The organism is Burkholderia sp. SIMBA_062 (assembly GCF_046534765.1).
GTDB lineage: Bacteria > Pseudomonadota > Gammaproteobacteria > Burkholderiales > Burkholderiaceae > Burkholderia > Burkholderia ambifaria.
In genome coordinates this window covers 1-95753 of record NZ_JAWRYD010000029.1, presented here as the reverse complement: position 1 = coordinate 95753, position 95753 = coordinate 1, and the positions used below count along the sequence as shown (strand labels likewise).

The following is a 95753-nucleotide window of genomic DNA, read 5'->3' as shown; positions in this document are numbered from 1 at the left end:
TGAACATGCCTGATTTCCTTCCTTTGCGTCGAGTTTATACACGACCTCTTGGAAGGCGAAATTTCAGGGGAAGCTCAATCGTCGATCAATGCACGAAGATTCTTTCACCGTTACTTGGCGCAGGGCTATCCCTGGCATTCCGTTCCCATGGTGCGTTCGCATTGACCGGCGTGCTGGCTGTCTTTTCAATGGGATGTGCGTTGGGCGTGGCACGTGTCATCGGGTGGAAAAATCCCGATGTGAAGACGCAACGTCGATTCGTTGATTTCCCACTGGTTCGTCAGGTGCTTTCCGAACATCCTGCCTTGGCTTCCGCTCTCGGACTGATGTTGGCGTTTTCGACGATCCTGGGTCTGTACGACTCGATCGTGGTGGTATTGCTGCGCGATCACGGCTTGCCGCCGAGCTCATTCGGAACCATCGTCAGTTGTACCGCTGTCGGAGCGGTCAGCTGTGCAATCGTCCTGAAAAAGGTGCTTGCGCGAGTCAGTGTGCGCAAATCGATGCCGATGTTTCTCGCCGGATTCAGTGCAACCGTGGTCGCCGCCGGCGGACTCGCACTCGCCGTGCCGACATTGAACCTTGGCACGCTTTGCGTGTTGTGGGTGGTCAACGGTTTTTGCTACGGCGGCGGGCTGATGTCCTATTCGATTACGCTGCAGAGGAACGCGCCGCGTGATGCGCTCGGGGTCATTTCCACATCGGCGCGCAGTTTGCAACTGACGGCGTTGGTCGTCGGGCCGATTGCAGGATCGTGGATCGCCCAGCACATTGGCATCGAATCGACTTTTGTGGGAGCCGGTTCCGCCGGGCTCGCGTTGGGGGCTTACGCGTTGTTCGGGCGTGCATATCCCGAGGAGCGCCGCAAGCGGGCTGACAATGAAAATGTTTCGCCCCCGTAGCCAGCGGTTCGCTCTTGCGCGACTTCACTCGGCGTGTTGGTTTGGCGTCGCGCAGCGCCCCACACCAGCTATCACTTCACGCACTCCAACGCATACCTCAACCCCTGCCCGAGCAACCCGCGCCACACCTCCCACGTATGCCCGCCGTCGACGATGCGCAGCTCGGCCGGGTTCTGCGCGCGGCGCAGGTGCGTGTACAGCACGGTCGACTCGGCCTGGATCGTCAGGTCGTCGTCGCCGGCCGCGATGAACATCGGCACGCGCCAGTTGCGCGCGAAATAGCCGCGCATCAGCGCCGGGTAGTTGAGCTCGTGCCATACGCGCGGATCGAACTGCCGGTCGCCGAACACACCGACATAGCGCGCGGCGGAATTGAGCGGCGGCTCGTTCGCATAGATCGCGGGGCTCAGCAGCATCGCGCCGCAGAACAAGCCCGGCTCGAGCAGCGAGAAACGCAGCGCGCCGAACCCGCCCATCGATACGCCGCCGATCGCGCGGCCCGCGCGCTGGTTCGACACCGCGAAGTGCGCTTCGACTTCCGGCAACAGGTCGTTCAGGAACGCGCTCTGCATCTTCTCCTTGCGGTCGACGTACCAGTCGGTGCCGCCTTGCGGCATCACGATCACGACAGGCGGGATCTCGTGGCGCTCGATCAGCGTGTCGGCCGTGGCCTGCAGCCGGCCCTGCGTGATCCAGTCGTTCGCGTTGCCGGCATTGCCGTGCAGCAGGTACAGCACCGGATAGCGCGCGCCTTCCGGGTTGTAGCCGGGCGGCAGGTAGACCGTGTACGACCAGTCGCGCTTGAGCGACGCCGAGCGGAACGCGCGCAGCACGACGCTGCTGCCGGGATTGACCGGTGGCTCCTGGGCGGCCGGCCCGACGGTTGCGGGCGGGACGATCGCGGCCGCGGGCGCGGACGACGCCGGCGAAACCGCGGGCCCGCCCGGCGCGGCGTGGGCGGTGGCGAGGCAGCCGGCGAGCAGGGCGACGGCGAACGAAAGGGCGAGTCGGCGCATGGCGAAACGTTTCAGGAAAGGCGCCCGCTATCGTAGCAGCGGTGCATGACGGCGCGGCGCGTCATGGCCGCGAACGGAACGGGAACGGCAGCCGCGACACCAGCGGCCCGTAGAGTTTTGCGACGAGATACAGCAGCCCCGTCGCGACGACGTCGGCGGTCAGGCCGAGCGGCACGTTCAGATAGCCTTCGGTCGCCTGGTAAAGCAGCGAGTCGACCGCGAGCGAGATGCCGGTGCCGGCGACGAAGCACAGCAGCCCCTGGCGGCCGATCGTGCCGATCCACGGCATCGCATGCGCGACCTTCTTCATCCACCCGAGGTGCACGAGCTTGGCCGCGAGCCACGCGATCGCGAGGAAGTTCGCGAGCCGCAGCGCGCCGAGGTTCTGCTTGATCGACGGATCGGTCGGGAACGGCTCGATGCGCAGCCGGTAGTACGCGCCGGCCGCGACGATCGCGAGCGACGCGGCCGTCAGCAGCCAGCCCTGCGGTTTCGGCGCGAGCGTCTGGTAGACGGGCTGGCAGCGCGCGATCACGCCGAGCACGAACAGGAACTGCCACGCGAACGGGTTGAAGTCCCACGGTGCGCCCTCGACGGTCGGCAGGAAACGCGCGACGTGCGGCGCCGCGTACCAGAGCGAGCCGCTGAACGCGAGCATCAGCCACGGCTGCGTGCGCGCGAGCGGCAGTGCGAGCGGGACGAGCAGCGCGAAGAACGCATACATCGGCAGCACCGACGCGAGATACGGCTGGCGGCGGAACAGCAGGATGTCGCGCAGCGCGGCAAGCGGCTTGTGGAGCAGACCGTCGAGATCGTTGGTCGGCATGTTCGGACCGTCGATCGCGAATGCGTTGAGCACGGCGGTGATCAGCAGCATGAGGCCGGCCGTCACGAGGAAGGCACGGTAGATCTCGAAGGCGCGGCGGATGAAGCGCTGGCGCGCGGCGGCCTCGTCGTGCCGCTCGGCAAGCGAGTTGTACGCGATGGCGGTCGCGAAGCCGCCGAGGAACACGAATACCTCGGCCGCATCGCACAGCGCGTACGCATGCAGCGTCACGCGCGACAGGATGCTGCCGCCGATGTGGTCGACGACGATCACGAGCAGCACGAGGCCGCGGAAGAAATCGAGCTCGGCGTAGCGGCCGGCCCGGGCTGCGGCGGTCATCGGGCCGCCTGCCGGCGCGCGCCGCGTGCGCGCCGGGCACCCGCCACGCATGAATCGGGGTGAAGCATGACTTCGTGAAGAAATGACGAATGGATGCGCATTGTGCCACCGATGCGACGCCGTCCGGGTTTACGCGAATGGCGGGCCGATCCGCCGTTGCCGACAAGCCTGATCGGGGAGTCCGCGGAACGGGGCAGTTGGACGAGCGCAACGCTTTGTGCGCCGCGCCCACGCCCCCGATGGACGGGTGGTTTACGACGTGACACCATTTTGTCCTCGCGGCCGCACACCGCGCAGTCCGCCCTGCGGGCCATCCATATAAAACAGACGAAACAAGCGCCGGGCGGAAGGCCTGCCCGGCAACGGCTCCGGAGAATCCGTCATGAAGAACCACGTCATTTTTGCCGCCGCGCTGGCAGCGTTCGCCGCGCCGGCCTTCGCGCAGGACAGCGTGACGCTGTACGGCCTGATCGACGAAGGCTTCAACTACACGAACAACGTGAACGTGAATGGGGTCGGAAAAACGGATTACCAGCTCGCGAGCGGCTATGCGCAGGGCAGCCGCTGGGGGTTGAAGGGCAGCGAGGAGCTGGGCGGCGGGCTGAAGGCGGTCTTCACGCTGGAAAACGGCTTCGACGTGAACAACGGCCGGCTCAACCAGGGCGGCCGGATGTTCGGCCGCCAGGCGTTCGTCGGGCTGAGCGCGTCGCGTTTCGGCACGCTGACCTTCGGCCGCCAGTACGATTCCGTCGTCGACTATCTCGCGCCGCTGACCGCGAACGGCAACTGGGGCGGCACGCTGTTCTCGCATCCGTTCGACAACGACAACACGGACAACTCGTTCCGTGTCAACAACACGGTCAAGTACGCGAGCCCCGACTGGAACGGGCTGTCGTTCGGCGGCACCTACAGTTTCAGCAACAGCACGGGCTTCTCGACCAACCGCCAGTACAGCATCGGCGCGCAGTATTCGCTCGCCGGGCTGCAGGTCGCGGCCGCGTACCTGCAGGCGAACAGCCCGGGCGTCGGCAACGCGGGCGCGATCGCGGCCGACGACGCGAATTTCGTCGCCGACCGCCTGCGCATCTTCGGCGGCGGCATCAACTATACGTTCGGCCCGGCGACGGTCGGCTTCGTCTATACGAAGACGGACGTGAAGAACCCGGTGTCGACCGTCTACCTGCCGGCGTCGACGTTCTCGGGCCTCGGGCTGACCGCGACGAAGTTCCAGAACTTCGAGGTCAACGGCAAGTACCAGCTCACGTCCGATTTCTATCTCGGCGCGCAGTACGTGTACACGGACGGCAAGTTCGACGCCGCGACGGGTTCGTTCAAGCCGAAATACCACACCGTCGGGCTGATGGCTGACTACAGCCTGTCCAAGCGCACCGACGTCTATCTACAGGGTGCCTGGCAGAAAGTCGCCGGCGACAAGACGGGCACCGCGGCCGACGGCGGCTACGTGGTCGGGACGGATGGCCCGTCGTCGTCGTCGAACCAGTTCGCGGTGCGCGCGGCGATCCGCCACAAGTTCTGAGTGCGCGACGCCGGGCCCCGGGCCGGCGGCTGATCGCCCCGGCTCCGGCTGCCGTCATTCCGCTCGGTGCATGTCGCCGAGCGTGTCCGCGAGCCAGTCGACGAAGATCCGCACCCGCGGCGCCAGATGCCGCCCGCTCGGGAACACGACCGACACCGGCAGCGGTTCGGCATGCCATTCCGGCAGCACCTCGACCAGCGAGCCGCTCTCGAGCAGCGGTGCGAGCCCCTCGCGCGGCGCCTGGATCAGCCCGAGGCCCGCGAGACAGCACGCGAGATACGCCTGCGAGCTGTTCACCGCGACGACGCTGCGCATCTTCACGGTCTGCAGCGCACCCGAATCCATGTCCGCATATTCCCAGTCCAGTTCGCGGCCCGTGCGGCTCGAGAAATAGCCGACCGCGACGTGGTCGGGCAGATCGTCCGGCGAGCGCGGCGTGCCGTGCCGCGCGAGATACGCGGGCGACGCGCAGTTGATCTGCGCCAGCTCGCCGACGCGCCGTGCGACCAGCGACGTGTCGGACAGCACGCCGACCCGCACCGCGCAGTCGATGCCGTCCGCGACGAGGTCGACGAAGCGGTCGGTCGTGCTGAGCACCACGCGCAGGTCGGGATAGCGTGCGTGGAAATCCTGCAGCGCCGGAATCACCTTGTTCAGCGCGAAGCGCTCGGGCAGGTCGACGCGGATCACGCCGCGCGGCGCCGCACCGGCGTCGTCGAACAGCGTCTCGGCATCGTCGAGATCGGCCAGCAGCCGCGTACAGCGCTCGTAGTAAGTGGTGCCCTCGGCGGTCAGCGCGACGCGCCGGGTGGTCCGTTGCAGCAGCCGGACGCCCAGGTGTTTCTCCAGATACTGGACGGCATTGCTGACCGTCGGGCGCGGCAATTGCAGCTGTTCGGCCGCTTTCGTGAAGCTGCCGAGATGGGCGACGCGCGCAAAGATGCGCATTGCATGCAGATGGTCCATGCGGGATGGGAACGGATGGGGACAACCTCCATTGTTAATCAGCGTCGAATGAATTGGTTGGGCGTTTCGCGTTTATCGCGCGCCGCAATGCGCCGAGAATCCGGTTCATTCACTCACCACCGCAAGGAAACGGACATGGACAAGCGTCAACTGGGCCGCACGGGCCCGCGGGTTTCGGCGATCGCACTCGGCTGCATGGGGATGTCGGATTTCTACGGGCCGGCCGATCGCGACGAAAGCATCGCGACGCTGCACGCGGCGCTCGACCACGGGATCACGTTGCTCGATACCGGCGATTTCTACGGGATGGGCGACAACGAGATGCTGATTCGCGACGCGCTGCGCGGCCGTACGCGCGACCAGGTGCTGATCAGCGTGAAGTTCGGCGCGCTGCGCGATCCGGCCGGTGCGTTCGCCGGCTACGACGCGCGGCCCGAGGCAATCCGGAACTTCGTCGCGTATTCGCTGAAGCGGCTCGGCGCCGACCATATCGACATCTACCGGCCGGCGCGCGTCGATCCGGCGGTGCCGATCGAGGAGACGGTCGGCGCGATCGCCGATCTCGTGAAGGCCGGCTATGTGCGCCATATCGGCCTGTCCGAGCTCGGCGCCGACACGATCCGCCGCGCGGCGGCCGTCGCGCCGATCGCCGACCTGCAGATCGAGTACTCGCTGCTGTCGCGCGGAATCGAGGCGGACATCCTGCCCGTGTGCCGCGAACTCGGGATCGGCGTGACGGCGTACGGCGTGCTGTCGCGCGGGCTGCTCGGCGGCGGCTGGAGCGCGGCACGGCAGGGCGAGCGCGATTTCCGCGCGGTCAGCCCGCGGTTCCAGGGCGAGAATCTCGCGCACAACCTTGCGCTGGTCGACGCACTGCGCGCGATCGCGAACGAGAAGGGCAGCAATCCGGCGCAGGTCGCCATCGCATGGGTTCTGTCGCGCGGCGACGACATCGTGCCGCTGGTCGGCGCGCGCAAGCGCACCCAGCTTCAGGATGCAGCGCGCGCCTCTGAGATGCAACTAACGGTAGATGATCTCGCCCGCATCGAAGCGGCGGTTCCCGCCGGGGCGGCTGCTGGCGAGCGTTATCCGGCCTCGCAGATGGCGCACCTGGACAGCGAGCAGGGACGGGGGCCGGCACACGGCGCGTGAGCGCCCGGGCGGCGCGCATGGCGGGATCGCGGATGGACGGGGCCGGCCGGAGGGGCCCGAGCCAGCCTCAGGCAAAACCAGATGGCGAACGGCGGGACGGTGGTTCACCATCGGCGCCGTATTCCACCGGACGAAACGCCTTCCATGCCAATTCATACGCTGACGATCATCGTGCTGGTCTTTCTGCTGGCCGGCGCGGTCAAGGGAATGATCGGCCTCGGGCTGCCGACGATCGCGATGGGGCTGCTCACGCTCGCGATGCCGCCCTCGGCGGCCGCGAGCCTGCTGCTCGTGCCGTCATTCATCACCAATGTGTGGCAGTTGTGGCTCGGCCCGTCGTTCGGGCCGTTGCTGCGACGTCTGTGGCCGCTGCTCGCCGGGCTGACGATCGGCACGCTGACAGGCGGGCTGCCCGCGCTCGCGGCCGGCAGCACGTGGACGCACGCGGCGCTCGGCATCGTGCTGGTCGCCTACGGCTGCTGGGGGCTTGCCGCCGCGCGGCTGCCCGCGCCGGGGCGTCACGAGAAGTGGCTGTCGGCCGTGGTCGGCTACCTGACGGGCGTCGTGACGGCCGCGACCGGCGTGTTCGTCGTGCCGGCCGTGCCGTACCTGCAGGCGCTGCGCCTGCCGAAGGACGACCTGATCCAGGCGCTCGGGCTGTCGTTTACCGCGTCGACGATCGCGCTCGGCCTGCAGTTGCGCGTGACGGGCGCGCTGCAGACCGTCGACCTCGGTGTATCGGCGCTGGCGCTCGTGCCGGCGCTCGCGGGAATGGTCGGCGGGCAATACGCGCGGCGCGTGATGAGCGAGCAGGCGTTCAAGCGCTGCTTCTTCGTCGGGATGATCGCGCTCGGTGCCTACATGGCCGTGACCGGATTGCGTTAAGGATCGGGACGGCCCGCATCGTCACAGCTGCGCTTCGATCGCGGCCTTGTCGATCACGGACCAGACCTGCCGGATCCTGCCGTCGTGAAATTCGTAGAACACGTTCTCGGCGAACGTCACGCGCGTGCCGTCCACCGCGAGCCCCATGAAGGTCCCTTTCGGCGCGCAGGCGAAGCGAAGCCGGCAGGCGACGCGCGGCGGTTCGCACACGAGCAGCCGGATTTCGAAATGGAGATCCGGGATGTCGCGGAAATCCTGCTCCAGCATCGCGCGGTAGCCGGTGAGGCCGAGCGGCCGGTCGTTGTGGATCACGTTGTCGGCGACGTACTGGCCGAGCGCCGGCCAGTCCTGCCGGTTCAGGCAGTCGATGTATGCGCGGTAGCGCATCGCGAGGTCAGTTGCGGTCATGGCTGCGGTTTCCTCCTCGTGTTTCGCGCGGTGGTTCCGGATGGCGCGCGTCGTTCAGCGCGGCGGTGTCTCGCCCGACAGATACGACACGAACGCCTGCGTGTATTTCGGCAGCGCATCGAACGACCGCGCGCAGAGCGTCAGCTTGCGGTGGCTCCACGCGTCGGACAGCTCGACGAGCCGCACGTCCATCGTCTGCATCGCGCGCTCGGCCGCGTGGCGCGACACGATGCCGATGCCCACGCCGCTTTCGATCACGCGGCAGATCGCATCGAAACTCTTCAACTGCACACGGTAGCGAATCCGCTTGCCGAGCGCACGCGCCTGGTCCGCGAGATGGACCTGCAGCGCGCTGCCGTCGGTCAGTCCGATGAAATCCGCGTCGGCGATTTCGTCGAACGCGACCGTCTCGCGCGCGGCGAGCGGATGCCCGGCCGGCACGACCGCGATCAGCCAGTCCTCGCGGAACGGCTTCTGTTCGAGCCCGCCGAGCCCGACCGAATCGGCGACGATGCCGACCTCGGCCGTCTTGTTGCGGATCGCGTGGACGATCTCCTGGCTCGAGCGCTCCTCGACGCTGATCGACAGTTTCGGATGATGCGGCAGATACGCGGCGAGCGCGTTGGGCAGGTATTCGCTCAGCGACGCCGTGTTGCACAGCAGCCGGATATGCCCGCGCAGCCCCTGGCCGTATTGCTGCAGTTCGCCGCGCATGTGGTCGATCTGCTGCAGCACCGTGCGCGCGTGGTGCTCCAGCGCGCGGCCGGCGTCGGTCACCTGGGTGCCCGACTTGGCCCGGTGCAGCAGCGGCACGCCGAGTTCGTCCTCCATCCCGCGGATGCGCTCGCTCGCGGCCTGCAGCGTGATGTGGGTGCGCTCGGCGCCGCCCGTGATCGTGCCGGCCTCGCAGATGTTCAGGAAGAGCCGCAGGTCGGTCAGGTCGAAGCGCATGGTGGGAGCAGGGGGCGCGTAACGATTGGAATGGCCGATACGTTAGCAGGAACCGCCGCGCCGGTCTCAGGCTGGGCTTGAGGCCCCGTTCGCCGGTTCCGCATTTTCGGGGCGGGATCGATACCGGATCATGGCCGCATATCGCCGGGGGAGACTGTCATGCGGATCGATTCGTCGTGGGGTGTGTCGTTCAAGATCGCATTGCACGTGCTGTTCCTGTGCATCGGTGTCGCGTGGGCGTGCGCGGAGCTGGTCAACTGGCTGCGCTGAGCGGGCGGCCGGCGCAGGCCGGCTCGCTGTTTGAAATAACGGCCCGACACGAAATTTTTTCCGCATCGTGCGCCCAAAGCTGTCAAGTTTTTCCGAATTCGACCGTATTACCGGTAACAAGCGTCTGCCGACGCCGGGCTCGTGATCGTTTGTCATCATTGTTTGCATCCGGTTACACGTTGGCCGTTCCGTTTTTGAGATGCTTGAAAGATTGTCAAACCGGAGTCGATCGTCCATGAAACTGCGCGAGATTTGCCGCAAGTCGGCGTGGCTGTCTGGCCTGGCCGCCGTGCTCGTCATGGCCGGTTGCGCCAGCCAGCCGTCCGTCCCGCCGAGCGACACGCTGGCGGGAGCGCCGTCGGGCCAGCCTGCCGTCGCGCGTGCGGCCACGCCCGCGACGCCGCCGCCTGCGCCGATTCTCGTCGCACAGAAGTACGTGGTGAAACGCGGCGACTCGCTGACGGGCATCGCGTCCGCGAACGACTGCAGCGTCGCCGACCTGCGCACCTGGAACAAACTGGACGCGCGCGGCAAGCTGCGCATGGGGCAGGTGCTGCGCATCGTCCGGCCGCAGCCGTTGCAGGCGCCGGCGGCGAATGTCGGCACGCAGGTCGGCGCGAACGGTTCGACGGGCGCGGGCCCGGCGAGCGCGTCGACGGCGAGCGACCGGCAGGTCGTGAAGGAAACCAAGCGGCATGCGGGCGGGGTGGCGCTCACGTGGCCCGCGCAGGGCAAGATCGTCGACGCGTTCCGGCCGGGGCAGAACCGCGGCATCCAGATCGCCGGCCGCCCGGGCGACCCGGTCCGCGCGGCGGCAGACGGCCGCGTGATGTATGCGGGCACCGGCCTGAACGATTACGGCAGCCTGATCATCGTCCAGCACAATGCCGATTTCCTGACCGCGTATGCGCACAACCGCAAGCTGCTCGTGAAGACCGGCGACATCGTGCGCCAGGGCGACGAGATCGCCGAGATGGGCGACGTCGACAACTCGCGTGTCGCGCTGCTGTTCGAGGTGCGGCGCGACGGCAAGCCCGTCAATCCGATGCCGTACCTGCCTTCGTCGCAAGGCTGAAGCGGGCCGCGCCGCTGGAACGCGGCCGCGCTCGCTGTTACGCTAGGGTGATTGTTCATGGGAGTCCCGCGTCCGCGGGGCCGACGGGCGTCTTGGGGGATGCGTGGCGAATGCCGTCGCGAGCCGGCCGTCGGCGTGAACGCGTGCGTATCGACGATGCGTGCGTGGCTCCCTGCCACCGTTTCCGACAGAACACCACTCATCCATGGAATATTCTCCGACACGCCGCTCGCTGTTGCTCGCCGCCGTCGCCGCGCCGTTCGTCGCCGCGTGCTCGTCGGCGCCCGTCGCCGACCAGGCGCGCGCCCATGCTGCCCAGGCGGAACTTGGCGCGCTCGAAAAGGCATCGAACGGCCGGCTCGGTGTCGCCGTACTCGATACGTCGAACGGCACGCGCATCGCGCATCACGCGCGCGAGCGCTTCCCGCTGTGCGGCACCTATGCGGTCGTGGCGGCCGCCGCGATCCTCGCGCGCGGTTCGCTCGATGCATCGCTGCTGCCGCGCCGCATCCTGTATCGCCGCTATGAAGTCGTGGCCGGCTCGCCGGTCACGGAAAGTCATGTCGATACGGGGATGACGATCGCGCAGCTGTGCGCGGCGATGCTGCAGTCGGGCGACAAGGGCGCCGGGAACCTGCTGATGGGCGTGCTCGGCGGCCCGCAGGCCGTCACGTCGTTCGCGCATGAAAGCGGCGACACGGTGTTCCGGCTCGACCGCTGGGAACCCGAACTGAACCAGGCCGCGCCCGGCGACGAGCGCGATACGTCGACGCCGGTCGCGATGGTCGACATGCTGCAGTTGCTGCTGCTCGGCGATACGCTGCGCGAGCCGCAGCGTGCGCAACTCACCGAATGGATGACCGGCGGCGCGCGCGGCGCGACCGGGATCGCGGCCGGCGTGCCGCCCGGCTGGCGTATCGCGGACAAGGCCGGCACCGGCGGCTACGGCACGACGACCGACATCGCCGTGCTGTGGCCGCCGTCGCGCGCGCCGATCGTGCTGGCCGTGTCGTTCACGCAGCCGCGTGCCGACGCGGCTGCCCGCGCGGATGTCGTCGCGTCGGCGGCGCGCATCGCGACGGGCGCGCTCACCGCAACGGCCTGAGCGTCCGACGCACCTCGCGTAAAGCCGGCGTTTGGCTTATCGTGTCGATCAGCGCGCGCCGGTGCCGGCGCGCGGCCTTGCCGCGCCGTGCTTCGGTGCGGTTGTTTCGTCTACCCCCTCGTCATGCGCCGACTTCCGCCCCTGCACGCGCTGCAGATCTTCTCGACCGTGGCCCGCCACCGCAGCTTCACGCGCGCGGCCGAGCAGCTGTGTCTCACGCAAGGCGCGGTCAGCCGGCAGATCCAGACGCTCGAGGCGCATTACGGATTCCCGTTGTTCAAGCGGCACGCGAAGGGCCTCACGCTGACGGCGGAGGGCGAGCAATTGCTGCCGGTGGTCGACGAGAGCTTTGCGCGGATCGACGACATCTCGATGAAGCTCACGCGGCAGCGCACCGATCTCGCGCTGAAGGTGCCGACCTGCGTGATGCGCTGGATGCTGCCGCGCATCATGCGCTTCCAGGGCGAGCATCCCGATCTCCATGTGCAGATCACGACCGCGTGGCAGCACGTCGTCGATTTCTCGACCGAGCCGTTCGATGCGGCGGTCGTCTATGGCACGTCGCCGGGCGCCGGCGTGTTCGCGCTGCCGCTGTTCGACGAGCGGCTGACGCCGGTGTGCGCACCCGAGTTGCGGCAGGCCGTACCGCTCGATGCGGTCGGCGATCTCGCGCGCCATACGCTGCTGCATCCGACTCGCGACCATCGCGACTGGCGCGCGTGGCTCGATCACGCGGGCGAGCGCGCCGTCGATGCGGAGCGCGGGCCGACCTTCGATACGCTCGACCTCGCGACCAACGCGGCGATGCAGGGCTTCGGCGTCGCGATCGGCGACGTGACGCTAGTCGACGACGACGTCAGTGCGCGCCGGCTCGAACGGCCGTTCGACATCGTGCTCGAAACAGGCGCCCGCTACTTTTTCGTCTATCCGGAGAATCTCGGCAGCCAGCAGAAGATCCGCGCGTTCAGCGACTGGATCGCGCGCCATCGCGACTGATGCACGGCCGCTCCGGCAGCGCGTCTCACTGGTAGGTCACGACGGCGATCATCGGCGCACGCGCGTTGCCCGGACGGTCAGGTAAAACGATTGCGCGCGAGGTCTGCGTAAAGGTCGTGGTCTTGATCGTGCGCAGGCTGGCCGCGTCGACGAACGCGACTTGGCCGCTCGCCGGGCGCGGGCAGTCGGGCCGCACCTGCGCATGCGCGGTGTTGGCCGTGTCGAGCGCGAACGCGCATGGCGGCTCGACGATCATGCCGGTGAAGTGGATGATGCCGCCCGTGTCGGCGGCAAATGATGAGGACGACGCCAGAAGCGAGACAGCCAGGGCAACCGAAGCGGCAAACGGGCGATGCTTCATGACAGGCTCCAGAGGGCAAGCGCGTCGCAGCCGGGCCGCTCGAATGGCAGTCCTCAACGCCGCGATGCTGTATGCGTAAACGGCAAATCCATCGGACCTCTTGAATGAAAAATCGGAAATAACGGACATAGGCAAACGGCGCCGTATTCCTCAAATCAATTTATCTCAAATTTGTGGAGGCGCAAGGCAGGGTATTGCCGGGGGTGTAGGCTGGCGGGAAGAGCGGCGAAGAGCTGGGGAGGCCGCCGCTCGATCGTTGAAGACTCAACGAGCGGACGATCCGGTGAATCGCGGTGGGCCAAAAGAAAACGGCCGCTCATGACGAGCGGCCGTATCGCATCGGAGCGAGCGATGTGGCGATCAGCCTGCGCGCTTGCGCACCGCGCCGACTACCACGAGCAGCACGATTGCGCCGATGATCGACGCGATCCAGCCTGCGCCCTGGCCCGGCGCATACCAGCCGCCGGCGCGACCGATGTAGCCTGCGACGAGCGAGCCGACGACGCCGAGCACGACGGTCATCAGGATGCCCATCTTGTCGTCGCCGGGCTTGAGCGCGCGGGCGAGGAGGCCGACGATGAGCCCGACCACCAGGGTTTCGATGAATTGCAGCATGAATGCCTCCCGATTGCTGTTGAGTTGTTGACGAAAGGAAATGGACTCGCCTGGCGCACCGGGGTTCCCCGTGGAGTCGAACCGGTGCGGGCGTGCCGAGTATCGCACGCCGCGCGAGTCGCGCGGATGTCACGGCGGCGGCGCATCGGTCATTGGCAGTCGAGCAGAACCTGCGCCGCGGCGTGAACCGAACCGGTGAATAACCGGCCGGCGGAGCATGAGCGCGGCCGGCATATCGTATTGCGCTCGGGTCATGTCACGCGCTGCGCGCACCGGCGCGCGCAGCGTCGTACCGTCGTCGCGCGCCGCGTGTCAGGCTGCCGGCGCGTCGATTGCCGGATCCAGGCGGCGATAGCCTTCGGTCGCGCGCAGCAGCGTGCGCGTGTAGTCGCGTGCGACCTGCCCGGCCCGCACGTCCTCGATCCGCAGCTGTTCGACGATCTCGCCGTGCTGCATCACCGCGACGCGCTGGCACAGGAAGCCGATCACCGCGAGGTTGTGGCTGACGAGGATCATCGTCAGGTTGCGTTCGCGATGCAGGCGGCGCAGCAGGTTGAGGATTTCGGCCTGCACCGATACGTCGAGCGCGGACGTCGGCTCGTCGAGCAGCAGCACGCGCGGCTCGACGATCAGCGCGCGCGCGATCGCGACGCGCTGGCGCTGGCCGCCCGACAATTGGTGCGGATAACGGAAGCGGAACGTCGGGCCGAGCCCGACCTCGGACAGCGCGCGGGCGATCCGCGCATCGGCGTCGTCGATCCCGTGGATCGACAGCGGCTCGCGCAGCGTCTGGTCGACCGTGAAGCGCGGATGCAGCGACGCGTACGGATCCTGGAACACCATCTGCACCTGGCGGCGGAATGCGCGCTCGGGCGTGCCGCCGACGGGCCGGCCGTCGATGGACAGGCTGCCGCCCGCGAGCGGCACGAGGCCGGTCAGCGCGCGCAGCAGCGTCGACTTGCCTGAGCCCGATTCGCCGACGAGCCCGAACACCTCGCCGTCGCGCACCGCGAAGCTTGCGTCGCGCACGGCGTCGACGTGACCCGTGCGGGTCGGGAAACGGATCGATGCGTGATCGACGTCGATCATCGTGCGGCCTCCTGCGGCATGTGAGAGGTCGGCGCGGGCGCAGCGGCGTCGAGCCACGCCGGATCGCGCCGCAGCACCGGCAGTTCGTCCGGCGGGTTCGCGAGCGGCGGGTTCGCCGCGAGCAGCCCGCGCGTGTACGGATGCGTCGCATCGCGCAGGTCGCGCGCGGCGCAGGTTTCGACCACGCGCCCCGCATACATCACCGCGACGCGATCGCAGAACGACATCACGAGCGGCAGGTCGTGGCTGACGAACATCAGCCCCGTGTTGTGCCGCGCGATCATCGCGTCGAGCACCGCGAGCACCTGCATCGACACCGCGACGTCGAGCGCGGAGGTCGGCTCGTCGGCGACCAGCAGGCGCGGGCCGGTCGACACCATCATCGCGATCATCACGCGCTGGCCCATGCCGCCCGACAGCTCGTGCGGATACGCATCGGCCACGCGCGCCGGATCGCGAATCTGCACGGCCGCGAGCGCTTCGACGATCCGCTCGCGCAGCGCGCGGCCGCGCAAGCCCGGCTCGTGCCGCCGGAACGCCTCGCCCATCTGCTTCGCGACGGTCATCACCGGGTTCAGCGAATACTTCGGATCCTGAAGGATCATCCCCATCTGGCTGCCGCACAGGCGCCGCCGCTCGCTGGCCGACATCGCGAGCAGGTCGCGGCCCGCGAAGCGCATCGTGCGGGCCGACCAGCGTGCGGCCTCGGGCAGCAGGCCGAGCAGCGCGCGGCCCGTCAGCGATTTGCCGGAGCCCGACTCGCCGACGATGCCGAGCCGTTCGCCTGGCGCGAGCGTTAGCGACAGGTCGCGCACCGCGTCGGTGACGACGCCGTCGTGCCCGCGAAAGCCGATTTTCAGGCCGTCGATCTCGCAGAGCGGGGCGGGCGCGGTGGTCGAATTCATCGGCATGTCATGCTCCATGGCGGGGATCGAAGACGTCGCGCAGCCCGTCGCCAAGCAGGTTGAACGCGAGGCTCACGAGCAGGATCGCGATGCCGGGCAGCGTCGCGACCCACCACGCGTCGAGCAGCACGTTGCGGCCCGACGCGACCATGAAGCCCCACTCGGGGCTCGGCGGCTGCGCGCCGAGGCCGAGAAAGCCGAGGCCCGCGACGGTCAGGATGATGCCGGCCATGTCGAGCGTCGCGCGCACGATCACCGACGACATGCACAGCGGCATGATGTAGCGCAGCAGGATACGTGGGCCCGACGCGCCTTGCAGCCGCGCCGCATGGATGTAGTCGGCCTGCGCGATGCGGATCGTTTCGGCGCGCGCGAGCCGCGCATACGCGGGCCACGCGGTGATCGAGATCGCGACGACCGCGTTGATCACGCCGGGCCCGAGCGCGGCCGCGAATGCGAGCGCGAGCACGATCTTCGGGAACGCGAGCGCGATGTCGGTGATGCGCATCAGCACGCTGTCGACGAAGCCGCCGCAATAGCCGGCCGTCGTGCCGATCAGCAGGCCGATCGGCACGACGATCACGACGACGAGCAGCGCGATGCCGAGCGTGAGGCGAGAGCCTGCGATCATCCGCGAAAGGATGTCGCGGCCGAGCTGGTCGGTGCCGAGCCAGTGCGATGCGGAGCCGGGCGGCAGCAGGCGGTCGGACAGCACCTGGCGCAGCGGATCGTGCGGCATGATCAGCGGGCCGACGATCGCGACGACGATCAGCGCAACCAGGATCGCGAGTCCGAACAGGTTGAGCGGATTGGCGGCGAAACGGCGCCAGCGGCGGTAGGCGAGGCCGAACGCGGCCTGCGAGCGCGACGCGGGCGCATCGGAAAGCAGCCACGCGCGCAGCGTGGGATGTGCGGCATTCATGGTCGGGTGGCCTTCGGCGTGGACGGTGACGGAAGCAGGATGGAAACGGTCATGTCGAAGCGGCCCTCAGCGCGCACGCGGATCGAACACGCGGTACAGCGCGTCGGTCAGCAGGTTGACGGTGATGAACATCATGCCGATCACGAGGGTCGCGCCGAGCACCGCGTTCATGTCGGCGTTCAGGAGCGCGCCGGTCAGGTACGAGCCGAGCCCCGGCCACGCGAACACGATCTCGGTCAGCACCGAGCCTTCGAGCAGGTTGCTGTACGTGAGCGCGATCACGGTGAGCAGCGGCACCGCGATGTTGCCGAACGCATGCCGCCAGATCACGCGCCGCTCGGACAAGCCCTTCGCGCGCGCGGTGACGATGTATTCCTGGCTCAGCTGGTCGAGCATGAACGAGCGCGTCATGCGGCTCAGATACGCGACCGAGTAGTAGCCGAGGATCGCGGCCGGCAGCGCGATGTGCGACACCGCGTTGCGGAACACGTCCCACTCGCCGGCAAGCGCCGCGTCGAGCAGCAGGCTGCCCGTGCGCGGGTCGACCATCCCGTCGTACACGGGATCGAGCCGGCCCGGGCCGCCGACCCAGTGCAGCCGCGCATAGAACAGCAGCAGCCCCATGAGCCCGAGCCAGAACACCGGCACCGAATTGCCGATCAGGCCGACGAAGCGTGCAATGTGGTCGATCGGCCGGTTGTGCTTCACCGCGGCCGCGACGCCGAGCGGCACGCCGATCGCGATGCCGATCAACGTCGCGATCGTCGCGAGTTCGAGCGTGGCGGGGAACACGCGCCTGATGTCGTCGAGCACGGGGTTCGACGTCAGCAGCGACATGCCGAGATTGCCGTGCAGCACGTCGCGCGCGTAGATCAGGAACTGCGTGGCGAGCGGCTTGTCGAGGCCGAGTGCGATGCGTTCGGCCGCGTAGGCCTCGGCCGACGCGCGATCGCCGAGGATCGCGAGCACGGGATCGATCGGCACCTTGCGGCCGATCACGAACGTCAGCGCGAGCAGCCCCGCGAACGTGACGGCGAGCGTGAGCGCCCAGCGCAGCGCGCGTAGCACCCAGCGTACGGCCGGGCGCCGCGCGGGCAGCGTGCGCAGTGCTTCGAGGGAGGAGGCGGGAGTCGACATGCGGTGAACCTTATTGCTTCTTCAGGTTACGGTACGACACGAGATCGTTGATTGGCCCGACGTCGAGCCCGCTCACGCCCGGCCGCGTCGCGACCTGCGCGACCTTCTCGAACATGATCACGAACGGCGAGCGCACGAGCATCTCCTTCTGCATCGCCTGGTACCGCTGCGCGCGTTGCGCGGCGGTCGGCTCGGCGAGCGCGGCGTCGGTTTCCTTCGTCAGTTGCGCAATGTCCCAGCTGTTGCGCCAGGCCAGCATCTTATAGCTCGATTTGTCGGAGTTGTCGGGGTTCCATGCGAAACCCTGCGCGTTGCTGTGCGGGTCGATGTAGTCGGCCGACCATTCGCCGATGTAGATGTCGTGCTGGCGTGCGCGGTATTTCGCGAGCGTCTGCTTGTTGTCGCCGGGGACCAACTGCACCTTGACGCCCGCCTGCGCGAAGTTCGCCTGCACGGCCTGCGCGATCTCCGTGTACGGATAGTCGTTGCGCACGTCCATCGTCACCGAGAAGCCGTTCGGCACGCCGGCCTTCGCGAGCAGCGCCTTCGCCTTCGCGACGTCGAGCTTGTACGGGTTCGAATTCAGCGTGCCGAGGAAGCCTTCGGGCAGGAAGGTCTGGTGCACCTTGTAGGTCGTCTTCACGACGTTGGCCTGGATCCCCGCATAGTCGACCAGCCACTTCAGCGCTTCCTGCACGTCGGGCTTCGCGAGCGTCGGGTTCTTCGTGTTCAGGCCGAGATACAGCAGCGTCGCCTGCGGCGAGGCCGCGACTTTCGCCTTGCCCGACTTGACGACCGACGCGAGATCGTCGGGGCTCAGGTCGCGCGCCGCGTCGACGTCGCCGTTTTCCAGCAGCAGCCGCTGGCTCGCCGCTTCAGGCACGTGGCGCAGCACGATGCGCTTCATCGCGAGCGGCAGCCGGTAGCCGTCGAAGCGTTGCAGCACGATGCTGTCGCCGGCGCTCCACTTGACGAGCTTGTACGCGCCGGAGCCGGCCTCGTTGGTCTTCAGCCACGCGTTGCCGAAGTCGTTGCCCTGCTGGTGCGACAGCAGCAATTTCTTGTCGAGCACCGACGCGGGCCACGAGCCCAGCACGTTGAGCACGAAGGTCGGCGCGTATTTGTGATCGGTCGTGATCGACACCGTCTGGTCGTCGACCTTCTTCACGTTCGCCGCGACGTTGGCCTTCGTGAGCCCGATGCCGGTCAGCACCGCGGCCGGGCCCTTGTCGAGCAGCACCGCGCGCTGGATCGACCACGCGACGTCGTCGGCCGTCAGCGGGTTGCCCGAGTGGAACTTGAGGCCCGAGCGCAGCTTGAACGTATAGGTCAGCCCGTCGGGGCTCACGGTCCACGACTGCGCGACGTCGCCGTTGAATTTCGACGGGTCGCGCAGGTCGACTCGTACGAGCCGGTCGTACGTGTTCGCGACGTATTCCTCCGGCACCAGCTCGTAGATCTCGCCGGGATCGAGCGTCGTGAATTCGTCGAGCAGCGTGGCCATCACGAACATGTCCTTCGGCGTTTCCGCGCGGGCGGCGGAAAGCGGAACGGCGGCGAACAAGGACGCGGCGGCCAGCGCCGCGATGAGCCGGGAGGTCGGGAATTTCATGGGCGCTTCTCCATCTGTCGTTTGAGTCGTTGAACGTGAACGTGCAGGAAAAAGGGGGCGTGCAGCGTCGTCACATCAGGCGCCACGGGCCGCTCGCCGCGTTGTCGATCGGCGGCAGCGCGCGCGAGCCGGGTAGTTCGTAGTGCCACCATTCGCTGTCGATATGCGCGAAGCCGGCCGCATGCATCACGCCGAGCAGCAGCAGCCGGTTGCGTTGCACTTGTTCGGGCAACCCCGCGTGAAAGTGGCCCGACGCGGCCACCATCTCGTCGAAGCCGGTGCCCATGTCGAGCGGCTCGCCGTTCGCGCCGACGAGCGTCAGGTCCAGCGCGGTGCCGCGGCTGTGGTTCGACCCGCGGCCGAGATCGGCGACGAAGTTCGGATCCGGCAGGAAATCCCACAGCACCTGCTGCGCCTGCGGCGGGCGGTACGCGTCGTAGATGCGCAGCGTGAAGCCGGCCTGCGCGGCGACGTCGACCGCGCGGCGCAGCGCGGCTTCGGCCGGCTCGACCAGCAGACAGTGCGCGTTGCGGTAGATCGGCTTGCCGGTCAGGTTGCGCTCGCTCGCGTAGACGAGATCGATCTCGACGCGATGCGTGGCGGGTGTGATTTCGACGAGGCGGGGCGGGTTCATCGGCGCTCGGGTGCTCAGGATTCGAATTGGTCGAACGTGTGCTGCAGTTCGCGGTTGCGCGCGACGCGCCGGTCGATCGCGGGACCGAGGCGGTCGACCACGGCGGTAATGAGCAGGTTGAACAGGCAGGTGAGCGGCGCGAGCGAATCCCAGAACTGGCCGACGTCGGTCTTTACCTGCAGCAGATCGGCCGGCCATTCGCGCGCCCACGGGCAATAGAGATCGGTGACCAGCGCGAACGGCTGGCCGCGCTCGGCGGCCGCCTGGCAATAGCGGCGCGCGCTGCGCGAATAGGCGCGCATGTCGGTGACGATGCAATACGGCCGCTCGAACTCGGAATTCAGCGAGTCGACGTACGAGCCCGATTGACCGTCGGAATAGAACACGCGTGGGCGCAGGTATTCGAGATAGCTGCTGAACGCATTGCTGATGCCGCGGGTCGACTGGATGCCGAGGATGAATACGGCATCGGCATGCGCGATCCGGTCCGCGACCTGCGCGAACACCGGTTCTTCGGCGAGCCGGTACACGTGGCGGATCGCGTCGAGTTCGCGATCGAGCGACGACGCGAGCGTGCCGCTGCTGCGATCGCTGTCGCGTTCGCCTGCGGCCGTTTGCGTGGCGGCGGCGCGGCGGTATTCGTCGAGGCGGTCGGTGATCATCCACGGGCGGTCGCCGCCGCCACGCAGCTCGCGTTTCAGGTCGTCGAGATTCCGGTAGCCGACGCTGCGCAGGAACCGCCCGACCGAAATGCCGCTGGTGCCGGTCTGCTGCGCGATCTGGTCGGCGGTTTCGAGGCCGAGCCGATCGAGGTTCGCGAGCATGTAGCTCGCGATGCGCTTCGCGGTCGGCGTCAGCTCGGCAAAGCGGGATTCGACGGTATGGGCGAATGCGCAGGTCATCGGGCCGTTAGATCGTTGTCATTTGATGATTTGATGTCATCTATCTAACAAAGCCAAAATCATGGGCGCCATCGAATAAAAACTATGGATCGGCGCATTTCGATAGGGTAAGAGAGGTTCCCCTCGCGATTACAAAGTCCCAACTCGATCAGCTTTACTCATTAATCCAGGTTAATAATTCATTTAATTTTTAAGTCGACTTGTATTTAACTTGCGTCACGGCATGCCGATTTTCGAAAAATGAAAAAGCGGTGAACGTCCGTAGTGAATATTCGATTAATTGAAATGGTGAAGAGGCAACCATGACGAATCTTTCTCGACGCAGGATGTTGACGAGCACGGCGGGCGCGATTGCCGCCGCCGGCATTGCGGTAACGGCCAAGGCGGCTTCGTTCGGCAATCCGGACAGCCCGCCGGAAGGGGCGATAAACGCGCGCAACAAGCAGGGATTGACCGACCCGGGGCCGAAGAATCCTGCATTGGCGAATCAATTCCCGTCTTTCCAGGATCCGCCGGCCACCGATATCAACGGCATGCCGTTATTCTGGGCGTCATTCAATAACGCGCATAAACGCATTCAAAACGGCGGATGGGCGCGCGAAGTCACGCAGGACGATTTCGCGATTTCGGAAACCATTTCCGGCGTGAACATGCGGTTGACGCGCGGCGGCATTCGCGAGATGCATTGGCACCAGCAGGCCGAGTGGGCAATCATGCTCGACGGCCGCTGCCGGATCACCGTGCTCGACGAACTGGGACGCCCGTCGGTGCAGGATGTGAAAACCGGCGATCTCTGGTATTTCCCGCCCGGCCTGCCGCACTCGCTGCAGGGAATCGGCACCGACGGCGCCGAATTCATGCTCGCATTCGACAACGGCCGCGCGTCCGAATTCAACACGCTGCTGCTGACCGACTGGGTCGCGCATACGCCGCCGGACGTGCTGGCGCTCAACTTCGGCGTGCCGGCCGACACGTTCAAGAACATTCCGCTCGACAACCTGTGGATCTTTCAAGGCGACGAGCCGGGGCCGCTCGCGGACGCCCAGCGTGCATCCGCGTCTTCGGCCGGTGCGCCGCCGCACCCGTTCATCTTCTCGCTCGGCGCGATGAAGCCGTTCAAGAAGACGCGCGGCGGCGAGGTGCGGATCGCCGACAGCACGAACTTCAACGTATCGCAGACGATCGCGGCGGCGCTCGTCACCGTGCATCCGGGCGGCATGCGCGAGCTGCATTGGCATCCGAATGCCGACGAATGGCAGTACTACCTGCAGGGCGAAGCGCGGATGACCGTGTTCGACACGGGGCCGAAGGCGCAGACGGCAGACTTCCGCGCGGGCGACGTCGGTTACGTGAAAAAGAGCCTCGGACACTACGTGCAGAACACCGGCAACACCGATCTCGTGTTCCTCGAAATCTTCAAGACCGACCGCTACGCGGAGGTGTCGCTGTCCGACTGGCTCGCGCACACGCCGCCGAAGCTCGTCGAGGCACACCTGAATATCGCGCCTGACGTGCTCGCGCGGTTTCCGCGCAATCGTCCCGACGTCGTGCCGCTGTAACGCCGCAGCGGCCGGCAAGCGGCAGGCCGGCCGCCGGGCCCGCTCCAGGGCCAGCCTTCCTCATTCGAACGGAACCCGACCATGATTCCCATCACGAGCAAATCCAGCAGCGGCTTCGCGCTGCCCGATCTGTCCACCGATCGCGCCGATCCCGCCGATGGCGCGGCACGCGCCGCGCTGGAAGGGCGTCGCACCGGCATCGCCGCGCTGTTGCCGTTCGTCGGCCCGGCCGTGATCGCATCGATCGGCTATATGGACCCCGGCAACTTCGCGACCAACATCCAGGCCGGCGCCGCGTACGGCTACCGGCTGCTGTGGGTCGTGCTCGCCGCGAACGCGATCGCGATGCTGTTCCAGGCGATGTCGGCGAAGCTCGGCATCGTGACCGGTCGCAACCTCGCGGAGTTGTGCCGCGACCATTTCCCCGCGCCGATCGTGTGGAGCATGTGGATTGCATCGGAGATCGCCGCGATGGCGACCGATCTGGCCGAATTCCTCGGCGGCGCGCTCGCGTTCGCGCTGCTGTGCCACCTGCCGCTGTTCGCGGGGATGATCGCGACGGCGCTCGCGACTTGCGCGATCCTCGCGCTCGAGAAGCGCGGCTTCCGGCCGCTGGAAGCCGCGATCGCGGCGCTGGTCGGCGTGATCGGCGCGTGCTATCTCGGCGAGCTGATGATCGCGCCGCAGGACTGGCAGGCGGCCGCGTTCCATCTCGTCGTCCCGCAGATTCCCGATCGAGCGGCGCTGACGATCGCGGTCGGGATCATCGGCGCGACGATCATGCCGCATACGCTGTATCTGCATTCGGGCCTTACGCAGGATCGCATCGCGCCGCGCGACGACACGGAGCGGCGCCGGCTCATGCGGTTCTCGAACCGCGAGGTCGTCGTCGCGCTCGGCCTCGCCGGTTTCGTGAATCTCGCGATGGTGATGATGGCGTCGTCGGCGTTCCACGCCAGCGCGCCGGGCATGGCCGATATCGGCGACGCTTATCACACGCTGATCCCCGTGCTCGGGCCGGCGGCCGGCGTGCTGTTTCTCGTCGCGCTGCTGACGTCGGGGGTGTCGAGCTCGGTGGTCGGCACGATGGCCGGGCAGGTCGTGATGCAGGGCTTCATTCGGCGCCGCCTGTCGGTCTGGATGCGGCGCGCGGTGACGATCGCGCCCGCGTTCGCGGTGGTCGCGTGCGGCTGCGACGTCACCCGCGCGATGGTCGCGAGTCAGGTGGTGCTGAGCTTCGTGCTGCCGATGCCGATGATCGCGCTGCTGATTCTGTCGGCGCGCAACGACGTGATGGGGCGCTACGCGATGCGGATGCCGTTGCGGATCGTCGCGGGCGCGGCCACGGTCGTGATCGTCGGGCTGAACGCGTATCTGGTGTGGGCGGCGTTCAACTGAACGCCGCGCGCGGCGCAGGCGGGGCGACGGCGCCCGGGCGGCGGCCCCGAGCGGCCGCACGGGTAGCGCCGTGAAGCTATTTTTTCAACGTCCGGTAGGACACCAGATCGTTGATCGGCCCGATCTCCGGCCCGGTCGTGCCGGGGCGCGTGGCGACCTGCACGACCTTCTCGAACATGATGATGAACGGCGAGTTCGCGAGCACGGACTTCTGCAGCGCCTCGTAGCGCTGCGCGCGCTTCGCGGACGACGGCTCGACGAGCGCGGCCTCGGTATCCTTCGTCAGCTGCGGGATGTCCCAGCTGTTGCGCCACGCGAGCATCTTCGTCTTCGACTGGTCGGAATTGTCAGGATTCCATGCGAACCCGCGCGCGTTGCTGTTCGGGTCCATGTAGTCGGGCGACCATTCGCCGATGAAGATGTCGTGCTGGCGCGCGCGGTACTTGCCGATCGCCTGCTTCGCATCGCCCGGGATCAGCTTCACGCGGATGCCGGCCTGCGCGAAGTTCGCCTGCAGCGCCTGCGCGATCTCGATGTACGGATAATCGTTCGGCATGTCCATCGTCACGTCGAAGCCGTTCGGCAAGCCGGCCTTCGCGAGCAGCGCCTTCGCCTTCGTAACGTCGAGCTTGTACGGGTTCGAATTCAGCGTGCCGAGGAAACCTTCGGGCAGGAAGGTCTCGTGCACCTTGTAGGTCGTGCTGACGATGTTGCGCTGGATGCCGTCGTAGTTGACGAGCCACTTCATCGCCTGCTGCACGTCCGGCTTCGCGAGATTCGGGTTCTTCGTGTTCAGGCTCAGGTACAGCAGCGCGGACACCGGCCACGACGCGACCTTGATCTTGCCGGCCTTGCTCAACGCGGCGAGGCTGTCGGGGCTCAGGTTGCGCGCGGCGTCGACGTCGCCGTTCTCGAGCAGCAGCCGCTGCGCGGACGCCTCGGGCACGTGGCGCAGCACGACGCGTTTCATCGCGTACGGCGCGCGGTACTTGTCGAAACGCTGCAGCACGATGCTCTCGTTCGGCGACCACTTGACGAGCTGGTACGGGCCCGAGCCCGCGTCGTTGGTCTTCAGCCAGCCGCTGCCGAAATCGTTGCCCTGCTGGTGCGACATCAGCAGCTTCTTGTCGAGCACCGACGCCGGGCACGCGCTCAGCACGTTGAGCACGAAGCTCGGCGCGTACTTGCGGTCGGTTTCGAGCACGAAGGTCTGCGGATCGACCACGCGCACCTTCTGCATCACGTTCGCCTTCGTGAGACCGAGATCGGCGAGCACGCCGGCCGGGCCCTTGTCGAGCTGGATGGTGCGCTGCAGCGACCATGCGACGTCGTCGGCGGTGACCGGGTTGCCGGAATGGAAGGTCAGGCCCGGGCGCAGCTTGAACGTGTAGGTGACGCCGTCGGCGCCGACCGTCCAGGATTGCGCGATCTGCCCGTCGAAGTGCGTCGGGTCCTTCAGGTCGACCCGCACGAGCCGTTCGTAGGTGTTCGCGACGTACTCGGACGGCACGAGCTCGTAGATTTCGCTCGGGTCGAGGGTCGTGAATTCGCCGAGCTGGGTGGCGACGACGAAGATGCCGGGCGGCGTCGCGGCCTGCGCCGGCAGCGCCGGAACAAGCGCGACGAGCGCGGCGCTGACGAACAGCCGGGACAGCAGATGCTTCATGCGGGCTCCGTGGAAAGGGAATCGTGGTGCGATTCTCTCATCGACGGCGGCCCGGATGAAAATATTCGACGGGCGCGCATGACGGCGCCCGCGGTACGGCATGCGGGCCGGGCGGGGCGCCCGGCACCGGCGGCGCTCAGATCACGCAGCGCGCGATCGCGAAGCGCATCGCTTCCTCGGCTGGTTCGCTGCCCGAGCCGCGCACGACCTTGACGACCGAGCCGTTGCCCGACGGCGTGAGCGTGACGAAGTACGAGCGCGAGCCGACGGTGATGTCGGTCACGCCGTTGTGCTGCGACTGCTCGGTGCCGGACAGGCGGCTGTCGAGGCAGTTGGCGATCGCGTGTGCCGGGCGCGCCGACGACACGTACATCATCGGCGCCGAGCCGGACGCGGCCGAGTTCGACGAAGGCGCGGAACCGCAGGCGGCGAGCAGGGCGGCGGGAAGGAGCAGCAGGAATCGTTTCATGATCGGAATCGTCGTGGGTCGTGTCGAGGCTGGGGCGCGGGGTACGCGAAACGCGGAGCTTCGCGACGAAACCGCCGGAATCGTGCCGTTTTTGACGGTCGATACGGGCGGCGGCTGACGTCGGAGTATACCCGCGGCACTTGACGCATACGGCCTGCTGAAACGATTCGATACATAAGCGCCCGCTGTCGCGCGGCGGCAGCGGGCGTTTCAAAGGATGGCGAATCGACGCTTGTCGGCGTTACTGGCCGATCTTGTGGCCGACCGCGTTTTCCTGCCGGTTCAGCCCGTGCTTTTCGCTCGAACAGCGATAACGGCGTGCGATCAATGCGCGCCCGCTGCCGCCGCGTCCGCATCGCCGCCTGCCGAGCGCGCCGGCTTGGTAATCCAGATCAGCGGAATGATCGCGATGAAGATGATCGCCGACACGTAGAAGATATCGTTCAGCCCCATCACGGCCGCCTGCGAATCGACCGAGCTGTTGAAGAACGCGAGCGCCGAATCGGGGCTCAGGTGCAGCAGCGAACGCGTTGCGTCCTGCTGCTGCGTGAAGATCGGGTTGCCGGCGCTCGCCTGTTCGGTGAGCCGGACGTGATGCAGGATCGTGCGGTCGTTCCACGCATTGCTGATCAGCGACGTGCCGACCGCGCCGCAGAACGTGCGGCCGAAATTCGACAGGCCGGCGGCCGCGGGAATCTTCTCCGGCGGCAGCCCCGACAGGATGATCGCCGTGAGCGGCACGAAGAACATCGCCATCGGAATGCCCTGCAGCAGCGTCGGCAGCACCAGATCCCAGTGCGACACGTCGGTGTAGAACGTCGTGCGCATCATGAACACGACCGCGAAGCCGACGAACGCGAGCGTCGCGATATAGCGCGGGTCGGTGCGCGACAGAAGGCGCCCCATCACCGGCGTGAGCAGGATCGCGAAGATCCCGAGCGGCGCGGTGGCGAGCCCGGAGTCGATCGCGCGATAGCCGAGATAGCCCTGCATCCATTGCGGCAGCAGCACCAGCGTGCCGAAGAACATCCCGTACGCGACCGAGATCGCGATCGTGCCGCCCGCGAAATTGCGCTGCGTGAAGAGCCGCAGGTCGACGATCGGATTGGCCTCGGTCAGCTCCCACACGAGAAAGAAAGCGAAGCCGACCAGCGCGACGATGCCGAGCGCGACGACGACGGGCGAATTGAACCAGTCGAGATCCTTGCCCTTGTCGAGCATGATCTGTAGCGACGCGACCCACAGCACGAGCAGCAGGAGGCCGACCATGTCGATCGGCAGGCGGCGCACGGGCGATTCGCGATCCCGGAACACGAACCACGTGATGGCCGCCGCGAAGAAACCGACCGGAACGTTGATGTAGAAGATCCACGACCAGTTGTAGTCGTAGGTGATCCAGCCGCCGAGCGACGGCCCCGCGATCGGGCCGACGAGCGCGGTCATCGACCACAGCGCGAGCGCCGTCGCCGATTTCTGCCGCGGCCATGCGCCGAGCAGCAGCGCCTGCGACAGCGGCGCGAGCGGCCCGGCAACCGCACCCTGCAGGACGCGCGCGGCGAGCAGCGTCGGCAGGTTCGGCGCGATCCCGCACAGCCACGACGCGAACACGAACAGCAGGATCGACGTGACGAACAGGCGCACCTGGCCGAAGCGCTGCGTGAGCCAGCCCGTCAATGGAATCGACACGGCGTTCGCGGCCGCGAAGATCGTGATCACCCACGTGCCTTCGTCGACCGACACGCCGAGGTCGCCCGAGATCGTCGGGATCGCGACGTTCGCGATCGACGAATCGAGCACGTTCATGAACATCGCGAGCGATACCGCGATCGTGCCGATCGCGAGCCGGCCGCCCGTCAGGGGGCCTGGAGTGGACGAAGAGGACATGGCGTTCCTGCGTGATGGACGAAAGCCGTACGGCGCGCGCCGTACACGCGCGGCGGCCCGACAAGCGGCGCCGTCGCGTGCGGTGTACGGTTCGATCGGTGGTCTGGATTGCGAAGCCGTGGCGGGCTTCGCGGGGCGGGCTATCGCCGGTCAGGAGGGTGCGGCGCGGGTGATGCGCCGGCGGGCAGCCGGTGCGTGGCTGCCGTAGCGTGTGTGGTTGTTTTTCATCGCCACAGGCTAACCATGCGGCGAACGGCGATCAATGCTCGCGCGCTCATTAATTCCTTTCCTGCACCGCAATAATGTAGTCGACGTGCATCGATTGCCGCTCGTGCGTGGCCGGTTACGGCGCGGTTCGCCACGTGGCGAACAGTTCCGTCATGAACTCGACGAACGCACGCACCTTGCTGTCGAGCGTGGCGCGGCGCGGATAGAGTACGTGAAGCTCGACGTCGTTCGTCCGGTGCCAGTCGGGCAGCACGATCTCGAGCTCGTTCCTCTCGAGCCGCCGCGCGGTGAAGTGCGTGGAGATCAGCGCGATCCCGCCGCCGCTCGTGGCCTGTCGCAGCACCGTGACCGATTCGTTCGAGATCAGGACGGGCTGCACCGGGACGTCGGCCACTTCGCCGTCCGTGTTGCTGAGCCGTAGCGTCAGGCCGGGCGCATCGCGGCCGACGAACAGGATGTCATGTTGCGCGAGATCGTTCGGCGTGCGCGGCCGTCCGGTGCGATCGAGGTAGGCCGGACTCGCGGCGAGCTTCGCATGCGACCAGCCGAGCGAGCGCGCGACGTAGCCCGAATCGTTCAGCTGGCCCGCGCGCAGCGCGACGTCGAAGCCGTGCTCGACGAGGTCGAGCGGGCTGTTGTCGTAGATCAGTACCAATTGCACCAGCGGGTGACGCCGGCGAAATTCGGCGAGCGCCGGTTCGAGCTGAAACAGGCCGATCGCATAGGGCACCAGCACGCGCAGCGTGCCTTCGGGGTCGGTTCGAAGCGTGCGGACCTGGCGATCCGCGTCGAGCAGGATGTCCTCCGCGCGCAGGCAGCGTTCGTAGTAATCGCGCCCGGCTTCGGTGACGGACACGCGGCGCGTGGTCCGGTACAGCAACTGCACGCCGAGATCGTCCTCGAGATGCTTGACCTTGCGGCTCACGCGACTGAGCGGCATGTCGAGTTCCACGGAGGCGGCGGTGAAGCTGCCGCGCTCCACGACGCGCAAGAATATTCGGATGCTATCGAGATTCATACAAGCTTGTTACGTGTTCAGCGTGCGCGCATCTTACCGTCGTCGGTCCGACCGCTGCATTTTCATGTCAGTTATCCAGATTATTCCGTACGCTGCAATACCGCATTCCGTTCAGCCCGGTAGTGACGCGTACCGCACGATCGTATGCTCGGCGCATGAAATTTACCATCCCCGGCTTGCCGCCGATCGCGGCCGTGCGCGCCGCGCTGCGCGATGCGCGGCCCACACTGCCGCCCGGCGCGCTCGGCTTCGCGCTGCGCAATACCGCCGCGTCGTTGCTCGCGCTCTATATCGCGTTCCGGATGAATCTGGACGATCCGAAATGGGCCGCGTCGACCGTGTGGATCGTCGCGCAGGGCAGCCGCGGAATGGGGCTGTCGAAGAGCCAGTACCGGATTCTGGGCACCGCGATCGGTGCGGCAGTAGCACTGGCGCTGACCGGCGCGTTCGCGCAGACGCCCCAGTTGTTCCTGCCGGCACTCGCCGCATGGATCGGCCTGTGCACGGGCATCGCGACGTTCCAGCGGAATTTTCGTGCGTATGCGGCGGTGCTCGCGGGCTATACGGCCGCGATCGTCGCGATGGATGCGGTATCCGCGCCGCTGCATGCGTTCGATATCGCGGTCGCGCGGTTTTTGTACGTGGTGGTCGGCATCCTGTGCGGTGCGCTGTTTGAGACGGTGTTCGCGCCGGGCGCGCCGCTGAAGGACGTCCGCACGCGGCTCGCGCGCTATCTCGACCGCGCGGTGGCGGTCGGCGCGGGCGCGCTGCGCCGCGAGCCGAACGCCGCGGCCGCGCACCGGCTGTTCGCGGACGCGCTCGAACTCGATACGGCGGCCGAATATGCGGCCGCCGGCGCGCCGCCGGTGCGCAACATGATCGGCCATCTGCGCGTGGCGGCGCTCGGCGTGCTCGCCGCGCAGGCCGCCGGGCAGGCGATCCGCGAGCATGCGGCGCGCGACGGCGATGCGCCGGAACCGCTCGTCGACGAGGCGGCGAGCGTGCTTGGCCGGGTCGCGGTGTCGGGCGACGCGGCGCGCGAAATGGCGGCGCTGCGCGCACGCGTGGACGATGCGCTGCGTGTCGAAGCAGCCGTGCCGGCCGGCCCGGACACGTCGCGCCTGCTCACGCTCGACCGGCTGTCGGCGCTGCTCGGCGGGTTCGACCGCGCATTCGCGAGTCAGGCATTGCTCGACCGGTCGGCGCCACCGCCTGCACGCGTGCGCTACGCGTTCCACCGCGATCCGGTGCTCGCGTGCCACAACGGCATCCGCGCATTCATCGCGGTGCTGGCCGCGTCGGCGATCTGGATCTTCACCGCGTGGCCGGCGGGCGGCGGGTTCGTCGCGATCACGGCCGTGGTGAGCGCACTGTTTTCGACGCGCCCCAATTCGGTGCGTGCGATCGTCGGTTTCATGAAAGGCACGGCATGCGCGGCGGTCGCGGGTGTGGTCTGCAACTTCGCGCTGCTGCCCGCGATATCCGGCTTCGAGATGCTGGCCTACATTCTCGGCGTGTTCCTGGTCGGCACCGGCATCGCGATGCGCGATCCACGCACGGCCTCGATGGGCAGCGCGTTCTCGATCTTCTTCTGGAATTTCACGTCGCCGGACAACACGACGCGCATCGGCGACGCCGCGTTCCTGAATAGCGCGCTCGCGACGCTGCTCGGCATCGCGTTCGGCGCGCTGGTATTCGCGCTGGTGTTTCCCGGCGATCCCGGCACGAGCCGGCGACGCCTGCATCGCGCGGTGCGCGGCGATCTGGCGCGGATCGCGCGCGATCCGCAGGCGTGGTCCGCGAGCGCGTGGCTGAGCCGCACGGCCGACCGCCTCGCGCGCGAGCTCGGGTTCGCGGGCAGCGTGCCGCAGACGCTGATCGAGCGCGACATGCGCGATCTGCTCGCGATCTGGGGACTGGGCGACAGCCTGCTGTCGCTTGCCGAACTGGCCAGGCGCGAGCCGGCCGCGCGCCGCGCGGCGGCGGTGGTGCGCGGGTGCGTCGCACGGGCTGATTTCGCGCGGCTCGAACGAGCCTGCGACGCGGCGGGCCGCCTGTTGCAGCGGCGCTTGGCCGTACGCGACGGTGCCGATGCGCATGCGTTGCTGAACGGCGTGGTGCTGCTGCGTCGGATCGCGGACGCGGCAGCCAAGCATGGCGACTTCCTGCGTCGCCGCCGCGATTGAGCAGGGGCGGCGGCTCAGGTGAGGCGGTAGGACGGGCCGGGCGTCACCTCGGCCGGCAGCGGCTCGTGGTTCAGTTCGAGCAGCGTGCGCTCGATCTGCCGCGTCATCGCATCGAGCGCGAGATGGTTCGGCCCGTCGCCGAATGGCTCGGCGATCGCATGGGCGATTGCGTCGAGCGCGATCAGCGTATAGGCGACGAAAACTGTTACAAAAGGTGTCGCCGCGCCGATCGAATCGACGAGCCCGAACGGCAATAACACGCAATACGCGTAGATCGTCCGGTGCAGCAGCACGTCGTAAGAAAACGGAATCGGCGTCGATGCGATGCGCTCGCAGCCGCTCACCGTCGACACGAGATCGTCGAGGCGCGCGTCGAGCATCCAGAGCCGCGTATCGGCGAGACGCCCGGCGTCGGCGCGCGCGGCCAATGCTTCGCGCAGTTCATGAACGATGACGACCGGGCGAAACCGGGCCGCGACGATGCGCGTATGGGTCCCGTCGTCGAGCAGCGCGCGCAGGTCAGCCGCCGGATCGGTGCCGCGCAGCTGATGCTTCAGCGTATGGACGAACGCGATGACCTTGCGCACGAACGCCTGCCGCGCGGCGGCGTCGGCGTCGATCGCGCCGTAGCAGAGTGCTTGCGACACCAGCGTGCGCGTGGCGGTCAGCACGCCGCCCCACAGCTGCCGGCCCTCGCGGTAGCGCTCGTAGCTCGCGTTGTTGCGAAACCCCGCGAAGATCGCGAGCGTCAGGCCGATCAGCGTGAACGGCGTCGGGTTCAGCGGCACCTTCTCGCCGAGCACGCGGCCGCCGCCCCATACCGCGACGACGCTGATCGCGAGCGTCAGCACGAGCTGCGGGAGGATGGTCGGCAGCACCGAACCGTTCCAGACGAGCAGCATCCGCAGCCAGTGCTCGCGCGGTCGAACGATCATCGCGGCGCTCCGTCAGGCGGCAGCCGACGCCCGCGCGGCCGCGCGATGCAGCAGGACCGGCACCGACTTCGACGTCGGCGTGTTGCAACCGTCGCCGACGCTGTCGAGCGGCACCAGCGGGTTCGTTTCCGGGTAGTACGCGCCGATGCAGCCGCGCGGGATGTCGTATTCGACGAGCAGGAAGCCGTTGGCGCGCCGCTCGATGCCGTCGTGCCACACGGTTTCCATGTCGACCCATTCGCCGGCCTTCAGGCCGAGCATCGCGAGATCGTCGCGGTTGACGAACACCACGCGGCGCTGGCCGAACACGCCGCGATAGCGGTCGTCGAGCCCGTAGACGGTCGTGTTGTACTGGTCGTGCGAGCGCGTCGTCATCAGCGTCATCAGGCGCTCGCCGTGCAGCGCGCGGGCGCGCTGGATCGGCGTATCGGTCGGCAGCGCGTGCGCGATGAAGTTCGCCTTGCCCGTCGGCGTCAGCCATTCGCGATCGCGCGACGCGACGCGCAGGTGGAAGCCACCCGGCCGCGCGATGCGCGCGTTGTAGTCGTAGAAGTCGTCGAGCGTTGTCTCGATCGCGTCGCGGATCTTCGCGTAGTCGTCCTTGTACGCGAGCCAGTCGATCTTGCCGCTGCCGAACAGCGCATGGCCCATGTGCGCGACGATCGCCGGCTCCGACATCAGGTTCGCGGAAGCCGGCTTGTTCATCCCGTACGACACGTGGACCATGCTCATCGAGTCCTCGACCGTCACGCCTTGCGGCACGTTGTCCTGCAGGTCGATCTCGGTGCGGCCGAGCGTCGGCAGGATCAGCGCGTCGCGGCCGTGGACCAGGTGGCTGCGGTTCAGCTTCGTCGTGATGTGCACGGAGAGCGCGCAGCGGCGCAGGCCTTCCCACGTGCGCGGCGTGTCGGGCGTCGCCATCGCGAAGTTGCCGCCGAGGCCGATCAGCACCTTCACGCGGCCTTCGAGCATGCCTTCGATCGTCTCGACGACGTCGTAACCGTGATGGCGCGGCGGCTCGAAGTCGAACACGTGGCCGAGCCGGTCGAGGAACGCCGGCGACGGCTTTTCCTCGATGCCGACCGTGCGGTTGCCCTGCACGTTCGAGTGACCGCGGACCGGACACAGGCCGGCGCCGGGGCGGCCGATGTTGCCGCGCATCAGCATCAGGTTCGTCAGCATCTGCACGGTCGCGACCGAATGCTTGTGCTGCGTGATGCCCATCCCCCACGTCGCGATCACGCGCTCGCTGCGTGCATAGCGTTGCGCGAGCGCGTCGATCTGCTCGTACGGCACGCCGCTTTCGGCCGTCAGCGCCGGCCAGCTTTCGTTGCGCAGATCGTCGGCGAACGCGTCGAAGCCGGCCGTGTGTTCGTCGATGAACGCGGTGTCGAGCACGCGCGGCGCGCCGGCGGCGCGCGCGGCGTCGTCGAGTTCGAGCACGCGCTTGGCCATCCCCTTGATCAGCGCGAAATCGCCGCCGATCGTCGGCTGGATGAACGTCGACGCGATCGCGGTGCCGGACATCGTCAGCATCTCGAGCGGGCTTTGCGGATCGGCGAAGCGCTCGAGCCCGCGTTCCTTCAGCGGGTTGATCGACACGATCGTCGCGCCGCGCTTCGCGCATTCGCGCAGCTCGCCCATCATCCGCGGATGGTTGGTCGCCGGGTTCTGGCCGAAGATCAGCAGCATGTCCGCGTGCTCGAAATCGTCGAGCGTGACGGTGCCCTTGCCGACGCCGACCGACGCCGGCAGCCCGCGGCTCGTCGCCTCGTGGCACATGTTCGAGCAGTCGGGGAAGTTGTTCGTGCCATACCGCCGCACCAGCAACTGGTACAGGAACGCCGCCTCGTTGCTCGCGCGGCCCGATGTATAGAACGCGGCCTGATTCGGATCCGGCAGCGCACGCAGGTGGCGCGCGATCAGCTCGAACGCGTCGTCCCACGCGATCGGCACGTAGCGGTCGGTGCGGGCGTCGTACACCATCGGGTCGGTCAGGCGGCCGTGCTGTTCGAGCTCGAAATCCGTCTGTTCGAGCAGCTCGGTGACCGTGTGCGCGGCGAAGAATTCGGGCGTCACGCGCTTGCTCGTCGCTTCGGCGGCCACGGCCTTCACGCCGTTTTCGCAGAATTCGAACGTCGACGCATGCTGGCGGTCGGGCCACGCGCAGCCCGGGCAGTCGAAGCCGTCCGGCTGGTTCTGGCGCAGCAGCGTGCGGTAGTTGCCGCCCGTGACCTTTTCCTTGATCAGGTTGATCGCGACGGCTTTCAGCGCGCCCCAGCCAGCGGCCGGGTGGTGATACGGTTCGATGCGCGCGGCGGCGGATTTCTTTTTCATGATGCGGGTGTTCAGGGGCGATGTAGCGAGAGTACGCGCGGCGCCAGGGCTGCTGTGTGTACACCTGCCAACTTCAAAAAAGAGTACAGTTTCGGCCATTCAGGCGGTGCGGACCGCAACTGTGTTGTCGAAGGGAAGTTGAAAGGGAGGCGCGTGAAGCGTTACGAACAACTGGCCGACGATCTGCACGCGCAGATCGAGCGCGGCGTATACCGGCCGGGCGAGCGGATTCCGTCGGTGCGGCAGGCGAGCCGGCAGCAGCAGCTCAGCGTGACGACCGTGCTGCGCGCGTATCTCGTGCTGGAGAGCCGCGGCCTGATCGAGAGCCGGCCGCAGTCCGGTTATTTCGTGCGGGCGCGGGTCACCGAGCCGGCCGAGGCCGAGCTGCACACGTCGGCGCCGGCGGCCGAGCCGTCGGCGGTGGACGTGAGCCGGCTCGTGCTGTCGACGCTGCGCTCGATCGCGCGTGACGATGCGGTGCCGCTCGGCTCGCCGTATCCCGATGCGTCGCAGTTTCCGGTGCAGCGTCTTGCGCGCTATGCGCAGGCGATCGGGCGGCGGCGCACGCGCTGGGGCGTGATCGACGACCTGCCGCCCGGCAACCAGGAACTGATCCGCCAGATCGCGCGGCGCTACGCGGAGCGCGGGATCGCGATCGAGCCCGGCGAGATCGTGATGACGATCGGCGCGACCGAGGCGATCAACCTGTGCCTGCAGGCCGTCGCGCGGCCGGGCGACACGATCGTCGTCGAGTCGCCGACGTTCTACGCGATGCTACACGCGATCGAGCGGATGGGCATGCGCGCGCTGGAGGTGGCGACGCATCCGGGCGACGGCATTGATCTCGACGCGCTCGAACGGATCCTCGAGCGCGAGCGCATCGCCGCGTGCATGGTGATGCCGAATTTCCAGAATCCGCTCGGCTTTCAGATGCCCGATGCGCGCAAGCGCGCGCTCGTCGAACTGCTCGCGAAGCACGGCGTGCCCGCGATCGAGAACGACGTCTATCACGAGCTGCATTTCGGCGACACGACGCCGAGCGCGCTGAAGTCGTACGACCGCGACGGGCTCGTGCTGCATTGCGCGTCGTTCACGAAGAGCCTGTCGCCGCGCTACCGGATCGGCTGGGCGATGCCGGGCCGCTACCGCGACCAGGTCGAGAAGCTGAAATTCCTGAACACGCTCGCGACGCCCGCGATCGAGCAGCTCGCGATCGCCGAATACCTGAAGCACGACGGCTACGATTTCCACCTGCGGCGGATGCGCAAGCAGTATGCGCAGCAGGCGAGCCTGATGAGCGCGATGGTGCGGCGCTTCTTCCCGGCGGGCACGCGGCTGTCGCAGCCGCAGGGCGGGTACGTGCTGTGGGTCGAGTTGCCGCCGCAGGTCGACGCGATGAAGCTGTATGCGCTCGCGCTCGGGCAGGGCATCACGATCGGGCCCGGCCACATGTTCTCGGCGAGCGCTGATTACCGGCATTTCATCCGGCTCAACTACAGCTATCCGTGGTCGCGGCAGATCGAGGATGCGCTGAAGGTGCTGGGGCGGCTCGCGTCCGAGTGCGCGGGGCGGTGAACGGCGCACCGGCCATCCGGCGCATGTCGAAGCCCGACGGGTGCTGGTACACGCGCAGCCCGAATTCCGGCAGCACCGCGATCAGGTGATCGAACAGGTCGGCCTGGATCGTCTCGTAGTCGACCCAGCTCGTCGTGTCGGTGAAGCAGTACAGTTCGAGCGGAATGCCTTCGGCGGTCAGCGGCAGCTGGCGCGCCATGCACGTCATGTCGCGGCGGATTCGTGGATGGCCCTTCAGGTAGTTCGCGACGTACGCGCGGAACGTGCCGAGGTTCGTCAGCTGGCGGCGGTTCGCCGGGCATTCGCCCGCCGTGCCGAGCGTGCCGTTCCATTGCGCGATCGCGTCGACCTTGTCTTCCAGGTAGTCCTTCAGCAGCGTCAGGCGTTCGAGCCGCGCGATCTCGTCGTTGTCGAGAAAGCGGACGCTCGTCGCGTCGATGAACAGCGCGCGCTTGATGCGGCGTCCGCCCGCTTCGGTCATCCCGCGCCAGTTCTGGTAGCTCTCGGTGATCAGCTTCCACGTGGGCACCGTGATGATCGTGTGATCGAAGTTCGCGACCTTCACCGTATTCAGCGTGATGTCGATGACGGTGCCGTCCGCGCCGGCCGACGGCATCGTGATCCAGTCGCCGATCCGCAGCATGTCGTTCGACGACAACTGCACGCCGGCGACGAGGCCGAGCAGCGTGTCCTTGAAGATCAGCATCAGCACCGCCGACATCGCGCCGATGCCCGACAGCAGCAGGCCGATCTGCTTGCCGGTCGCGTCGCCGATCACGACGAGCGCGGCCGTGATGAACATCACGAGCTTGACGAGCTGCATCGCGCCTTTCAGCGACAGGCGCGGCTGGTCGCGATGGCTCGTGCGATGCGTGTGTTCGAGCGCGGACAGCGTCGCGCTGATCGTCATCGACACCAGCAATACGATCAGCGCGAACAGCACCTTGTCGGCGGCCTGCGCAGCCCCGGCCGGGATACCGGGCACTGCCGCGAGCCCGAGCTTGATCACGACGAACGGCACGATGCGGTTCAGCCACTTGAATGCGCCGAACTCGAACAGCGCGTCGTCGATGCGCGTGGCCGACAGCCGCGCGATGCGCGCGACCACGCGGAACAGCAGGAAATGGACGGCGGCCGTGATCGCGCCGGCGCCGGCGAGCAGGATGAGGAGGCCGACGAGCGGCGCAAACCAGGATTCGTTCAGGGTCATAAGGGCAGGCAGGGTCCTTCTCGTGCGTTGAATCTGCGCCGCGATGCGGCGCGCGCCCGACGAAGGGCACATGAAAGGGACCGTGATTGTGCCATCGGGTTTCGGGCGGGTGCCGGGAATGCATGAGGTGCTCGCGTCGATGGATATCCCGCGGGTGCTTGGTTATGCACACATCGCCGGCATGCCGGCCGTGACGGGCCTCTATACGGTGTTCCTCGCGCTGATCGCGTGCGCGTGCTGCGGCGCGTCATGCACCTTCCCGACACTGCATCAGACGCTGTAAGCATCAGGCACGACGCCGGCACAGCAGATGCCGCGCGTCGTGTACCGGCAGGCCGCGTCTTCAGCGCGAACCGGCCCGCGCGCCCCCCATCGGTCGTGCGCCCGCGCCGCTCGACCATCGCGGCAGCCGCAGCGTCGTCACGAAGCTCGCCGCATGCAGCGCGCAAAGCAGGCCGAACGCCCACGCGTAGGCGACTCCATGCGTGCCGCCCGTCGACACGGATTCGGCCTGCAGCCGCCATGCGAGAAACAGCGTGCAGATCGTCATGAACGTCGGGCCGCCGAGGCGCTGGACGATATTGAGCGACGTCGTCGCCATCGGCAGGTTGCGCCGTTCGACCGACGCATACGCGGCGGACATCGACGGGATGCCGATCGCGCTCTGGCCCATCCCGCGCAGGAACAGCGCGGGCACCAGCACGTACGGATCGTAGCCGGCCAGCGCGAGATACGTGATCGGCAGCGTCGCGACGAGCGCGAGCATCGCGCCGGCGGCGGCCAGCCGGCGCACGCCGAACCGGCTCGTCAGCGCGCCCATCAATGGATACGTGACGAGCATGCCGAGCCCGAGCGGGGCCAGCAGCCAGCCCATCTCGCCGGGCGAGCGGCCGCATGCCTGGATCAGGAACACCGGAATCAGCATCTGCCCCGCGTAGATCGCGCCGTTCGACAGGAACTGCGTGGCGGCGGCCGCCCCGAACACACGCGCGCGAAACAGCGCGACGTCGATCAGCGCATGCTCGCCTTTGCGTCGCTCGACGCGCAGGAACGCCGCGAGCAGCAGCACCGAACCCGCGATTGCCGCGATACCCGGCACGGCGTCGATCCGCTCCGCGCCATACAGGAACAGCACGAGCGCCGGCGACAGCAGCGCGAGACCGACCCAGTCGAGCTCGCGCCGCTGCGTTTCCTCGCGATCGCCGGGCAGGAACCACACGGCCAGCGCCAGCGCCAGTGCGCCGACCGGCAAGTTCACGAGAAAGAGCCAGCGCCACGACGCGTGCTGCAGGATCGCACCGGCGACGACCGGGCCGAGGATCGGCGCGATCAGCACGGGCACCGCCGCATAACCGATCACGCGTGCCATCTGCTGGCCGGCCACGCGCGCGATCATCATCTGCGCCATCGGCGCGAGCAGCCCGCCGCTGACGCCCTGCAGCACGCGGAATGCGATCAGCGACGGCGCGGACCACGCGAGCCCGCACAGCGCCGACGTCAGCGTGAACGCGGAGAAACACCACAGGTACAGCGCTTTCGCACCGATGCGGTCGACCAGCCAGCCGTTCAGCGGCAACACCAGCGTGAGCGCGAGCAGGTAGCCGCTCGTCACCCACTGGATCGTCGACAGGCTCGCGTGCAGGTCGGTCGCGAGGCTCGACAGCGAGACGTTGACGATCGTCGCGTCGAGCTGCGACAGCAGCCCGCCGAGCGTGGCGACCGCGCTGACTTTCCAGATCGCCGGATCGAACCGGCCAGCCGCATGGCCCGGCGCCGGCCGGGCGCGCGTGCCGTTCATGCGCCGCGCCGGTCGAGCAGCGCGAGGATGTCTTGCGTCGAACCCGTCTCGCCGAGACGCGGGAACACCCGTTCGATGCTGTTCGTGTGCGCGTGCGCGTCGAGGTCTGTCATCGCGTCGACCGCCAGCGTCACGTTGTAGCCAAGTTCGTGCGCCTGACGTGCCGTCGACTCGACGCCGATGCTGGTCGCGACGCCGGTCAGCACGATCTGCGTGACGCCGGCTGCTTTCAGGTACGCGTCGAGATCGGTGGCGGTGAACGCGCCCCAGGTCTTCTTCGTCACGACGTGGTCACCCGGCTGGCGGTTCAATTCGGGTACGAGGTCGGCCCAGTCGGCAGGCGGCGCATCACGACGCGCCTGCTGCTGCCTGCGGCCCGGCGCGCTGCCGTCGACGTTGACGAGTACGACCGGCAGGCCGTGCTCGCGGAATGCGTCGAGCAGTTCGCGGGTGCGCTCGATCACTGGCGCGACCGGGTGGGACGTGGGCAGCGCGACGATGCCTTTTTGCAGGTCGATGACGACGAGCGCCGTGTTCGTGTCGAGACGGGTTGTGCTCATGGTGCGGGTGCTCCGTGAATGGGGCAAAGGAACGCGTGCGCGGGGATGCGGCGCCGCACGCAGGCGGAGGTCATTGCTCGCCGATGCGCCGGATCAGCGGAATCGCGGCGGCGAGCGTACGGATCTCGTCAGGGTCGAGCTTCTCGATCGCGGCGCCGAGCCACTTGTGCTTCGCGGTGTCGCGCTTGCGTCGTGCTTCGCGGCCGGCCGCGGTCAGCAGGAACAGGATCTGGCGGCCGTCGGTCGGGTGCGGCTCGCGTTCGACCAGCCCGTCCTCCTCGAGGCTCGCGAGAATCGCCTTCATCGACTGCGGCTTCATCGCCTCCGCGCGCGCGAGGTCGGCGGTCGTCATCGGGCCCTGTCGTTCGAGCCGCGCGAGTGCGCTCGTCTGCGACATGCCGAGCCCTTCGGAGTCGATCTCGGAGCGCAGCCGGCGAATCAACTGGCCGACCGCGAGGGTCAGGTTGGCGGCGACGGTGTCGGCGGAAACGCCGGGTGTGCGTGGTGGTGTCATGTGGCGGAGCATAGAATACGACAGCTAAACTTGCAAGTTTACCTGTCGAATTGAGTGTGAGTTCGGGATGCGCGGTGCGTGGGCGCGATCGGGCGGGGGAACGACGGGCGTTGGCGCGGCAGCGGCCGGTCGGCGGAACAACAGGGTGAGCGGTACGGCCCGGTACTACGCGCGGCGCGGCGATGGAACCGGAACCGGCACGACGTCGTGGTACTTCGGCGAAGCATTTTCGTGCAGCAGGTCGCCGAGATATTGCGCGAGTTCGTCCGCGGCGAGCGCGGACGGAATCTGCAGATTGGCCGGCCGCCGCTTGCCTTCCGCGCCGAGATCGAACACGGTCCAGCGGCCATTCGAGCGCACGACGGCGAGCAGGCGCCCGAACGCGTTGAAACGGTATTCGTCCTGCATGGCACCGCTCCTTTGAAGGTACGCGCCGGCCGCGCGCGTCGTGCTTACTGGATCGAGCAGCTCAGCCAGCGATGGATCTTCAGCGCATCGCTCGACACGCCAGCGCGTGTCGGTGCGCCGAGCAGCACGATCGTTTCGCGGCGGCCCTTCACGCGCATGCGCATCACGACGCCGTGCCCCGATTCGTTGATGAAGCCGGTTTTCTGCAGCCGGATCGGCAGGCGGCCGTTGCGGACGAGCGGATCGGAGTTCACGTACAGCAGCTCGCCGTCGCCGGCCTGCACGGTGGTCGACGTGTCCGTCGAGAAGTAGCGTATCAGCGGATCCTGCGCGGCCGCGCCGACGAGCCGCGCGAGATCCTCGGCGGTGGACACGTTGTGCGGCGACAACCCGGTCGGTTCGCGGAAATGCGTATCGCGCATCCCGAGCCGGCGCGCCTCACGATTCATCGCCTTCACGAACGCGGCACGGCCGCCCGGATAGTCGCGGCTCAGCGCGGCAGCCGCACGATTTTCCGACGACATCAGCGCGATATGGAACATCTGGCGGCGCGACAGTTCGGCGCCGATCGGCAGCCGCGAACCGGTGAACTTGATCGTGTCGCGGTCGCGTGAAGTGACGCGCAGCACGCCGTTCAGCGGCCGGTCCGCGTCGCGCGCGACCACGGCCGTCATCAGCTTCGAGATCGACGCGATCGGCCGCACGGTGCGTGCGTTGCGGGCCAGTAGCGGCGTGCCGGAATCGACGTCGAGCACGTAGGCCGCGCGTGAGTGCAGCGTGCGCACCGCGCGCGGGCTGTAGCCGCAGCTCGCGAGCAGACGCGGCTTCGCGGCGGGGCGCGGACGAACCGCGTTCGTGCGTTTCGCGCGCCGGTGCTGCGGCGCGGGCGCGGCGTGACGCTTGACCGAGTGATGCTTGACGCGCGGGCGGCGGTGCTTGACGGCCTTGTTCTTGCGGTGGGCGGGGGCCTTCTTGACGACTTTCGCCTGCGCATGCGGCGCCGCGGTGCGATGCGGCTGCGCGCGCTGCGCGGACGCGTTCGTTGCGAACGCCAGTGTCAGGAACGCGATGGCGAGGATCAGGGTGGTCCGGGCGCGAGGCAGGCGCGCGATGAGGCCGGTCAAGCGAAAGTCTCCTTTTCACGCGCGTTGCGGCGGCGCGAAATGCATGGGCGGTGAGCGGGTGCGTGAAATTATAAGGCGCGATCGCGAGGCGATGACGATCGATGTGCGCGCAACGATGCATGATGCGGGTGGATTCGTGCTGTTTTTTTGCGGATGGCGCGACATGCGCGTCCGGCGGAATGCGCGCGACGAGCAGGCTCAGCGCGGCCAGTTCCGGCGCGACACGACCGCGAAGCTGATCGCGATCGAACCCGTGACGGCGCGCGGCGGCGCGTCGTCCAGCGCATCACCGAAGCGAAAGCGGCGGCTGCGTCCGTCGACACGTTCGGCACGACGCTCGGGCGCCGGCACATCGGCCTCGACACGGCTTTGGTCGGCGGCCACCGTGTCGCACGAGATATCGGTCAGGCACTCGGCCGCATGATCAACGGGCATGACAGTGAATTCCAGGAAGGGCATGTCCGTATTGAACGTCACCGCGTTCGATCAGTAAAATGAATGTTTCGATCGATATGATTCCTTTAAAGAATGGAATTGAAACTGCTGCGCACCTTCCTGACGGTCACCGAACTCAGCCATTTCAGCCGCGCGGCCGACGCGCTGCACATGAGCCAGCCGGCGCTGAGCAAGCAGATCGGCGCGCTCGAGGCGAGCCTCGGCGGCAAGCTGTTCGAGCGTGGACGGCACGGCGCGGAACTGACGCCGTTCGGCGAACGCTTCCTGCCCGATGCGCAGGCGCTCGTGCGCGATGCCGACGAGATCCTGGCGCGTGCACGGGAGGCGACCAGCGGACAACGCGGGCATTTGCGGCTCGGCATCTGCCTGTCCGTGCTGACGCTCGTGCCGAAACTCGTCGCGGAATTCCGTCGGCGCAATCCGGGTATCGCGGTCACGCTGAGCGATCTGTCGTCGTCCGAGCAAACACGCCGGCTGCGCGCCGGCAAGCTCGACGCCGGCTTCCTGCGTCTGCCGTCCGATGAAGGGCTGTCGTCGTTCAAGGTGATCGACGAGGCGCTCGCGCTCGCGGTGCCGCCGCATCTCGGTTTCAAGCGCGTGCCGGCCGATCTCGACGTGCTCAACGAGATCGGCTTCATCGCGCTGCAGCGCGCACGCGGCCCCGGGCTCGCCGCGCAGATCGACCGGTGGTGCGTCGAGCGGCGCTTCGTGCCGCAGGTCACGCAGCAGGCGGAGGACGTGCAATCGGTGCTCACGTCGGTCGCGGCCGGGGTGGGCGTCGCGTTCATTCCGTCGGGCGCGCAGTACCTGCTGCGCGACGCGACCGTCCTGCCGCTCGACGGCAGGGACGCCAAATGGCGCGTCGGGCTCGCATGGCTGTCCGATCGCGACGATCCGGTGACCACGCGTTTCGTGTCGTTCATGCGCGCGGCGATCAAGGGTGCGTAACGGCGGCGTATAGTGCTCGCGATGGCATCCTTCCTGAATTCCGGCCCGGCGCCGGCTCACGAATCCGAACCGATGACTTCAGCATCCGACGACGCCCCGCTCGATCCCGCACTCGTTGCGACGCTCGCGACGCTGCACGAAGCCGCGACCGATCCGTCCGGCAAGACCTGGTCGCTGCCGAAGATCGCGAAGCGCACGCAATTGCCGATGAGCGCGCTGCGTCGCGTGCTGACGCAACTCGACGCCGCCGGCCTGAGCGCGACGGCGCTGAGCGACGACGGCACCGGCAGTGCCGCATTGACCGAAGAGGGGCGCGCCGTGTGTGCGCAACTGTTCGGCGCGAACGACGCCGAATGAGAAAACGGACCGCCCGAAGGCGGTCCGTCGCATGACCGTTCGACATGCGGCATCGGCCGCATCACCGCGATATCACCACCGCACCGTCAACCGGCGCCGCGTTATCAGAACCACTGCTTGTAGCGACGCACATAGATTGTCTTGACGATCTGCGCGAGCAGGATGTAGCCGACCATCGTCGCCGCGAGCCACAGCCAGTAGGTACCCGGCAGGTGCATGAAGCCGAGCGAATCGGCGAACGGCGAGAACGGCAGCCAGCAGCCGATGGCGATCGCGGTGAAGGTCGACAGCAGCACCGGCAGTGCGGCCGTGCTCTGCAGGAACGGGATCTTCTGCGTGCGCAGCAGATGCACGACGAGCGTCTGCGACACGAGGCTCTCGATGAACCAGCCCGAGTTCATCACGACCTGGCCGCCCGTGCCGCCGTGCAGGTGATACATCGCGCCCGCGCCGAACACGGTCCACATCAGGATGTACGTCGTGATGTCGAACACCGACGACGTCGGCCCGACCCACAGCATGAAGCGGCTGATGTTGCCGGCTTCCCACTTGCGCGGCTTCTTCAGGAACTCCGGATCCATCCGGTCCCACGGCAGCAGCATCTGCGACGTGTCGTAGATCAGGTTCAGCACCAGCAGCTGGGTCGCGAGCATCGGCTCCCACGGCAGGAACGCGCTGGCGACGAGCACCGAAAACACGTTGCCGAAGTTCGAGCTGGCGGTCATGTTCAGGTACTTCAGGATGTTGCCGAACGTCTCGCGGCCCTTGATCACGCCTTCCTCGAGCACCATCAGGCTCTTTTCGAGCAGGATGATGTCGGCGGTTTCCTTCGCGATGTCGGCGCCGCTGTCGACCGAGATGCCGACGTCGGCGTCGCGCAGAGCGGGCGCGTCGTTGATGCCGTCGCCAAGGAAGCCGACCGTGTGACCGTTCGCCTGCAGTGCCTTCACGATGCGCGCCTTCTGCAGCGGCGTGAGCTTCGCGAACACCGTCGTGCGTTCGACGACCTGCGCGAGCGTCGCGTCGTCGAGCGCCTCGATTTCGGCGCCGAGCACCGGCTTGCCCGGCTGGAGGCCGACCTGGCGGCAGACCTTCATCGTGACGGTCGGGTTGTCGCCCGTCAGCACCTTCACCGACACGCCGTTCTCGCGCAGCGCGGCGAGCGCCGGCGCGGCCGATTCCTTCGGCGGATCGAGGAAGGTCAGGAAGCCGCGCACGACGAGGTCACGCTCGTCGGCGGTGCGGTACTGCTCGCGTTCGTCGCCGCGCGCAATCATGCGCGTCGCGAGCACCAGCACGCGAAAGCCGTCCTCGTTGTACGCGTTCGCCTGCTCGAGCAGCCGCTTGCGCGCGACGAAATCGAGCGGGCGCACGCCGTCCTCGTCCTGTACATGGGTCGACACCGCCAGCATTTCCTCGACCGCGCCCTTGCAGATCAGCAGGTGCGTGCCGTGCGTGTCCTCGACGACGACCGACAGGCGACGGCGCACGAAATCGAACGGCAGCTCGTCGATCTTCTTGTAGCCTTGCGGCTTCACGCGCTCGCCGATCTCGTCGGCGCGCGCGACCACGGCGATGTCGATCAGGTTCTTCTGGCCGCTCTGATGGAAGCTGTTCAGCCAGCCGAGCCGCAGGATGTCCTCGTTCTTGTGGCCGGACAGGTCGAGATGGTGTTCGAGAATGATCTTGTCCTGTGTGAGCGTGCCGGTCTTGTCGGTGCACAGCACGTCCATCGCGCCGAAGTTCTGCACGGAGTTCAGCCGCTTCACGACGACCTTGCGGCGCGCCATCGCGATCGCGCCGCGCGCGAGGTTCGCGCTGACGATCATCGGCAGCATCTCGGGCGTGAGGCCGACGGCCACCGCGAGCGCGAACGTAAGCGCGCTCAGCCAGTCGCCCTTGGTCAGGCCGTTGATCATGAACACGATCGGCACCATCACGAACATGAACTTGATCAGCAGCCAGCTCACGCTTGCGACGCCGCGATCGAAGCTCGTCTCGATGCGCTTGTGGCTCACGACGTTGCGCGCGAGCGAACCGAAGTAGGTGTCCTCGCCGGTCGCGACGACGACGGCCGTCGCGGTGCCGCTGACCACGTTGGTGCCCATGAAGCACACGTTCTCGAGATCGAGCAGCGACGTCGACGCGTCGTTCGCCGCGCCCGGCGCGCCGGCCGTACCCGTGTTCGCCGACTTGCCGGCGACCGCGCCCAGCGTGTCGTACTTCTCGACCGGCAGCGCTTCGCCGGTCAGCACGGCCTGGCTGATGAACAGGTCGCGCGACGCGAGCAGGCGCACGTCGGCGGGAATCATGTCGCCGGCCGACAGATGCACGATGTCGCCGACCACCACTTCGCGCATCGGCACCTCGCGGCGCGTCGGCTCGGATGTGTCGGTCATCGCGCGCTGCACGGTCGCCGTCGTGCGAACCATCGCCTTGAGCTTTTCGGCCGCACGCAGTGAACGGAATTCCTGCACGAAGCGCAGCAGCGCGCTGATCGTGACCATCGTCAGCAGGATCGTCATGCCGACGTAGTCGCGCTCGCCCGGCTCCGCGAAGTAGACGTCGGTGCAGAAGCTGATCGCGGCCAGCACGAGCAGCACATAGACGAACGGATTGTGGAACGCGTGCAGCAGCTGGCGGGTCCAGTGCGGCGGCTTGTCGTGCGCGATTTCGTTCGGACCGTTGTGCTGAAGGCGATCGGCGGCCTGGTCGTAGGTCAGGCCGCGCGTGCTGGTGCGCAGCGACTTGAAGGTTTCTTCGAGCGGGCGGGCCGCTTCCTGCGCGGCGCGCATGATGCGCGGTTCGTTCTGCTGACCGGGGCCGGCGTGGATGAAGCCGCGCTGTTTCTTTTGCGTGGGTTTGCGTTGTGTCATGAGTCGCTCCTTGCGCACGAGGCGGCGGGCGGGGAGCGACCGTGACGTTATCGACGCACGAGCGCTCCCCGCCGCGTCGCGTCAGGCGCGATCGGGTGTGGATCGGTGAAGGGGGGAACGCTCGCCGGCGCGCGGAGTGTTGCGGTCGGAGGATCGATGCGCAGCGGCGCACCGGCGAGCGATAATCGGCTACTGTCGTCCGGGTTCATCTGCACTCCTGTCGGTTGCGGGTAGCGGGCACGTGCGATCGGCAGCCGCGCACGCACGAAGGCGCGCGGCGCAACGGCACGCGAACGGAACACGCGCGCAGCTCGCGCGGCGCGCAGCACGAACACACGCGCGGCAGCGCACCGTGGCGCAGCGCGGGCATTCGGCGATATCGAAAAAATTCGGCGGGGGATTCTGGCCGGTAATCAGGCCGGAAGGACGCCGCATCCTGCTTCCCGGGATGCGGCAGAAGACGAGGCTCTGCGCGGTTTCCTCAGGCAGCAGTCAAGTTGGTCGAGGACCAACTACAACTCGCATCGGTGTTCACAGAACACTCCATGTAATCAGACGGGGCGATGGTAATGGGTCGTCGTGCGAAGCGTCAACCTTTTTTCCGCCCTTTATTTTCAGGCAATGCTTGCAGAACGTTAGCGCGACGAGATCGGCTTCGCGCATGAAAAAACCGCGCGCATGGCTGCCATGCGCGCGGTTGCGTCGACGCAGCGTGCGGCTTACTGCATGGCAGCTGTGACGGCGGCGCCTGCATCGGCGATGCCGGCGCCCGCCGGCAGCGCGGTGCACGACGTGCTGGCCGGCAGCATCGCCGCACGCGCACCGCCTTGCAGCTTCTGCTGGATCTGCGCGGGCGTGAGATTGCCGTTCACCGACAACATCAGCCCGACGATGCCCGATACCTGCGGCGTCGCGAGACTCGTGCCGCTCGCGGTGCCGTACGTATCCGCGCCCGGCGTCGTGGTGCCGCCGTTGGCCGTCGACAGGATGCTGACGCCTGGTGCGCTCAGCGCGACGTCGGAACCGAAATTGCTGAACGATGCGCGGCGGCCGGTCGCGTCCGTCGCGCCGACGCTGATCACGCCGCGGCAGTTCGCGGGCTGGTCGAACGCGGTCGACAGGCCGTCATTGCCGGCGGCGACGATGACGGTCACGCCCTTCGCGTTCACGTCGTCGATTGCCTGCTGGAACGTCGCGCTGCACGCGCCGACACCGCCCAGGCTCAGGTTGATGACCTTCGCGGGATTCGGGTTGGCCGCCACGCCGGCGACCGGAATGCCGGCCGCCCAGCGCATCGCGTCGGCGATGTCGCTCGTCTTGCCGCCGCACTTGCCGAGCACGCGCACCGGCAGGATCCGGCCGAGCCACGACACGCCGGCGACGCCGATACCGTTGTTGGCGTTCGCGCCGATCACGCCCATCACGCGGGTGCCGTGCCAACTGCTGGTGCTCGGCTCGCTTGCGCAGTGATAGTACGGGCCGCTGGCGTCGTCGAGTTCCTGTTGCGTGACCCAGTCACCCGGATCGGTCGCATCGGTGCCGCGCGCCTGGCCGTTGTTGCTCGTGTTGACGTTCGAGATGAAGTTGTAGCCGGGCAGCAGGTTGCCGACGAGGTCGGGGTGCGGCCGGTAGCCGGTGTCGAGCACGGCCGTGACGACCGTCGGCGAACCCTTGGTCCGCGTCCAGGCGGGCGGGGTGTTGATGCCGACGCTCGCATCGGACAGATACCACTGCTGGCTGTACGCGGGGTCGCTCGGCGTGTCGCGGATCTGCATCGGGTGATCCGGTTCCGCGTAGTCGACGTCGCCGTCGGCCGCGAATGCCTGCGCGAGCGCCGCCGCGTCGCCGGACGCGATACGCTGGCCGATCGACAGCACGGCCGCGCCATCCGACAGCGTCCGCTCGACCTGCACGTTCAGCGATGCCTGCGACGCCGTCACGGCGGCATACGCACGTGCGGCGCTGGTCGCCGTCGGCGCCGACCAGCGCGTGAGCGAGCGCTGGATCACCGCGTCGAGCCGCGTGCCGGTGTCGAGGGCCGCCATCGCACGCGTGGCCGTCAGCGTCTTCAGCTTGACGATCAGGTGATCGACCGGCGGCTCGGCCTGCGCGGTGGTCTGGGCGGCCATCTGCGCGGCGGCCTGCTGCGTCGTGCACGCGTTGCCGCCGCTGGTGGCGGGCGGGGTCGTCGGGGGCGCGGGGGTCGGCGTTGGGGCGGGCGACGGCGCGGGGGCCGGGGCTGCATTGGAGGAAGACGGATTGCTGCCGTCGCCGCCACCGCCGCCGCAGCCGGCGAGCGGAAGCAGGGCCGCGGCGGAGAGCATGCCGGCAAGCATGCGCGCGTGAGCGGAGCGGGCCAGCGCGAAATCGAAACGTGTGGCTCTCATGGTGAAGCGATCCTCGTAGATAACCGTCGTGCTGGCGGTCGTGCCTGGTCCGGAGGAACACCGGACGATGTCGTTTTTGTCTGACGTATGCCGCGAGGTTGCTGCGACGCGCCATGCACTGGGTAACGGCTGCCGCGCGCGCTTCTTGAGTCGTTGTAGGAGAAAAAATCTGATTACCGCAAACGATTGCGATGTTGCGGCGCAGCACGATTGCGGGTCGGATGCCCGTGATACGGCGGGCAGGACGTGACCCAGTGCCGCCGACTGGGCGCGACCCGGCAGCTACGCGCGTTTGCGCGCCACGGCAAATGGGGCTGCCGCCGGCGGGCTCCTTGCGCTTTCCCTGATGCGACGCGAATTTTGTCGGGCGTACGATCGCGATTCGATCAACGTTTCGTCAGGAGAAAAGCATGGATCGCCGCTTCCGTTGGCTGGCCGTCGCGCTGACCTGCGCACTGGCGGGCACCGCGCACGCGCAGGCGCTCACCGGCACGCTGAAGAAGATCAAGGACACCGGCATCGTGTCGCTGGGTATCCGCGAATCGTCGGTGCCGTTCTCGTATTCGGACAACCAGCAGAAGAACATCGGCTACTCGCGCGACATCGCGGCGCGCATCATCGACGCGCTGAAGGTGGAACTGAAGGCGCCGAACCTGACGGTGAAGGAAATCCCGATCACGTCGCAGAACCGGATTCCGCTGCTGCAGAACGGCACGATCGACTTCGAGTGCGGGTCGACGACCAACACGCTGGAGCGGCAGAAGCAGGCCGCGTTCTCGAACAGCATCTTCTTGTATGGGATCCGCTTCAGCACGCGCAAGGATTCGGGCGTGAAGGACTTCACGGATCTGGCCGGCAAGACGGTCGCGACGACGGCCGGCACGTCGGACGAGCGCCTGCTGCGCAAGCTCAACGAGGAGAAGGGGATGAACATGACGATCATCAGCGCGAAGGACCACGCCGAAGCGTTCATGAACGTCACGACGGGGCGCGCGGTCGCGTTCGTGATGGACGAGCCGCTGCTGTACGGCGAGATCGCGAAGGACCGCAATCCGGGCGCGTACACGGTGGCGGGCACGCCGCTCGTCCACGAAAACTACGCATGCATGATGCGAAAGGACGATCCTGCATTCAAGCACGTGGTCGACGGCGTGATCGCGAAGCTGCAGACTTCCGGCGCGGCCGAGAAGCTCTACGACCAGTGGTTCATGCAGCCGATTCCGCCGAAAGGCGTGAGCCTCAACTATCCGCTGTCGCCGGAGATGAAGCAGCTGTTCAGGAATCCGACGGATCAGGCGCAGTACTGAGCGGGGCGTCGAGTTGGCGTGCGGGCCGACACATAGCCTTCTCGGGCCTGCACGATTGAATCTATCCGGCTGGGGGCCGGCGTCGCGGCACGCATCCTGCGTCCGTAAATGTGGTCCGCGCGCATCGCGCCCGATGCTGAAACCCGCCTTCTGATCCTTCACCACACGCGTTGCGCGCGTCGTCCAGTACTTCGAAGGGCCTCGATCCGGGGCCGTCTCCACCCCTCTTTTCCCTCCTTACCCCAACGCATGCTCGTGCCGAAGCGTGGTGCGCGTGTGCGTGCCGGCTCGCGTCCGTTGATGTCGTCTGCCGCGTAAACCCGAATACAGATTTCAATTTGAACTGGTCAGAATCGGCCGAAATTGTTCAACAATTTTCGGCGGAAAATCCTGGAAAGCCGCATACGGCGGCCCGCGGGAGGCGTTGCGATGTTTCAGCGCGGGAGCCGAATAACCCAGGAGCTTCGCCATGTCCGCTCGTTTCCCGCTTCGACATTTCCTTCGCGGTGCGCTCGTGCCGCTCGCGTTCGCGTTCGCGTGCTCGCTCGCGGCCGCGGCTCCGCTGCAGACGGTGCGGCCCGGCACCTTGCTGGTGGGCTCCGACCTCACGTATCCGCCTTACGCTTACCTGGAGGCCGGCAAGCCCGCCGGCTTCGACGCGGAGTTCTCGCGGCTGCTCGCACGTCACCTCAAGCTGGAGCCGGTATTTCTCGATACGCGGTTTCCGGACCTGATCCTCGGAATGAAGGCGCGCCGCTTCGACGTCGTCGCATCCGCGCTGTACGTGACGCCCGATCGCGTGAAGCAGGTCGATTTCGTGCCGTACCTGAAGACGGGCGCCTCGCTGCTCGTCGCGAAGGGCAGCGCGTTCCTGCCGAAGACGCCGCGGGACTTGTGCGGCAAGCGGGTTGGCTCGATCAAGGGTGCGTCGTGGACGCCGAAGCTGCGTGCGGTGTCGCAGGACACGTGCAAGGCGGCCGGGCGCGGCGAGATCGCGATCCTCGAGTTTCCGACGTCGCCGGAAGCGACGTCGGCGCTGATGTCGAAGGCGGTCGATGTCCAGATCGAGGACGCGGCCGTCGCGCAGGGGATTCCGAAACAGACGAACGGACGTGTCGACATCAGTTCGACGACGCTGTTGTATCCGATCGTCATCGGCCTCGGCATGACGAAGGGCGATAGCGGCCTGCAGGGTGCGCTCGAGCGCGCATTGAACGATGCCAAGCGCAGCGGCGAGTACGGCAGCCTCGTGAAGAGATACGGGTTGCAGGAGCCGACGGCCGCGGACGTCGCCAATGCGCTCGGCACTGCGAAGTAGGCACGTAGCAAGCATGTAGCACGCACGTCCCGACCACCGCGCGCGCCGCGCGGCCGCATCTCCATCCGCGCTTGAGGAGTCATCGATGCAGTTCGATTGGCATTATGCGTTTCAGCTCTTGTGGGACAAGGATTTCTGGCGCGCCTGCGTCGTGGTCGTCGAACTGAGCGTCGTCGCATGGCTGCTCGGCGTATTGCTCGGCTTTCCGGTGGCGCTCGCGAGACAGTCGCACCGGCCGCTGCTGAAGCGGGCGGCAGCCGTCTACATCTGGTTCTTCCGCAGCCTGCCGCTGCTTGTGCTGCTGGTCTTCATCTACAACCTGCCGCAAGTCTTTCCCGCAACCAGCGCGGTGCTGTCCGATCCGTTCACGGCCGGCCTGATCGCGATGGTGCTGAGCGAGACCGCGTATTTCGCGGAAATCCATCGCGGCGGGATCCTGTCGGTGCCGCGCGGGCAGCTCGAGGCCGGCCGCGCGCTGGGTATCCGCTTCGCCGGCATCCAGCGGATGATCGTGATGCCGCAGGCGATCCGCATCGCGCTGCCCGCGCTCGCGAACGAGTTCATCACGATCGTGAAGCTCACGTCGCTGGTGTCGGTGATTTCGCTGGCCGAGATTCTGCTCGTCGGGCAGCGGCTGTACACGCAGAATTTCCTGGTGTTCGAAACGATGCTGGCCGTGGCGTTCTACTACGTGTTGATCGTGACCGTGTTCAGCCGGCTGCTCGGCTATCTCGAGCGGCATCTCGACGTCAGTCGGCGCACGCCCGTCCAGGCCGACGAGATCGATCTTGCGTTGCCGCCGCCGGTGCCGGCCGTCGCGCCGAGGCAGCGAGCGAACGCCGAATTCGCGCTTCGCCTGAAAGGCGTGCAGCAGCGCTACGGCCGCCACGAAGTGTTGAAGGACATTCATCTCGACGTCGTACCGGGGCAGGTGGTGTCGATCATTGGCCCGTCCGGCTCCGGCAAGACGTCGCTGATCCGCACCATCAACGGGCTCGCACCGGTGAACGCGGGCGAGATCGACCTGTACGGCGAGCCGTTCATCCGCGCGTCGGGTTCGCATCCGCCGCGCGTGTCGCATGAGCGCATCCTCGATATCGGCATGGTGTTCCAGAGCTTCAACCTGTTTCCGCACCGCACCGCGCTGCAGAACGTGATGATGGCGCCGTGCTATCACCGGCAGGCCGATGCGGCGGCGATCCGGCTGCAGGCGCTGTCGCTGCTGTCGAAGGTCGGGATGCTCGAACATGCGAACAAGTATCCGCACCAGCTTTCCGGCGGCCAGCAGCAGCGTGTCGCCATCGCGCGCGCGCTCGCGACGCGGCCGTCGATCATGCTGTTCGACGAGCCGACGTCGGCGCTCGATCCCGAGCTCGTCGGCGAAGTGTTGAAGGTCGTCGAGACGCTGGCGAAGGAAGGGATGACGATGATCATCGTGACCCATGAAATGAACTTCGCGTTCAAGGTATCCGACCGGATCGTGTTCATGGAGCGCGGGCGCATCCTGTACGACGTGCCGCCGGAGCGGATTCGCGGCAGCGGCGACGCGCGCGTGAAGGATTTTCTCAAACACGTTCATATCGCATGACGAACGACTGGACGGGAGCACGAATGGACCCGATGGGCTTGCGGCTGGGCGACTCGAACGCACGCTCGTGTGCGCAGCGGCTGAGCGCGTGTCTCGCACGTGCCGATGCGTATCCCGGCGACATCGGAACCGCGTGGCTCGCGCGGCGCGACGCCGCGGCGCTTGCCGACGCGCGTGCATGGGATGCGTCGCTACGCGGTGGTGCGGTCGATGCGCCGCTGGCCGGCGCCGTGCTGACGGTGAAGGCCTGTTTCGATTGCGAAGGGTGGGTCACGCATGCGGGCTCGCGTGTGCTGGCCGATGAGCCGCCGGCACGCACCGACGCCGCGATGGTGTCGATGCTGCGCCGGGCCGGCGCGGTGCTGGTCGCGCAGACGGCGATGACCGAGTTCGCGTATGGCGCGCTCGGCATGAATCGTGCGTACGGTACGCCGACGACACCGCTCGATGCGCGGCGCGAGCGGGTGGCCGGCGGATCGAGTTCGGGCGCGGCGGTGTCGGTTGCGCTCGGCGCGGCCGACCTGTCGCTGGGTTCCGACACGAGCGGGTCGGCACGTATTCCCGCCGCATTCTGCGGGGTGACCGGATTCAAGCCGTCGCGTGGGCGCTATGCGAGCGACGGCATGCAGTTCCTGTCGACCAGCTTCGACGTGCCGGGCCTGTTGGCCGCGACGGTCGGGCTTTGCCGCGAGGCCGACGTTGCGTTGCATGGCCGCGATGCGCGGCGGCGACGACCGGCGGCGATCCGCGATCTGCAGTTCGTCGTGCCCGAACCATTCGCCACCGACGACGTGGATCCGGTCGTGGCACACGCATTCGACGCGTGGCTGTCCCGACTGTCCGCGCACGGCGCGCGCATCCGGCGCAAGCGGCTCGATTGCGTGGCCGAGGCCGGCGCGGTCGCCCGCGCGGGCGGCATCATCGCGGCCGAGGCGTTCATGCTGCATCGTGCGCGGCTGGCGACGGCGGCGGACCGTTACGATCCGCTGGTTGGCGCGCGCATCGCCGCGGGCGAGCAGGTACGCGCGCACGATTACGCGGCGGCGCTGCTGCGTCTGGCCGCACTGGCCGACACGTATCACGCCGAACTCGGCGACGCGGACGCGGTGCTGACGCCGACGGTGCCGATGCTGCCGCCGCGCGTGGCGGACCTGGCCGACGAAGCCGCGTACCTCGAGCAGAACGCGCGTGCGTTCCGGCTGACCGAATTCGCGAACCGGCTCGCCCTGCCGAGCATCAGCGTGCCGGGCGACCTGCGCAACCGGCAACCCGTCGGCTTGCTGATCACCGGGCGTCGACATGAAGACGCGCGGCTGCTCGATGTCGCGGCCATGGTTGAGCGCGCGCTGACCGATTCCGCATGACAGGCTTCCCGCGGCAGGGCTCGCCTTGCCATTTTCGCCACTACTCGTTACTCATCAGAGGTGCTTATGATCGTCGTGAAATCGACCGATATCGCCAATACCGAACGCCATGCGCGAGGCCCGGGCTGGGACAGCAAGCGCATGATCGTGAAGCAGGACGGCGTCGGCTACTCCGTCCACGAGACGCGGGTGCATGAAGGCGCGGAACTGCACCTGCATTACAAGAATCACTTCGAGACCAACTACTGCGTGGCCGGGGAAGGGGAAGTCGTCGATACGGCCACCGGCGACGTGCACCCGATCACGCCCGGCACGATCTATGCACTGAACCTGAACGATCCGCATATCCTGCGCGCGACGCGCGGCGACCTGCATCTCGTATGCGTGTTCAACCCGCCGTTGACGGGGCTCGAGACACATCGGGAAGACGGCAGTTACGCGTTGCCGACGGAACAGCAAGCGTGACGGGCCGTTGCGCGCCGCATCTTGCGGCGCAATGGCCACACGGTGTTCGGGTTCAGGCTGCCTCGCGGTGGCTGCGCTTGATCGCGTCGACGAGCATCCGCTCGGAATCGTCGAGATAGCGCGTGAGTGCCGTAACAGCTTCGCTGCGACGGTTCTGCGTGAGCAGGTCGTAGATCTGGTATTCGCGCTGGATCCAGTCGGGCGTTTGCACGCGCTTCTCGTCGGGATCGGCGGCGAAGACGAGGCGCAGCTGTGCCGAGATGGTCCGGAAGAATTCGTCGAGCAGCGCCGACTTCTGCAGCGCGACGATGTGCTGGTGGAATCGCAGGCTGTGCGTGCCGACGGCCTGCCAGTTTTCCTTGGCGAGCTCGCGTTCGGCCGCGCGAATCGCGCTCTGCATTTTCTCGAGCAGCGCCGGCTGCGCGAGTTCCGCCGTGTTCAACGCATGCAGTTCGAGCGTGCGGCGCGCGACGTAGAGATCGCGCACGTCCTGGCGATTCAGCGTGCGCACGACCACGCCCTTGTGCCGCACGAACGTGACGAGCCCTTCACGGCCGAGCTGATGCAGGACTTCGCGAAGCGAGTTGCGCGACGTGTCGTATTCGGCCGCGAGGTCCATCTCGATCAGCGCGGTGCCGGGCGGCAGCTTGCCGCTGATGATGTGTTCGCGCAGTTGATGGCTGATCCGGTCGGCGACCGACTGTCCTCGCGCTTTTTCGCTTGCCATTCGTTTCGTTCGCTCCTCTCCTGATCCTGCGCCGCCGGCGTGGCCGGCCGGCGGCGTTTCGCCATTCTACGGGCTATGGGCGTCGTTACGCCGTCTTGTCGTGCTGCCAATCGGCGTGCGGCGGCTGCATCCCGTGGAGGCCGCGGTACGGCGCGACGGGCGGCGAGGCCCAGCCTTCGAGCAGGCTCGGGTCGAGCCGGTACACCTCGACGCCCAGCGGCCGGCACACGTCGATCGGATCGCGCGCGTCGGGCCCCCACATCGGGACGGACAGGTCGCCGCCCGGACACGTCGACATCGCGCACAGCACGTCGATTTCCGTGAAGAACTCGAGGTAGTCGCCCGGTTGCGCGGGGCAGGCCTTCATGAAGTACTTGTCGTCGTCGTTCAGGCCCGTGCACTGGAATACGTTGAGCACGTCGTGCACGTCGAATTCGGTCAGCCCGTACGGCGCGACCGCGCGCACGAGGTTCGAATGACAGTGGAAATGAAAATCCTCGCCGGTCAGCAGCTTGTTCACGTACGGGTCGCAGCGCGTGCCGAGCAGGTCGTGCACGCGGCCACCGTCGCCGTCGACGCCGTAGCCGGCGAGTGTGTCGTCGGTGATCGTGACCATCGGACGGAGGTACGGCAAGGTCGACCAGAGCCGGTCGAACGTCGTCACGTGGGCGGCCTGCAACTGGCGCGTGCGCGATGCCCACATGCGTTCGCGTGGATTGTGCAGGTTCCACATGTTGAAGTCGGCGACTTGCGGGCCTTCGAGCGTGACGATCCGGAACACGTGACCGGCCGGCACCGTCCACGCGAAGCCGCTGCGGATCGGCACGACGTGCGACGCGATCCGTTCGCGCGCGTCATGACGTCGGGCAATCGCGGAATAAAAGGCTTTGTCGACATTCAGGACGGAACCCTTGGTGACCTGGTAGGCGGCGGGATAGTTCGACATGACGCGGTACTCTCGGGGAAGGTTGTCAGGTGCGGCGATCCGGCTGTAGCCCTTTGTGGTGGCCGCTCACGCGTCAATTTTCATGCTGGATTGTTCAACAATATATTGGCGCTTCGCGGAGTATAGGGTGAAGGCGGGGAGGTGTGTCAATCAGTGGAAAGCACCGAGTGACGGGGCGGCGGCGCGATCGCGGCGACCGGTTCCGGCATTGCCCACAGCGGCATCGCGAACGCGTTGCCGAGCGCGACGTGCTGCAGCGCCATCATCTGCTGCATCGCGACCATCTGAGGCGTGGGCACCCTTCCATCTGATACTGCGCGACCTGCCCCACGAACGGCCCGTTTTGCGCGTTTCGGGATATGCCGCAATCGGCATTTCAACCTCTCCCGCGCCATGGTATTTGCCGTCGCGCCGCGCCACAACAGGCACAATACGCGCTTCGCTTCGCCGCGCACCGCTGTTCGATATTCGAACAAGCGGGCGCGTGTCCCCGCTGTCGGAATCCTTCCCGGTCGTCATGAACGCCTCGCTCACTCCCGCGCGCGAATCGAACTCGCCGCGCTTCCTGTTGTTCCTGATTTGCCTGTTCGCCTCCGCCGGCCAGCTTGCGATCGACATCTACGTGCCCGCGCTGCCCGACATGGCGCGCTCGTTCGCGACCACGCCGCAGGCGATCCAGTCGAGCGTGTCCGGCTACATGGCCGCCTATGCGCTCGGCCAGCTGGTCTTCGGCCCGGTGGCCGACGCGTACGGACGCAAGCGCGTGCTCGCGTTCGGGCTCGTCATCTATACGATCGGCTGCCTGCTGTCGCTCGGCGCGCCGAACCTGGAGACGTTCGTGCTGGCGCGCTGCCTGCAGGGCTTCGGGATCGCGACCACGAACCTGCTCGCGAAGGCGATCATCACCGACTCGTTCTCGGGCCAGGCGCTGATGCATGCGTTCACCTACATGTCGATCGCGTGGGGGCTCGCGCCAATCATCGCGCCGGTGATCGGCGCGCATCTGCAGGAATGGTTCGGCTGGCGCGCGTGCCTCGTGTTCCTGCTGGTGTATTCGCTGGTGATGTGGGCGCTGTTGTGGCACTACCGGGAAACCTTGCCGAAACCGGTCCATCTCGAGCCGCGCACGCTGATGGCGAACGCGGGCAAGGTGCTCGCGAGCCCGGTGTTCCACAGCTGCTTCCTCGCACAGGGGCTGTGCTACAGCATCCTGCTGGTGTTCAACATCGTCGGGCCGTTCATGGTGCAGACCACGCTGCACAAGCCGCCGACCTTCTTCGGCTATCTCGCGCTCGGAATCGGGCTGATGTATTTCCTCGGCGGGCTGTCGAACCGGATTCACGGGCGCGGGCTGCCGAGCGCCGAGCAGCGGCTGCGCATCGGCGCGCGCGTGATGGCGGTGGCGGCGGTCGTGATGCTCGTGCTGGCGCTGACCGTCGGCCTGCGCGTGTGGACGCTCGCGACGCCGGTGCTCGTGATGGGCTTCTGCGCGGGTGCGATGTATCCGACGCTGATGGCGAAGGGCAATTCGCTGTTTCCGCATATCGCGGGGCTGACGAGCGCGATCCTCGGGTGCGCGTTGCTGCTCGTGTCGTCCGCGATGATGGGGCTGGCCGGCTTCGTGTCGGTGCAGGTGCTGACGCCGCTCGCGGTGTTCTTCGTCGCGCTGTCGTTCATCGTCGTGTGGATGGTGACGAAGCTGCTGCGCTACCTGACCCAGCAGCAGGCCGCGAGCGTCGCTTGCGGGAGCGGGGAGGCGGCGTAAGCCGCATCAACCGGTACCGCGCGGGAGCTTTGCGTTTATAGCGGATGCGCGGCGCCGGCCTGCGTCAACAGCGAAATGGCAACCGGATCCGGCATGCCGTTCGAGTCGATCGCCCCAGCCTTGCCCAGCGCAACGAGATCGCTGTCGACGCCGGGTTGCCCGACCACGAACGGCGTGGTCAGAAACGCCGGCGTCGCGAGCGTGACCGGGTAGCGCTGCTGGAGATTCGTCACGACGGCCGACTGCGCGGCCTGCACGATGCCCGGATCGCCCATCGCCTGCTGGAAGTGCCGACTCCCCTGGAAATTGCCGATCAGCCCGGCCGTGTTCGTGCCGAGTTGCGCCGCGAGATAGACGAGCATCAACTCGGTTTCGGGCGTCGTGTTGAAGGTGCCGCCCGCGTAGGCGAGCGAATGCAGGCTCGTGCCGCCCGACGCGACGCTGATCACGCACGGCAGCGTGGCGTTGACGGTCACGCGGTAGTTGCCGCCGCCGTCGGTCAGCGTCGTCGCCGAGCCCTGCGCGCAACTCACCGTCACCGATGCGCTCGCGAGCGCGGCGCCCGTGGCGGCCGTGCCGGACAGCGCGACGGTCTGCGTGTTGTTGTCGTTGAAGCAGGCATCGACGCCGAAGCAGGCCTCGCCGTTGCAGCCCGCAAGTGTCGCGAGGGCGGCGACGCAAAGTGCGCCCAGCGCGGGGCGAGTGAAGTGCGGCGGGCGAATATTCATGGTCGCGGGCGATCGGGGGGAAGAAGACAACCGGTGAGCGCAGGGCATACGGCCCTGCTCACATTCTAGGTGCCGAATCGGGGCGTTGCTTGCCCGTTTTGACGCAGGAGCGCGAATTTTCCGAGCGCACCGGCAATCGATTCGCACCCGGCCGCCGAACGCGAACGCGGCCGGCTCACCCGCTCAGGGCTTGCGCGCGGCCGGCTTCGCGAACGCGCCGCGCACCTCGAAGCCGATCGCATCCGCGACGTTGCCGCGCGCGTCGACGAGCTCCAGCCGGTGCCGGCCAGGCCACGGCATCCACGCGATGCGGTCGGCGTGCCCGATCACCTTGTCGTCGAGCCGCCATGCGAAGCGCGCGGCATGCCCGGACGACCGCTCGAACCAGATCCGCTGGTTCTTCGGCGGAATGTCCGGATCGATCGCGAAGATCGTGCCGTCGGTCGGCGCGCCGATCGCCAGCGGCGCGCGCGCGCCGTCCTTGCCCGGCGTGACGGGCGCCGCGAGCCGGATCGTGTCGAGCGCCGTGCCCGCGACGAACCACTCGTTGCGCGACGGCTCGACGTCGCGCTCGAACGCGATGCGGCGCGTTTCGACGCCGGCCGGCGCTTTCGGCGCACGGCTCGGCAGGTCGCGATGCAGGTAGCCGACGACGGCCGACCACACCGGCGACGCGCCCGTCACCCCCGACACGTCCCACATCGGTGAACCGTCCGCATTGCCGACCCACACGCCGACCGTATAGCGCGACGTGAAGCCGACGGTCCAGTTGTCGCGCATGTCCTTGCTCGTGCCGGTCTTGACCGCCGAGAAGAAGCGTGTCGCGAGCGGGTTATCGAAGCCGAACGTGCGCACCCGCGCGTTGTTGTCGGAAAGGATGTCGGTGACGACGAAACTGGCCGCTTCGCTGAATACGCGCGTGCCGTTGTCCGCATGTCCCGGTGTCGACGCGCCGGAAGCGGGCGCCGGCGCAGGCAGGTCGACGACCTGGCGTGCGACGCCGCCGTTCGCGAGCGCGCGATACGCATTGGTCAGCGACAGCAGCGTGACGTCCGCGCTGCCGAGCGCGAGGCTGAAGCCGTAATAGTCGCCTTCCTGCTCGAGCGGCAGGCCGAGCGCGGTCAGCGTGCGCGCGAAGCGGTGCGGCGTGACGAGCACGAGCGTGCGCACGGCCGGCACGTTCAGCGAGCCGCCGAGCGCGGTGCGCACGCTCACCCAGCCCTTGAAATCCTTGTCGTAGTTCTGCGGAATGTAGAGGCCGCCGCCGGCCGCGAGGTTGATCGGCGCGTCGTCGAGCAGCGACGCGGCCGTCAGCCGCTTCTCGTCGATCGCCTGCGCGTAGAGGAACGGCTTGAGCGTCGAGCCGGCCTGGCGCGGCGCGAGCACGGCGTCGACGTCGCGTGCGCTCGACAACGCCCCCGACGAACCGACCCACGCGCGAATCTCGCCGCTCGGGTTGTCGATCACGACGACCGCGCCGTCCTGCACGTTGCGCCGGTGCGCGGGCGCGTTGAGCTCGGTCAGTGCGCGCGTCAGCGTGTCGCGCGCGAAGCGCTGCAGCGGCGCGTCGAGCGTCGTGCGCACCTGCGCGCCGGCCGCGGGTCGGACCTCGGCCGCGATGCGGCGCGCGAAGTGCGGGGCGAGGGCGGCGCCGTCGTCCCGCACGGCGTTGGCCGGGCGCGCGATCACGAGCTGCACGTAGCCGTCGAGCGACGCGCAGGCCTGTTCCGCATGCATGTCGCGCAGGATCCGGCAGGCCCGCTCGGCGACCTTCGCGGGCGCCGCGTTCGGCGCGCGCACCAGCGCCGCGGCAATCGCGGCTTCGCGTGCGTCGAGGCCGGACGGCGCCTTGCCGAACAGCACCTGCGACAGCGCGGCGAGCCCGACCGTCTCGCCGCGAAACGGCACGAGATTCAGATAGGCCTCGAGGATCTGGTCCTTGCGCCAGCCGCGTTCGAGCAGCAGCGCGTTCATCGCCTGGGTGGCCTTCTGCGGCAGCGAGCGCTGACCCGAGCGGCGCGGCGAATCGCTGAGCAGCCCGGCGAGCTGCATCGTCACGGTCGACGCGCCGCGCGTGCGCTCGTTCCACAGGTTGCCCCACGCCGCGCCGGCGATGCCGCGCCAGTCGACGCCGCTGTGTTCGTAGAAACGCTTGTCCTCGGACACGACGATCGCCTCGCGGAACGCGGGCGACACGTCGGCGAGCGACACCCAGTCGCCGCGCCGTTCGGTGAGATCGACGCGCGTGCGCTGCAGCGGCGTGCCGTCGCGCGCGAGCAGCACCCAGTCGGAACTGCGCCAGCCGCGCCGCACGTCGTCGTAGCCGGACAGCGCGTGCGCGACGAGCGGCGCGGCCAGCACGACGGCGACGAATACGCGGCCGGCGAAGCGCGCCGGCCGCGGCAAAACCAGATCGATCATCGCGTACTCACGACTTGCCTGCGTCGGCCGGCTTCACGGTCATCGGCGGGTTCGGCCACAGGCCGTACACGGACGGCGCGTACAGCGCCTCGACGCGCGTCGGCGGCAGCCCGAAGGTGCCGACGTTGTTCAGCCGCACCGTGTACTCGACCGCGAATTTGCCCTTCGGCAGATAGTCGTAATACGCGCGGTAGCCGTCGAAGTCGCGCTCGATGAACGCCGGCCATGCGCCGTCCGGGGATTTCTCGCCCTGCGTCGCGGCCTCGGAGTCGCGGCCGAGGCCCGAGCCGAGAATCGTCGCGCCGGACGGAATCGGATCGTTGACGACGACCCACGTCATGTCGCTCTGCGCATCGATGTCGAGATGCACGCGCACGACGTCGCCGCGCGTCAGCACGCCCTTGACGGCGGGCGACACGGGCGTGACGGTCTTCGTGATCCGGTAGCCCGCAGCGAACGGCGAGCGCAGCGGCACGGCCGCGAGACTCTCGACGGTCGCCCACGGGCGGCCCGTGCCGTCCTGCGTGACGGACAGGGTCGCTGGCGCCTGCGACGCACGCGGCCACGGCATCAGCACGCTGCGCGCGGCGGCGGCGCGGGTCGCGGGCGTGGCCGACGCGGGCGTATCGGCGGGCGCGGCCGCGCCTGCCTGCGACCACGGGATCGCACGCTCGTTGCCGCCGAGCGCGACCTTCGTCGTGCCGGCGACCGGCACGCTCTCGTAGGTGCGCGAGAAGCGCTCGACCGCGAGCTGGCCGAGTGCGTTCGACGTCGTCGTCTGCCACGCGCCCTGGCGTTGCAGCGCGAGCAGGCCGGCCGTCACGCGCGGCATCTCGTCCTTCCACGCCGGGTCGCCCGCGAATTCCAGCGCGAGGCGCGCGGCGTTGGTCTCGTTGCTCGTCATCAGCCACCACAGGTCGTCGTCGCGCGCGGTCGAGAACACGAGCTGCGTGCCCTGGTACGTGAGGCGGGCGCGCAGGATCTGCTCGACCTGCGCGCGTTTCTCGTCGCGCTGCGGGATGTCCTTCACGCGCGTGAGGATCGCGTGATAGTCGATCACCGCCGACGTCGGCCACTGGTTCGGCGCGATCTCGATCGAGCCGAGCATGCGGCCTTGCGCGGCACCGTAACGCGACAGCGCCTCGATCGCGGCCAGCTTGCGCAGGTCGCGATCCTGGCGCGGCGCCCATGCGTTGCGTTCGATGCGGCCGTCGATGAAGCGCGCGAGTCCGGCTTCGAGCTGCGTGCGCAGGTCTTCCGGCAGCGCGAAGCGCGGGTCGAGGCGGCCGGCTTCGTCGGCGACCACGAGCAGGTACGACGACAGCGTCGGGCTGCCGTAGTGCGCATCGTCAGACGACGGCGGGAAATAGCTCGCGAGCCCGTCGCTGTCGAGGTAGACGGGCATCCGCGCGACCAGCGCCTGCCATTGCGCGGCGTCGTGCAGGCCGATCGCACGCGACGTCTGCTGTTCGAGGCAGCGGTACGGATAGCGCTCGAACCAGCGCCGCACGCCGGGCAGGCCGTCCGCGAGCTTCGACTGCAGCGACACGGCGATGCCGCCGCGCGGCGCGCCCTGCGCGTTGTTGACGGCGCCGGCCGGGGCCGACACGGGCACTGTCAGGGTGCCGTCGACCTGCGTGAGCGTGGCCTGCTGCACGGTCACCGGCAGTGCGGGCACGACCTTCTGCGCGACGGCCAGTGCATCGGCCGCGCGCTTGCCGCCTTGCTCGGCCGCCTCGATCCGCCAGTTCAGCGCGCCGGCCGCGTCGAGCGCCTGCTCGGGCACGGTGATCGTCCACGCGACCTCGGTCGCCGCGTTGGCTGCGAGCGACACGGTTTGCGGCGCGACGTCGAGCCCCGTCACGCGCGGCGTCACGACCACCTGCATCGCGCGGTCGGTCGTGTTGCGCAGCGTGACCTGCGCGCGGAACGCATCGCCTTCGCGCACGAGCGGCGGCAGGCCGGAGATCAGTTGCAGATCCTGCGTGCTGCGGATCGACGTGCTGCCGGTGCCGAAGCGGTCGGCGCCGACCGCCGCGACGGCGACGATCCGGAAGCGCGTGAGCGCGTCGTTCAGCGGCACCTCGACGCTTGCGCTGCCGTTCGCGTCGAGCGTCACGCGCGGATTCCACAGCAGCAGCGTGTCGAACAGCTCGCGCGTGGGCGCGCTGCCGCCGCCGCCGCCGGCCGGCACGGCCTTGCGGCCGAAGTGGCGGCGGCCGACGATTTCCATCTGCGCGGTGGCCGTCTCGACGCCGTACGCGCGTCGTTGCAGCATCGCGTCGAGCAGGTCCCAGCTGTTGTTCGGCATCAGTTCGAGCAGCGCCTCGTCGACGGCCGCGACCGCGATCTGCGTGCCGGCGGGCGCGGGCTGGCCGTTCGGCAGCGTGACCTTCACGTGCGCCTGCGCCTTGCCGCGCACCGTGTAGCGCGTCGCGTCGGTCGTCACGGTCACGCCGAGACGATGCACGCCGGTGCCGACCTTGATCTCGCCGAGGCCATAGCGGAACGCGGGCTTCGACAGGTCGACGAACGCGGTCGGCGCCTCATGGTGACGGCCTTCGCGCCAGAACGCGCGCGCCCATTCCACCGGTGCCTTCCAGCCCCACGTGAAGAACGAGTACCACGGCACCTCGCGAATCCGGCCGCGCAACGCGAGCACCGACACGTAGACGTTCGGTCCCCACGATTCGCCGACCTTCAGGTCGACGGTCGGGTTCTTGCCGTTCAGTTCGACGATGTGCGTTTCCATCACGCCGCCGCGCTCGACCGCGACGAGCGCCGTGGCATAGCGGAACGGCATGCGCACCTGGAAGCGGGCCGTTTCGCCCGGCTCGTAGGAGGTCTTCTCCGGAATCACGTCGATCCGGTCGGTGTTGTCGCCGCCGAACCACAGTTCGTCCTCGCGCGTGACCCATACGGACGTCGACGCGTTCGACGTGCGGCCGTCGCCGTCCTTCGCGACCGCGATCAACTGGACGTTGCCGGCCTGTTCGAGCGTCGCATCGCAGGCCATGCGGCCCTTGTCGTCGGTCTTGCCCGAGCACAGCACGCCGAGGTCGCGCGTGTCGCTCTTGTTGTCGTACGCATAGAAGCCGCCGACCATTCGCTTGCGCGACGACGTCGTGACGTGCGCGACGCCCTTGATCTCGATCGACACCGACGCACGCGGCTTGCCCTGCAGGTCGACCGCGAGCGCCTGCACCGGCACGCGCTGGCCCACCGACACCCAGCGGCCGGCCTTGATGCCGGCCACCACCGCGGCCGGCCACAGGATCGTGTCGCCGCGGATCGTCTGCACTTCGCCGTTCGGGTCCGCGAACGTCGCCTCGAGCGCGATGCGCTTCGGCGCGTCGACGTCGGGCAGGCCCTTGAGCGTGACCGAGCCCGCACCGTTGCGGTCGAGCGTCAGCGGCAGCTTGTCCGCGATCAGCCGGGTCGCGTCGGGATCGTTGTTCGCGGCCGACGCGTTGTCGCCGTCCTGCGAATCGTCGTCGGCGTTGCCGTCGCCGCGCTCCGGACGATAGGGCGTGAAGCTGAAGTCCTCGAAGCGATCCGCGAACGGCGGCGACGCCCACTTCATCAGCGCCGACACCTGTACCGGCAGGTTCGATGCGCCGCCGCCCGACACGTAGTCGATCTGCACCGCGAGCGGCGCTTCCTTGACCGCGACGAGCGGGCTCTTCTGCGCGTCGCGCGCGCCGATCGACCCTTTGAGCACCGGCAGGCGGAACGCCTCGACGCGGAAGCTGCCGCTGTAGTAGCTGGTGGTCGGCGCATCGTCCGGGCCGCCTTCGAGCGTGACGCTGTATTCGCCGAGCTTGGCCGCGGGCGGCAGAGGGAATTGCGTGTCCGCGCTGTGGTCGGCCGACCACGCGAGCGGCAGCTTGTAGGTCTGGTCGGAGCCGAGATGGCGGATCTTCACGCGCGTTGGATATTGGGCCGGGAACGCGAGGGTCTGCAGCGTCTCGGTGCGCAGGAAGTGCTTCATCGACACGGTTTCGCCGGCCCGCAGGAGTGTGCGGTCGAACACGGTATGCGCACGCACGGTCGGTTCGCTGCCGGTATCGGTCGGCACGTTGAAGCGCCACGATTCGATCCCGCGGTTCCAGTTCGAGCTGACGAACGCCATGTCGGGGCCCGTCTTCGGATCGTCGACGCGCGCCGACACGAAATAGTCGTCGAAGCGTTCCGACTGACTGCATTCGTGCTTCGGCTCGAATTGACCGTCGATCTTCAGCAGGCCCTGCGCATCGGTCTTGCCGGCCGCGATCTCGTCGCCGTTGCAATCCGACACGCGAATCCGCGCGTTCGGCACGGGCTTGCCCTTGTCGAGCGTCGTGACCCACACGAGGTTGTTCTCGCGGCCCTGTTTCAGATGCACGCCCAGGTTCGTGACGAGCACGGTGGTGCGCACGTACATGCTCGACGGCTTCGCGAGCAGCGAGCGGCCGAGCGCGGGCGACGCGAGTTCGAGCACGTAGAAACCGGGCTTGTCGATCGGCACGCCGACGACCTCGAACGGACGCAGCGCCTTCGGATCGGCCTTCGGCAGCGTCAGCGCCTGCGCCCCCGGCTCGCCGGTGAGCAGCGACAGCGAGCGCACGTCGATGCGGCGATTCTGCGGCGCGGGCATCTTTTCACCGGCCTCGAGCGGCACGTAGACGGGGTGCTGGCCCGTGCGCCGGAGCAGGCCCGGCATGCGCTCGTCGATCGTGCCGGCCGTCATCGCCCAATTGTCGAAGCGCTCGACGGTGCGCATCCATTGGCGGATCGCGGTGTCGTCGTCCACCTTCAGGTTCGAGAATTGCGCGCCGCGCGTGTTGAGGCCGGCGATATGCAGGTCGGCCTCCACGTTGCGCAGCGTGACCGGCACGAGCGCCGGCGTATCGGGTTCGGCGAAACGCTCGACGATCCCGAAGGTGCCCGACGAGAATTTCGCGAGCGGCGGCATCGGCGCGGTGCGCGTCGCGAGCGGGAACAGATCGGCATTCGCGAGCGCGCGGTCGGTCACGTCGCGCAGGCCGGACGGCAGCTCGATCGTCAGGTTCGCCTGCGCGGGCAGCGGCGGGTTGAACGTGACGGTCGTCACTTCGTCGCTGTGGTCGTCGGCCCGGAAGGTTGGCGAAAGGGAACCGTCAGGACCGCGCAGCTTGATCGCCTCGGCGTTCTTGCGCGAGATCGGCGCGTTGAACGACAGCGTCAGCGGGCGCAGCGGCGTGCACGGCGCCTTCGCGTTCTCGCGTTCGCACGAGAAGCTCGCGGCGAACGGGGCGCGCACCGTGAAGTCGAAGCGGCGCTCGGTGTCGTTCGCGATGCCGCTCGGGCTCGCGACGCCCTTGCCGTAGACGAGCTGCATTTTCGCGCTCGCGGGCAGCGCCTGCGCGCACGACAGCGTCAGCACGCGCGCGGCGTCCTTCTTCAGCCCGAAGTGGTCGAGCAGCGCGTTGCGGGTATCGTCGTCGGCGGCCGTGACGGGGATGCGGTTGCCGATGCCGGCCGCCTCGCACCAGATGTTCGCGAGCGCGGAACGCGGCTCGGCCGGGCCGTTCAGCTTCAGCACGAAGACCTGCCGCTCCTCGATCTCGCGCGAGCCGGGGCGCACCGTCACCGGGAACGGGCCGCCGGTTTGAAACGTGAAGCGGCGCGGGCCGCTCACCGCATTGCCGGCGACCGAGCGCAGCGTGTCGTTGAGCGCGACCGAGCAGCGCACGCCCGGCGGCAGGTCGTTCTCGAAATCGTAGACCCAGGTCTTGTCGTCCAGCCAGTGGCCCTGGCCGCGCGCGGCGGTGGAATCGTTGCAGGTCATGCGCGCGGGGTTCGGCGCGGACGCCGAGCCGAACGCGACCATCGGCTCGTCGAACTTGACGACGCTTTGCCGGACTTCGGTGACCGTGCCTTGCGGCGACACGCTCACGGTGCGCGCCGCGAGCGCATGGAGCGACAGTGCCGCGGCGGCGCCGAGCGCCGCGATCGCGCCGATGCGCCAGAGTAGCCGTGTGGTGTGATTGGGTTGATGCGTGTTGTTGTGTTTATCGTGCTGCTTCATCGCTCGATGCCCTCGGAGGGAAGCTTTCTGTTTGATTGCACGGGATTCTAACCGACGCGCATGCGAGCGGATGACGGGATGGGACGGCGCGTGTCGTCGGCTTGCGACACCCTGCGTCCCGATGCAGAATTGTCGCGTCGACGACACAAAGATGCGGGGAAATGTCGATTGTCACGGATTGCGGAACATTTAATGGACTATAAAAGCATTGTCCGAATCGAATTGTGCGCGTACATTTCAGGGCCGCGCGAAAGTTTGAGAAATATCAAGCGTGGTTTTCCCGAATCCGGTGTTCGAGAGAAGGAAACATGCACAACGACAACACTCCCCACTCGCGTCGCGCAAGCGACGCAACCGTATCCGGCGTCACGCGGCGTCAATGGCTGCAGGGCGCACTGGCGCTGACGGCGGCGGGCCTCACTGGCTCGCTGGCGTTGCGGGCCCTGGCCGATAATCCCGGCGCCGCGCCGCTCGATACGTTCATGACGCTCTCCGAAGCACTGACAGGCAAGAAAGGGCTGAGCCGCGTGCTCGGCGAACGCTTCCTGCACGCGTTGCAGAAGGGTTCGTTCAAGACGGCCGACGGCCTGTCGCAACTCGCCGGCGCGCTCGCGTCCGGTTCATTGGATTCCGATCAGCAGGCCTCCGCGCTGTCGATTCTCGGCGCGTGGTATCTCGGCATCGTCGACAACGTCGTGATTACTTACGAAGAAGCATTAATGTTCAGCGTCGTGTCCGATACGCTCGTGATTCCTTCGTATTGCCCCAACAAACCCGGCTTCTGGGCCGAAAAACCGATCGAGAGGCAAGCCTGATGGCGGATACCGATACGCAAAAGGCCGACGTCGTGGTCGTCGGGTCCGGTGTCGCAGGCGCGATCGTCGCGCACCAGCTCGCGATGGCGGGCAAGTCGGTGATCCTGCTCGAAGCAGGCCCGCGCATGCCGCGCGGCGAGATCGTCGAGCGCTTCCGCAACCAGCCCGACAAGACGGACTTCATGGCGCCGTACCCGTCGAGCCCGTGGGCGCCGCATCCGGAATACGGCCCGCCGAACGACTACCTGGTCCTGAAGGGCGAGCACAAGTTCAACTCGCAGTACATCCGTGCGGTGGGCGGCACGACGTGGCACTGGGCCGCGTCGGCGTGGCGCTTCATCCCGAACGACTTCAAGATGAAGACGGTGTACGGCGTCGGCCGTGACTGGCCGATCCAGTACGACGACCTCGAGCACTACTACCAGCGCGCCGAGGAAGAGCTCGGCGTGTGGGGCCCCGGCCCCGAGGAAGACCTGTACTCGCCGCGCAAGCAGGCGTACCCGATGCCGCCGCTGCCGTTGTCGTTCAACGAGCAGACGATCAAGAGCGCGCTCAACGGCTATGACCCGAAGTTCCACGTGGTGACCGAGCCGGTCGCGCGCAACAGCCGCCCGTACGACGGCCGGCCGACTTGTTGCGGGAACAACAATTGCATGCCGATCTGCCCGATCGGCGCGATGTACAACGGCATCGTGCACGTCGAGAAGGCCGAGCAGGCGGGCGCGAAGCTGATCGACAGCGCGGTCGTCTACAAGCTCGAGACCGGTCCTGACAAGCGCATCGTCGCCGCGATCTACAAGGACAAGACGGGCGCCGACCATCGCGTCGAAGGCAAGTACTTCGTGGTGGCCGCGAACGGCATCGAGACGCCGAAGATCCTGCTGATGTCGGCGAACCGCGATTTCCCGAACGGCGTCGCGAACAGCTCCGACATGGTCGGGCGCAACCTGATGGACCACCCGGGCACGGGCGTGTCGTTCTATGCGAGCGACAAGCTGTGGCCGGGCCGCGGCCCGCAGGAGATGACGTCGCTGATCGGCTTCCGCGACGGCCCGTTCCGCGCGACCGAAGCCGCGAAGAAGATCCACCTGTCGAACATGTCGCGCATCAACCAGGAGACGCAGAAGATCTTCAAGGCCGGCAAGCTGATGAAGTCCGACGAGCTCGACGCGCAGATCCGCGATCGTTCCGCGCGCTACGTGCAATTCGACTGCTTCCACGAAATCCTGCCGCAGCCCGAGAACCGCATCGTGCCGAGCAAGACGGCCACCGACGCGATCGGCATTCCGCGCCCGGAAATCACGTATGCGATCGACGACTACGTGAAGCGCGGCGCCGTGCATACGCGCGAGGTGTACGCGACGGCTGCGAAGGTGCTGGGCGGCACCGAGGTCGTGTTCAACGACGAGTTCGCGCCGAACAACCACATCACGGGCTCGACGATCATGGGCGCGGATGCACGCGACTCGGTCGTCGACAAGGACTGCCGCACGTTCGACCATCCGAACCTGTTCATCTCGAGCAGCTCGACGATGCCGACCGTCGGTACGGTGAACGTGACGCTGACGATCGCGGCGCTGGCGCTGCGGATGTCGGACACGCTGAAGAAGGAAGTCTGACCGTGCGGAAATCTACTCTCACCTTCCTCCTCGCCGGCAGCCTCGCGCTGCCGGGGCTCGTGCGCGCGGCCGATTCGGCCGATCCCGCGCAGATCAAGCGCGGCGAATATCTCGCGGTCGCGGGCGACTGCATGGCCTGTCACACCGCGAAGGGCGGCAAGCCGTTCGCCGGCGGCCTCGCGATGCCGGTGCCGATGCTCGGCAAGATCTACACGAGCAACATCACGCCGGACCCCGACACGGGCATCGGCAACTGGACGTTCGACGACTTCGAGCGCGCGGTGCGTCACGGCGTGTCGAAGAACGGCGCCAACCTGTACCCGGCGATGCCGTACGTGTCGTACGCGAAGGTCAACGACGACGACGTGCAGGCGTTGTACGCGTACTTCATGCACGGCGTCGAGCCGGTCAAGCAGGCGCCGCCGAAGAACGAGATTCCGCCGCTGCTGAGCATGCGCTGGCCGCTGAAGATCTGGAACTGGCTGTTCCTGAAGGACGGCGCGTACCAGCCGAAGCCGTCGCAGAGTGCCGAGTGGAACCGAGGTGCGTACCTGGTGCAGGGCCTCGCGCACTGCAGCACGTGCCACACGCCGCGCGGCATCGCGATGCAGGAGAAGTCGCTCGACGAGACCGGCGGCAGCTTCCTGTCGGGTTCGGTGCTGGCGGGCTGGCACGGCTACAACATCACGTCGGATCCGCACGCGGGGATCGGCGGCTGGACGCAGCAGCAGCTCGTCCAGTACCTGCGTACCGGCAGCGTGCCGGGCGTCGCGCAGGCGGCCGGCCCGATGGCCGAGGCGGTCGAGCACAGCTTCTCGAAGATGACCGACGCCGACATCGGTGCGATCGCAACCTACATCCGTACGGTGCCGGCGGTGGCCAGCGGCGACGCGAAGCAGTCGCGTTCGTCATGGGGCAAGCCGGCGGAAGACGGCCTGAAGCTGCGCGGCGTGCCGCTCGCATCGTCGGGCATCGATCCGGCGCGGTTGTATCTCGGCAACTGCGCGACCTGTCACCAGATGCAGGGCAAGGGCACGCCGGACGGCTATTACCCGTCGCTGTTCCACAACTCGACGGTGGGCGCGTCGAATCCGACGAACCTCGTGCAGGTGATCCTGAACGGCGTGCAGCGCAAGGCCGGTAGCGAGGACGTCGGGATGCCCGCGTTCCGCAACGAGCTGTCGGATGCGCAGATCGCCGCGCTCGCGAACTACCTGACGGGGCAGTTCGGCAATCCGGCCGCGAAGGTGACCGAGCAGGACGTCGCGAAGGCGCGTTGAGGCCGGGCACGAAGCGGTAGGAAGCAGCGCAACATTCAAAGAGGAGGAGCACAGCACATCGGGCGGGCCCCGATGCCGGTTGTTGCAGAGCGGGGCGGGCGGCACTGGCGGCCGCCTGTCCTGGTTCGTTGGCAATCCGGTGCGCGCGGTTCGCGCATCGCTTTCGTTGATCACACCATGACACCGAATCAACCGTTTCTCGCGTCCCAACGCGATGTGCTGCTGCTGCTGTCCCGAATCCTGCTCGTGATCCTGTTCGTGATGTTCGGCTGGAAGAAGATCGTCGACTTCTCCGGCACGATCGCGTTCATGGGAAGCGAGGGCGCGCCCGCGCCGATCATCTCGGCGGCGATCGCCGTCGTGATGGAGCTGTTCGTCGGCATCGCGCTCCTCGTCGGCTTCCAGACGCGGCCGCTTGCGCTGCTGCTTGCACTGTATACGATCGGCACCGCGCTCATCGGCCACCACTACTGGACGATGACGGGCGGCGAGCAGATGAACAACATGATTCACTTCTACAAGAACATCGCGATCTCCGGCGGCCTGCTCGCGCTGTGCGCGGCGGGCCCCGGACGTTTTTCGATCGATCGCGGGTGACGGGACCTCGGCGCGGGCATTGGGCGCGTGTCGGACGGTCCAGACTGCGAGGAGGCATGATTTTGCGACTCAAACATCTAGGATGGCTGATCGCGGCCGCCGCACCGGCGGCTGCATTCGCACAAACAAGTGTGACGCTGTACGGCCGTATCGACGGTGGCGTCGAATACCTGAACCACATCGCGACGCCGAACGGCAGCTCGACGCGCTGGAGCGCGGAAGGCGGCGACTGGGGCACCAGCATGTTCGGGCTGAAGGGTTTCGAGGATCTCGGCGGCGGGATGTCGACGGTCTTCAACCTGGAAACCGCGTTCCAGGTGATGAACGGCACGACGGGCGGTGGACGCATGTGGTCGCGCCGCGCGTATGTCGGGCTGAAGAGCGACACGTGGGGCCAGCTGCAGGCCGGCCGCAACCTGTTCATCGACAGCGACGGCGTGTGGGAATTCGATCCGTTCGTGCAGCAGGCGTTTTCGTCGGCGTCGCTCGTGCGCGGCCGCAACTGGCAGCAGAGCAGCAACAACATCGAATATCACAGCCCGGTGATCGGCGGCTTCGACGTGCAGGCGCAGTACGCGTTCGGTAACCAGTCGCGCGGCTTCAACTACGGCGCGGCCGATGACTTCGGCCGCTCGGACGGGATCATGATCTCGTACCATTCGCCGGTGCTCGACGTGCGCGGCATCTACGACGAACTGCGCGACAACAACGGCAAGTTCAGCAACATCTTCACCGCGTCGCGCGAGTATTTCGTCGGCGCGAACGTGAAGGTGTCGAAGTTCAAGATCCAGGGCGCGTATACGCATTACCAGGCACCGGACAGCCCGGCCGGCGTCGCCGATCGCGCGGATCATTACTGGCTCGGTGCGACGTATACGGCGACGCCGCAATGGGCCGTGACGGGCGGTGGGTATTACGTGAAGGTGGGCGACGGTGGCGGCGACGCGTCGCACGATCCGTCTGGGCACGCGATTATGTATGTGCTCGGCACCACGTACAACCTGTCGAAGCGGACGTTCCTGTATGGGACGGTTGCTTATGTGCGTAATGGCGGGAATTCGAACTTCTCGCTGCTGGCGTCACCGCGCGATGCGACGTCGGGCACGAGCCCGATGACGGGCGAGTCGCAGACGGGCGCGTATGTGGGGATGATGCATACGTTCTGAGGGGGGTGGTTTGCGTAGGTGAAAAAGGCAGGGACAGTGAAGGTCCGTGCCTTTTTGTGTTTACGTGGCTTGCTTTGGTTGTTGCGGCACATGCTATTGGCATAGACACATGATCGACTGTAGCGGGCAGACTGGATCACTCGTGCTCAGTTAATTCACATTCGTTAAATGTTTCGACTGAGGCGGGGAGCCTAGGGTGGTTATTCAATTCATCGAAATAGTCGCCCTAATTTTTTTAATTTCTCGTCGAGAATCGGCCGCAACAGTTTGGTTGACGTAGAAAAGCTCTGATGAGAGGGGGCTGCAGGCTCCACGTCTTGACACTTTTCAGTATCGTGAAGTCGATGCGTTGGGCGGCGATTCCGTTGGAGACGGTTAATTTGCTTGCGTAATGAGGGTGAAACGCTTTAGCATTTGTCACACAGCATTGTAATGAATATGAAATGTTGTGGATGGCCATCGGCTTGGTAGATACCTATCTCGGACTACCGGTTGCTCGATCCGAAGTTGGAAGTGAGGGTCATGAGGAGGCTGTATGGTGGTCGTGTGTCTAAGTCAGGCTGTCGTTTTTCCGCAAGGAGGATTTGCTATCACAAGCAAATCTTTATTTTCAAAAAGTAAGGAAAATTCAAAATGTCAAGCATTCGCATGCAGTTGAACTCGAAGCTCAGAATTGAATCGGCGGCTGATCAGCTCAATCTCGAGCGACTGAACAGCAGCCGCGCAAGCTATGGCGACTTGATGGATGCCTTCGCTCGCGAGCTGACGTCCGATGAAATTCTGCTCATCTCAGGTGCGGCGAAATCCGGCGGTTCCTATTGCGGAACCGCGTATGCGTAAATCGAACTAGTCGACTAACCTTCGGATTCGGCTGCCAGGATTCTTCTGGCGGCTGATGTTCGGTCTGATTAATCGAAATAGTAACGCGTCGCAGAAGCAGTGTGCGACTCAATATAATATCTTACGTATATTTGCTTGAAACGAGAGGCGTTCAAATGCCCGCCGGAAATCGTATACACGTAAAATATCGCGTCGGCTGCTAATGCTTGATTACCGCTGCCAAGAACCTGTAGAGTTGACATCGGCTTCGCAAAAAAATGACAATCAATTTCAAAATCAGTGCCGAGGAATTCAAGAAGAAGTATCAGGAGCGACTGCCTTTCGTTATCAAGGGCGCGGTTGATACGTCGGCCGTTCGCTGGGCAGACATTAACGACATCATCTCCAGATGCGATCCTCAGTCTGAAAACTTCCGTGTCTCGTTCCCGAGTGGAAATATCGACAAGGAAAAGTACGTGCGCACGTATTTTCATGTCGGGGACGTGCGACGCAAGCTGAATAAGCCGGCTCTCTATGGTTTCCTGCGCCAGGGCGGGACATTGGTCGCGAACCATATCTATGATGAACCGAGGTTCAACGATTATGCGAAGGACGTGGCGCAGTTTACCGGGCGCCAGACCGTCACCTCGGCTTATGTTGCATTCGGGAAGACGGATTCCTACCGTGAGCATTGGGACTCGAGAGACGTTTTCGCGGTGCAACTGAAGGGGCGAAAGCGCTGGGTCGTGTATGCACCCTCCTTCGAGGCGCCGCTGTACATGCATCAAAGCAAGTTCATCGAAGACAAATATCCCTGTCCTGACAAACCATATTTGGACTTTGTCCTCGACGAAGGCGATGTCTTTTATATTCCCCGCGGCTGGTGGCATAACGTCACGCCGCTTGGGGAGCCGACGGTGCACCTCGCCATCGGTACGTTCCCCGCATTTGCCGTTGATTATGCACGATGGATATTCCGGCAGTTGCCGGAGTGTATTCACGCTCGGATGGCGCTTGAAAACCATGCGCAGGACAAGGAAACCGTCCGTCTGCTTGCGGAGGCAATCTCTGAGCGCTTGAACGATCCCGCGTGTTACCGCGAGTTCATGGAAGCCCACGTGGCAGACCAGATTCTCGAGACGCGGCTGAATCTCGAAACGCTTGGCGACGCGAGTGTTGGTGCGCTTGATCGTGACGCGCAGATTCGCCTCAACGTGTTGAGAAGCGATCTGTCGGACGAGTATCTCGTCACGAGCGACGGCAAGGTGTGGTTTCAGGACGAGTTGCAGCTTCTCAAGAATTTTTTAATCGCGAATCCGCAAGTGAGCGTTTCTCGAATCGAAGAGCAGTTCCCCGAGCACCCCCGTGCCGAGCTTTCCGAAGTCCTGTATTCGTTGGCAACGAACGGGGCTATCGAAATTCTCTGAATACGAGAGATTTCTTCCTGGCGCAGATGGCGTGACGCACTGGATGCCCGTGGCATCCGGCGCGGCATTGCCTCGCCGTGCAGCGGAAAAATTTGAGAGGCAGGTCCCGGATTCGTGTTGATCCGGGTATTCGGCTGCGCAATCGGTGATTGGCAAGATAAACGTGGTGCGATTGTAGTGTCTCGCTACAAACAAGATGAAAACCGAGCTCCCCTATCCATTCGGTATCGATTTCATGAGGCAGAACAAGATTTTCATGTTTTTCTGTCCTCCCGATTGCCTGGACGCAGATGGCCGTCCGGTGCTGGAGGGGCGATCGATGTTGCACAAGCCTGGTAGCGCGGCTTATCAGGCGTGTCCTTACCAGGACTCGCGCGCGGGCACCCGCAAGCCAATCAACGTGGAATCGCTTCAAGCGCTGATGCGGTATCAGAGCGAGGTGGTCGCGTTTATCCAGGAAATTGCCCGGCATCTGCGCAGCAGAAAAATCATCGGTGATGGCGGGGGCAGCATCGGCGACATGTATACGCTCGCTTTCGTGTGCTACAAGTCGCCGGAAATCTATTTTGTCAATCGAGTGTTTGGCGGGCAGGCCGACGTGCCCGTGGTGTGCTCGATTGTCTCGCGCTTCTTTCACGGACTGGTCAATCTGTTTGCCATCATGGCCCTTGAATACGAGGGCGACCTGGCGCAGATTGACCTGACGCCCCAGGAAATCTATTGCTACGCGGATGACGGCGGATATCTCATCGGCATGAATGAAGCGTGCGCCGCATCCCAGGCAACCATCGTCAAATACATCTCCATCGTCCGGCAAGCGCTACTGCCTGACGATGGAGATGCGGCCCGGTTCACGGATGTTGTCCTGTCCGAACAGGAAATGGACAGGGTGATTCAAGCGGCTCAAGTCATGATGAGCCTCGAATTCCATGGCCTTATCTACGAAACAGCGCGTTGTCGTTCCTGGCGACAGGTCAATGAGAGCGACCCACCCCGCGCGAACCTCAAGGAGCCGCTTTCGCGCTTCGCCACGACGCATTGCCTAGTGGCCAAGAAGCTGTCGCTCGACGAGCGACCCTTCGAGCATCTTCTCTTCAAGCGAGCCCGCAATCTGTCCGGGGCGCTGCTGATCGATCGTGCGTCATCGGAGCGACTGTGCGAATCGGCGAACGCGTACATCACGACGAGCGGTCGCGATACCGAGGCACGAAGGGCACACCGAGAGAGACTCAAATCCAGGATGCTGCGGCTTATCGAGCGTCATCGGCGATTCGTTGCCGAGCACGTCGCGGACGACGGCTATCTAACGGCTGATTTGGACATCTTTTTTGGCCGATGGCCGGAATAGCGGATTGATGATTGATATCGATGGACAAGAGAGAACTATTCAGGAGGGAAGCGCTCGATGCACGCAAGGACGCGAGGAATCTCTATGGCGACGTCCTGCTGTTTCTTCCGCGGTCGTATAAAAAGATACTCGTGTTGCTGTTCGTTTGCATCCTGTCTCTCCTGCTGGTCCTGATCTTCGGGTCCTACACGAGACGAGTAGCGGTAAAGGGAGAGCTGTTCTCGACGCTCGGTGCGATACCGGTGTATCTGCCGAAGCCGGGGATCATCAACAAGTATTTCGTGAAGGAAGAGGAGATCGTAAAGAAGGGCGCGCCGCTGTTCCGGGTGTCGACCGAAGTCTTTGGCCTGGCCAACCGGGGAACCTCGACCGAGGCGATCAACCTGCTCAACGAGCGAAAGGAACTGCTGCAGCGGCAGCTCGAGAGCGAGAAGTCGACCTACGTGCATAGCCTGAAGAACGTCGAATATCAGATCCGTTCGAAGCAGAATGAGCTGAAGCTGCTTGGCGCGCAGATCAAAGAGGTACGGAAAAAGAATGAGTTGCTGTCGGCAAGCTTGAGGCGATACGAGGCGGCGCGCGCCCAGGAGGCGATCTCCGAGGATGCGATGGCGGAAAAGGCGATCCTGGCGTTCAACAGCAGGATCGACTACAACGAATGGCAAAGATTGTCGGAAACCTTGAGTCGGGATATCTCGAATCTTTCCTTCGAAAGGGACAAGGAGGCGTCGGAGTTCGGGAAGCGCACCTTGTCGATCAAGGGCGAGCTGTTGGCGCTTGAAGAGCAGATTCTCGCCGCCGAGTACCAGAAGGGCGCCATCATCAAGGCGCCTGCATCGGGAAAGGTCACGGCGATCCAGGGGGTCGACGGTTCCTACTACGACAGCACCAAGCCCGTCTCGTTCGTGGTGCCTTCGCAGGCGGAGATCGAAGCCCGGCTTCTCGTTCCGGCCGCCGCCATTGGCTTCGTGAAAAAGGGCGACGTCGTCTATCTGCGCTATTCGGCTTTCCCGTATCAGCAGTTCGGCCAGGGCAAGGGAATTGTCTATTCCATATCCGAAACGTCACTGATGCCGGACGAAATCGCATTGGGATCCAAGCTGTCTGTAACGGAGCCGATGTATCTGGTGAAGGTTCGGGTCGAGCGGCAGTTCGTGAGCGGAAATGACATGCGCTACGCGCTCAAGCCAGGGCTGATGATCGATGCGGACGTCATGGTGGAACAACATCGAATCTATCAGTGGCTCATGCGCCCGCTCTTGGCCGCGTCGGAAAGAATCAAACAGTAAGCAATGGAAAAGAAGGCATACTTCGAACGTATATTCGGTACCCGATTCCCGACGGTCCTGCAGACCGAGTCGACGGAATGTGGTCTCGCGTGCGTGGCAATGCTGGCCAATTACCATGGCCATCACGTGACGCTGCGCGACCTCCGGCTCAAGTTTTCCGTGTCGCTGAAGGGGATCTCGCTTGGATCGCTGCTCCGCGTGTGCAAGCACAACGGCTTGTCGAGCCGGCCGATCCGTACCGAAATTGCTGGTCTCGAGCAGATCAAGCTCCCGTGCATCCTGCACTGGAACTTCAATCATTTTGTCGTGCTGAAGAAAATCGGCGCCGAGCACGCCATCATCGTCGATCCTGCATACGGCGAGAGAAAAATCGAGCTGGGGGACTTGTCCCGAGCGTTCACCGGGGTGGCCATCGAGGTATGGCCAGATCCGGATTTCATCGTCGTCGAGCCGCAGAAGAACATTCCCCTGAGTCATCTGATCGGCAATCTGCGGGGGCGAATGAGGGCGCTCGTCACGATCCTGTTTTTGGCGATCGGGCTGGAATTTCTCGTGGCACTTTCGCCCTATTACATTCAGCTGGTCATTGACAGTGCGATCGGCACAAACGATCAGTATGTCATCGCCGCGCTCGCGACAGGCTTTGGGATGGTCTATCTGCTCAAGAACTTCATCGGCTCGGTGCGCAGCTGGTTCCTGATGTATCTGAGCACCAGCCTGAACGTTCAGTGGAAAGACAATGTCCTGGAGCACATGCTCGCCTTGCCGCTCGAATACTACGAGAAGCGGCACATGGGCGACGTGCTATCCCGATTCGGCGCCATTGACTTCATTCAGCGAATGCTGACCACGTCATTCGTCGAATCGGTGCTTGATGGCGCATTCTCCATCGTCATCCTGCTCGTGCTGTTCATTTACCAGCCGTTGCTGGGCACCCTGGTTCTGGTCAGCGCGCTGCTGTACATCGCGGTGCGCTGGCTGCTCAACGCCTCGATTCTGGGTGCATCGAGAAATGAGATCGTCCATGGGTCGAAGCAGAGCTCCTACCTGCTCGAGACCATTCGTGGCATCCGGCAGGTCAAGCTCTATGGCCAGCAAGCGGAACGCCGGCTCAGCTGGATCTCGCTGTTCGTCAATCAAACGAATGCCAAGATCCAGACGCTGAAAATCGACGTCTGGCTGAAGTTCGCCAGGACCTTGATCTTTGACGTCCAGAACATCGTGGTGGTCTGGTGCGGTGCGGTCCGGGTCATCGATCGGGAATACACGGTGGGTGCACTGATTGCCTTCCTCGGCTACAAGCTGCTGTTCGAAAGCCGCGTGGTCGCGCTCATTGACAACGTGTTTGTCATTCAGAACATGCAGCTCCAGGCTGACCGCCTCGGCGACATCGTGCTTTCAAGGCCGGAGGAAACGCGCGGTAACCTCGAATGCGATATCGCCAGGTTGTCTGGCAGCCTCGAGTGCAAGGACCTGTGCTTCCAGTATTCGCTATTCGAACGAAACGTGATCGACGGATTGAACTTCAAGGTCGAGGAAGGCGAATCGGTGGCCATCATCGGGCCTTCGGGATGTGGCAAGTCGACGATCTTCAACGTCATTCTCGGCATCTATCAGGGGGCCAAGGGGAGAGTCCTCATTGGGGGGGAGGACGTCGAGTCGATGAGCGTGGAGAAGGTCCGCAGCGTATTCGGAACCGTGCTGCAGGATGACATCCTGTTTGGCGGATCCATCGCGGAAAACATCTCGGGATTCGATGCGCGTCCGGATCATGAGTGGATCGCCAAGTGCGCGGCAATGGCCAACATCGAGGATGAAATCGAAGCCATGCCGATGAAGTACGCGACTCTCGTGGGCGACATGGGCGCGGTTCTGTCTGGCGGTCAGAAGCAGCGCGTTTTGCTGGCGCGGGCGCTTTACAAGCGTCCGAAGATTCTGTTGCTGGATGAGGCGACCAGTCATCTGGACGTGTCGAACGAGAAGGCAGTGAATCGGGCGATCAAGTCACTGAAGATCACGCGCGTCATCATTGCCCACCGTCCGGAGACGGTCCTGTCCGCGGACAGGATCATGCGGATGAAGAACGGAAAGATCGATTCGATCCTTACGCCAGCGGAGGCTATGACATTGCTTGAGGCCATCAATGGATCTTCGGTATAGCCGGGCTCGTGATGGCAGGCAGTTGTTCGGTTGGTGTTCGTGCGGGCCGGCTGTCTTCGTGTGTGCAGTATCTCTCTTCAAGGTGGCGTGATGTCGAAATCGTGGTTTGCGATCAGGGTCTGCGCATGATCGTGCTGTCTCCAAATAAAGATCTGCTTCGCAAGGAATGACATGAGAAACATGTCGATTCCTGGCAGGCCTCGTCGCGACCCGGTCGTTTGTTCCGGACAGATCGCCAGCTCGCGGCCGAGGCATTGCGTCGTTGGCGCATTGATCTCGGTGAGTGTCGTGCTGACCGGTTGCGCGAGCAGTGTGTACGAACGCCCGGCGGTCGACATACCGGCTCGCTGGACCCGTGAGAGCGCCGTGGACGCGCATTCGCGTACGGATACTGCGCCATGGTGGACGCGCTTTGGCGATGACCAACTCAATCGGCTCATTGCCGCTGCGCTGTCGCGCAACAACGATCTTGCCACCGCTGCGCTGAATGTCCGGAAGGCCCAGCTGCGCGCCGGACTCGCGGGCGACCCACTCCAGTTCGGGCCCGAGGCTGGCATCAATGTCCGGCGCGACTTTCGCCTGGACAGCGGCGCGACGGCCTGGAACAACAGCGGCGTATTGCGCGGGACCATGAATTACACGATCGATTTGTGGGGACGACTCGCACAGCAGCAGAACATCGCTCAATGGGCGCTCCAGGCGTCCGAGGCGGACCGCGAAACCGTGCGCCTCAACGTGATCGGGACCACGGCAGATCTCTACTGGAGACTGGCGTACCTCAATCAGCGGCTTGCCTCCGAAGAGCAGAGCTTGGCGACGGCGTTGCGCACGCAACAACTCGTACATGCCCAGAATCTCGCGGGCATTGTATCGGCGCTCGAGCGACGGGAAGCGGAGCAAACTGTCCTGACGCAAAAGAGCAGTCTGTCGCAGTTGCGACAAACCCAGGTTGAAACGCGCAACGCTCTGGCGATCGTGTTCGACGCGGCGCCAGGCAGCAATGTGCTGGAGGAGGTGCTCGGGCAGGAGCCGCCCGCGTTGCCGACAGGCGCGTTGCCGGTAGTGGATGACGGGCTGCCGGCGGATCTTCTGGGGCGGCGGCCCGATATGCGCGCCGCCGAACTCCGGTTGCGTCAGAGCCTCGCCAACGTCGATGTGGTCCGCACCAGCTATTACCCGACGCTGTCATTGACCAGCGCGGTGGGAGCGAGCAGCACCTCGCTCGGCAATTTGCTGGCGAACCCCGTGGCGATCCTCGGCGCTGGATTGAACCTGCCATTTCTCGATCTCAAGGCAATGCGCCTTGACACGAGCGTCGCGCAGGTCGAGTACGAGTCGGCGGTCATCGGATTTCGCCAGGCGCTCTATCGGGCTTTCGCGGACGTGGAAGACGCGCTGTCGGCGCGAATTCGCCTGGCAGAGCAAGCCGAGCTTCGGGCGCGGAACCTGACCGCCGCGCGAGAGGCCGAGCACCTCTATGAGATTCGTTACCGGACGGGCGCAGTCGCGCTGCGCATGTGGCTCGATGCGCAGGAACTGCACCGCACCGCTGAACTCCAGTTGGCGCAGACTCGCCTGAGTCAGTTGCAGAACTTCGTCACGCTCTATCAGGCGGTGGGCGGCGATACCTTGAAGCCATGACGGGAAACGCGCCCAAATCATCATGAAGACACGAAATTTCCGTCGGATGAGACGGAGTTCGGCGGACTGGATTCGTCGATTCCGCGAGGAAATACCGCACGACTTGCTGCACCAGCGGGATCACGGGAATGACGAGCCGCCCGGTATCGCGGATGCCGGTGGAATGACAATTATATCGACAGGAATCGGAAATTGAATACCGCTGGCGTACACATCATCGCTGAGCTGAGCGATTGCGACTTCTCCCGCCTCTCCGACGCGGTTCGCGTCGAGGATGCGTGCAAGCAAGCAGCGCTGCATAGCCGGGCCACCGTCTTGTCCGTCAATCGCCACCGATTCAGCCCTGTCGGCGTGAGCATCCTGGTCTTTCTGGCCGAGTCCCATCTATCGGTTCATACATGGCCGGAGGAAGGCTATGCCGCCGTGGACGTCTACACATGTGGCCCTTCGACCCGACCACACAAGGCCATCACGTTTCTCGCGCGGTTCCTGAAGGCGAACAACGTTCACCTGCGCTGTCTTTCGCGGGGGAAAAAGATCAGCGATCGCGAATACGAATCGGAAGAATTCGTACTGGAAGGCGCCAAGCTGAGTCAGGCCCGTGCCTTTGACGCGGACGCTCACGTTGACTTCAGTGCGGGCCGAATCGGATGAAGCGCACGCCTTTCCATTTCGCAGGGACGACCAACAGCAGATGAAAAAGATATCAGTTGTATTCGACTGGGACGGCACGCTTGCCGACACGGATTTCCTGATCGACGCCGTAATCGAATACGTATTCGGCCAGCGGGGGGCAGCGGCACTGTTGGACGATGTGGCGCCGATCATGTACCGGGCGCGTCCGGAGGGTTTGCTCTTGCGGTCTATCCGGATTCCGGTGGATCAGCGGCGCGAAATCATCAGCGAGATCGGGGAGACGTTCAAGAGACTCGACAGGGAAGCGGCACTCTTCGACGGCGCGCGGGAACTGCTTCGTGAACTGGGCGATGCGGGTGTCCCCCTCGGCATCGTCACGGGACGGGATCGTGCCTCATGGTCGGCTCAGGTGAGCCGGCTGTTGCCCGAAGTGCACTTCGATGCATCGGTCTGCCGGCACGAGTCTCCGCTGAAACCCGATCCACACGGGTTGAGGAAGGTACAGGACGAACTTGGCGCCGAGCAGATCATTTATGTCGGAAACACCGTTGCCGATCTGGCATGTGCGGAGGCCGCGAACTCACATTTCATCGCGGCCAATGTCTGTACGCGTGCGCGTGAGCCGTTGATCCAACGCCACGATGTGGTTGCAAGGCACACATTTCATCAAATTCGCGCCGATATCCACCAGCTCATCGAGGCGGTGGAGCGGATGTGAGGCGTATGCGCCGCTCGAAGTGTCGTGGGGCGCATGAAAGTTTGAGAGTTGTTGAAACCCCGTCCGGGACGGGATTTTTGTGAGGAACCGGGCAAGAAGCCATGTCGATACAGTCTTTGGATCACGTTATAAATCAGGCATTGGCCGAGCTATTGCGACATTGCGTGGAGAGTCGTCAGACCGCGCTTTTCGTCCTTGTTGGCGGGTCGGCCGCGGAGGGTTTTGCGGTTTGTACTTCGGACATCGATCTGGTGTTGGTGCATGCCGACGAAAGAACGATCCGTACGAGGCAATTCATCGTGGATAACCGGCGCGTGGAGGTCACGATCTACAGTCGCGAGGAATTCCGGGACGTCGTGAGTTTGACGCGTCAAGGATGCACGGGCCCCACCTTCTTTCGCCAACTGGATTCGCGACGGCGCCTCCTGTTCTCGAAACCGATCTTCGGTGAGGACCGGTACAGGGCGGAAATGGAGGTCGCCAGACGCCAGGACTTCATGGATGACCTGGTGGCGTTTCAAAGAGCGGCCTTGTTGAAGAGTTTTTCCGATCTGGTCGGCGGGATTCACGAGGCCCTGCATGAAGATGATCTGAGAATCCGCGCCAGAGGTTATCTCGAGTGCAGTGTCGACGCACTGTTGACCTCGATCGGAGACACCTACTTCCGCGACAAGTGGAGAGTCGCGCGCGCTCGAAGAGGCATGGTTGGCAGCGTGCTGGGTCCAATGCGTGAACCCGTGAGTTCGCTGCTTTCCGGTCGCCCGCTGCCAGGGACGGAATATCTGAATACGTTTCTCGAGCAGATATTTGCCTATTCCGCGATGTGCCAGTACCTCGCGGCCTTCAGTGCGTTCAGTTTCGAGCATCTGCTGGCGGGCGATATCGAGGCATGCATGACACGGCGCCCGGCGTTGCGTACCCCCTTGCTGGTCGCCGGACAAGGCTCCGACGTACTCGTGAGATCGAGTACGTCCACGTTGCAGCTCGCGCCTGCATTGGCGAACGCGCTGTGCTTGAGCGCATTGGGGTTGAATGCCGCGCGCGTTGGCGAGCTTGCAGGAAAGATGACGGGTGGCGAGCCAGATGGAGAACACCTGGAAGCAATTCTTATGAATCTGTCGGCCGTCCATGCAAAGCTCGGAATCGGATAAATAAAAATCGGGCCGACGAATGGGGTATCGATCTCGACGCCGGTTGTGGTGACATGGATTGCCAACCGGTCGAGATTGACGACTGTTCAGGATCTCTGCGTATTCATTCCAATCAATCGAATTCTGTCATGAAGATACTTGTTACCGGTGGCAACGGCTTCATTGGGCGGCACGTCGTCAAGGCGCTGCTGGACGATGGTCATAGGGTGGCGATATTTGATCGGAAGATCAAGGCTCAGCCGAATGATGTGTCTCCCCACATTGAGTATGTGTACGGATCGATCACCGATGCGGCTGCGATACATGAGGCGATGTCCGAAGTCGATGGATTCGTTCACCTGGCCGGCGTGCTGGGTACGCAGGAGACCATCAAGAATCCGGCGCCCGCGATACACACTAATGCCGTCGGCGGGATGAACCTGCTGGAGGCGGCGGCGCACTATTCCGTGCCGGGCGTCAACATCACCATTGGAAACTGGTGGATGAACAACGCCTACTCCATTACCAAGAACATGACGGAGCGATTCGTCCATATGTATAACAATGAGCGGGCGACGAGAATCTCGAATGTGCGAATCGTCAACACGTACGGGCCGGGCCAGTCCGTGGCGGCACCGTTCGGTCCGAGCAGCGTCAGGAAGATCATGCCTTCGTTCATCTGCCGGGCGCTGACGGGGCGGGACATCGAGGTGTACGGGAACGGCGGGCAGGTATCCGATATCGTCTACGTGGGGGACGTTGCTCGCATCATCTCGCTTGAACTTGCGTCGGTAATGACGAATGGTCCGAGAGAATATTGTCTTGAAATCGGCTCGAAGCGTCCGAGCACGGTCCTGGAAACGGCGATTCTGGTTCGGGATATCGTTGCCGATCTGGGGCTGGCAAAAGTCAACATCAAGCATCTGCCCATGCGCCCGGGAGAGCACGACAACGCCGTCCTTTCGAACGAGGGGGCGGACCGCCTGAGCTCAGCTGTCGATGGGCTCATGACCACGGAGAAAAATTCGATCCTGCTGTCGGTGACGGCCAGTTCGATGATCCGGTCGCTTCGGAATGTCGTGTCGGCCAATCTGGCGACCCTGGATCATCTCGACGTGGATATCGACGGGCTTACGCCTCCGGAGATCGGCATCGAGCATACCGTCAAATACTATTTGAACCAGAAGGGTGTCGTCTGGGACGACTGCAGGTAAGTCCGCGATATGAGCCGAAGCACGCTTGTCCTGGATCTCGATAACACGATCTATCCGGAATCGTGGGGATTGATGGATGTCATTTCAAATCGCATGGTTCAGTTCGTCCGCACGAGGTTTCAAGGCGACGAGGTGGAGGTGTGTGGGCTGATCGAACGCTATCGATCGAGATTCAATTCGATTGCCATCGGATTCATGAACGATCGTCGAGCGGAGTTCGATGATTTTCTTCGCTACTCGCATGACATCGATCTGAGTTCCTATACGCCGGATGCGAGCCTCGGGGATCTTCTCGCGCTGTCGGGATTCCGGAAGAAATTCATTTTCTCCAACGCACCCAGGGTTCATGTCGTCAACGTGCTGAGGAAGTTTGAGCTGACGGGTGCTTTTGATGACATCGTTTGCATCGAGGATGTCGGATATCGATACAAGCCCAGCGCGGCGGCATTCGACGCGTTTTACGCGATTACGAAATCGGATCCGTGCGACTCGGTCTTTGTCGATGATTGCGTACGCAACATCGAGGCAGCGAGGGTGCGCGGAAGTTACACGGTACACGTCAGCGAAGCGCTCGAGGTCGGGGCGCGATCGGATGAGATGCATGGATCGCTCGCTGAATATCTATTGCGTCGTTGCAAAGGAAGAAAGGAATAACCATGACGTACATGCCACTGCCTCCCAATGCCGCCGCGGCGAAGATCCAGCAACTGGTGACGTCCCGAGGGACGTTGACGCGCTCCGAGCTGGTGTTTTTCGGCGGAATGACCGATGCCGCGGTTCAGCGTGGCATCCAGTATCTGCGAGAGAACGACGGCGCGGGCGGGCGCGAGCTTCACGATCGGCCGGACGTGCTCGGGCTGGTGGAGGATTCCGGTGTTCGAAACCATCTCAAGGTTGGCATCGCACCACTGATCGGAGATCTCGAAACATACGAACGCGCGCTGAAATTCCTGGAGGCGTTTTTCCAGGAGGCTTCCGGCCCCGATCATCGCTTCAATCAGAATTTCGTGACGCCGGATACGAGCGTGCGGCGCATCATGTATGCCGCGACGCGGGATACGTTGAAGGGCAAGCGACTCTATTTTCTTGGGGACGACGATCTTACGGGAGCGGTTGCGGCCTATCTCTATCCGGAGACGGAGGTGTTCGTCATGGACATCGATGCCCGGCTTCTGTCCAGCGTCGAGGCATGCGCAAAGAAATACGGCTTGGGCAATTTGAAGACCATCGTGCACAACGCCTTCGACGAGCTGCCTGCGCATTTGCACGGAGATGCCGATGTGGTGTGGTGCGACCCATCCAAGGCGGTTCTCGATGCCTTTCTGAGAAATGCCTCCGCCCTGATCGGCGATGAAGGTGTCGTGTATACCTTTGCCCAGCCGGAATACCTTCCGGTGAGCCGAGTGTTCTTCGATGTCATGCTGAAGTACGGGATGATCGCGACCGACATGATTCCGCGCTTCAATCAGTACTGCGCGAGCGGACAACATTCGCGGGTCCGGGCGCAGGCTGACGGATTTGAACTGGCATTCACGGAAAGCCTGGTTCGCTTGGTCAGGTTGTCGAACGGAAGTGACGTGAGCTTGCCATGATAATTTCGATCGACGGGTTGCCGGGCACCGGCAAGACCACGCTTGGCATGCGACTCAGCAGGCGATATGACGTCCCCTTCTTGCAGGAACTTTGCCTGCCGAGCCTGAATCGGTCCGACTACGACGAAGGCGCATTCGTGAAGAACGACATGCACAAGATTCGCCGCGCGAGAAATCTCGGACGTGCGATTCTGGATCGATCGTTTTGTTCGACGGTCGCATTCAAGATGGCTGCAACTCAGCGGATCGACGAGGCGAGCTTTCACGAAATCCAGCGCGCGTTTTACGCGAGTGAACGCGTTGCCCCTGACCTCGTGGTCATGATCATGTCCCCGCCCGATGTTTCGTCGATCGGGCTCGAGAAACGCGGCGACGCGGGATTGTTCGCCCAGGCGTTTCTGCAGGCCTGGTGGCATGGCTTTCGCCGTGCGGCGCGCGCGCTGGAGCTGAGTGGCGTCCCGGTGCGTTGTGTTCCTTATTCAAAGACCCCTTTTTACAGGAGTGTTGTTCGTGGATCAAAAAAGTGAGCTGAATATTCGTGTGTCGGCCAAGGCCATTGTCATCCATCAGGATCATCTCCTGTTGACTCGCTACAAGTCGGATTCGGACGAGTGGTACACGCTGCCGGGCGGCGGCCAGCTGTTTGGCGAGAAGCTGTCGGAGACGCTGGTGCGGGAATGTCTCGAGGAGACCACATTCCGGATCGAGCCCGGCAAGCTGGTATTCATCAGGGAATATATCGGCGCAAATCACGAGTTCTCGGAATTCGATGGCGATACGCACCAGATTGAACTGATGTTCCTTGCATCCTTGGCGGAGGAAGGCACGAACCTCGACGACCTGGAGATCAATGCGGACCGAGACCAGGTTGGGGCGCAGTGGGTCAAGCTGGAAGACGTAAAGAACGCACCGCTGTTTCCAGCCGCCCTGCGCAGCCTGATTGCGGAGAAGCAGTTCACCGCGAGCACGTCGATCTATTTGGGCGACGTAAACTGAGAGCGGACATGAAGGTTTGCATCGTAGGCCCTTCGGGAGCCGGGAAATCGACGATCTCGGGGGAATTGGCGCGCAAGTTCAATGTCGCCACGTACGAGTTCGACGATATCTATTGGGATTTGAGCGGGGCGGAGTTCGTGAAAAACTCGGATGAGTCGATGGCGGCTGCCATCGAAAAGATCCTCGAGGAGGACAGCTGGTTCGTCGAAGGTGCATATGACAAGCGGATGTATCCGCTGCTCGTCGAGTGTTCATTGATCTTGAAGGTGGAGGTTTCGTTCGGCTTGAGAGCGATACGCTTGATCAAGCGCTTCATTCGGTCATCGATGACAGGCAAGCGGCCCAAGGAGACCTTCTGGAATACCGTCCATTTGGTCAAGTTCTCGTATGGCTTCGACAAGCGCCTCGGCGAGTTTCTGTCCGGGGACGCGGCGCTTTCCCGGAAAGTCGTTTCCGTTCACGACACGTCTTCGTGCATCAGAGCGATGCACGCGATAGGTCTTTGCTGAAGCGATCGCCACAATGAATACGCTCGCGCTTTACGTGCCGTTGATCGTGCTGTGGCTCAGGACCGTGATGAATATCACGTGGCTGGTTCGACTGGCGCGGGAGACTTCATATCGGATCAGTCGAGATGCGAAGGCGCCCCGCGCAAGCAATGGGGGGGCGAGGCTGTTCATTGTCACGCCGGCGCTGAACGAACAGAACCACATAGGCGATTATCTGGCTCACATCTGCGAACGCCTGGCATCGCATGCGGGGCTGGTCGAGCGCATGGTCGTTGTGTGCAACGACAGCGAGGCCGGTGATTCGTCGTCGACATCAGGGCTGCACACTTGGGATGCCGCCATGCGTGCCCTTGGCGCGTCCGGGGCGTCGGCGATTTCATCGACAGTCGATGTCATCCGATACTCGGGAGAAGCCAGACGCTCTGGGCAAATCAACTTCGCTTGCGCTTACCTGCGCCGAAATCACGGTCTTGCTTCGAATGACTTCGTTCTTTTGCTGGACGTCGACGCGATTTTGGACGATAACTTCTTCTGCGCCGTGGCGGATCACGTGGAATGTTCGCGCGCCGATCTCGCGCAGGTTCAGTCCATCTATCTTTCCGCCGCAAACGGGAGCCATTACGATGCCGCCGCCGCGCTATGGCAGAACTATTTCATGTTGTCGCGCGAGCGCGCCAGATTCATAAGAAGAGAGCGTCTCAATGAGGACGATTTGACGCTGAATGGATATTTTTGGTACACGGCGAATGGTGTTGTCATTCGCTATTCCCTGATAGAGGCGGTGGGGGGCTTCGTTGAAAGTTGCGCGATTGACGATTTGTCGACTTCGGGCATGTTTTGTGCGGCGGGTTGTCGTGTTGCGCTGCTGGATACATTCTTGTCCGTTGAGCAGGCGCCGGGTTCAACCGCGGATTTCAAACAGAAGCTTTTCTGGTGCTCCTCTTATGTGGAGATGTTCCGAATGCTGGGTTCACGGATGCTGGGTGGAAATGCTGGCATCGGATACATCTTGTTTCGCATCTCGCACTTTGTTGTCTGGATCTTGCGTGCGCCGGTCATTTTAGGGTCGGCGATAGCTTGCGGCATGGATTACCGGCTCGTCGGTGCTTGTGCCTTGTCATATCTTGCGTATCTCGCTTCATCGTACGCGTTCCCTTTCGTCTTCCTGCCTCGGACCAGAAGGTCTCTACGGGTCGGGTCGCCGCGCGGCCTGCTGTGCCTCGCAATCTATCCTCTGGTGCAGTCACTCGTCCCGTGGCTGATGGTTGCGAAGAGGGGGGCGCTTCGTTTGTGTGGTTCTAGTGTCATGGGTTTGCCAAAGAAATCTGCGGGAGTGTGATGTCTGAAATATTTGAAACCGTAAACTCGGCGGCCGCGCGCTGCACGCATGTTGCCGATGTGGATGCGTCAGGGGTGAGCGTTGCCGTGAAATGCGAGCGTCCGGAATTCATCGATGCGTTGAAGGAGTATTTCTTCGTTCCGTGTTCGCCTCATTGCAATGAATTTCCGTTCGTTGGCGCGGAATTGATTTACTGCCACGGAGATGACCTGTTTTTCAAGGTGCTGGATATCGCGTCGAAATTTCGGGTGGTCGAGCGCATCGAATTTCATCCGGACAATTTTTACGAGGTGATCTACCGGGACGAATTCGGAGAGGTGCTGGAGTCGCGAGGCGGGATACGACATTTGATCATCCGCTCGTCGTCGCGACGGCAGTACTGTATTATCACGCCCGGCTTTCAGGAGGGCGTTCTCGAGTTTCAGAAGCCCGGTATTCGACTGATCCGCGAAATCGCGTTTCGCGCGCATCAGTCGGTGCGCTATTTCCCATTGCATGCATCCGTAGCGGGCACGGGATCGAGGGGGTTTCTGTTTGTCGGGGATAGCGGCGCCGGAAAGACCACCCTGGCGGCCGTGGTGTCGGCGATGGCCAATGAGGGCGTGTTTGTCAGCTCGGATATCGCGTTGATTCGGCACGATGGCACGGGTGTCGATGCGATTGGCTGGCCCGGTGGCGGGATATCGGTTGGCACGGGCACGCTCGACTGTCTTCGCGCCGCCGTTTCTGTGCCGCAGCCTGAGAAGGTGTTCCTGCACGAGGAGGGGTACGTAAGGAAAGGCAAGCGCCTGGTGACGCCAGCCGAGTTCTCTGAGATGCTGGGGGGGCGCGTGGGCGTTCGACAGAGTATCGATGCGATCGTCTTCCCGAAAATCACGCCTGAGGACGAATCCTTTCAGATTGAGCAGCTGTCGTTCGAGCGCGCTTTCGAACTCGCATCGAGCCAGTTGCGGGACTCGATTTCCGATACGCACAGATACGGGTTGGTCGATTTCATTGGAGAGGATATGGAGAGTGTCAACGCACAGGCGCTAGTAGATCTCGACGCTGCCACAAGGACGCTACCTGCATTTTCGATCCACGGACACCCCGTTGCCATCGCGCGTCATCTCATCAACGATTTAATTTTGTATTCAGAACATTGATTTAAAGTTAGTTATATGGAGTAGATTGAGATCACATCCCTACGAACTTTGTGGAAATTTGGCCGGTTTCGACAATCCGGTGGTTTGGTAGGTGTTGTGCCTCAAAACCCGCACACCTCAGTCGTCGTCAGCACCGCGAACGGCCCGCCGAGTGTCGCATTATGATGCGCGACGATCCGCTCGGCCGGCAGCGCGGGCGTGTCCATGCAGGTGTGCGCATTGGCGACGAGCACCGCGCGAAACCCGAGATCGGCGGCCGCACGGCACGTGGTATCGACGCAGTACTGCGTCTTCATCCCGGCAATCACGATTTCTCCGATACCGGCCGCGTGCAGCCACTCGGCGAGCCGCGTGCCCGCGAAGCAACTAGGCCGGGTCTTGTCGAACACGATGTCGGACGCCGTATCGATCGCGAGCTCCGGCAGCAGCGCTGCCAGCGGCGCATCGGGCGCGATCGGCGAGCCGGCCGGCCCGGTGTGGCGCACGGCGAACACGGGCGCACCGGCTTCGTGCGCGCGACGAATCAGCCGGTTGATGTTGGCCAGCACGCGTTCGCCGTCATGCGGACGATCGGGGCCATGGAACAGCCCGACCTGCATGTCGATGATGACCAGTGCACGTTTGGGGGAAGGGACTGCGGACATCGCGTTCTCCTGAATGGCCGATGCAGACGGAGAAACGACGAGACCCCGTCCGGAACCGGCGGGGCCTGTGGGAATCGGTGACGCTACGATCTTGCGCGCACTCGCCGCACGGACCCGCCGAAGGCGGTCGTGCGCGTGGTTGTCAAAAGGGTGATCGTGGCGTCATGCATTGAACGATCATGCCCGATGCACCGGCGCGGCGTCAACGACGCGCCACACACCACCCCCCGTTCAATCGAGCGCCTTCCCCGCCTTCTCATCCATGCACCGGATCGCAAGCAGCGTAAACGCGCCACACCCGATCGCATACCACGCAGGCGCATTCGGATTCCCGGTCGCCGCGATCAGCCACGTGACGAAGAATTGCGCGAAGCCGCCGAAGATCGCGACGCCGACGCTATACACCAGCGCACCGCCGGTCGCACGCACCGCACGCGGGAACAACTCGCCGAGCATCGCACCCGTCGCACCGATGTTGATCGCATGCACGATCGACAGCGCCGCGATGATCGACAGCAGCGACGCGGCGCCCGGCCAGCGGTTCAGCGCGATGAACGCCGGATAGATCGCGGCCATCAGCGCGATGCGCGTCCACCAGACGATCCGGTTGCGTCCGTAGACATCGGAGAGGTGGCCGCCGATCGGCGTCACGAGCATCAGGATCGCGCCGGCGACGCAGCCGGCCGTCATCGACAGCCAGGTCGGCAGGTGCAGCACCTGCACGCCGTAGATCGCCATGTAGAACACGATGATGTAGTGGATCGACGTGCCGCCGATCGTCACGCCGAGGCCCGCGAACACGGCCTTGCCGTGATGGCGCAGCACGGCGGCGAGCGGCAGCGACGCGACCGGCTCGTCGTGCGTGGCGGCGGCAGCGGGCGCGGCGGGCGGCACTTCCTCGACAGTGCGGCGCAGCCAGTAGCCGAGCGGCACGAACAGCGTGCCGATGATGAACGGCACGCGCCAGCCCCAGCTTTCGAGCTGCGCGGCATCGAGCGTCGACGTGAGCGCGACGCCGGTCAGCGCGCCCGCGAGCGCCGCGAGCCCCTGGCTCGAGAACTGGAACGACGCGTAGAAGCCGCGGCGGTGCTGCGGCGCCTGTTCGAGCAGCAGCGTCGTCGACGCGCCGACTTCGCCGCCCGACGCGAACCCCTGCAGCAGCCGCGCGAGCACGAGCAGCACCGGCGCGGCGAGGCCGATCTGCGCGAAGGTCGGCGCGACCGCGATCATCGCCGTGCCGAGCGCCATCAGCAGCAGCGTGAGGATCATCGCCTTCTTGCGGCCGGCGCGGTCGGCGTACATGCCGATCACGAGCCCGCCGAGCGGACGCGTGACGAAGCCGACGCCGAAGCTCGCGACCGCGAGCATCAACTGCCCGAACGACGAGTGCACCGGAAAGAACAGCTTGCCGATCAGGATCGCGAAGAAGCTGTAGACGGTGAAGTCGTAGAACTCGAGCGCGTTGCCGACCGCGGCGGCCGCGATCAGGCGGCGTTTCTTCGCGGCGGCGCGGGCATCGGCCGGCGAACCGGCGAACGAAAGGGCGGACGTTTCCATGGGGTTCCCCTGCTAAGGCGCGGAACTGCGTGATGAAGGGCCGTCAGGCCGCGAGCCAGGCTTCGGCGACGCGAACCCAGTAACTCGCGCCGATCGCGAGGATGTCGTCGTTGAAGTCGTAGCCGGGGTTGTGCACCATGCAGCCGCCCTTGCTGCCGATCCCGTTGCCGATGAAGGCATAGCAGCCGGGGCGCGCCTCGAGCATGAACGCGAAGTCCTCGCTGCCCATCAGCGGCGCGGCGTCGGTTTCGACGCGCTCGGCGCCGAGCATCCGGCGCGCGATGTCGGCGGCGAACGCGGTCGGTTCCGGATGGTTGACGAGCACCGGATAGCCGTAGTCGTAATCCACTTCCGCCGCGACGCCGAAGCTTTCCGCCTGGCCCTTCACGAGCGCTTCGATGCGACGTGCGAGCAACGCGCGCACGTCGGCGTTCAGCGCGCGCACCGACAGCTTCATCACGACGGTTTCGGGAATGATGTTGAAGGTCTCGCCGGCTTGCACGCTGCCGACCGTGATCACGGCCGCATGCTGCGCATCGACCTCGCGCGCGACGATCGTCTGCAGCGCCACCATGATGCTGCCCGCGGCCGACATCGGGTCGCGCGCGAAATGCGGCATCGCGCCGTGACCGCCGACGCCGCGCAGCGTGATCGTCACGCGGTCGGCCGACGCCATCGCGGCGCCGGTGCGGAACGCCATGTCGCCGGCGGCGCGGCCCGGCATGTTGTGGATCGCGAAGATCGCGTCGCACGGGAAGCGGTCGAACAGGCCGTCGTCCATCATCGATTTCGCGCCGCCGAAGTTCTCCTCGGCCGGCTGGAAGATCAGGTTCAGCGTGCCGGAGAACTGGCGCGTGGCTGCCAGGTGACGCGCCGCGCACAGCAGCATCGCGGTGTGGCCGTCGTGGCCGCATGCGTGCATCTTGTTCGCATGGCGGCTCGCGTAAGGCAGGCCGGTGGTTTCGGCGAGCGGCAACGCATCCATGTCGGCGCGCAGCCCGACGGTGCGCGTGCCTTGTCCTTCGCGCAGCACGCCGACGACGCCGGTCTTGCCGATGCCGCGATGCACGTCGTAGCCCCACCCGGTAAGCAACTCGGCGACGAGATCGCTCGTCAGCGTTTCCTCGAACGCGAGTTCCGGCTGTGCGTGGATGCGGCGGCGCACGTCGATCAGGTCGGGGGCGATCGCGGCGATGCCGGGGATGACGGGGATGACGGGGTTCACGGCTTGCAGCATGGTGTCTCCTGTGGGGGCGGTGGGCGTTCGACGCGCCTATGACGAGCAAGCATATAAACTTCTTTTGCGCACCAGAAGCTGCTAAATTGCTTTGGTGCACACCACTGGTTGCCGCTCGGGAATACCCTTGGCCGGCAGGCGTCGCGGCGCACAGGGTTTCCACGGATCACGTATTGCCCCATGAAATACCATCAGCTGAAAGCGTTCGTCACCGTTGCGGAAGAAGGGAGCATCCGCGCGGCCGCGCGGTGCCTGAACGTGTCGCCGGCGGCGCTGACGAAGGCGGTCAAGGAGTTGGAGATCGCGCTCGGCGTATCGCTCGTGGTGCGCACGGCGCGGGGCGTGCAGCTCACCGCGTTCGGCCAGCAATTGCAGGTGCGCGCGCGGTTGATCGTCGCGGAAATGCAGCGCGCCCGCGACGACATCGAGCAGGCGCAGGGCGCGATGACGGGCTCCGTCGCGGCGGCGATCACGCCGGCGGCGGCGGTGACGATCCTGCCCGATGCGTTTCGCGCGTTCCGGCGGCGCTTTCCGGTCGCGCGCGTCAATCTGATCGAAGGGTTTCCGGGCGTCGCGCTGCCGCGGCTGCACGACGGCTCGCTCGATTTCGCGGTCGCCGTCGTCGTGCCCGAACTGCTGGCGGCCGAGTTCGATCACGCGGAACTCTATGCGAGCCGATCGCTGATCGTCGCGCGCAAGGGGCATCCGCTTGCGTCGGCCACGTCGCTCGCCGATCTCGTCGATGCCGACTGGCTGATGAATCCGTCTCCCGAAAGCTCGACCCAGGTGCTGTTCAATTCGTTCGTCGCATATGGGCTATCGGTGCCGCAGCGGGTCGTCGAATGCCCGAGCTTCGGGCTCGCGCACAGCCTGATGACGCGCTGCGACCTGATCGCGTCGATGCCCGAGCAACTGCTGCAGGGCGAGTGGGCGCGCGACCAGCTCGCGGTGCTGCCGATCCGCGAGCGGCTGCCGGGTGTATCCGTGCAGGTCGTCACGCGCCGCGACAGCCCGCTCACGCCGGCCGCGGCGATGCTGCTCGACTGCCTGCGCGATTCCGCGCGACGCAAAGGGCTCGGATGAGCGGTGCAGGCGAGGGCGTGCGTCGCATCAAGTAGTGATCCTGACTATCTGCCGGGCGTCTCCGGCAGGGCCCGCTTGCGGCTCGCTCGCCGCGAGCCGGTATCATAGCGGCCGGCCTGCCGCCCCGGCCGGCTTCCGACAACACGCCATCCGGCATCCAGCAATCAGAGGCATCACATGACCAGTGCAACCCAATTCGACAACGTATCGGTCGTCAAGCGCGCGAACGTCTACTTCGACGGCAAGTGCGTGTCGCATACCGTGCTCTTTCCGGACGGCACGCGCAAGACGCTCGGCGTGATCCTGCCGTGCGCGCTCAACTTCGGCACGGACGCGCCCGAATTGATGGAAGTGCAGGCCGGCAAGTGCCGCGTGAAGCTCGACGGCAGCAGCGAGTGGCAAACCTATGGCGCCGGCGAATCGTTCTCGGTGCCGGGCAAGAGCCGCTTCGACATCGAAGTGCTCGAGACGCTCGACTACGTCTGCAGCTACCTGTAAGCGTGCAGGCATCGGCTGCCGCGCATGCGCGGCCGACGCGTCAATCGGGATAGGGGCGGTCAGATAAACTGACCGATCCCCTCCCACACCACCCGGCATGCGGGTCCGCACCGGGCGG

The 95753-nt window shown here is 65.5% G+C and carries 85 protein-coding genes and 1 pseudogene; 45 read left to right on the top strand and 41 right to left on the bottom strand.

The features are described from left to right. Nucleotides 1–902 (top strand): MFS transporter (locus tag SB786_RS26925; protein WP_410730131.1); only part of this gene is annotated, 902 nt, incomplete at its 5' end. Nucleotides 903–973: 71 nt separating this feature from the next. Here the strand turns inward: SB786_RS26925 and SB786_RS26920 are convergent. Together SB786_RS26920 and SB786_RS26915 are read right to left on the bottom strand one after the other, a co-directional pair. Then, on the bottom strand, nucleotides 974–1918 hold the full coding sequence (locus SB786_RS26920) for an alpha/beta hydrolase (RefSeq protein ID WP_410730130.1): 945 nt from the start codon (nucleotides 1916–1918) through the stop codon (nucleotides 974–976). Nucleotides 1919–1979: 61 nt separating this feature from the next. After that, on the bottom strand, nucleotides 1980–3083 hold the full coding sequence (locus SB786_RS26915; protein ID WP_410730129.1) for an OpgC domain-containing protein: 1104 nt from the start codon (nucleotides 3081–3083) through the stop codon (nucleotides 1980–1982). A gap of 382 nt (nucleotides 3084–3465) precedes the next feature. Here SB786_RS26915 and SB786_RS26910 point away from each other — a divergent pair, with 382 nt between their 5' ends. Continuing rightward, nucleotides 3466–4620, top strand: a complete 1155-nt coding sequence (locus SB786_RS26910; protein WP_410730128.1) for a porin — start codon at nucleotides 3466–3468, stop codon at nucleotides 4618–4620. A 54-nt stretch (nucleotides 4621–4674) separates the two neighbouring features. Here the strand turns inward: SB786_RS26910 and SB786_RS26905 are convergent, their stop codons facing one another. After that, nucleotides 4675–5586 (bottom strand): LysR substrate-binding domain-containing protein, encoded by a 912-nt coding sequence (locus tag SB786_RS26905; RefSeq protein WP_410730127.1) that lies wholly within the window; start codon nucleotides 5584–5586, stop codon nucleotides 4675–4677. Nucleotides 5587–5721: 135 nt separating this feature from the next. On the opposite strand from SB786_RS26905, the gene SB786_RS26900 reads away from it, so the two are divergent. Continuing rightward, complete coding sequence (locus tag SB786_RS26900; protein WP_410730126.1) at nucleotides 5722–6738, top strand: aldo/keto reductase; 1017 nt, start codon at nucleotides 5722–5724, stop codon at nucleotides 6736–6738. A 144-nt stretch (nucleotides 6739–6882) separates the two neighbouring features. Further along, nucleotides 6883–7623 carry a sulfite exporter TauE/SafE family protein gene (locus SB786_RS26895; protein WP_410730125.1) on the top strand — a complete coding sequence of 247 codons (741 nt, stop codon included), beginning with the start codon at nucleotides 6883–6885 and terminating at the stop codon, nucleotides 7621–7623. Between the two features lie 21 nt (nucleotides 7624–7644). On the opposite strand, the gene SB786_RS26890 is transcribed toward SB786_RS26895, so the two are convergent. Beyond that, nucleotides 7645–8031: an ester cyclase gene (locus SB786_RS26890; RefSeq protein ID WP_006755211.1), complete on the bottom strand. Its 387-nt coding sequence runs from the start codon at nucleotides 8029–8031 to the stop codon at nucleotides 7645–7647. 54 nt (nucleotides 8032–8085) lie between these two features. Further along, nucleotides 8086–8982, bottom strand: coding sequence for a LysR substrate-binding domain-containing protein (locus SB786_RS26885; RefSeq protein ID WP_410730124.1), 897 nt, complete (start codon nucleotides 8980–8982; stop codon nucleotides 8086–8088). A gap of 505 nt (nucleotides 8983–9487) precedes the next feature. Between SB786_RS26885 and SB786_RS26880 the strand changes: the two genes are divergently transcribed. The 3 genes from SB786_RS26880 (at nucleotide 9488) to SB786_RS26870 (ending at nucleotide 12428) form a co-directional block, all read left to right on the top strand. Then, on the top strand, nucleotides 9488–10327 hold the full coding sequence (locus SB786_RS26880; RefSeq protein WP_410730123.1) for a peptidoglycan DD-metalloendopeptidase family protein: 840 nt from the start codon (nucleotides 9488–9490) through the stop codon (nucleotides 10325–10327). 205 nt (nucleotides 10328–10532) lie between these two features. After that, the gene (gene bla, locus SB786_RS26875) at nucleotides 10533–11432 is read left to right on the top strand and encodes a class A beta-lactamase (protein WP_410730122.1); all 900 of its coding nucleotides are present in this window, start codon (nucleotides 10533–10535) and stop codon (nucleotides 11430–11432) included. Nucleotides 11433–11555: 123 nt separating this feature from the next. Next, nucleotides 11556–12428, top strand: coding sequence for a LysR substrate-binding domain-containing protein (locus tag SB786_RS26870; protein ID WP_410730121.1), 873 nt, complete (start codon nucleotides 11556–11558; stop codon nucleotides 12426–12428). Nucleotides 12429–12453: 25 nt separating this feature from the next. On the opposite strand, the gene SB786_RS26865 is transcribed toward SB786_RS26870, so the two are convergent. From SB786_RS26865 to SB786_RS26820, 10 genes are all read right to left on the bottom strand, one after another. After that, on the bottom strand, nucleotides 12454–12789 hold the full coding sequence (locus SB786_RS26865; RefSeq protein WP_410730135.1) for a type 1 fimbrial protein: 336 nt from the start codon (nucleotides 12787–12789) through the stop codon (nucleotides 12454–12456). A gap of 360 nt (nucleotides 12790–13149) precedes the next feature. Next, nucleotides 13150–13404: a GlsB/YeaQ/YmgE family stress response membrane protein gene (locus tag SB786_RS26860; RefSeq protein WP_006756292.1), complete on the bottom strand. Its 255-nt coding sequence runs from the start codon at nucleotides 13402–13404 to the stop codon at nucleotides 13150–13152. Nucleotides 13405–13716: 312 nt separating this feature from the next. Beyond that, the gene (locus SB786_RS26855; protein WP_410730120.1) at nucleotides 13717–14493 is read right to left on the bottom strand and encodes an ABC transporter ATP-binding protein; all 777 of its coding nucleotides are present in this window, start codon (nucleotides 14491–14493) and stop codon (nucleotides 13717–13719) included. Continuing rightward, complete coding sequence (locus SB786_RS26850) at nucleotides 14490–15404, bottom strand: ABC transporter ATP-binding protein (RefSeq protein WP_410730119.1); 915 nt, start codon at nucleotides 15402–15404, stop codon at nucleotides 14490–14492. The genes SB786_RS26855 and SB786_RS26850 overlap by 4 nt, the downstream gene beginning before the upstream one ends. A 1-nt stretch (nucleotide 15405) precedes the next feature. Continuing rightward, nucleotides 15406–16320: a nickel transporter permease gene (gene nikC / locus SB786_RS26845; protein WP_410730118.1), complete on the bottom strand. Its 915-nt coding sequence runs from the start codon at nucleotides 16318–16320 to the stop codon at nucleotides 15406–15408. 66 nt (nucleotides 16321–16386) lie between these two features. Continuing rightward, nucleotides 16387–17457: an ABC transporter permease gene (locus SB786_RS26840; protein ID WP_410730117.1), complete on the bottom strand. Its 1071-nt coding sequence runs from the start codon at nucleotides 17455–17457 to the stop codon at nucleotides 16387–16389. 10 nt (nucleotides 17458–17467) lie between these two features. Next, nucleotides 17468–19069 carry an ABC transporter substrate-binding protein gene (locus SB786_RS26835; RefSeq protein WP_410730116.1) on the bottom strand — a complete coding sequence of 534 codons (1602 nt, stop codon included), beginning with the start codon at nucleotides 19067–19069 and terminating at the stop codon, nucleotides 17468–17470. 70 nt (nucleotides 19070–19139) lie between these two features. After that, complete coding sequence (gene ddpX, locus SB786_RS26830; protein WP_410730115.1) at nucleotides 19140–19703, bottom strand: D-alanyl-D-alanine dipeptidase; 564 nt, start codon at nucleotides 19701–19703, stop codon at nucleotides 19140–19142. A 14-nt stretch (nucleotides 19704–19717) separates the two neighbouring features. Then, nucleotides 19718–20605: a sap1 transcriptional regulator SapR gene (gene sapR, locus SB786_RS26825; protein WP_410730114.1), complete on the bottom strand. Its 888-nt coding sequence runs from the start codon at nucleotides 20603–20605 to the stop codon at nucleotides 19718–19720. A 190-nt stretch (nucleotides 20606–20795) separates the two neighbouring features. Then, the gene (locus SB786_RS26820) at nucleotides 20796–21047 is read right to left on the bottom strand and encodes a hypothetical protein (protein ID WP_410730138.1); all 252 of its coding nucleotides are present in this window, start codon (nucleotides 21045–21047) and stop codon (nucleotides 20796–20798) included. On the opposite strand from SB786_RS26820, the gene SB786_RS26815 reads away from it, so the two are divergent. After that, nucleotides 20932–22164, top strand: coding sequence for an oxalate decarboxylase family bicupin (locus tag SB786_RS26815; protein ID WP_232515113.1), 1233 nt, complete (start codon nucleotides 20932–20934; stop codon nucleotides 22162–22164). The two genes, SB786_RS26820 and SB786_RS26815, sit on opposite strands and share 116 nt — an antisense overlap. A gap of 81 nt (nucleotides 22165–22245) precedes the next feature. Further along, the gene (locus SB786_RS26810) at nucleotides 22246–23562 is read left to right on the top strand and encodes an Nramp family divalent metal transporter (protein WP_410730113.1); all 1317 of its coding nucleotides are present in this window, start codon (nucleotides 22246–22248) and stop codon (nucleotides 23560–23562) included. Between the two features lie 76 nt (nucleotides 23563–23638). On the opposite strand, the gene SB786_RS26805 is transcribed toward SB786_RS26810, so the two are convergent. From SB786_RS26805 to SB786_RS26795, 3 genes are all read right to left on the bottom strand, one after another. Then, nucleotides 23639–25228 carry an ABC transporter substrate-binding protein gene (locus tag SB786_RS26805; RefSeq protein ID WP_410730112.1) on the bottom strand — a complete coding sequence of 530 codons (1590 nt, stop codon included), beginning with the start codon at nucleotides 25226–25228 and terminating at the stop codon, nucleotides 23639–23641. Nucleotides 25229–25364: 136 nt separating this feature from the next. After that, nucleotides 25365–25697 carry a sugar ABC transporter ATPase gene (locus SB786_RS26800; RefSeq protein ID WP_410730111.1) on the bottom strand — a complete coding sequence of 111 codons (333 nt, stop codon included), beginning with the start codon at nucleotides 25695–25697 and terminating at the stop codon, nucleotides 25365–25367. A gap of 324 nt (nucleotides 25698–26021) precedes the next feature. Continuing rightward, complete coding sequence (locus SB786_RS26795; RefSeq protein WP_410730110.1) at nucleotides 26022–27581, bottom strand: DHA2 family efflux MFS transporter permease subunit; 1560 nt, start codon at nucleotides 27579–27581, stop codon at nucleotides 26022–26024. Between SB786_RS26795 and SB786_RS26790 the strand changes: the two genes are divergently transcribed. Further along, nucleotides 27580–27789: a hypothetical protein gene (locus SB786_RS26790; protein ID WP_410730109.1), complete on the top strand. Its 210-nt coding sequence runs from the start codon at nucleotides 27580–27582 to the stop codon at nucleotides 27787–27789. The two genes, SB786_RS26795 and SB786_RS26790, sit on opposite strands and share 2 nt — an antisense overlap. A 135-nt stretch (nucleotides 27790–27924) precedes the next feature. Here SB786_RS26790 and SB786_RS26785 read toward each other — a convergent pair whose 3' ends face one another. Continuing rightward, nucleotides 27925–28827 carry a LysR family transcriptional regulator gene (locus SB786_RS26785; protein ID WP_410730108.1) on the bottom strand — a complete coding sequence of 301 codons (903 nt, stop codon included), beginning with the start codon at nucleotides 28825–28827 and terminating at the stop codon, nucleotides 27925–27927. A gap of 155 nt (nucleotides 28828–28982) precedes the next feature. Between SB786_RS26785 and SB786_RS26780 the strand changes: the two genes are divergently transcribed. Then, nucleotides 28983–31013: an FUSC family protein gene (locus tag SB786_RS26780; protein ID WP_410730107.1), complete on the top strand. Its 2031-nt coding sequence runs from the start codon at nucleotides 28983–28985 to the stop codon at nucleotides 31011–31013. A 14-nt stretch (nucleotides 31014–31027) separates the two neighbouring features. Here the strand turns inward: SB786_RS26780 and SB786_RS26775 are convergent, their stop codons facing one another. Next, nucleotides 31028–31948: a bestrophin family protein gene (locus SB786_RS26775; protein WP_410730106.1), complete on the bottom strand. Its 921-nt coding sequence runs from the start codon at nucleotides 31946–31948 to the stop codon at nucleotides 31028–31030. A gap of 12 nt (nucleotides 31949–31960) precedes the next feature. Further along, on the bottom strand, nucleotides 31961–34285 hold the full coding sequence (locus SB786_RS26770; protein ID WP_410730105.1) for an FdhF/YdeP family oxidoreductase: 2325 nt from the start codon (nucleotides 34283–34285) through the stop codon (nucleotides 31961–31963). 153 nt (nucleotides 34286–34438) lie between these two features. Between SB786_RS26770 and SB786_RS26765 the strand changes: the two genes are divergently transcribed. Further along, nucleotides 34439–35860 (top strand): PLP-dependent aminotransferase family protein, encoded by a 1422-nt coding sequence (locus SB786_RS26765; protein ID WP_410730104.1) that lies wholly within the window; start codon nucleotides 34439–34441, stop codon nucleotides 35858–35860. On the opposite strand, the gene SB786_RS26760 is transcribed toward SB786_RS26765, so the two are convergent. Continuing rightward, nucleotides 35775–37070, bottom strand: coding sequence for a mechanosensitive ion channel family protein (locus SB786_RS26760; RefSeq protein WP_410730103.1), 1296 nt, complete (start codon nucleotides 37068–37070; stop codon nucleotides 35775–35777). The genes SB786_RS26765 and SB786_RS26760 overlap by 86 nt on opposite strands. A 130-nt stretch (nucleotides 37071–37200) precedes the next feature. On the opposite strand from SB786_RS26760, the pseudogene SB786_RS26755 reads away from it, so the two are divergent. Next, nucleotides 37201–37320: pseudogene (locus SB786_RS26755) on the top strand (SulP family inorganic anion transporter); the annotation flags it as partial. Between the two features lie 93 nt (nucleotides 37321–37413). Here the strand turns inward: SB786_RS26755 and SB786_RS26750 are convergent. From SB786_RS26750 to SB786_RS26725, 6 genes are all read right to left on the bottom strand, one after another. Continuing rightward, nucleotides 37414–38868 carry a DHA2 family efflux MFS transporter permease subunit gene (locus tag SB786_RS26750; RefSeq protein WP_410730102.1) on the bottom strand — a complete coding sequence of 485 codons (1455 nt, stop codon included), beginning with the start codon at nucleotides 38866–38868 and terminating at the stop codon, nucleotides 37414–37416. After that, nucleotides 38865–39428 carry a cysteine hydrolase gene (locus tag SB786_RS26745; RefSeq protein ID WP_410730101.1) on the bottom strand — a complete coding sequence of 188 codons (564 nt, stop codon included), beginning with the start codon at nucleotides 39426–39428 and terminating at the stop codon, nucleotides 38865–38867. The genes SB786_RS26750 and SB786_RS26745 overlap by 4 nt, the downstream gene beginning before the upstream one ends. Before the next feature lie 70 nt (nucleotides 39429–39498). Next, nucleotides 39499–39954 carry a MarR family winged helix-turn-helix transcriptional regulator gene (locus SB786_RS26740; RefSeq protein WP_410730100.1) on the bottom strand — a complete coding sequence of 152 codons (456 nt, stop codon included), beginning with the start codon at nucleotides 39952–39954 and terminating at the stop codon, nucleotides 39499–39501. A 153-nt stretch (nucleotides 39955–40107) separates the two neighbouring features. Next, the gene (locus tag SB786_RS26735) at nucleotides 40108–40350 is read right to left on the bottom strand and encodes a hypothetical protein (RefSeq protein ID WP_228907895.1); all 243 of its coding nucleotides are present in this window, start codon (nucleotides 40348–40350) and stop codon (nucleotides 40108–40110) included. A gap of 44 nt (nucleotides 40351–40394) precedes the next feature. Continuing rightward, nucleotides 40395–41474, bottom strand: a complete 1080-nt coding sequence (locus SB786_RS26730) for a serine hydrolase (protein ID WP_410730099.1) — start codon at nucleotides 41472–41474, stop codon at nucleotides 40395–40397. Between the two features lie 198 nt (nucleotides 41475–41672). Beyond that, nucleotides 41673–41909: a hypothetical protein gene (locus tag SB786_RS26725; protein ID WP_410730098.1), complete on the bottom strand. Its 237-nt coding sequence runs from the start codon at nucleotides 41907–41909 to the stop codon at nucleotides 41673–41675. 93 nt (nucleotides 41910–42002) lie between these two features. Here SB786_RS26725 and SB786_RS26720 point away from each other — a divergent pair, with 93 nt between their 5' ends. After that, a complete protein-coding gene (locus SB786_RS26720) occupies nucleotides 42003–42878 on the top strand; it encodes a LysR family transcriptional regulator (protein ID WP_006752353.1) in 876 nt (291 codons plus the stop codon). Between the two features lie 72 nt (nucleotides 42879–42950). After that, nucleotides 42951–43235, top strand: coding sequence for a transcriptional regulator (locus tag SB786_RS26715; protein WP_410730097.1), 285 nt, complete (start codon nucleotides 42951–42953; stop codon nucleotides 43233–43235). Between the two features lie 104 nt (nucleotides 43236–43339). Here the strand turns inward: SB786_RS26715 and mgtA are convergent, their stop codons facing one another. Beyond that, a complete protein-coding gene (gene mgtA, locus SB786_RS26710) occupies nucleotides 43340–46111 on the bottom strand; it encodes a magnesium-translocating P-type ATPase (RefSeq protein WP_410730096.1) in 2772 nt (923 codons plus the stop codon). Nucleotides 46112–46830: 719 nt separating this feature from the next. Then, a complete protein-coding gene (locus SB786_RS26705) occupies nucleotides 46831–48498 on the bottom strand; it encodes a S8 family peptidase (RefSeq protein ID WP_410730095.1) in 1668 nt (555 codons plus the stop codon). Between the two features lie 410 nt (nucleotides 48499–48908). Between SB786_RS26705 and SB786_RS26700 the strand changes: the two genes are divergently transcribed. Continuing rightward, the gene (locus SB786_RS26700; RefSeq protein ID WP_105787823.1) at nucleotides 48909–49805 is read left to right on the top strand and encodes a glutamate/aspartate ABC transporter substrate-binding protein; all 897 of its coding nucleotides are present in this window, start codon (nucleotides 48909–48911) and stop codon (nucleotides 49803–49805) included. Between the two features lie 333 nt (nucleotides 49806–50138). Here the strand turns inward: SB786_RS26700 and SB786_RS26695 are convergent, their stop codons facing one another. Further along, on the bottom strand, nucleotides 50139–50276 hold the full coding sequence (locus tag SB786_RS26695; RefSeq protein WP_410730094.1) for a hypothetical protein: 138 nt from the start codon (nucleotides 50274–50276) through the stop codon (nucleotides 50139–50141). Between SB786_RS26695 and SB786_RS26690 the strand changes: the two genes are divergently transcribed. From SB786_RS26690 to SB786_RS26675, 4 genes are all read left to right on the top strand, one after another. Further along, the gene (locus SB786_RS26690) at nucleotides 50275–51123 is read left to right on the top strand and encodes an ABC transporter substrate-binding protein (protein WP_410730093.1); all 849 of its coding nucleotides are present in this window, start codon (nucleotides 50275–50277) and stop codon (nucleotides 51121–51123) included. The two genes, SB786_RS26695 and SB786_RS26690, sit on opposite strands and share 2 nt — an antisense overlap. An 85-nt stretch (nucleotides 51124–51208) precedes the next feature. Beyond that, a complete protein-coding gene (locus SB786_RS26685; RefSeq protein WP_410730092.1) occupies nucleotides 51209–52711 on the top strand; it encodes an amino acid ABC transporter permease/ATP-binding protein in 1503 nt (500 codons plus the stop codon). Between the two features lie 23 nt (nucleotides 52712–52734). Beyond that, nucleotides 52735–54075, top strand: a complete 1341-nt coding sequence (locus SB786_RS26680) for an amidase family protein (RefSeq protein ID WP_410730134.1) — start codon at nucleotides 52735–52737, stop codon at nucleotides 54073–54075. A 66-nt stretch (nucleotides 54076–54141) separates the two neighbouring features. Continuing rightward, nucleotides 54142–54540, top strand: coding sequence for an ectoine synthase (locus tag SB786_RS26675; protein WP_410730091.1), 399 nt, complete (start codon nucleotides 54142–54144; stop codon nucleotides 54538–54540). Nucleotides 54541–54592: 52 nt separating this feature from the next. Here the strand turns inward: SB786_RS26675 and SB786_RS26670 are convergent, their stop codons facing one another. From SB786_RS26670 to SB786_RS26660, 3 genes are all read right to left on the bottom strand, one after another. Next, on the bottom strand, nucleotides 54593–55267 hold the full coding sequence (locus SB786_RS26670; RefSeq protein ID WP_012366213.1) for a GntR family transcriptional regulator: 675 nt from the start codon (nucleotides 55265–55267) through the stop codon (nucleotides 54593–54595). Nucleotides 55268–55352: 85 nt separating this feature from the next. Beyond that, nucleotides 55353–56213 carry an urea carboxylase-associated family protein gene (locus SB786_RS26665; protein ID WP_410730090.1) on the bottom strand — a complete coding sequence of 287 codons (861 nt, stop codon included), beginning with the start codon at nucleotides 56211–56213 and terminating at the stop codon, nucleotides 55353–55355. A gap of 146 nt (nucleotides 56214–56359) precedes the next feature. Continuing rightward, nucleotides 56360–56512, bottom strand: a complete 153-nt coding sequence (locus SB786_RS26660) for a hypothetical protein (protein WP_410730137.1) — start codon at nucleotides 56510–56512, stop codon at nucleotides 56360–56362. 218 nt (nucleotides 56513–56730) lie between these two features. On the opposite strand from SB786_RS26660, the gene SB786_RS26655 reads away from it, so the two are divergent. After that, nucleotides 56731–57978, top strand: a complete 1248-nt coding sequence (locus tag SB786_RS26655) for a multidrug effflux MFS transporter (RefSeq protein ID WP_410730133.1) — start codon at nucleotides 56731–56733, stop codon at nucleotides 57976–57978. A 35-nt stretch (nucleotides 57979–58013) separates the two neighbouring features. On the opposite strand, the gene SB786_RS26650 is transcribed toward SB786_RS26655, so the two are convergent. The 3 genes from SB786_RS26650 to SB786_RS26640 form a co-directional block, all read right to left on the bottom strand. After that, nucleotides 58014–58706 (bottom strand): hypothetical protein, encoded by a 693-nt coding sequence (locus SB786_RS26650; RefSeq protein WP_410730089.1) that lies wholly within the window; start codon nucleotides 58704–58706, stop codon nucleotides 58014–58016. 183 nt (nucleotides 58707–58889) lie between these two features. Next, nucleotides 58890–61127: a penicillin-binding protein 1C gene (gene pbpC, locus SB786_RS26645; RefSeq protein WP_410730088.1), complete on the bottom strand. Its 2238-nt coding sequence runs from the start codon at nucleotides 61125–61127 to the stop codon at nucleotides 58890–58892. A gap of 7 nt (nucleotides 61128–61134) precedes the next feature. Then, nucleotides 61135–67176, bottom strand: coding sequence for an alpha-2-macroglobulin family protein (locus SB786_RS26640; protein WP_410730087.1), 6042 nt, complete (start codon nucleotides 67174–67176; stop codon nucleotides 61135–61137). Nucleotides 67177–67484: 308 nt separating this feature from the next. Between SB786_RS26640 and SB786_RS26635 the strand changes: the two genes are divergently transcribed. The 10 genes from SB786_RS26635 to SB786_RS26590 all read left to right on the top strand — a co-directional run bounded on the left by SB786_RS26635 (nucleotide 67485) and on the right by SB786_RS26590 (nucleotide 79696). Beyond that, the gene (locus SB786_RS26635; RefSeq protein WP_410730086.1) at nucleotides 67485–67991 is read left to right on the top strand and encodes a sugar dehydrogenase complex small subunit; all 507 of its coding nucleotides are present in this window, start codon (nucleotides 67485–67487) and stop codon (nucleotides 67989–67991) included. Beyond that, complete coding sequence (locus SB786_RS26630; protein WP_410730085.1) at nucleotides 67991–69610, top strand: GMC family oxidoreductase; 1620 nt, start codon at nucleotides 67991–67993, stop codon at nucleotides 69608–69610. The genes SB786_RS26635 and SB786_RS26630 overlap by 1 nt, the downstream gene beginning before the upstream one ends. Before the next feature lie 2 nt (nucleotides 69611–69612). Next, entirely contained in the window at nucleotides 69613–70890 is a 1278-nt protein-coding gene (locus tag SB786_RS26625) for a c-type cytochrome (RefSeq protein ID WP_410730084.1), read from the top strand. 177 nt (nucleotides 70891–71067) lie between these two features. Then, nucleotides 71068–71487: a DoxX family protein gene (locus SB786_RS26620; RefSeq protein ID WP_410730083.1), complete on the top strand. Its 420-nt coding sequence runs from the start codon at nucleotides 71068–71070 to the stop codon at nucleotides 71485–71487. A gap of 56 nt (nucleotides 71488–71543) precedes the next feature. Then, nucleotides 71544–72653 (top strand): porin, encoded by a 1110-nt coding sequence (locus SB786_RS26615; RefSeq protein WP_410730082.1) that lies wholly within the window; start codon nucleotides 71544–71546, stop codon nucleotides 72651–72653. A gap of 633 nt (nucleotides 72654–73286) precedes the next feature. Next, a complete protein-coding gene (locus SB786_RS26610) occupies nucleotides 73287–73493 on the top strand; it encodes a hypothetical protein (RefSeq protein ID WP_410730081.1) in 207 nt (68 codons plus the stop codon). A 257-nt stretch (nucleotides 73494–73750) separates the two neighbouring features. Then, entirely contained in the window at nucleotides 73751–74899 is a 1149-nt protein-coding gene (locus tag SB786_RS26605; RefSeq protein WP_410730080.1) for a JmjC domain-containing protein, read from the top strand. A 196-nt stretch (nucleotides 74900–75095) separates the two neighbouring features. Then, entirely contained in the window at nucleotides 75096–76247 is a 1152-nt protein-coding gene (locus tag SB786_RS26600) for a hypothetical protein (protein ID WP_410730079.1), read from the top strand. A gap of 20 nt (nucleotides 76248–76267) precedes the next feature. Next, nucleotides 76268–77536, top strand: coding sequence for an HlyD family secretion protein (locus tag SB786_RS26595; RefSeq protein ID WP_410730078.1), 1269 nt, complete (start codon nucleotides 76268–76270; stop codon nucleotides 77534–77536). A 3-nt stretch (nucleotides 77537–77539) separates the two neighbouring features. Beyond that, the gene (locus tag SB786_RS26590; protein ID WP_410730077.1) at nucleotides 77540–79696 is read left to right on the top strand and encodes a peptidase domain-containing ABC transporter; all 2157 of its coding nucleotides are present in this window, start codon (nucleotides 77540–77542) and stop codon (nucleotides 79694–79696) included. A 77-nt stretch (nucleotides 79697–79773) separates the two neighbouring features. Here the strand turns inward: SB786_RS26590 and SB786_RS26585 are convergent, their stop codons facing one another. After that, the gene (locus SB786_RS26585; protein WP_410730136.1) at nucleotides 79774–80034 is read right to left on the bottom strand and encodes a hypothetical protein; all 261 of its coding nucleotides are present in this window, start codon (nucleotides 80032–80034) and stop codon (nucleotides 79774–79776) included. On the opposite strand from SB786_RS26585, the gene SB786_RS26580 reads away from it, so the two are divergent. The 12 genes from SB786_RS26580 to SB786_RS26525 all read left to right on the top strand — a co-directional run bounded on the left by SB786_RS26580 (nucleotide 79976) and on the right by SB786_RS26525 (nucleotide 90616). Further along, nucleotides 79976–81337 (top strand): efflux transporter outer membrane subunit, encoded by a 1362-nt coding sequence (locus SB786_RS26580; protein WP_410730132.1) that lies wholly within the window; start codon nucleotides 79976–79978, stop codon nucleotides 81335–81337. The genes SB786_RS26585 and SB786_RS26580 overlap by 59 nt on opposite strands. A gap of 192 nt (nucleotides 81338–81529) precedes the next feature. Continuing rightward, nucleotides 81530–81991: an adenosylmethionine decarboxylase gene (gene speD, locus SB786_RS26575; protein WP_410730076.1), complete on the top strand. Its 462-nt coding sequence runs from the start codon at nucleotides 81530–81532 to the stop codon at nucleotides 81989–81991. Nucleotides 81992–82031: 40 nt separating this feature from the next. Further along, nucleotides 82032–82691, top strand: coding sequence for an HAD family hydrolase (locus SB786_RS26570; protein WP_410730075.1), 660 nt, complete (start codon nucleotides 82032–82034; stop codon nucleotides 82689–82691). A gap of 116 nt (nucleotides 82692–82807) precedes the next feature. Beyond that, nucleotides 82808–83842, top strand: coding sequence for a hypothetical protein (locus SB786_RS26565; RefSeq protein ID WP_410730074.1), 1035 nt, complete (start codon nucleotides 82808–82810; stop codon nucleotides 83840–83842). Between the two features lie 128 nt (nucleotides 83843–83970). After that, the gene (locus tag SB786_RS26560) at nucleotides 83971–85035 is read left to right on the top strand and encodes an NAD-dependent epimerase/dehydratase family protein (protein ID WP_410730073.1); all 1065 of its coding nucleotides are present in this window, start codon (nucleotides 83971–83973) and stop codon (nucleotides 85033–85035) included. A 9-nt stretch (nucleotides 85036–85044) separates the two neighbouring features. Then, nucleotides 85045–85689, top strand: a complete 645-nt coding sequence (locus SB786_RS26555; RefSeq protein ID WP_410730072.1) for an HAD family hydrolase — start codon at nucleotides 85045–85047, stop codon at nucleotides 85687–85689. 2 nt (nucleotides 85690–85691) lie between these two features. After that, nucleotides 85692–86627 carry a bis-aminopropyl spermidine synthase family protein gene (locus SB786_RS26550; RefSeq protein ID WP_410730071.1) on the top strand — a complete coding sequence of 312 codons (936 nt, stop codon included), beginning with the start codon at nucleotides 85692–85694 and terminating at the stop codon, nucleotides 86625–86627. Further along, the gene (locus SB786_RS26545) at nucleotides 86624–87154 is read left to right on the top strand and encodes a hypothetical protein (protein ID WP_410730070.1); all 531 of its coding nucleotides are present in this window, start codon (nucleotides 86624–86626) and stop codon (nucleotides 87152–87154) included. Before SB786_RS26550 ends, SB786_RS26545 begins: the two co-directional genes overlap by 4 nt. Then, a complete protein-coding gene (locus SB786_RS26540; RefSeq protein ID WP_410730069.1) occupies nucleotides 87138–87623 on the top strand; it encodes an NUDIX domain-containing protein in 486 nt (161 codons plus the stop codon). Before SB786_RS26545 ends, SB786_RS26540 begins: the two co-directional genes overlap by 17 nt. A gap of 8 nt (nucleotides 87624–87631) precedes the next feature. After that, on the top strand, nucleotides 87632–88132 hold the full coding sequence (locus tag SB786_RS26535; protein WP_410730068.1) for an AAA family ATPase: 501 nt from the start codon (nucleotides 87632–87634) through the stop codon (nucleotides 88130–88132). Between the two features lie 13 nt (nucleotides 88133–88145). Further along, nucleotides 88146–89471, top strand: coding sequence for a glycosyltransferase (locus SB786_RS26530; RefSeq protein ID WP_410730067.1), 1326 nt, complete (start codon nucleotides 88146–88148; stop codon nucleotides 89469–89471). Then, the gene (locus tag SB786_RS26525) at nucleotides 89471–90616 is read left to right on the top strand and encodes a hypothetical protein (RefSeq protein ID WP_410730066.1); all 1146 of its coding nucleotides are present in this window, start codon (nucleotides 89471–89473) and stop codon (nucleotides 90614–90616) included. The genes SB786_RS26530 and SB786_RS26525 overlap by 1 nt, the downstream gene beginning before the upstream one ends. A 101-nt stretch (nucleotides 90617–90717) precedes the next feature. On the opposite strand, the gene SB786_RS26520 is transcribed toward SB786_RS26525, so the two are convergent. The 3 genes from SB786_RS26520 to SB786_RS26510 form a co-directional block, all read right to left on the bottom strand. Then, on the bottom strand, nucleotides 90718–91260 hold the full coding sequence (locus SB786_RS26520) for a cysteine hydrolase family protein (RefSeq protein WP_410730065.1): 543 nt from the start codon (nucleotides 91258–91260) through the stop codon (nucleotides 90718–90720). A gap of 231 nt (nucleotides 91261–91491) precedes the next feature. Next, complete coding sequence (locus SB786_RS26515; protein ID WP_410730064.1) at nucleotides 91492–92817, bottom strand: MFS transporter; 1326 nt, start codon at nucleotides 92815–92817, stop codon at nucleotides 91492–91494. A 43-nt stretch (nucleotides 92818–92860) separates the two neighbouring features. Then, the gene (locus SB786_RS26510) at nucleotides 92861–94054 is read right to left on the bottom strand and encodes a M20 aminoacylase family protein (protein ID WP_410730063.1); all 1194 of its coding nucleotides are present in this window, start codon (nucleotides 94052–94054) and stop codon (nucleotides 92861–92863) included. Between the two features lie 180 nt (nucleotides 94055–94234). Here SB786_RS26510 and SB786_RS26505 point away from each other — a divergent pair, with 180 nt between their 5' ends. Together SB786_RS26505 and SB786_RS26500 are read left to right on the top strand one after the other, a co-directional pair. Further along, on the top strand, nucleotides 94235–95137 hold the full coding sequence (locus tag SB786_RS26505; RefSeq protein WP_410730062.1) for a LysR substrate-binding domain-containing protein: 903 nt from the start codon (nucleotides 94235–94237) through the stop codon (nucleotides 95135–95137). A 177-nt stretch (nucleotides 95138–95314) separates the two neighbouring features. Then, on the top strand, nucleotides 95315–95635 hold the full coding sequence (locus SB786_RS26500; protein ID WP_006478890.1) for a pyrimidine/purine nucleoside phosphorylase: 321 nt from the start codon (nucleotides 95315–95317) through the stop codon (nucleotides 95633–95635). The last annotated feature ends 118 nt before the right edge of the window (nucleotides 95636–95753 follow it).

Excerpts from the sequence above, each read along its gene's own strand:
- SB786_RS26675 (WP_410730091.1), top strand. The coding sequence starts at position 54,142 with ATGATCGTCGTGAAATCGACCGATATCGCCAATACCGAACGCCATGCG.
- SB786_RS26835 (WP_410730116.1), bottom strand. The coding sequence starts at position 19,069 with ATGAAATTCCCGACCTCCCGGCTCATCGCGGCGCTGGCCGCCGCGTCC.
- SB786_RS26595 (WP_410730078.1), top strand. The coding sequence starts at position 76,268 with ATGGACAAGAGAGAACTATTCAGGAGGGAAGCGCTCGATGCACGCAAG.
- mgtA (WP_410730096.1), bottom strand. The coding sequence starts at position 46,111 with ATGACACAACGCAAACCCACGCAAAAGAAACAGCGCGGCTTCATCCAC.
- SB786_RS26870 (WP_410730121.1), top strand. The coding sequence starts at position 11,556 with ATGCGCCGACTTCCGCCCCTGCACGCGCTGCAGATCTTCTCGACCGTG.
- SB786_RS26750 (WP_410730102.1), bottom strand. The coding sequence starts at position 38,868 with ATGAACGGCACGCGCGCCCGGCCGGCGCCGGGCCATGCGGCTGGCCGG.
- SB786_RS26860 (WP_006756292.1), bottom strand. The coding sequence starts at position 13,404 with ATGCTGCAATTCATCGAAACCCTGGTGGTCGGGCTCATCGTCGGCCTC.
- SB786_RS26545 (WP_410730070.1), top strand. The coding sequence starts at position 86,624 with ATGATAATTTCGATCGACGGGTTGCCGGGCACCGGCAAGACCACGCTT.
- SB786_RS26635 (WP_410730086.1), top strand. The coding sequence starts at position 67,485 with ATGCACAACGACAACACTCCCCACTCGCGTCGCGCAAGCGACGCAACC.
- SB786_RS26725 (WP_410730098.1), bottom strand. The coding sequence starts at position 41,909 with ATGCCCGTTGATCATGCGGCCGAGTGCCTGACCGATATCTCGTGCGAC.
- SB786_RS26865 (WP_410730135.1), bottom strand. The coding sequence starts at position 12,789 with ATGAAGCATCGCCCGTTTGCCGCTTCGGTTGCCCTGGCTGTCTCGCTT.
- SB786_RS26605 (WP_410730080.1), top strand. The coding sequence starts at position 73,751 with ATGACAATCAATTTCAAAATCAGTGCCGAGGAATTCAAGAAGAAGTAT.
- SB786_RS26780 (WP_410730107.1), top strand. The coding sequence starts at position 28,983 with ATGAAATTTACCATCCCCGGCTTGCCGCCGATCGCGGCCGTGCGCGCC.
- SB786_RS26855 (WP_410730120.1), bottom strand. The coding sequence starts at position 14,493 with ATGATCGACGTCGATCACGCATCGATCCGTTTCCCGACCCGCACGGGT.
- SB786_RS26680 (WP_410730134.1), top strand. The coding sequence starts at position 52,735 with ATGGACCCGATGGGCTTGCGGCTGGGCGACTCGAACGCACGCTCGTGT.
- SB786_RS26915 (WP_410730129.1), bottom strand. The coding sequence starts at position 3,083 with ATGACCGCCGCAGCCCGGGCCGGCCGCTACGCCGAGCTCGATTTCTTC.
- bla (WP_410730122.1), top strand. The coding sequence starts at position 10,533 with ATGGAATATTCTCCGACACGCCGCTCGCTGTTGCTCGCCGCCGTCGCC.
- SB786_RS26770 (WP_410730105.1), bottom strand. The coding sequence starts at position 34,285 with ATGAAAAAGAAATCCGCCGCCGCGCGCATCGAACCGTATCACCACCCG.
- SB786_RS26600 (WP_410730079.1), top strand. The coding sequence starts at position 75,096 with ATGAAAACCGAGCTCCCCTATCCATTCGGTATCGATTTCATGAGGCAG.
- SB786_RS26650 (WP_410730089.1), bottom strand. The coding sequence starts at position 58,706 with ATGAATATTCGCCCGCCGCACTTCACTCGCCCCGCGCTGGGCGCACTT.
- SB786_RS26900 (WP_410730126.1), top strand. The coding sequence starts at position 5,722 with ATGGACAAGCGTCAACTGGGCCGCACGGGCCCGCGGGTTTCGGCGATC.
- SB786_RS26905 (WP_410730127.1), bottom strand. The coding sequence starts at position 5,586 with ATGGACCATCTGCATGCAATGCGCATCTTTGCGCGCGTCGCCCATCTC.
- SB786_RS26585 (WP_410730136.1), bottom strand. The coding sequence starts at position 80,034 with ATGTCGACCGCCGGGCGTTCGTACACACTGCTCGCGCAACCGGTCAGC.
- SB786_RS26790 (WP_410730109.1), top strand. The coding sequence starts at position 27,580 with ATGGCGTTCCTGCGTGATGGACGAAAGCCGTACGGCGCGCGCCGTACA.
- SB786_RS26910 (WP_410730128.1), top strand. The coding sequence starts at position 3,466 with ATGAAGAACCACGTCATTTTTGCCGCCGCGCTGGCAGCGTTCGCCGCG.
- SB786_RS26800 (WP_410730111.1), bottom strand. The coding sequence starts at position 25,697 with ATGAAACGATTCCTGCTGCTCCTTCCCGCCGCCCTGCTCGCCGCCTGC.
- SB786_RS26815 (WP_232515113.1), top strand. The coding sequence starts at position 20,932 with ATGTTGACGAGCACGGCGGGCGCGATTGCCGCCGCCGGCATTGCGGTA.
- SB786_RS26590 (WP_410730077.1), top strand. The coding sequence starts at position 77,540 with ATGGAAAAGAAGGCATACTTCGAACGTATATTCGGTACCCGATTCCCG.
- SB786_RS26615 (WP_410730082.1), top strand. The coding sequence starts at position 71,544 with ATGATTTTGCGACTCAAACATCTAGGATGGCTGATCGCGGCCGCCGCA.
- SB786_RS26525 (WP_410730066.1), top strand. The coding sequence starts at position 89,471 with ATGTCTGAAATATTTGAAACCGTAAACTCGGCGGCCGCGCGCTGCACG.
- SB786_RS26515 (WP_410730064.1), bottom strand. The coding sequence starts at position 92,817 with ATGGAAACGTCCGCCCTTTCGTTCGCCGGTTCGCCGGCCGATGCCCGC.
- SB786_RS26500 (WP_006478890.1), top strand. The coding sequence starts at position 95,315 with ATGACCAGTGCAACCCAATTCGACAACGTATCGGTCGTCAAGCGCGCG.
- SB786_RS26520 (WP_410730065.1), bottom strand. The coding sequence starts at position 91,260 with ATGTCCGCAGTCCCTTCCCCCAAACGTGCACTGGTCATCATCGACATG.
- SB786_RS26785 (WP_410730108.1), bottom strand. The coding sequence starts at position 28,827 with ATGAATCTCGATAGCATCCGAATATTCTTGCGCGTCGTGGAGCGCGGC.
- SB786_RS26560 (WP_410730073.1), top strand. The coding sequence starts at position 83,971 with ATGAAGATACTTGTTACCGGTGGCAACGGCTTCATTGGGCGGCACGTC.
- SB786_RS26705 (WP_410730095.1), bottom strand. The coding sequence starts at position 48,498 with ATGAGAGCCACACGTTTCGATTTCGCGCTGGCCCGCTCCGCTCACGCG.
- SB786_RS26810 (WP_410730113.1), top strand. The coding sequence starts at position 22,246 with ATGATTCCCATCACGAGCAAATCCAGCAGCGGCTTCGCGCTGCCCGAT.
- SB786_RS26920 (WP_410730130.1), bottom strand. The coding sequence starts at position 1,918 with ATGCGCCGACTCGCCCTTTCGTTCGCCGTCGCCCTGCTCGCCGGCTGC.
- SB786_RS26760 (WP_410730103.1), bottom strand. The coding sequence starts at position 37,070 with ATGACCCTGAACGAATCCTGGTTTGCGCCGCTCGTCGGCCTCCTCATC.
- SB786_RS26665 (WP_410730090.1), bottom strand. The coding sequence starts at position 56,213 with ATGTCGAACTATCCCGCCGCCTACCAGGTCACCAAGGGTTCCGTCCTG.
- SB786_RS26720 (WP_006752353.1), top strand. The coding sequence starts at position 42,003 with ATGGAATTGAAACTGCTGCGCACCTTCCTGACGGTCACCGAACTCAGC.
- SB786_RS26895 (WP_410730125.1), top strand. The coding sequence starts at position 6,883 with ATGCCAATTCATACGCTGACGATCATCGTGCTGGTCTTTCTGCTGGCC.
- SB786_RS26630 (WP_410730085.1), top strand. The coding sequence starts at position 67,991 with ATGGCGGATACCGATACGCAAAAGGCCGACGTCGTGGTCGTCGGGTCC.
- pbpC (WP_410730088.1), bottom strand. The coding sequence starts at position 61,127 with ATGATCGATCTGGTTTTGCCGCGGCCGGCGCGCTTCGCCGGCCGCGTA.
- SB786_RS26610 (WP_410730081.1), top strand. The coding sequence starts at position 73,287 with ATGTCAAGCATTCGCATGCAGTTGAACTCGAAGCTCAGAATTGAATCG.
- SB786_RS26535 (WP_410730068.1), top strand. The coding sequence starts at position 87,632 with ATGAAGGTTTGCATCGTAGGCCCTTCGGGAGCCGGGAAATCGACGATC.
- SB786_RS26530 (WP_410730067.1), top strand. The coding sequence starts at position 88,146 with ATGAATACGCTCGCGCTTTACGTGCCGTTGATCGTGCTGTGGCTCAGG.
- SB786_RS26570 (WP_410730075.1), top strand. The coding sequence starts at position 82,032 with ATGAAAAAGATATCAGTTGTATTCGACTGGGACGGCACGCTTGCCGAC.
- SB786_RS26735 (WP_228907895.1), bottom strand. The coding sequence starts at position 40,350 with ATGCAGGACGAATACCGTTTCAACGCGTTCGGGCGCCTGCTCGCCGTC.
- SB786_RS26885 (WP_410730124.1), bottom strand. The coding sequence starts at position 8,982 with ATGCGCTTCGACCTGACCGACCTGCGGCTCTTCCTGAACATCTGCGAG.
- SB786_RS26555 (WP_410730072.1), top strand. The coding sequence starts at position 85,045 with ATGAGCCGAAGCACGCTTGTCCTGGATCTCGATAACACGATCTATCCG.
- SB786_RS26685 (WP_410730092.1), top strand. The coding sequence starts at position 51,209 with ATGCAGTTCGATTGGCATTATGCGTTTCAGCTCTTGTGGGACAAGGAT.
- SB786_RS26670 (WP_012366213.1), bottom strand. The coding sequence starts at position 55,267 with ATGGCAAGCGAAAAAGCGCGAGGACAGTCGGTCGCCGACCGGATCAGC.
- SB786_RS26880 (WP_410730123.1), top strand. The coding sequence starts at position 9,488 with ATGAAACTGCGCGAGATTTGCCGCAAGTCGGCGTGGCTGTCTGGCCTG.
- SB786_RS26700 (WP_105787823.1), top strand. The coding sequence starts at position 48,909 with ATGGATCGCCGCTTCCGTTGGCTGGCCGTCGCGCTGACCTGCGCACTG.
- SB786_RS26745 (WP_410730101.1), bottom strand. The coding sequence starts at position 39,428 with ATGAGCACAACCCGTCTCGACACGAACACGGCGCTCGTCGTCATCGAC.
- SB786_RS26690 (WP_410730093.1), top strand. The coding sequence starts at position 50,275 with ATGTCCGCTCGTTTCCCGCTTCGACATTTCCTTCGCGGTGCGCTCGTG.
- SB786_RS26890 (WP_006755211.1), bottom strand. The coding sequence starts at position 8,031 with ATGACCGCAACTGACCTCGCGATGCGCTACCGCGCATACATCGACTGC.
- SB786_RS26640 (WP_410730087.1), bottom strand. The coding sequence starts at position 67,176 with ATGAAGCAGCACGATAAACACAACAACACGCATCAACCCAATCACACC.
- SB786_RS26695 (WP_410730094.1), bottom strand. The coding sequence starts at position 50,276 with ATGGCGAAGCTCCTGGGTTATTCGGCTCCCGCGCTGAAACATCGCAAC.
- sapR (WP_410730114.1), bottom strand. The coding sequence starts at position 20,605 with ATGACCTGCGCATTCGCCCATACCGTCGAATCCCGCTTTGCCGAGCTG.
- SB786_RS26805 (WP_410730112.1), bottom strand. The coding sequence starts at position 25,228 with ATGAAGCATCTGCTGTCCCGGCTGTTCGTCAGCGCCGCGCTCGTCGCG.
- SB786_RS26550 (WP_410730071.1), top strand. The coding sequence starts at position 85,692 with ATGACGTACATGCCACTGCCTCCCAATGCCGCCGCGGCGAAGATCCAG.
- SB786_RS26795 (WP_410730110.1), bottom strand. The coding sequence starts at position 27,581 with ATGTCCTCTTCGTCCACTCCAGGCCCCCTGACGGGCGGCCGGCTCGCG.
- SB786_RS26655 (WP_410730133.1), top strand. The coding sequence starts at position 56,731 with ATGAACGCCTCGCTCACTCCCGCGCGCGAATCGAACTCGCCGCGCTTC.
- SB786_RS26850 (WP_410730119.1), bottom strand. The coding sequence starts at position 15,404 with ATGCCGATGAATTCGACCACCGCGCCCGCCCCGCTCTGCGAGATCGAC.
- ddpX (WP_410730115.1), bottom strand. The coding sequence starts at position 19,703 with ATGAACCCGCCCCGCCTCGTCGAAATCACACCCGCCACGCATCGCGTC.
- SB786_RS26505 (WP_410730062.1), top strand. The coding sequence starts at position 94,235 with ATGAAATACCATCAGCTGAAAGCGTTCGTCACCGTTGCGGAAGAAGGG.
- SB786_RS26510 (WP_410730063.1), bottom strand. The coding sequence starts at position 94,054 with ATGCTGCAAGCCGTGAACCCCGTCATCCCCGTCATCCCCGGCATCGCC.
- SB786_RS26620 (WP_410730083.1), top strand. The coding sequence starts at position 71,068 with ATGACACCGAATCAACCGTTTCTCGCGTCCCAACGCGATGTGCTGCTG.
- SB786_RS26740 (WP_410730100.1), bottom strand. The coding sequence starts at position 39,954 with ATGCTCCGCCACATGACACCACCACGCACACCCGGCGTTTCCGCCGAC.
- SB786_RS26775 (WP_410730106.1), bottom strand. The coding sequence starts at position 31,948 with ATGATCGTTCGACCGCGCGAGCACTGGCTGCGGATGCTGCTCGTCTGG.
- SB786_RS26840 (WP_410730117.1), bottom strand. The coding sequence starts at position 17,457 with ATGTCGACTCCCGCCTCCTCCCTCGAAGCACTGCGCACGCTGCCCGCG.
- nikC (WP_410730118.1), bottom strand. The coding sequence starts at position 16,320 with ATGAATGCCGCACATCCCACGCTGCGCGCGTGGCTGCTTTCCGATGCG.
- SB786_RS26715 (WP_410730097.1), top strand. The coding sequence starts at position 42,951 with ATGACTTCAGCATCCGACGACGCCCCGCTCGATCCCGCACTCGTTGCG.